At 37.7% G+C, this 108,727-nt stretch carries 79 protein-coding genes and 1 pseudogene; 26 read left to right on the top strand and 54 right to left on the bottom strand.

Features of this window, described 5'->3' with window-relative positions; genetic code table 11:
* Positions 1–273: 273 nt before the first annotated feature.
* Positions 274–1,533 carry an adenosylmethionine--8-amino-7-oxononanoate transaminase gene (bioA, locus tag ACM03V_RS22340; RefSeq protein ID WP_414622995.1) on the bottom strand — a complete coding sequence of 420 codons (1,260 nt, stop codon included), beginning with the start codon at positions 1,531–1,533 and terminating at the stop codon, positions 274–276.
* Positions 1,534–1,544: 11 nt separating this feature from the next.
* Entirely contained in the window at positions 1,545–2,936 is a 1,392-nt protein-coding gene (locus ACM03V_RS22335) for an aminopeptidase P family protein (protein WP_414622994.1), read from the bottom strand.
* Between the two features lie 271 nt (positions 2,937–3,207).
* Here ACM03V_RS22335 and ACM03V_RS22330 point away from each other — a divergent pair, with 271 nt between their 5' ends.
* Positions 3,208–3,648 carry a DUF4332 domain-containing protein gene (locus ACM03V_RS22330; RefSeq protein WP_414622993.1) on the top strand — a complete coding sequence of 147 codons (441 nt, stop codon included), beginning with the start codon at positions 3,208–3,210 and terminating at the stop codon, positions 3,646–3,648.
* A gap of 209 nt (positions 3,649–3,857) precedes the next feature.
* On the opposite strand, the gene ACM03V_RS22325 is transcribed toward ACM03V_RS22330, so the two are convergent.
* Positions 3,858–4,469 carry a TetR/AcrR family transcriptional regulator gene (locus tag ACM03V_RS22325; RefSeq protein ID WP_414622992.1) on the bottom strand — a complete coding sequence of 204 codons (612 nt, stop codon included), beginning with the start codon at positions 4,467–4,469 and terminating at the stop codon, positions 3,858–3,860.
* 575 nt (positions 4,470–5,044) lie between these two features.
* Here ACM03V_RS22325 and ACM03V_RS22320 point away from each other — a divergent pair.
* From ACM03V_RS22320 to ACM03V_RS22305, 4 genes are all read left to right on the top strand, one after another.
* Positions 5,045–6,610, top strand: coding sequence for a M16 family metallopeptidase (locus ACM03V_RS22320; protein ID WP_414622991.1), 1,566 nt, complete (start codon positions 5,045–5,047; stop codon positions 6,608–6,610).
* A gap of 316 nt (positions 6,611–6,926) precedes the next feature.
* On the top strand, positions 6,927–8,447 hold the full coding sequence (locus ACM03V_RS22315) for a M16 family metallopeptidase (RefSeq protein ID WP_414622999.1): 1,521 nt from the start codon (positions 6,927–6,929) through the stop codon (positions 8,445–8,447).
* A 656-nt stretch (positions 8,448–9,103) separates the two neighbouring features.
* A complete protein-coding gene (locus ACM03V_RS22310; protein WP_414622990.1) occupies positions 9,104–9,397 on the top strand; it encodes a hypothetical protein in 294 nt (97 codons plus the stop codon).
* 634 nt (positions 9,398–10,031) lie between these two features.
* Positions 10,032–10,835, top strand: a complete 804-nt coding sequence (locus ACM03V_RS22305) for a hypothetical protein (RefSeq protein ID WP_414622989.1) — start codon at positions 10,032–10,034, stop codon at positions 10,833–10,835.
* A gap of 208 nt (positions 10,836–11,043) precedes the next feature.
* Here the strand turns inward: ACM03V_RS22305 and ACM03V_RS22300 are convergent, their stop codons facing one another.
* The 7 genes from ACM03V_RS22300 to ACM03V_RS22270 all read right to left on the bottom strand — a co-directional run bounded on the left by ACM03V_RS22300 (position 11,044) and on the right by ACM03V_RS22270 (position 18,984).
* The gene (locus ACM03V_RS22300; protein ID WP_414622988.1) at positions 11,044–11,265 is read right to left on the bottom strand and encodes a hypothetical protein; all 222 of its coding nucleotides are present in this window, start codon (positions 11,263–11,265) and stop codon (positions 11,044–11,046) included.
* A gap of 195 nt (positions 11,266–11,460) precedes the next feature.
* Positions 11,461–11,799: a hypothetical protein gene (locus ACM03V_RS22295; protein WP_414622987.1), complete on the bottom strand. Its 339-nt coding sequence runs from the start codon at positions 11,797–11,799 to the stop codon at positions 11,461–11,463.
* Positions 11,800–11,971: 172 nt separating this feature from the next.
* Entirely contained in the window at positions 11,972–12,226 is a 255-nt protein-coding gene (locus ACM03V_RS22290; RefSeq protein WP_414622986.1) for a hypothetical protein, read from the bottom strand.
* Positions 12,227–12,663: 437 nt separating this feature from the next.
* Positions 12,664–13,446 carry a peptidylprolyl isomerase gene (locus tag ACM03V_RS22285; protein ID WP_414622985.1) on the bottom strand — a complete coding sequence of 261 codons (783 nt, stop codon included), beginning with the start codon at positions 13,444–13,446 and terminating at the stop codon, positions 12,664–12,666.
* Between the two features lie 330 nt (positions 13,447–13,776).
* Positions 13,777–15,306 (bottom strand): HlyD family efflux transporter periplasmic adaptor subunit, encoded by a 1,530-nt coding sequence (locus ACM03V_RS22280; RefSeq protein WP_414622984.1) that lies wholly within the window; start codon positions 15,304–15,306, stop codon positions 13,777–13,779.
* Positions 15,307–15,424: 118 nt separating this feature from the next.
* Positions 15,425–18,502 (bottom strand): peptidase domain-containing ABC transporter, encoded by a 3,078-nt coding sequence (locus ACM03V_RS22275; protein WP_414622998.1) that lies wholly within the window; start codon positions 18,500–18,502, stop codon positions 15,425–15,427.
* Entirely contained in the window at positions 18,502–18,984 is a 483-nt protein-coding gene (locus ACM03V_RS22270) for a hypothetical protein (RefSeq protein ID WP_414622983.1), read from the bottom strand. The genes ACM03V_RS22275 and ACM03V_RS22270 overlap by 1 nt, the downstream gene beginning before the upstream one ends.
* A 2,099-nt stretch (positions 18,985–21,083) precedes the next feature.
* Here ACM03V_RS22270 and ACM03V_RS22265 point away from each other — a divergent pair.
* Positions 21,084–21,947: a hypothetical protein gene (locus ACM03V_RS22265; protein WP_414622982.1), complete on the top strand. Its 864-nt coding sequence runs from the start codon at positions 21,084–21,086 to the stop codon at positions 21,945–21,947.
* A 277-nt stretch (positions 21,948–22,224) separates the two neighbouring features.
* On the opposite strand, the gene ACM03V_RS22260 is transcribed toward ACM03V_RS22265, so the two are convergent.
* The 24 genes from ACM03V_RS22260 to ACM03V_RS22145 form a co-directional block, all read right to left on the bottom strand.
* Positions 22,225–23,574 carry a DUF4910 domain-containing protein gene (locus ACM03V_RS22260; protein WP_414622981.1) on the bottom strand — a complete coding sequence of 450 codons (1,350 nt, stop codon included), beginning with the start codon at positions 23,572–23,574 and terminating at the stop codon, positions 22,225–22,227.
* A 124-nt stretch (positions 23,575–23,698) separates the two neighbouring features.
* Positions 23,699–25,036 (bottom strand): glutamate-1-semialdehyde 2,1-aminomutase, encoded by a 1,338-nt coding sequence (locus ACM03V_RS22255; protein WP_414622980.1) that lies wholly within the window; start codon positions 25,034–25,036, stop codon positions 23,699–23,701.
* Positions 25,037–25,150: 114 nt separating this feature from the next.
* Positions 25,151–25,804: a PIG-L deacetylase family protein gene (locus tag ACM03V_RS22250; RefSeq protein ID WP_414622979.1), complete on the bottom strand. Its 654-nt coding sequence runs from the start codon at positions 25,802–25,804 to the stop codon at positions 25,151–25,153.
* 118 nt (positions 25,805–25,922) lie between these two features.
* Positions 25,923–26,714, bottom strand: coding sequence for a sugar phosphate nucleotidyltransferase (locus tag ACM03V_RS22245; protein ID WP_414622978.1), 792 nt, complete (start codon positions 26,712–26,714; stop codon positions 25,923–25,925).
* Between the two features lie 133 nt (positions 26,715–26,847).
* Positions 26,848–28,089, bottom strand: coding sequence for a methyltransferase domain-containing protein (locus ACM03V_RS22240; protein WP_414622977.1), 1,242 nt, complete (start codon positions 28,087–28,089; stop codon positions 26,848–26,850).
* Between the two features lie 216 nt (positions 28,090–28,305).
* On the bottom strand, positions 28,306–30,204 hold the full coding sequence (locus tag ACM03V_RS22235; protein WP_414622976.1) for a tetratricopeptide repeat protein: 1,899 nt from the start codon (positions 30,202–30,204) through the stop codon (positions 28,306–28,308).
* Positions 30,205–30,425: 221 nt separating this feature from the next.
* Complete coding sequence (locus ACM03V_RS22230) at positions 30,426–31,904, bottom strand: glycosyltransferase (RefSeq protein WP_414622975.1); 1,479 nt, start codon at positions 31,902–31,904, stop codon at positions 30,426–30,428.
* Between the two features lie 97 nt (positions 31,905–32,001).
* Complete coding sequence (locus tag ACM03V_RS22225; protein WP_414622974.1) at positions 32,002–33,228, bottom strand: calcium-binding protein; 1,227 nt, start codon at positions 33,226–33,228, stop codon at positions 32,002–32,004.
* Positions 33,229–33,617: 389 nt separating this feature from the next.
* Complete coding sequence (locus ACM03V_RS22220; RefSeq protein WP_414622973.1) at positions 33,618–36,860, bottom strand: beta strand repeat-containing protein; 3,243 nt, start codon at positions 36,858–36,860, stop codon at positions 33,618–33,620.
* Between the two features lie 451 nt (positions 36,861–37,311).
* On the bottom strand, positions 37,312–40,434 hold the full coding sequence (locus ACM03V_RS22215) for a tetratricopeptide repeat protein (protein ID WP_414622972.1): 3,123 nt from the start codon (positions 40,432–40,434) through the stop codon (positions 37,312–37,314).
* A gap of 165 nt (positions 40,435–40,599) precedes the next feature.
* Entirely contained in the window at positions 40,600–40,890 is a 291-nt protein-coding gene (locus tag ACM03V_RS22210; RefSeq protein ID WP_414622970.1) for a hypothetical protein, read from the bottom strand.
* Between the two features lie 170 nt (positions 40,891–41,060).
* Positions 41,061–41,351 (bottom strand): hypothetical protein, encoded by a 291-nt coding sequence (locus tag ACM03V_RS22205; protein WP_414622970.1) that lies wholly within the window; start codon positions 41,349–41,351, stop codon positions 41,061–41,063.
* Positions 41,352–41,521: 170 nt separating this feature from the next.
* Complete coding sequence (locus tag ACM03V_RS22200; RefSeq protein WP_414622971.1) at positions 41,522–41,899, bottom strand: hypothetical protein; 378 nt, start codon at positions 41,897–41,899, stop codon at positions 41,522–41,524.
* Positions 41,900–42,190, bottom strand: a complete 291-nt coding sequence (locus ACM03V_RS22195) for a hypothetical protein (protein WP_414622970.1) — start codon at positions 42,188–42,190, stop codon at positions 41,900–41,902.
* A 343-nt stretch (positions 42,191–42,533) separates the two neighbouring features.
* Positions 42,534–43,313 carry a peptidylprolyl isomerase gene (locus tag ACM03V_RS22190; RefSeq protein ID WP_414622969.1) on the bottom strand — a complete coding sequence of 260 codons (780 nt, stop codon included), beginning with the start codon at positions 43,311–43,313 and terminating at the stop codon, positions 42,534–42,536.
* A gap of 4 nt (positions 43,314–43,317) precedes the next feature.
* The gene (locus ACM03V_RS22185) at positions 43,318–43,557 is read right to left on the bottom strand and encodes a hypothetical protein (RefSeq protein WP_414622968.1); all 240 of its coding nucleotides are present in this window, start codon (positions 43,555–43,557) and stop codon (positions 43,318–43,320) included.
* A 407-nt stretch (positions 43,558–43,964) separates the two neighbouring features.
* Complete coding sequence (locus ACM03V_RS22180) at positions 43,965–44,186, bottom strand: hypothetical protein (RefSeq protein ID WP_414622967.1); 222 nt, start codon at positions 44,184–44,186, stop codon at positions 43,965–43,967.
* Positions 44,187–44,332: 146 nt separating this feature from the next.
* Positions 44,333–45,889, bottom strand: a complete 1,557-nt coding sequence (locus ACM03V_RS22175) for an HlyD family efflux transporter periplasmic adaptor subunit (RefSeq protein ID WP_414622966.1) — start codon at positions 45,887–45,889, stop codon at positions 44,333–44,335.
* Between the two features lie 239 nt (positions 45,890–46,128).
* Positions 46,129–49,212 (bottom strand): peptidase domain-containing ABC transporter, encoded by a 3,084-nt coding sequence (locus ACM03V_RS22170; RefSeq protein ID WP_414622965.1) that lies wholly within the window; start codon positions 49,210–49,212, stop codon positions 46,129–46,131.
* Between the two features lie 1,086 nt (positions 49,213–50,298).
* Complete coding sequence (locus ACM03V_RS22165) at positions 50,299–51,063, bottom strand: peptidylprolyl isomerase (RefSeq protein ID WP_414622964.1); 765 nt, start codon at positions 51,061–51,063, stop codon at positions 50,299–50,301.
* 1,613 nt (positions 51,064–52,676) lie between these two features.
* Entirely contained in the window at positions 52,677–53,147 is a 471-nt protein-coding gene (locus ACM03V_RS22160; protein ID WP_414622963.1) for a HetP family heterocyst commitment protein, read from the bottom strand.
* 184 nt (positions 53,148–53,331) lie between these two features.
* Positions 53,332–53,553, bottom strand: coding sequence for a hypothetical protein (locus ACM03V_RS22155; protein ID WP_414622962.1), 222 nt, complete (start codon positions 53,551–53,553; stop codon positions 53,332–53,334).
* A 1,339-nt stretch (positions 53,554–54,892) separates the two neighbouring features.
* Positions 54,893–58,051: a cysteine peptidase family C39 domain-containing protein gene (locus ACM03V_RS22150; RefSeq protein ID WP_414622961.1), complete on the bottom strand. Its 3,159-nt coding sequence runs from the start codon at positions 58,049–58,051 to the stop codon at positions 54,893–54,895.
* 774 nt (positions 58,052–58,825) lie between these two features.
* Positions 58,826–61,228 (bottom strand): GH116 family glycosyl hydrolase, encoded by a 2,403-nt coding sequence (locus ACM03V_RS22145; protein ID WP_414622960.1) that lies wholly within the window; start codon positions 61,226–61,228, stop codon positions 58,826–58,828.
* Between the two features lie 779 nt (positions 61,229–62,007).
* Between ACM03V_RS22145 and hisD the strand changes: the two genes are divergently transcribed.
* On the top strand, positions 62,008–63,309 hold the full coding sequence (hisD, locus tag ACM03V_RS22140; protein ID WP_414622997.1) for a histidinol dehydrogenase: 1,302 nt from the start codon (positions 62,008–62,010) through the stop codon (positions 63,307–63,309).
* A 95-nt stretch (positions 63,310–63,404) separates the two neighbouring features.
* On the opposite strand, the gene ACM03V_RS22135 is transcribed toward hisD, so the two are convergent.
* The 5 genes from ACM03V_RS22135 to ACM03V_RS22115 form a co-directional block, all read right to left on the bottom strand.
* On the bottom strand, positions 63,405–63,638 hold the full coding sequence (locus ACM03V_RS22135; RefSeq protein WP_414622959.1) for a helix-turn-helix domain-containing protein: 234 nt from the start codon (positions 63,636–63,638) through the stop codon (positions 63,405–63,407).
* 304 nt (positions 63,639–63,942) lie between these two features.
* On the bottom strand, positions 63,943–64,290 hold the full coding sequence (locus ACM03V_RS22130) for a DUF760 domain-containing protein (RefSeq protein ID WP_414622958.1): 348 nt from the start codon (positions 64,288–64,290) through the stop codon (positions 63,943–63,945).
* A 637-nt stretch (positions 64,291–64,927) separates the two neighbouring features.
* On the bottom strand, positions 64,928–65,884 hold the full coding sequence (locus ACM03V_RS22125; RefSeq protein ID WP_414622957.1) for an RNA polymerase sigma factor, RpoD/SigA family: 957 nt from the start codon (positions 65,882–65,884) through the stop codon (positions 64,928–64,930).
* Between the two features lie 586 nt (positions 65,885–66,470).
* A complete protein-coding gene (gene carB / locus ACM03V_RS22120) occupies positions 66,471–69,728 on the bottom strand; it encodes a carbamoyl-phosphate synthase large subunit (protein ID WP_414622956.1) in 3,258 nt (1,085 codons plus the stop codon).
* A gap of 594 nt (positions 69,729–70,322) precedes the next feature.
* Entirely contained in the window at positions 70,323–70,877 is a 555-nt protein-coding gene (locus tag ACM03V_RS22115; RefSeq protein ID WP_414622955.1) for a Dps family protein, read from the bottom strand.
* A 620-nt stretch (positions 70,878–71,497) separates the two neighbouring features.
* Between ACM03V_RS22115 and ACM03V_RS22110 the strand changes: the two genes are divergently transcribed.
* The 3 genes from ACM03V_RS22110 to ACM03V_RS22100 all read left to right on the top strand — a co-directional run bounded on the left by ACM03V_RS22110 (position 71,498) and on the right by ACM03V_RS22100 (position 73,303).
* On the top strand, positions 71,498–71,755 hold the full coding sequence (locus ACM03V_RS22110) for an Asr1405/Asl0597 family protein (protein WP_414622954.1): 258 nt from the start codon (positions 71,498–71,500) through the stop codon (positions 71,753–71,755).
* Positions 71,756–71,862: 107 nt separating this feature from the next.
* Complete coding sequence (locus tag ACM03V_RS22105) at positions 71,863–72,504, top strand: (2Fe-2S) ferredoxin domain-containing protein (protein WP_414622953.1); 642 nt, start codon at positions 71,863–71,865, stop codon at positions 72,502–72,504.
* A 205-nt stretch (positions 72,505–72,709) separates the two neighbouring features.
* Positions 72,710–73,303, top strand: coding sequence for a Uma2 family endonuclease (locus ACM03V_RS22100; protein ID WP_414622952.1), 594 nt, complete (start codon positions 72,710–72,712; stop codon positions 73,301–73,303).
* A 2-nt stretch (positions 73,304–73,305) separates the two neighbouring features.
* On the opposite strand, the gene ACM03V_RS22095 is transcribed toward ACM03V_RS22100, so the two are convergent.
* Both ACM03V_RS22095 and uvrB read right to left on the bottom strand, forming a co-directional pair.
* Positions 73,306–73,875 carry a Uma2 family endonuclease gene (locus ACM03V_RS22095; protein WP_414622951.1) on the bottom strand — a complete coding sequence of 190 codons (570 nt, stop codon included), beginning with the start codon at positions 73,873–73,875 and terminating at the stop codon, positions 73,306–73,308.
* 141 nt (positions 73,876–74,016) lie between these two features.
* A complete protein-coding gene (gene uvrB / locus ACM03V_RS22090) occupies positions 74,017–76,020 on the bottom strand; it encodes an excinuclease ABC subunit UvrB (RefSeq protein ID WP_414622950.1) in 2,004 nt (667 codons plus the stop codon).
* Positions 76,021–76,276: 256 nt separating this feature from the next.
* Here uvrB and ACM03V_RS22085 point away from each other — a divergent pair, with 256 nt between their 5' ends.
* Positions 76,277–76,678: a hypothetical protein gene (locus ACM03V_RS22085; protein ID WP_414622949.1), complete on the top strand. Its 402-nt coding sequence runs from the start codon at positions 76,277–76,279 to the stop codon at positions 76,676–76,678.
* Between the two features lie 163 nt (positions 76,679–76,841).
* Here ACM03V_RS22085 and rpe read toward each other — a convergent pair whose 3' ends face one another.
* The gene (gene rpe / locus ACM03V_RS22080) at positions 76,842–77,552 is read right to left on the bottom strand and encodes a ribulose-phosphate 3-epimerase (RefSeq protein WP_414622948.1); all 711 of its coding nucleotides are present in this window, start codon (positions 77,550–77,552) and stop codon (positions 76,842–76,844) included.
* 173 nt (positions 77,553–77,725) lie between these two features.
* On the opposite strand from rpe, the gene ACM03V_RS22075 reads away from it, so the two are divergent.
* Positions 77,726–79,336 (top strand): S8 family serine peptidase, encoded by a 1,611-nt coding sequence (locus ACM03V_RS22075; protein WP_414622947.1) that lies wholly within the window; start codon positions 77,726–77,728, stop codon positions 79,334–79,336.
* 407 nt (positions 79,337–79,743) lie between these two features.
* Positions 79,744–80,316 carry a glycine-rich domain-containing protein gene (locus ACM03V_RS22070; protein WP_414622946.1) on the top strand — a complete coding sequence of 191 codons (573 nt, stop codon included), beginning with the start codon at positions 79,744–79,746 and terminating at the stop codon, positions 80,314–80,316.
* A gap of 315 nt (positions 80,317–80,631) precedes the next feature.
* On the opposite strand, the gene ACM03V_RS22065 is transcribed toward ACM03V_RS22070, so the two are convergent.
* Positions 80,632–81,135, bottom strand: coding sequence for a DUF4347 domain-containing protein (locus ACM03V_RS22065; RefSeq protein ID WP_414622945.1), 504 nt, complete (start codon positions 81,133–81,135; stop codon positions 80,632–80,634).
* A 592-nt stretch (positions 81,136–81,727) separates the two neighbouring features.
* A complete protein-coding gene (locus tag ACM03V_RS22060) occupies positions 81,728–84,127 on the bottom strand; it encodes an NB-ARC domain-containing protein (protein ID WP_414622944.1) in 2,400 nt (799 codons plus the stop codon).
* A gap of 261 nt (positions 84,128–84,388) precedes the next feature.
* Between ACM03V_RS22060 and ACM03V_RS22055 the strand changes: the two genes are divergently transcribed.
* On the top strand, positions 84,389–85,717 hold the full coding sequence (locus tag ACM03V_RS22055; RefSeq protein WP_414622943.1) for a serpin family protein: 1,329 nt from the start codon (positions 84,389–84,391) through the stop codon (positions 85,715–85,717).
* Between the two features lie 156 nt (positions 85,718–85,873).
* Here the strand turns inward: ACM03V_RS22055 and ACM03V_RS22050 are convergent, their stop codons facing one another.
* Entirely contained in the window at positions 85,874–87,067 is a 1,194-nt protein-coding gene (locus tag ACM03V_RS22050) for an AI-2E family transporter (RefSeq protein WP_414622942.1), read from the bottom strand.
* A 112-nt stretch (positions 87,068–87,179) separates the two neighbouring features.
* Between ACM03V_RS22050 and ACM03V_RS22045 the strand changes: the two genes are divergently transcribed.
* Positions 87,180–87,569, top strand: coding sequence for a hypothetical protein (locus tag ACM03V_RS22045; protein WP_414622941.1), 390 nt, complete (start codon positions 87,180–87,182; stop codon positions 87,567–87,569).
* Positions 87,570–87,875: 306 nt separating this feature from the next.
* Positions 87,876–89,306 (top strand): LCP family protein, encoded by a 1,431-nt coding sequence (locus ACM03V_RS22040; RefSeq protein ID WP_414622940.1) that lies wholly within the window; start codon positions 87,876–87,878, stop codon positions 89,304–89,306.
* 826 nt (positions 89,307–90,132) lie between these two features.
* Here ACM03V_RS22040 and ACM03V_RS22035 read toward each other — a convergent pair.
* On the bottom strand, positions 90,133–91,029 hold the full coding sequence (locus ACM03V_RS22035) for an alpha/beta fold hydrolase (RefSeq protein WP_414622939.1): 897 nt from the start codon (positions 91,027–91,029) through the stop codon (positions 90,133–90,135).
* Positions 91,030–91,792: 763 nt separating this feature from the next.
* On the opposite strand from ACM03V_RS22035, the gene ACM03V_RS22030 reads away from it, so the two are divergent.
* The 4 genes from ACM03V_RS22030 to ACM03V_RS22015 all read left to right on the top strand — a co-directional run bounded on the left by ACM03V_RS22030 (position 91,793) and on the right by ACM03V_RS22015 (position 95,373).
* Positions 91,793–92,347 (top strand): thioredoxin family protein, encoded by a 555-nt coding sequence (locus ACM03V_RS22030; protein ID WP_414622938.1) that lies wholly within the window; start codon positions 91,793–91,795, stop codon positions 92,345–92,347.
* A gap of 70 nt (positions 92,348–92,417) precedes the next feature.
* Positions 92,418–93,146, top strand: a complete 729-nt coding sequence (gene pyrH / locus ACM03V_RS22025; RefSeq protein WP_414622937.1) for a UMP kinase — start codon at positions 92,418–92,420, stop codon at positions 93,144–93,146.
* Positions 93,133–93,681 carry a ribosome recycling factor gene (gene frr / locus ACM03V_RS22020; RefSeq protein ID WP_414622936.1) on the top strand — a complete coding sequence of 183 codons (549 nt, stop codon included), beginning with the start codon at positions 93,133–93,135 and terminating at the stop codon, positions 93,679–93,681. The genes pyrH and frr overlap by 14 nt, the downstream gene beginning before the upstream one ends.
* Positions 93,682–94,260: 579 nt before the next feature.
* The gene (locus ACM03V_RS22015) at positions 94,261–95,373 is read left to right on the top strand and encodes a geranylgeranyl reductase family protein (RefSeq protein ID WP_414622935.1); all 1,113 of its coding nucleotides are present in this window, start codon (positions 94,261–94,263) and stop codon (positions 95,371–95,373) included.
* A 76-nt stretch (positions 95,374–95,449) separates the two neighbouring features.
* On the opposite strand, the gene ACM03V_RS22010 is transcribed toward ACM03V_RS22015, so the two are convergent.
* Positions 95,450–96,295 carry a type II CAAX prenyl endopeptidase Rce1 family protein gene (locus ACM03V_RS22010; protein WP_414622934.1) on the bottom strand — a complete coding sequence of 282 codons (846 nt, stop codon included), beginning with the start codon at positions 96,293–96,295 and terminating at the stop codon, positions 95,450–95,452.
* A 314-nt stretch (positions 96,296–96,609) separates the two neighbouring features.
* On the bottom strand, positions 96,610–97,026 hold the full coding sequence (locus tag ACM03V_RS22005) for an AbrB family transcriptional regulator (RefSeq protein WP_096659486.1): 417 nt from the start codon (positions 97,024–97,026) through the stop codon (positions 96,610–96,612).
* 1,436 nt (positions 97,027–98,462) lie between these two features.
* On the opposite strand from ACM03V_RS22005, the gene ACM03V_RS22000 reads away from it, so the two are divergent.
* On the top strand, positions 98,463–99,479 hold the full coding sequence (locus tag ACM03V_RS22000) for a succinate dehydrogenase/fumarate reductase iron-sulfur subunit (protein ID WP_414622933.1): 1,017 nt from the start codon (positions 98,463–98,465) through the stop codon (positions 99,477–99,479).
* A 552-nt stretch (positions 99,480–100,031) separates the two neighbouring features.
* Here ACM03V_RS22000 and ACM03V_RS21995 read toward each other — a convergent pair.
* A complete protein-coding gene (locus ACM03V_RS21995; RefSeq protein ID WP_414622932.1) occupies positions 100,032–100,193 on the bottom strand; it encodes a hypothetical protein in 162 nt (53 codons plus the stop codon).
* A 7-nt stretch (positions 100,194–100,200) separates the two neighbouring features.
* A complete protein-coding gene (petN, locus tag ACM03V_RS21990) occupies positions 100,201–100,290 on the bottom strand; it encodes a cytochrome b6-f complex subunit PetN (protein WP_010998401.1) in 90 nt (29 codons plus the stop codon).
* A gap of 117 nt (positions 100,291–100,407) precedes the next feature.
* On the opposite strand from petN, the gene ACM03V_RS21985 reads away from it, so the two are divergent.
* From ACM03V_RS21985 to ftsH3, 4 genes and pseudogenes are all read left to right on the top strand, one after another.
* Complete coding sequence (locus ACM03V_RS21985; protein ID WP_414622931.1) at positions 100,408–100,878, top strand: hypothetical protein; 471 nt, start codon at positions 100,408–100,410, stop codon at positions 100,876–100,878.
* 116 nt (positions 100,879–100,994) lie between these two features.
* Positions 100,995–101,117: pseudogene (locus ACM03V_RS21980) on the top strand (exonuclease); the annotation flags it as partial.
* Positions 101,118–101,171: 54 nt separating this feature from the next.
* Positions 101,172–101,963: an aminotransferase class IV gene (locus ACM03V_RS21975; RefSeq protein WP_414622930.1), complete on the top strand. Its 792-nt coding sequence runs from the start codon at positions 101,172–101,174 to the stop codon at positions 101,961–101,963.
* A gap of 103 nt (positions 101,964–102,066) precedes the next feature.
* Complete coding sequence (gene ftsH3 / locus ACM03V_RS21970) at positions 102,067–103,914, top strand: ATP-dependent zinc metalloprotease FtsH3 (protein ID WP_414622929.1); 1,848 nt, start codon at positions 102,067–102,069, stop codon at positions 103,912–103,914.
* Positions 103,915–104,153: 239 nt separating this feature from the next.
* On the opposite strand, the gene ACM03V_RS21965 is transcribed toward ftsH3, so the two are convergent.
* Together ACM03V_RS21965 and ACM03V_RS21960 are read right to left on the bottom strand one after the other, a co-directional pair.
* Positions 104,154–104,966, bottom strand: coding sequence for an SDR family oxidoreductase (locus ACM03V_RS21965; protein WP_414622928.1), 813 nt, complete (start codon positions 104,964–104,966; stop codon positions 104,154–104,156).
* 262 nt (positions 104,967–105,228) lie between these two features.
* Positions 105,229–105,450, bottom strand: a complete 222-nt coding sequence (locus ACM03V_RS21960) for a hypothetical protein (protein ID WP_414622927.1) — start codon at positions 105,448–105,450, stop codon at positions 105,229–105,231.
* A 491-nt stretch (positions 105,451–105,941) separates the two neighbouring features.
* Between ACM03V_RS21960 and uvsE the strand changes: the two genes are divergently transcribed.
* A complete protein-coding gene (uvsE, locus tag ACM03V_RS21955) occupies positions 105,942–106,886 on the top strand; it encodes a UV DNA damage repair endonuclease UvsE (RefSeq protein ID WP_414622926.1) in 945 nt (314 codons plus the stop codon).
* A 484-nt stretch (positions 106,887–107,370) separates the two neighbouring features.
* Here the strand turns inward: uvsE and ACM03V_RS21950 are convergent, their stop codons facing one another.
* Complete coding sequence (locus ACM03V_RS21950; RefSeq protein WP_414622996.1) at positions 107,371–108,249, bottom strand: pentapeptide repeat-containing protein; 879 nt, start codon at positions 108,247–108,249, stop codon at positions 107,371–107,373.
* A gap of 59 nt (positions 108,250–108,308) precedes the next feature.
* A complete protein-coding gene (locus ACM03V_RS21945; protein WP_414622925.1) occupies positions 108,309–108,473 on the bottom strand; it encodes a hypothetical protein in 165 nt (54 codons plus the stop codon).
* Between the last annotated feature and the right edge of the window lie 254 nt (positions 108,474–108,727).

The raw sequence follows: 108,727 nt of genomic DNA, 5'->3' as shown, positions 1-108,727 counted from the left end.
ATCCTATTATTATTTTCCTTTTTAGAATGAAACAGCCCTGCCTTAAAAAGGGGGGCTTTGCCTAAGTCATATATCATTTACAAACAATTGATTGTTGATTATTCAAATCTTGTTCTTTGTTAAAAAATGTAAATGATTTTGATGGTTGATTTCAATACCTTTATTCGATAAGTGAGGTAGTGATTTTACATCTATCTAAGATGGAAATTACTAATTGACATTACACTCAGCCTAGAAGGCTGGTGCTATAGGAACAAAGCCCGTCTGCACGGGCTAATACTTCATCACCCATTCCTTCATTACTGCGGTAATTTGTCGCAAATCTTTTTCACTAATCACGTATGGGGGCATAGTGTACAGCCACTTACCATATGGACGGAGCCACACCCCCCGTTGTAGAGCAAACTCTCTAAATCCGATCAGGTTCGACGGACATTCAAACTCTAAGACTCCTATGGCTCCAAGCACCCGTGCGTCACAAAGCGATGCTCCAGATAATCCCTGTATCTCTTCACGGAGTACTTGCTCAATAGCTTTGATTTTACTTAGGTAGTTTTCGGTTTCGATAAGGTTGATACTTGCCAATGCTACAGCGCAGGCGACCGCATTTCCCATAAAAGTCGGTCCGTGCATGAAAGCGAGATCCGCATCGTCACCGAGAAAGGACTCGTAAACTTGGCTTGTAGTGATAGTTGCCGATAGTCCAAAGTATCCCCCAGTAAGTGCTTTACTAAGCACCATGATATCTGGGTTGACATTAGCAAGATCCGCTGCAAATAGGGTTCCCGTTCGTCCGAAACCTGTCGCTACTTCGTCGAATATGAGTAGCACCCCATGCTCATCGCACAGTTTTCGGGCATGGAATAAATATTCGGGGGGATAGAAACGAAAGCCACCAGCTCCTTGAAATACAGGTTCCAGAATGAACGCCGCAATCTGGCTATTGTTCGTTCTCAAAAGCTCGGCGAGTTGAGAAAGTGATGCTTGGCATTCTTCAGATTCTATATTTACCCCACCAGGTGCATCAACAAAATACTGAGGAAGTATGGCCCCTTTAAACAATCGGTGCATACTCTCGTCATCATCACTCACCGACATTGCCCCTGTGGTGTCGCCGTGATACCCCCCGCGAAGCGCTACAAAACGATTCTTGTCAGCAAACCCTTTATTGCGCCAAAACTGAGTAGCCATTTTTAGCGCAATCTCTACCCCTACTGAACCGCTGTCACCATAGAATACGTGATTGAGTCCAGATGGGGTAATCCTGACTAACGTTTCGGCTAGATGAATAGCTGCATCGTTAACGAGTCCGCCAAGCATAACATGAGCAAATTTTGCAAGTTGCTCGCTCACCGCCTTATTAAGGTAGGGGTGATTGTATCCGTGAATAACGCACCACCAAGACGAGATACCGTCAATGAGAACCGTGCCATCATCTAGGTAGAGTTTGACCCCCTCTGCTCTAATTACTCGATACGGCGCTGGAACAGTCTTCATTTGTGCATACGGAAGCCAAAGCGAATCATACTGCATCGTCATCACCACTAAACATCGGTTTCTGTGCAATGAACTGTTAACTGCTCCACATCATCCGCTCTTGTCGGTAAATCTTTCGTTAAAATTTCACTCCCATTGTCGGTAACTAAAACGTCATCTTCGATGCGGATTCCTCGTACATCTGCAAATTGAGCTAAGCGTTCCCAATTCACAAATTTATTAAAGTTTTCGCGATTCTGTGAATTATTCACAACTGCCGGTACTTGATAAAAACCTGGTTCAATTGTTACCACCATTCCTTTACGTAAGGGTCGATTTAAACGCAAATAACCTAAACCAAAGCGATCGCTTCTTTGTCTTCCTGCTTCGTACCCTGCTAAATCTCCCAAATCTTCCATATCATGCACGTCTAAGCCTAATAAATGACCTATTCCGTGGGGGAAAAACAAGGCATGAGCATCTGTATTCACTAATTCTTCGGGATTCCCTTGCAGAATACCTAAATTTACTAAACCTTCGGCGATAACCCTGCAAGCACAAAGATGAATATCTTCGTATTCAACACCGGGAATAATTTTGTCAATGCAGGCATCATGTGCGGCTAAAACAACATCATAAATATCTCTTTGAGTAGATGAAAATTTACCGTTAACTGGCCAAGTGCGAGTCACATCAGCAGCCCAACCCATCGGAGTTTCTGCACCAACATCAGCAAGTAGCAAGTCATTCGGATTCAGGGAGTTTTGATAACTTTCGTTGTGCAATACTTCCCCGCGCACGGTGACAATACTGTTATAAGAAGTAGTCATATTATTCGCGATAATAACTGCTTCCATCGCCGCTCTAACTTGTGCTTCTGTTTTCGCCGTGGAAGTTGCTGCCATCCCAGCTTTGTGCGATTCTACAGTAACAGCAACAGCTTGACGCATTTCATTTAAAGCTGCTTCATCATGAACAAGACGCAATTCGGCAACAGCTTTAGCTAACTCCAAATCGATATTTTCCGGCGCACGTTGCGGCAAAACCCATCTGTCAAGCAATTGTGACTGTTGCGTCCATGAAGTTGCATCTTGTACCGCAATTGTTGCCACACCTTCTAAATGCGATTCTAATTCTGCCATCGGGTAAGCTTCATCAGCACCAATTTGTTCGGCAATTTGATCGCGAGTTGGCATTTCTCCGTGCCAAAGAGCGCCACTTGGTGCCAGATTATCCAGAAATAATTGTAATTTACCAGCTTCCAAGCGAATTGCTGCATTTTTTAAAGGTAATCCAGCAAAATAGATAAAATGGCTGCTAGGGCGATGAGGAAAAATATTTGCAGAAAAATTTCGCGGGCTAGGGCTTCCAGACCAAAATATTGCCGGAAAATCGATTAATTTAGCTAATTTATCTCGCCTTTGACGTAAAGTATTTGCGAGTGAGTTGGGGGTAGTCATGGTTGGGGAATTGGGCATTAAGGTAGAGTGGGGGGATGGGGGGATGGGGAGATGGGGGAGAGGGGACAAGGATAATTTTAACCTTTAACCTTAATTACTTCTAGCTGTTAAGTAGTACTTCACGACATTAATTTTAAAGGGTTTGTAGTAGCGCTTCAGCGCCTCCGGATTCCGGAATTCGGATGCGCTGAAGCGCTACTACGAACAATGATTTACCCTTCATAACTTATGTGCTGGAATACTAGTCACTGATAATTGATAATTGAAAAAAATGTTTCCTAAACGAAAAGCTAAGGTAAGTGTTATTAAAGAGAAAAACTGGGCGATTGAAGAATTACCGGGATTAAAGCAGGATGAAATTGATAATTTGAAAAATAAGGGTTTTATAAATACTTTAAGTCTGGTGAAACAAGCAAAAACTTTAGAGGAAAAGGTGATACTGGCACAAAAACTACAGGTTCATGTCCAGTATGTCAATAAATGGGTTGCTTTAGCCGACTTGGCTCGAATTCCTGCTGTGGGCACAGAATATTGTGGATTGTTGCTTCATGCTGGTATTGCTTCGGTGATGCAGTTGACAAATACTCCTCCCCATCGTCTGCACAAACAAATTTTACGTTTGCAAGTTGCAACTCTCCAGAGAAGAGATTTATGCCCTGCTATTGAACTTGTACAACAATGGATTATGCAAGGTAAATCAATAAAGATTTGATAGTTGATGGTTGGTAGTTGATAAGTAGGTGTGCAAAATTAATTTAACATTCTAAAAAGTTCAAGTCCTTGCGATTGCTTCGTTCCTCGCAATGACAGTACACAATTAATTTTGCGTAGGTACTTAGTTGATGGTTGATAGTTGATGGTTGGTAGTTGATAGTTGATAGTTGATGGTTATTCCACTAACTACTAACCACTAACTACTAACTACTCTTTTTCCAATACACCGTTAAGAAATATGTCAGCCAATCCTTCTGCCATCTTTTGTTTTTCTTGGGGAGAAGCGTCTGGTTCCATCAGGGTTTCGTGGGAAAAGCCTGCTACGGCAAACATTCCTAAGAACACTTGAGCGACGAGTTTCGCATCTGTCTTGCGATAGATTCCTTTATCCATTGCTGTTTGAAAGAAGCCTTCAGCGACGTGAGTCATTTTATCGATTACTTCTTTTTGAATGCGATCGCGCAAGTCGGGATGAAATTGCGCTTCCATAAAACAAACTTTCATCATGTCGGCGTTTTTTTGTAAATTCCACATCCGACGACGCATAACTTGGGCTACGGCTTTGTAGCTGCCCATTTCGCTCAATTCGGTGAGTAAATCGGTGAGGATATCTACCCATCCTGCGGTTGCAACTTCGACTAAAATTGCTTTTTTATTGGAGAAGTGACGAAATAAGGTTCCTTCTGCAACCCCTGCTTTTTCTGCTAAGTCGCGGGTAGTAGTACCATCAAACCCTTTGGCAGCAAACAACTTTTGTGCTGCTTGCAAAATGCGATCGCGTGTTTGTGTTTCTGGGGGAGGGGATCTAAAAGCTCGCATAATATTAGTTTTATTGGTTTTAGTGATTCTGGAACTGCATATGTAGCATTATTGTCTCAATTAAGTACCATAACCTGCAAATCTTTAATATAAGATTAAGCCTTGAGCATTCATATTTTTTAGTGGTTTTAAATTTATCCAGAAGATAGCACGATAATTAGTAATTTGTAATACTTTCCTAGAGGATGTTTGAAAAGTATTAAGTTTTACTTCCAGCACCTCGGAAACCTAACCCCCCTGCCCCCCTTCCCTATGAGGGAATGGGGGTTTCAAAGCCTCTCTCCTTCTAGGAGAGAGGTTTGGAGAGAGGTTCCCAGATAGTTATGGACGCATTCTTACACCCTCTTGAGCGCCATCCGGTGTTGCGTAATTAAAAATATACGGAACGAAAGTATATGGCGATATGATGAACCCCTAAGACTTAAAGCTCCACCGCTAAAAGCTAAAAGCTAAAAACTAAAAGCTAGATAATCCCACTGTTTTTAAACGCGAGAGATGTAAAAATGTTCAATTCTGTTTATATTGCTTCTGAAGGTTACTCTTATACAGTTTAAAAGGAAAATAAAAGGAAAATTATGGGAAATTTCTCACGTCGGCTATTCGCACTTTTTTTGGCATTAGTTTTTTGTTGGGAGTTTCTGCCAGAAGTCGCATTTGCTCAAACTCCTTCTAAAACCCCAACCGCCGAGTCTAATCAATTTTCAATTCAACCTTATTTAGATCGGGTTGTAGAAAATTTGACGGAGTTTAAATTAGACAATGGCATGAAGTTCATTGTTTTACGACGACCTCAAGCACCCGTAGTTTCTTTTGTTACTTATGCCGATGTTGGCGGCGTTGACGAACCCGAGGGAAAGACTGGTGTTGCCCACTTTCTAGAACATTTGGCTTTTAAAGGTACGGATAAAATTGGTACTAGAAATTACGCCAAAGAAACAAAGTTGCTGGATAGATTAGATAAAGTAGCAGCCCAAATTCAACAAGCGCAAGCAGCAGGGCAAAAAGATAAAGTTGCTCAACTGCAAGCTCAGTTTCAAAAAATAGAAGAGCAGGCTCGCAATACGGTAAACCAAAATGAACTTGGTAGAATTGTCGAACAAGCCGGGGGTGTAGGTTTAAATGCCACAACTTCTACGGAAGCTACCAAATATTTTTACAGCTTTCCTGCCAATAAATTAGAACTTTGGATGTCTCTGGAATCCGAACGTTTTCTTAATCCCGAACTCCGACGCGAGTTTTTTAAGGAAAAAGACGTAATTTTAGAAGAAAGACGGATGCGCGTAGATAATTCCCCCATCGGGCAAATGATTGAAAAGTTCAATGATACTGCTTTTGAAAAACATCCCTACAAACGTCCGGTGATTGGTTATGACAAAGATATTCGCAATTTAACTACGCAAGACGTACAGCAATTTTTCGATACATATTATGTACCGAGTAATCTTACAGTTGCCGTTGTTGGAGATGTAAATCCTGCTGAAGTCAAGAAAATGGCAGAAGCTTATTTTGGGCGTTATGAAGCTAAACCCAAGCCAGAGCAAAAACTTGCAGTAGAGCCAAAACAAACTCAAGAAAAAGAATTTACCTTAAATCTACCTTCTCAACCTTGGTATTTAGAAGGTTATCACCGCCCAAGTCTAAATGACGTAGATAATGCAGTTTACGATATTATCGGTAGTTTGCTCAGCGACGGACGTACTTCGCGGCTGTATAAATCTTTAGTAGAAGAGAAGCAATTAGCACTTGCAGCCCAAGGATTTAGCGGGTTTCCCGGAGATAAATATCCTAACTTAATGCTGTTTTATGCTTTAACCGCACCGGGGCATACAGTAGATGAAGTAGCAGCAGCCTTAACAGAGCAAATTGAAGCTTTAAAAACACAGCCAGTTTCCGCTCAAGAGTTGGAAAGAGTCAAAACTAACGCTCGTGCCGGATTATTGCGCTCCCTCGATTCCAATATGGGTATGGCGCAGCAGTTATTAGAATACGAAGTCAAAACTGGTTCTTGGAAGAATTTATTTGAGCAGTTAGAAAAAATTGAAGCAGTTACCGCAGAAGATGTAATGCGCGTTGCCAAAGAGACTTTCGTTGCAGAAAATCGCACCGTCGGTAAGTTGTTGCCGAAGAAGCCAGGTAGTTAAGGGATGGGGAGATGGGGAGATGGGGAGATGGGGAGATGGGGTGGGGACAAGGAGAAAAATTTAAACTCCTAATTCTTAACTCCTAACTCTGTTAATCCAAAATATAAAATCCCATAACTCCTAACTATAGCGGTTTTCAGTTGGATAGAATACATTTTTACCTCACCCCCTTCCCCTCTCCTTGTTAAGGAGAGGGAAGCAGTACGGCGGGGTGAGGTTCGCCAAGTGTATTGCACTCAAATGAAAAGCGCTATATTCCCAATGTCCAATGCCCAATGCCCAATGCCCAATGCCCAATGCCCAACAAAGAGAGAAAATGAAGATTAAAAGAATAAGGTACAACAAAAAAGTGAAAAGATTGCTTTACTCGTTACTGATGTGTCTTACTTTTGTGCTGGTAAGCTTTGACTTATCTAGTGCAATGGCACAGCAGGTAACGCCGGGTAAATATACACCAAAGCATTATACTGACTTGGAATTCAAGCCAGTAGGTGAAATTAAGCTACCTGAATACGAACGGTACCAGCTTAAGAATGGCATGATAGTTTATTTGATGGAGAATCATGAACTGCCGTTGGTTAATGGTAGCGCTTTAATTCATACTGGCTCTCGCTTTGAACCAAATAATGAAGTTGGTTTGGCTGAGTTAACTGGTGGAGTGATGCGTACTGGAGGAACTGTAAAACATCCTCCTGATGAACTTAATCAAATGTTGGAGCAACGAGCGGCTTCGGTAGAAACCAATATTGGCGATACTTCTGGTACCGCTGCTTTTGGAGCGCTTAGCGAAGATGTAGATACAGTTTTTGGGTTATTTGCTGAAGTATTGCAACAACCCGCGTTTGCTGAAAATCAGTTGGAGTTAGCAAAAACCCAAATGAAAGGTGCTATTGCGCGTCGTAATGATAGCCCGGATGATATTGCAGGAAGGGAATTTAAAAAACTGATTTACGGTGAGAATAGCCCTTACGCTCGCATCCCCGAATATTCATCGCTGAATAATATTACTCGCGATGATTTGGTAACTTTCTATCAGCAGTATTACTATCCCAACAATATGATTTTGGGCATTGAAGGGGATTTTGATTCTGCTAAGATGAAAGCCTTGATTGAGAAAACATTCGGTAATTGGAAAGCTAACCCTAACTTCAAAAAACCAGCATTACCAGAAGTATCTCAAGCGAAAACAGGTGGAGTATTTTTTGTCAATCAACCGCAGTTAACCCAAAGTAACGTACTTATCGGACATATCGGCGGAAAATTCACCAGTGAAGATTACCCCGAATTAGATGTAATGAATGGGGTAATGAATGGTTTTGGTGGCAGATTGTTTAATGAAGTGCGATCGCGCCAAGGTTTAGCATATTCAGTATACGGTTACTGGAGTCCTCGCTTCGATTATCCCGGTATGTTTATTGCCGGGGGACAAACACGTAGTGATGCTACAGTACAGTTTGTCAAAGCTGTAGAGGAAGAAATCAAGCGAATTCAAACTCAACCAGTAACTCCTCAAGAATTAGCCTTTGCTAAAGAATCTACTTTGAATTCTTTCGTATTCAATTTCCAAGATCCCGCTCAAACTTTATCGCGTTTGATGCGCTATGAATATTACGGTTATCCTAAAGATTTCTTGTTTACCTATCAAAAACAGGTTGAAAACACTACGGTAGAAGATGTGCAGCGAGTTGCAAAAGAACATCTCAAGTTAGATAAGTTAGTATTTTTGGTAGTAGGAAATCAAACCGCGATTAACCCACCGTTGACGCAACTAGCATCGCAGGTAATGCCCATCGATATTACTATTCCCGGTACGCCGAAACCCCAAGCGAGTCAATAACTGCTATTTGCCAAAATTACCTCGCTGACTGGTATCTATATAGCGTTTTTCGTTTGAGCGCAATAGATTTTAACAAACCTCACCCTTTTTTCTTCGAGGGGGTGAGGTTTCTGCTGTTATTAGACTCAATCATCTGAAAAGCACTATATTCGCCTTTAAAAGCTTTAAATAAATTATACGTAATCTCTAGATATTTTTTTAGCTAGTAACACGTAAACTTTTTTGTTGCAATTTTTATTCTTAAAATAAATGCCAGTATAAACGCTTAAGTATTTATACTAACTTTAAAACAGCTACACATCAACATAAATTTTAATAAGTTACTTAACTTGCTTTAAGATATTTTTCATCAATTAAATAATAAAAATATTATAAAATATCGTTGTATATAGATTTACAAACACAATCAAAAATTTAATTTGATTGTTACGAATAAAAAATATATTAAAAGTGTGATTCATAATTATGTACATAAAAATAATAATTTCAACGTTTCTTTTATTTAATAATTAACAATTTATAGCATAAAGCATAAGACTTCTTTATCTAAAAATAAAACTAGCAATATAGCAGATATTTCGGTTGCTTTAATTCTATATTTATTGCTAAAATTATTATGGTAATTCAATCAAAAGAAATTTAAGTTGAGAAAGTCCATGAATATTAATGATTTAGAAATCTGCGAAGTAGTAGAGTCTGATAATCAAATTATCGGAGGTAAACCTGATACTTTTGTACAAGGAAGTGTCAAAGCTAAACCAGGGAAGGCAAAAGCTTCTGTACTAGCTGTTGGCGTTGGTGATAAAACTAGTGCTGCGACTATTACTGGCGCTACTGCGGCTCCTAAATACGGTGCTGCCTATTACGCAGGTTATGCCTCAGCTATAGAAGGAACTAAGACTTCTTATAAAACTGCTTCTGGTGCAGATTCCGCAGCTAAACCGTATTAATAGCTAAGAACAAAACAGTAGCATTTGAAGTTACTTTAATCTTGTCTAAATTACAATACAAAAGTATTGTCAATCTTCTCATAAACTACTGATTTTAAACTTAGATTATTTGTACGCATTATATCTTTAGAAAATTAGATAAATATTTTTCAAAGAGATAAATGCAAAATCGGACATAACGGATAAATTAAGCATTTCAGAGCAATACATAAAAAATATATCCGCTTTGTCATAATTAAACCAAGCATGGACATTTCTCAATTAAATAATTCAAAAACCTTGGCTTCATTTGAAGTCAAGGTTTTTTTTTGATTGTTTAATAGTTTCTACTCGTTTACCGGGCTGCGATCTGCATTGGCATATACTGAGAAGAAGAATTTTTAAGTTGTATTCATATTAACTTTATTTTTTGCATCAATTTATACTTTAGTATTGTTACTTAAGTAGTTTTTTTGATATTTGGGTGTTTGGCAGATTTGTAATTATTGTGTCTGTAAAAGAATAGTTTTACGGAAGCGATATACGGTGTTTTGACTAAAAGGCATGATGCGAAATTTCCTTAGCAGAGGAATTTATCAATGCTAATGCTCGTTAGTCAGCAAAATTTATTGTGCAAATTTTTTAAAGAAACAATATGAATACAAAACACAAATTGATTCAAAAGTTGATTCTCGTTGCTGCTCCCGTCTTAGCCAGTTCGGTTTTGGCTATTTCACCAAGTAGAGCTGCTACTTTTGCTTCCTCAACCGCAGAATTTGAATTTTCAAATTCTAGCCCGCCTCCTTTCGGTGTTTTAGCTTCTACAGATACCAATGCTTTGAGTTTTGAGCAAAATGGAATTGCACAGGCAACAGCCGCAGCAAATGCAATTTTTTTACAATCTCCGGCAACTGGAGCTAACTTCAATTCCGCTGAGGCGTTTGGTGAAAATCAAGAGTATTTGGCTCTTGCAAAAAGTGAATCTGAATTGATAGGTAATTTTCAAATAAAGGCAGATACTAGTTTTTCTTTTAAATTTATAGCGGATTTAGAGTTAAAGACATCGATTGATAATCCTCCTTCCGAAAATGCTAGGGCTAGTGGTCATATATCTTTCTTGATATTTGATATTGACAACAACACTCTTTTAGACTATTTCGATTTGATCGGAAATTTAACTACCGAAGGTGACAACGATTTTGTTGCACTGCAAGCAAGCGATAATGTCAAGTTCAAGCAAGAATCTGTTAATCCTAATTTTGGTGGATTGAAAGAATCTTTAGAAGCTTCTGTAAAAGGTTCATACCAGCGTACTTTTGCTAACGACACAAATTTGGTATTGGTTGAATTTAAGCGAAACAGAGTTTTAGTTAAAGCTCCCGAGCCTTCAGCTAATATAGCTTTGCTGCTATCTAGCGGTATTATTGCCGTAATCATGAAACGCTGCCGACGTAAATAAATGCAACTGTAAAAACCTGTTTACCAAAAGAACACAGCATTTTTGCAATCATACCCTGCTTGCAGTCTTGAGCAAATTTCTTGACTGCTTGTGGGTTATTCGCGATCAAAGTGCGAGAAATTTTAACCCAACTTCTTAAGTTCCTGGGAACTGTTTTTTGCTAGATTCTCTTTATCGAACACAATATTAATCCCCGTGCCAATTAACTCTATTTTTCTTCACTATCTCTAGCTACCGAACTACTTGAAGAACTGTAACTACTAGAGCTAGATGACGAGGAACTACTACAACTACCACTATGTTGATCAACTGAAACACTTTGGTGAATTTCCGTGCGATCGCCAACTGCTGAGGCTGTACTTTTGGCTTCAGCAATAACTTTACCATCAGGCGATACAATCCATTTAGTAATAACTCGATGATTAGTCATAACTATCTCAACTTTTATTAAACACAATTACATCATCTTATACTGCCCTTACAGACAAAGTATTAGATAAAATTTTAGAAAATTCAAAAAGCAATAAGCATAAGCTATTAAAAAGCCTTGTCTAAAATCTTTTTAATAGCTTATGAAATTAAAACCAAGCAATGAACATTTCAGAGACTTGAGTTTGGCGAGACTTTAAGCGGCTGCAAATGATTTTGCACTATTTCTTATACCGTTAGAAGTGTAGCCTTTTGATGCTTCAGAGTAAGCTTTACCATTACCAGATGCTTTTGATACCACAATAGCAAAATCGCCTGTTGCATCATCATAGAAATAACTTGTTTTATAGCCATATTTAGCTAATGACTTTTCTGCAAGTTTGAATCCTGATTTTGCATTAGGAAAATAAAAATCTTTATGATAGCTAAGGTAAGGCGCGAGAGACTCCGAAATTGAAGCTCCACCTTTTACTTTTTCGCTATCATTAATTTCTGTTTCACAAAAGCTGAGGTCGGCAATTTTAAATTTGCTCATAAGACCTCCTATTGAGATTTTAGTATCGCTGAAAACTTATAAGCGTTTTCAGCGATATTTTTGACAATTTATCAATTTATAAAGATCATCAACTGTCTATTTAGTCAAATCCTCTTTATAAACAACCTTCTTTAAATAATTATTTACAGAAGGTTATGAAAATTGAAAACGTTTAGTCATGCTTCTTAAAATTGTTCAAAGCAGCAGCAAAAGATTTAGAATCAGAAGCAGCGAATTCGCCAGCAACTGCTGTGGTGGAAGTAGAGGTTAATGCTACTGCCTTGTCACCGAATGCAATAGCATCAGCTTTAGCTTTCGCAATAGCCTTTTCGACCTTCTTTTTATAGTCGTCTTTTTTACCGCCGTGACCACCAACTACTTGATTTCCTTCAACTACTTCAATTTGATTTAAATCTAAAATATTCATGAGATTCTCCTGGGAATTTTCTTAATACGTATCTGGGAATTATCGTGGCGAGACATCTTCTGTTCGCTCACATTTATAATATAGTTGTTTTTAATAAAAAAAGCAAGCGTTTTTACAGTTTCATTTAATAAATATTTTTTATTATTTAGCACCAAAAACCTATTATTGTATACGATTATTTTATAGTTTATTTATTAATTAAAACAGCAGAATCTAAGGTTAACAAAGCTGTTACCTTACAGACATTTAATATTGTTTTTTTGAATTAAACTACTCTTCTAAAGTGAAATATGTTTTTGAAATTAGACAAATATTTTCTGAAATAATCTATTTGTCTGTGCTAAAAATGAATTTGTTGGAATTTTTGTTGCTCTTAATTTGATTTACTCCGTATTACAGTTAATCTTTTTTGAAAAATTATAAATTCCATAAGCTGCTCAAGCCTGCATTAACGAATCTGGAGATGCTTGGTTGTCATTATTTAACTCAAGTGAAGTTGAAATTTCCATCTGTTGGATTTGTTGTTTCAACCAAGCATCAAATAAATCAGCAATAATTTCTTCACGTAACTGCTCGTTCAATTGTGGTTTAATAATTTCTTCAACCCAAATCAGATAAACACCTTTAGAACTCACAATTGGTTTAATAATTTCCGGGGGAGTAGCAGCAAATACACTACTCGCAACTTCTGGGCGAAAATCTTTACGGTGTCGAATTCCTTGATACCCACCAGCACGACGTAATTCTGGATTTGGAATATATTCGCGAGCAATTTCCGGGAAAGTTAATTCATGCTCTTGAATTGCATAAAATAGTTCCAAAGCCAAGTCATAGTCATCTAAAAAAACTTCATAGGTAGCTGCTTTTATGAAATCAAGTTGATTTTGATAAAAGAAAGATTCGACTTCATCATTAAATAGATGATGCGCCACCTTCTGAGAAAGTAGATTTTTATAGGCTAATTCTTCAAAATCATTTATAGAAAGATGATGAGCTTTCAACCAAGCCCAAGTATCTGTAGCTTTAACAAGTTTTTTTGCAAACCTCAGCCTATCTCCTTCCTGCTGTAATTCATCCTCCTCAACCGTAATACCTGCTTTTGAAGCAGTATCGGCAATAATTTTTCGAGTCGCTATCCCCTCGATGACACCGGGAATTTGACAAGACATTTTCAAATGATGGATTACATCTTCAGATGATATGGATAAAGTATTTTTCATGATTAGTAATTGGTAATTGGACATTGGGAATAGTTAGGAGTTAGGAGTTAAGAGTTAAGGATTTAAATTTCTCCTTATCTCCCTCTCTACCCCCTCTACCTAGGCTGTTGACTTTGATAGAATTTCCGCGTGCTTCGTTCATACAAGTTTTATGCCGGTAACAACCATAACCTTTCTCCCTCACCCCTTCCCCTCTCCCAAGCTTGGGAGAGGGGTGCCCTTCAGGGCGGGGTGAGGGCATTATCTTGAACACCCTACCCTCTACCCCTCTCTCCCATCTCCCCATCTCCCCATCTCCCCATCTCCCCATCTCCCCATCTCCCCATCTCCTCATAATTCCAATCCTCCTTTTTGCAACTTCTTAAATGGATCTAAAAGAAGATCGATCGCACGGCGCTGACGAACAATTACTTCAGCGTTTGCTGTCTGCCCTGGGTTTAAGGGGATACGGCGAGAACCATTTTTTATATAAGGCTTGTCAAGTGCAATTCTTAATTCATAAGTTTCTGGACTATTTGGAGATGTTGATTCTACTTTCGAGTCTGGAGAAATCCAAATGACTTTTCCAGGTACAACTCCATATTCTTGGAAAGGATAGGCATCAAACTTAACTTTTACCGGCATTCCGGTTTTTAATAAACCAGTTTCTTTAACTGGCATATTCGCTTTGAGAACAAAACCGCTATTTTCAGGAGCAATTTTGGCTATTCTTTGTCCGGGTTGTAACACTTCTCCGGGCTTGGTTACAGGCAACTCAAAAACTATGCCATCAATTGGCGATCGCACTATTCGCTGTTGCATCTGAATATTTAAGGAAGTTATCTCACTTGTAGTTTGAGCGATTTCGGATTTCGTCGAGTTTATTTGTCTTTGTAAATCTTTGATTTGCTCTTGAGTCTTTAACAGAGCGAGTTTTCCGGCATTAACTGCACTTTGATAACTACTCTTCTGTTCGCTTAAACGCAGTTTGGCTTGTTCAATATCAGACTGCAACTGATTCATTGTTGTCTGATAGCGATTTGTTTCTTCAGCTAAACGCAATTGAGCTTGTTTTATATCCGATTCAGATTTCTCGTAAAATCGTTTGCTTTCTTGCTGTTCTTTTCTAAGATTGTCAATTTGGGCAGCGGAAACTGCACCATCTTTTAAAAGTTTGCTATAGCGCTCGACTTGGTTTTTATCTATATCTAAACGAGCCTGCGCCGATTTACGCTCGTTAAGAAAAGTTTGAATCTGCTGTTTGGCTTGATTGACTAATGATTGTTTCTCTAAATTTTGCAGGTTATAAGTACTTTGTTTGGCATTCAGATCCTGAATAGCTTGATTAACCTGGGCTTTCTTTTCTGAAGCTTGAGACTGGTTTTGCTGCTCTTGAGTGCTAACCGTCAACTCGACTTGTTTCTTGAGCAGTTGTAATTGCGATACCTGATTTTCTAAGCCCGCCAACTTTTCTTTTGTTCGTTCTATCTCTGGCTTAACTGTATCGTTATCTAATTGTAAAATAATCTGTCCGGCTCTGACTTTATCTCCTTCTTTTACCTTCACAGCACTAACACTACCGCCAATTATGCTGTCTAATTTACGAGTTGCTCCTAAAGGTTCTATCTTTCCTCTAGCGCTACCAGTTTCATCAACTGTAGCAACCATCGAAAAAGGTAATCCAACAGCGAGAAAGCTCACAAAAACATAGAGTAAAGAACGACTCCAGACTTTTGGTAAAGCATCAAGTAGTTCCTCCGTGCCGTAGTGCAACTTTTCGGAATCATCTACAACCTCAGATGATAATTGCTCCTTTGTATCTTCCTCATAGGGAGGCGGAGTATAAACTTGATATTCATCCTTTCTCTGTGTGTTCGGCATAATCAATTACCAATTACCAATTATCAATTATCAATTCCTAACTCATAACTCCTAACTCCCCATCTCCTTGTCCCCTTGTCCCCTTGTCTCCCCATCACCCCATCTCCCAATCTCCCCATCACCCTGCTGCTGCTAATTGCTGCTGGTTGAGATAGTAATAATGACCTTTTTTGTTAATTAATTCGTCGTGGGTACCGCTTTCGATCAATACGCCTTTGTCTAAAACTAGGATTAAATCGGCATTGCGTACTGTAGAGAGACGGTGAGCAATGATTAAACTAGTACGTCCTTTAAGAATTGTTTTTAAATTGTTTTGAATTATCCGTTCTGTTTCAGCATCCAAACTACTGGTTGCTTCATCGAAAATTAATAATTGAGGATTGCCTAATAAAGCACGGGCAATTACTATACGTTGCCGCTGTCCTCCAGATAACATTCCTCCTCCTTCACCGATTTCATTTTCATAACCCATCGGAAATTGCTGGATAAATTCATCCGCTCCAGCCATACGTGCTGCTTCGACAATTTCTTCTAAAGAAGTTTCAGGGTGAGCAACACTGATATTTTCCCGAATAGTTCCACCAAATAAGAAGGTATTTTGGTCTACTACACCTACTTGGCGACGCAGGGATTTTAAGGAAATTTTAGATACATCATGACCGTCAATTAGAACTTTGCCCTCTGTCGGAGGATATAAACCTAATATCAGTTTTGACAAGGTAGTTTTTCCGGAGCCGCTACGTCCAACTACGGCGATCGTTTGCTCTGGGAGAATTTCAAAATTGAGATTTTCTAATACATTAATTTCGCTTTCTGAGTGATACCTAAATGTGACATTATCAAAGCGAATATGTCCGGCTAATTTAGAAATATGTCTGCGGGGGGATGCAAGTAAATCTTCTTCTGGTTTTGCTTCCAACACATCGTTGATGCGTTCGGTAGAAATCATAACTTCTTGAAACTCGTTCCATACTCCTGAAAGTCGTTTAAAAGGACTGATAACATTACCCATCAACATATTGAAAGCAATTAATTGTCCGATGGTAAGTTGATTCTGAATAACTAAGTACGCTCCATACCATAGCAATCCCGCACTCATGACGGTATCGATACTCCCACTAATAACTTGCAAGCGAGTACCAATAATCTGCGCTCGGAAACTTTTCTTAATTAAATCGTTTAACAGTTCTTCCCAACGCCAGCGCACTGTATGTTCGATCGCCATACTTCGCACCGAACGAATACCTGTGAGCGATTGAATCAAATAGCTATCTTGCTCGGCTCCTGCATTAAAAATCTCTCTAGACATGCGCCGTAGAATACTTGTACTTGCAAAAGCCAAGATAAAAAATGGCGGCACAATTAACAGCGTTAACAATGTCAACTGCCAGTTGTACCAAAACATTACAGCTAGATAGACAACAATGGTAATTAAATCCAAAAGTATTGAAAGTGTTTCGCCAGTTAGAAAACTCTGAATTTTTTCATTTTCTTCAATTCGGGAAGTTATATCGCCGACGTAACGCGACTCGAAGTAAGACAAAGGCAGGCTAAAAGTATGTTTGAGAAAGCCTACGAGCATGGCGACGCTAATGCGGTTGGCAGTATGGAATAATAAATATTGCCGCACCGCATTAACTACAATGCTGAAGAAACCAAAAATTAATAACCCCAAACCAATGGCGTTTAAAGTAGATATACTACCTTGGACTATTACTTTGTCTAATAATACTTGCGTAAATAGCGGCGTTATTAAGCCAAATACTTGCAGCAATATCGAAGCCATGAATACTTCAAACAATACCTTGGAGTGGGGTTTAATTAATTCATAAAATCTCCAAACGCTTCCTGTCTCTTCTTTTGCTTCTTTTAGCCCAAGTGTCGGTTGCAACAACAATGCATAACCAGTCCACTTTTCTTTAAACTCGGCATGAGGAATTTTACGTTGTCCGATCGCAGGATCGCAAACTATAACGTGCTTTTGATTGATTTCATAGACAACGATGTAATGCTTGCCTTCCCAATGCGCGATCGCCGGTAAAGACTGTTGTGTGAATTTATCAAAGCTGGCTTTTACAGGTTTGCTGGCAAAGCCAATACTTTCGGCTGCTGCTGCCAAACTTCGTAAAGATGCACCACTGCGGTTAACATTGGCAATCTCCCGCACGCGATTAACAGCCAACCGTTTACCCCAATGTCTGGCAATCATTACCAAACAAGCACACCCACAATCAGAAGCACTTTGTTGAGCAAAGAAAGGATATTGCTTGCTTAAGCGTTCCCAAATATGCTTAGCCTTGGTTTTGGGGCTGGGGAAGTAGGGTTTAGCTTTCTGTTTTTGAATTGAGCGAGAAGGGAATGGAATAATTTTGCCATCGCGAGCTTCTCCCTGAGTTTTGGGCAATATTTTACTAGTCTGCTTTCTAGAACGAAATTCACGAGGTGAGATTTGCTCCGATGGATTAATCCAGGTTATCAACTCATTCCACTCTTCAAGAGCTAACTGTAAGTTTGAACCTTTGAGACTATAGGCAATAGTTGGTTTGGTTAGTTCCCATTTTCCATCGGTATCTGTATCTTTATAAATATTCCCTGGAGTTAAAGTTAAATTTGCGCCATTTTTGAGTTCCCCCTCTCGTAGCAGCAACAATTGATTATCCTCAAATAGCTGTATGGTGCTTTCCCCAGGCTGAATACGGTACCGTTCAAATAAACACAGAGCTTTGAACATTTCCTCCGTGGAGCAACTGCGCGATAGTTGAGAATTCTGACGGCACAGCAGCAATATATCCCAAAATTCCGCACGTCTGTAAAGACGCTCTTTAACTTGAGGATATTTTGCCATTAAGCCTTGCAGTACTTCACCGCTTACAAAGCAAAGTTTTAAAGAAGTTGAAGCCCTTGCACTTAAGCTAAGAAAATTCTGCTCGCCAAATAAAGTTTGTTCGCCGAAGGATGCACCAGAAGCAACGGTTGCGATTAAATTATCCGAATCATCAAGGAGTCGAACTTTACCCGCAAGCACGATATAAATACCGGGTTTTGCTTCGGGCGATCGCCAAAATAACTTTGCTACTTTTGGTTCGATTATTTCTATTTCCTTCAAGCAGCCTTGTATATCTTGCTCTATAAGGCTTTCACCTAGAGTCGCGATAATTTTCTTACATAGCTGCTCTTGCGATAATACATCCTGCATCATTTCCCTACCTCTACCAATTCAACTGCTTGCAATTCGTAGATGCATTGCCGTTTGTTTAAAAATCCCAATTGCAACAAATATTTACATAGCGATACAACTATGTGAGTGTCAAATATATAACTATCATCCTCGTAGCTCGAAAGCTGAGGTAGAAGCTTTTTTAACCATTGAATATATTGATTATTAAAATGCTTAAGTCTACCAATTGGAAGATGACACAATTTACAAATTATGATTAAAAACCTTGAAATATTCCAGCAGAAGGACATTTGCTGAAAAAATATTAATCTTTTACAGATATCAATTTGAAATTTACTAATATCCGTCTGCAACAAAATTTCAACTCGCCGACACCATTCTACCCGTAAATCGGCGCGTAAAATTTTTAACTCTTTTCCTAACCTACACGTACTTAATATTTTGCATTGCAAGGATTTATATCCTGCAAAAACTTGTAGGAAACTGAATTGATGTGACATAATTTATATATGTTGCCGTCAGTAGTAAGGCATCGTTGTAGGTTATATCCCCGCCAAGGTTCTACAGTGATGCTTAGTTTGCTTTTCGATGTGCGACTAACCTTGGGAGTTTCCCTCTAACATTGCAAGTGTTTAGGGGGATTGCCCTTTGGTTTGTATCAACAATTACATTCTACTACGATTCAATATTTTTACAGTTTTTTCATAAAAACAAATTCCTTATTTATTTGAATAATAAATTTTTAGATTGGTTGAGTTCTAAAAACTTTGATTATCTAATGAACATTGTACGACCGCTTATCATTGCTTGTTATGCTTTGCTCTTAAAGTTTTGTATCTTGCAAGCTGAACTAAAAACAGAATCTATTTATTATTAAAACCTGTGAAGTTAGCTTCGATCCAGAGGGGTCTGAACTTTTTCTTTAGAACCTTTAGGCAGTAGCATCTAGCAATACACCGACACTTCAGACTCTATAAACATATGGGTATTGTCTTTTTGGTTTATGCAATGTGCTTTTAGTTTATAATGCCTTGCACTACTTACATAAAACCTTAAACCACTTTATATATAAAGGTTCCAGAGACTAAAAAGATATTTGATATCTTAACTAAAATTTAAACTCTTGGTTGAGTAAGAGTGCCCAAAAAAGCAACAAAAGAGAGTGATTACGGGCAATAAACAGGTTTATCGAGCTTAAAAACAATCATTTTTATTATATGCATAGGCAATAAACTATAGTTTGTAGCCAAGCCATGTCAGTCACGAATAGCTGTTATCTATGACTTATGGAAAAGCTCGTAAATTTATAAAAACTTACGAAATTACACTTACGTCTTTCTCTGCTAGCTGAAAATAGGGATAGCTAAACCGAAATACTAAGGGTGTAAATTTTTACTTTTATAATTATCACTTATCCAATGATTTTAAAGCCGCAGTTCAAATTTGAACGCTAGAAAATTTACAAAATTTAACGGCTGGAAAATCATAAATATGCCCAATCCATAGATTAAGCGGAATGATTTTCCACTGAACTTGCCGAGGCGGTAGGGATTTTAGATTCAATAACCTTCTATAGTCTTGAAACTGTATGAAAGGCAATTTTTCCTAAATAACAGCAGTTCTTGACAGATTTTTTGAACCCACCGTACTTAATAATAGATTATCGAACGTTGTGTCAAGACTCTACCATAAAAAGCAACAAGCATCATGAAAAAACCATAGTATCTTCATGAAAACTTTAAATAAACTAAATCTTAATTTATTATTAAAATTGATTGCTATTCTATAGATGGCAAATAAATAGTGGATTTAGTTAATAAGTGATTTAAACAAAGTCATCAAAATAAATAGTCGGAAATGATTAAGGTACAGATAAATATTTACTCAGCTTAATAGTTTGAAACGATAAATATTCTTTTCCTGCAAAGCAATACAAATAATATTTTTACAAATAAGTCATCTATCAAAAGACAGATATGCACTGATTAACACCGCTCATACAACATGGAAGATCGCATCTACCGTAAGTAGTAAATCCATTAAAAGTTTAATGCGTATTTTTAGTATGTAAAGTATGCAAGTAATATAAAAAGATTTCGTGTTATTTGCAAAATGGCTGTAAGTGGAGCAATTATAATTTTTATCCATGAATGATATTACTAAAGTTGATATTTACAAAACAATCACAACCAAATATAAAGCTTAATATAAAAGCGATATAAACCAATTGAGATGTAATGTCATATTAGGTTAGAACAAACACTTATAAATGTGTGAAAACAATCCGATCTCTTGTTTTAAAATCTCAGTATAAATTTCAAACTTGTTTTACCTTAACTTTACCAAATATGTTTATAAGCACCTTAGTATTGTGGTGGCGGTATCTATTTTTTAATAATCGATTGAGATTGCTATTACTTTTGAAAGAGAAGTCAAATAAAAAGATTTAAAATTTTCAGATTTTAATTTCTCTGATTGTATGATATCGGCAATAGATTAAGATAAAAAGCTGAATAATTTTCTCATTGATAACTGCTAACTGAATTGATCGAAATTCAGAACACTTGTTAATGTTGAATTTTTTTAATAAGAGGATGATATGAAAAAATATTTTGGATTGAGTCAAAGTTTTTTGATGTTAACAGCATCATGCATCGCTGGTTGTGTATTGTCAGCTTCTCCAAGTAGGGCTGCAACATTTTCTTCTTCTGAAACATCTTTGGTATTTACAGGTTTTAGTCAAAGCCCTTCAGATGCTTTTACTAATACCACTGCTAACTCTATAACAACATCTGAGGAAGGTAAAGTAGAAGCAATAAGTGATGCGACAGCATTTATCGAAACCGAATCTCCCATTGCAATAAATTCTTCTTTCAGTCTTGCGAATGGGGAAAGCAAAAACTATATGGGTTTGGCAAGCAGTAAGTCTGAGCTTAGGGGCATTTTTAACATTGAGGAAAAGACTCTTTTTAGTTTTAATTTCATTGCCAATTTAACTTTAAGTGCAGCAATCGATAGCTATCCCGGCGAAAATGCTCAAGCTAGTGGAGAGATATCGTTTGGATTATTTGATGTAAACAGAAATAAAAAATTAGATTTTTTCAATGCAAGCAGTGGTTTAACAACAACCAACGATAACGATTTTGTAAATTACAATAAACAGGGTGATATAACTCTTGACTATCCATTTACTATTTCTAACTTTGGTGGTTGGGAAGAATCTGCTCAAATTTCTGTTGCAGGTTTTTACGAAGGATATTTTGATACTAAAACAACTTTAGCTTTAGTTGCATTTACCAATAATCAAGTTAAAGTTTCAGCACCGGAGCCTAGAAACGGAATAGCTCTACTATTCTTGAGTAATACAATTCTTTTCGGTATCAAATCAAAACGACGGAGTAGGGTAATTGCTGTTGCGAACATATTTAAACAAAGGGAACAGGAAATAGGGAACAGTGAATAGTGAAAAAAATACGTTATTCAAAAATATTCGTCTTTGAGTAAGTAGGTGGGTGTAAATAAACGTGATTATATTTTGTCATTGCGACGAGGCATTCGGTTGCATTCAGCGGAGCTGCGGTTCATCGCAAGGGTTTCAATCTTTTTTACATTTCGTTACATAGTTATATTTATTGGTGCCAACCTACTTAGAACAATCTTTTTACAGCTGGCAGTTGAGCATTTTTTGATAAAAACTAAAATTACGAAACAGCTTAACATAGCGCTTTAATCATACATAATTAGAAATTTTCAAGTTCGTTTTCAGTGGAAGAAGTTAGCAAATCGTATCTTAATAATACATCGGCAGCCTGTTTAATTTCATCAAATGCTATCCCAGATTTTTTAGCAATATCTAATAAAGTATAATCACCATCAGATAAATTCAAAACCCATAAAATTGCCATTCGATTTAGCCTCCTATTTTGAGAATCAGTATCTGCTTCATATAAACCTCTTTTTCCCAACTGTGGCTCGCATTTGGGATTTTTATTGTAATATGCTTGGTTATTTTCTAGAATACTAACTATGGAAATACATTTAGTAAATGATTCTCCCAGATATTGAGGTTGAACAAAATTTAAATCATCTGCTGATGTATGATATTCCGGGAAAGAATTGTGGGGCGATCGCATTAAACAACCGACAGGTAAATTAAACCCTGGAGAGCAATATTGACGTTCATCATATCCATAAGGAAAGAAGTCAATAACTTTGTCTTGTTGATTGCTATTACTAAGAACATAGCTAACAATATTATCAATTTCGGCATCACCGCGACGGCTTTTTTTATAAGTAAAATTACCGCTATCTCCCAAACAAGTTAAGACTAAACCGTGTTTGATTGCAGAAACATTTTTTTCGTTGATTGCCAGCCAGGTAATTGAACCAATAGTTCCAGGGATAAAGATAAATCGATAGGAATAGTGAGGTGTAAATTGACTAAGATGTTTTGCTAAAAATACAGCAATTGAAATTCCAGAAAGATTGTCATTACAAAGTGAAGGATGGCAAGCATGACAAGAAATTAACACCTCATCTGTAGTTTTACCTGGTATGAAATATTCGCCATAGCTAAGATAACCGGGTTCTAAAGAGGAATCAATATAAACTTCATATTCCTCATCTTGCAACTGCAAATACTGATTGTGACTTAAGCAAAACCCCCACATCTCTTGATAATAAGAAGTTCGGTAGGGAATCCAGCCAGGATATTCTGGAATTGTAAATAAGTGTTCTTTTAGTTCGGCAAGAGAGACTTTTTTATCGACGGGAATGCTGTAATTAATTGCGTGTAGATTTGAATTAGCAAAATCTACAATTTTTTCACCTTGAGAGTTTTTAATGTAAGCATCATTTATATTCCATTCTTTAGGAACAGTCCAATCGAATACTTGAGTACCTGTAGGAATTTCATGGGTTTCCAATGGAATATGTTTTTGAATAATGTTCAATGTTTTTCTAAAGCCATTACCCGTGATACTGCGACAGATAGGATAAAGTTCGGAGATTAACTGGTAGAGTTTTTCACCTGTTTGTGATATTTCTGAATTGTTAGAGTTTTGTAAGTAAGGTAGAGTTTTTAGCTGCATATTTATGTATAAATTTATTATGACTTACGTAGCGAAAAAGTAAAATGTAGTGTTCCAGACATTGAGATCCCCCCAACCCCCCTTAAGAAGAGGGACTTTGCGTAAGTCCTGTGTATGAATGTATTTAACAATATTTTCTAAATACAGGTTTCACCGGACGACCAATCAAATAGTTTTCTATTCCATTTTCTAAAGCTTTTCGATAAACCTGCAAAGATTCATCAACTGCTGCGATAGTATTGTCAATATCTCGATCGCTATGAGAAAAACTGACTACAAGAGAAGGCATAATTAACCCTCGTTTGATGGTTTCTTGCAGGAATAAAGTTCTAAATGCTTGAGATGCTTGTTTATTTCGATCGCGGGTTGCGTAAACTAAATTACAAGGTTTACCAATAACCTGGAAGTAATCTTGAAGTTTATTATTGGCGATCGCTCCATTAATCCCTTTACGTAATCTTTCCCCTTTCTGGTAAAGTTGCTCTATTACGTCTTCTTGTCGAAAAATATTCATGGTAGCAATTGCAGCAGCTAAAGCATGGTTTTCGGCTCCGTGGGTACTAGAGAGCAAAAATACCCGCTCTTTATCGTGGTAAATTCCACCTAACTCCATAATTTCTCGTTTACCAACTAGCGCAGAAACAGCGAAACCATTTCCCATACCTTTTCCAAATGTTGATAAATCGGGAACAACACCATAATAATTTTGGGCATTGCCAGCTAACCAACGAAATCCAGTAATCATCTCATCCAAAATGAAAACGGCTCCATTTTCTTGACAGAGTTTTTGTACCTCATGCAGAAAATTGTCTGATGGATCTTCGTATTTAGCTGGTTCTAAAATTACACAAGCAATCTTCCCTGGATGATTAAGAAAAACGGTTTTAACACTTTCAATATCATTAAAATTGAATTTAACAGTCAAATCTCGAATCACTTGGGGAATGCCAGCAGATATAGGCGTACTCCCAATGTACCAGTCATTATAAGAAAAGAAAGGATGATTGCCACAAATGGCAACCATATCCCGTTTCGTGTAAGCCCTTGCCAGTGTAATTGCTGCGGTAGTAGTAGTTGAACCATCCTTAGCGAATTTGACCATTTCTGCGCCGGGAACCCAACTAAGCAGAGCCTCGGCACATTCCATTTCAATCGTTGCTGGGCGGGTAAAATTATTGCCAAGCAGCATTTGTTGATAAGCCGCTTCTACCACAGGTGCATAACCATGTCCCAAAGTGACAGCACGTAGCCCCATTCCGTATTCAATAAATTCATTACCATCAACATCCCATGCATGACAACCTTTTCCTCTCACAATAAAGCCAGGTGAGGAAACTGGAAATTGATCGTCACCTTTGGCATAAGTATGGCAACCACCAGGAATCAAAGAATGGCTTTTTTGTTGTAAATTCTTCGATTGTTTAAAAGACTGTTTATTTGAAGTCTCATTAGCTAAAGTCATATTTATTGTGCCTGTAATAAAGTTTATAAATCTGTTAATTATTTGTTATTAAAGATGGAGTGTTGCGCTCCATGAAAACTACGCTCTCTAACTAATTCCTACTCTTTATATTTCTTACAAAACAACTTTCCGACAGTGAAATGCTTCTGAATAGTTGCTTGGTGAATTAGATTCTATTCCCCGAATTCTCAAAATTGAACGAAAAGTTTCTTCCGTAAACCATTGTTTGTTATTCTGGGTTGGAAAAGCATTTAGAATATACTGAATTTTTCGACTACAGAATGCTTCATCTAAATGCACAAAGAAATTAGGAATTCCTAAGTCTCCATCATATTTAGGAATTTCATATTCCAATATTAAATGATTCCTAAAAGTGTTCCAGGTGAAGTCAGAAATTAAACGATGATCTTGGTGTCTGTCTTGTCGATAATGAGTAAAAATTAAATCGGGTGAGAAATCTTGCTTTAATTCTTCAAAGCATTCTTTTACTTCTTTACCTTGGAAAGATAAAAAGGCATCTTGAAAATTATGAATTACTACTTTCTTCTGCGATGCTTCCTTTAAAAAGGTATTACTACTTACTATTGCTTCTTGCGCTCTTTGCTCGTTGGAACTAAAAACTACCCAATGAACAGTGATGTTACTATAGTTTTCAATTAGTTTTAAAACCGTACCACCACAGCCAATTTCAATGTCATCGCAGTGGGCACCCAAACAAAGAATTTTTAATTCAGATTCTTCTGCTTTATTAAAATTAATCTTTATCATAAAATCATAAACGAGATATTTATAATAGCTGTTAAAAATTGATTTTCCTATTCCCCTTCTCTAGTAGGCAAGCGGTTAGGGGTTAGGTCTGCAAAACTTTGGATTAAACATATTATTTTCAAACAAACTTTAACTGTTGATTTTTCCAAACTTCCCAAGGTCTGTCTCCTTGAGCATACATATCATCTAGCTGTTGCTTTTCTTTAAAAGTATCCATAACCCCAAAAAAGCCAGTATATTTATAAGAAAATAGCTGTTGTTTGGCAATCAACCTTTGGAAAGGTTCAAGAACAAGTTCTTCTCCGTGATTAATATATTTAAAAACCTCTTTTTTAAAAATGAAATAACCACCATTAATCCAGATATTGCGGTTTTTAACATCTTGAATATCTTTAACTAAACCATCTTCATTCATATCAACTAAATGAAAGCTTTGGCTTGGTCGCACTGATAGGAAACTAGCAATTTTATTCAATTTATAAAAACTTTCGATGTATGTTGGTAGATGTAAGTCTGTCAAACCATCACTGTAGTTAGCTAAGAATACTTCTTCACCTTCAAGATACTTTTCAATTGCTTTAAATCTTTCGCCTATATTAGTAGTTAAACCCGTATCGACAAAGGTAATATTCCAATCTTCAATATCGCTATTAAATAGCTTAATATTTCCTCCGTTTGACAAAGTAAAATTGTTAGAGAGCCACTCATTGTAATTCAAAAAATAGCTTTTGATTAAATCGGCTTTATAACCCAAACACAAAATAAAATCTTTATGACCATAATGTGCATAGTATTTCATTACTTGCCATAGTATCGGTCGATAGCCAATATTTACCATTGGCTTAGGGATGCTTTCGGAATAGTCTCTCATTCTAGTACCAAAACCACCGCAAAATAAAACTACTTTCATATTTATTACCTTTTTATTTTTGATTTAAAAACTTATATTTTGCTTTTTTATTCAGCCTTATTCAGTTATCTTAATAGGAATTTTGCTATTATACTTTATTTTTATTGTTCTCCCCACATCCTTTTATTTAACTTTACAAATAAACTTTTATCTCTGGAATTGGCACAATAAATTTACCTCCCCAATCCCGGATATAAGCCATTTGTGACATAATTTCATCTTTCAGATTCCAAGGTAAAATTAAGAGATAATCTGGCTTTGTTTCTTGAATTTTATCTGGATGAAAAATGGGAATATGAGTACCTGGTAAATAAAGACCTTGTTTGTAAGGACTACGATCTACTGTATAATCAAGAAAATCTGTACGAATACCGCAGTAGTTTAATAGAGTATTTCCTTTACCCGGAGCGCCATAACCAACAATTGATTTTCCTTCACTTTTAGTTTTAATGAGGAAATTTAGCAATTTATGTTTAGTTTCTTTGACTTGTTCTCCAAAGCAAAAATATGTTTGTAAATCTGTAAAACCAGCAGTTTTTTCTCTAGTTTTTAGCTCTAATACTTTTTCGGTAACGGGTTGAGAATTATTTTCGTTATGACGAGCATAGATTCTTAAAGAACCACCGTGAGTTGGCAATTCTTCAACATCGAAAATAGTCAAACCATGATTTGCAAATATTTTTTCAACAGTTAGGTAAGAAAAGTAAGAAAAGTGTTCGTGATAAATTGTATCAAACTGGTTTTCCTCCATTAACTTCATCAAATGGGGAAATTCCATCGTAATTACTCCCTGGGGTTTAAGAATAATTTTCATCCCTTTAACAAAATCATTGAGATAGGGAGTGTGAGCTAAAACATTATTACCCAGCAATAAATCGGCACCTACTCCTTTCTCAACTTGTTGCTTAGCTGTTTCTTCTCCGAAAAATTTAACAACGGTGGGAATACCTTTTTTGATTGCTACCTTAGCAATATTTCCTGCTGGTTCAATTCCTAATGTCGGTATATTTTTAGCAACAAAGTATTGCAACAGATAACCATCGTTGCTGGCAATTTCTACTACCTGACTTTGGTTATTTAATTTGAAGCGCTCAACTGCCATATCAACGTAATTTTTGGCGTGTTGCAACCAGCTATTAGAGTAAGAGGAAAAATAGGCATAATCGCTAAATATATTTTCAGGAGTAATATATTCTTGTAGCTGCACTAAAAAACATTTTTCGCAAACATAAGCGTGTAATGGGTAAAATGCCTCCATTTGATTTTTCTGCTCTGGTTTGCGATAGCTTTCACAAGGTGGAGACATCCCTAAATCTACAAATGTATGCTGTAATTCTGTACCGCAAGATAAGCAATTTCCTTGATGTTTTTCCATTGTTAAATGAATTAGTTATGTTTTTGATTTGAGGGAATAGGGAATTAGGAACAGGGAATTAAATATTAGTTGTGGAACATTCGAGAGATTAGAATTAAATAAGTGAGTCGGCAGAAATAAACATAGCTATATGACAGAACGTAAATTAGTATCAAAGTCTCACCCCTACTCTCTACTCCCTCGTCTTAGTTACAATTTTCAACTAATACCTACTTATCAAATATTAAGAGCGATTAAATTAGAGGCTATGACTACTTTAACAGCAAGTGCATCATCTTGAGCGAGCCTGTTAAATAATTTGGCTACCGATTGAGAAGTTCTATCAATTTTCAAAGCTGATTCAATAATGGTTAGCGTACCTTGCAAATTATTGTTCTTTAACGGAATAAAAGCATGAGCTAAACAATAATTGAAGTTGTTGATGCGAGCTTGGGCTGTAATTTCTGCACGGTTGTTTGCAGGTAAATAGCTATCTGAAATTTCGATGGCTTTTTGAACTTCTATTGCCATATCTCCAGAATTCCAGCTATAAGAAGTTTCGCTATTAGAATGAACGCGAAAACGAGCTAAAATACCTGGCTCGTACCACCAATCACAAAAAGCAGCAATGCGTTTGTGAAGCTCCCAATCATTAATATGAGGTATTTCGCAACTATATCCTCCCAACTGCTCGTGAGTTGTTCGACGAATTACCAACGCAGGTGTCATGACTAAACCGGAAACTCCAATACGCGATAACCAATCTTTTAGAATCCCCTTTTGTTGCTTGTACATCAAGTTAATTTCTCCGAGGATTCGGGCTTTACTGTTTTCGTTCATATATTCATAGCCACTACAAGCTGCTCCCACACTATCGGGACAATCTTTAAGACTCTGCTGAAGTCGGGAATAAAAGCCGGCACAAACTGCGTCGTCATCATGTAAAACGTGAACCCACTCACCTCGACTCAACGAAATTCCCATATTCATGTTGTTGGTAGCTCCAATATTTTCTGAATTACGATAGTAGCGAACTATTCCTCCTGCTAAAGCATCGATCAATTCATGTATGGATGATGTACTGGCATTATCTATTACTATAATTTCCATATCTGCTTCCCCAGTCCACTGCAACAGCACGCTTGCAAGACATTCAAGTATGTAATCGGTGCGATTGTATACCGGAATCGCAACAGTCCAAAAAGGTCGTGGTTTCTCCGCTTCCCTCACACGTGGAATTGCCGGAAACTGGTAAGCTCCAACTTGTACTTTATCTTGAGGGATCGAAGGAGTTGTCTGTATGGGGGAACTTTGATGAGTTTTAATAGCTTTTGCATAGTGGGGATTGAGTAAAGTCAAACCCTGACGATATATTGAAAGTGCTTCGGTTAGATTGTTTTGGACTTGATAAATTTGACCTAAGCGATTGTAAATATCCCAGTTTTGGGAATTAAGTTTTAAAGCTTGATTGTAAAATGCGCGAGCTTCTGCAAATTCTTCTTGTTCCTGCAATACTATACCTAAACTGTAATAAAGCTCCCAATTACCTGGATTTAAGACTATAGCTTGCTGATAATAGGCAATTGCGTTGTTCAAATCTCCTGCTTGCTTGCGACCAAGACCCAACTGATGATTCAATTGAGAATAGTGAAGTCGTTTATCTTCTGAAAGTTGACCTTGAGCGTATAAAGCATTCCCCAAGTTCACGTAGGCTTCCGTGCAGTCTGGTTGAATTTCCAGAGCTTTTTGATAAGATGCGATCGCCTTCTCCCACTCACCCAATTTTTGTAAAGCATAACCAAGGTTGTTGTGCAGTGGTGCGATATTACAACCCGCAGCTAAAGCCTTTTCGTAAGCATCTACAGCGGCCAAAAATTCTGAAGCAGATTGATAGCAGTTTCCTAGAGCAAGCCAGTTTCTAAAGATGTTTGGCTGTACTCGTACTGCTGCTTCTAGAAATTCCTTGGCATTTTGAGACTCACCTTTTTGCAGTGTCAGCAAACCCAATCCATGTAAAGCATCAGGTTGAAGGGGCACAATTTCTAATATTCGTCGATATATCTGTTCTGCTTGGTTTAACCGATTTGCAGAATAATGTTGAGATGCTGTTTTTAAGGCTTCAGAAATGGTTGCCATTGTTGAAATTTTATATAAAAGTTAATTACTCATATCCCCTTGGAAGATTAGCAAGCTTAGGGAGCAGAAAGTAGGGAGTAGGGAGTAGGGAGTAGGGAGTAGGGAGTAGGAAGTAGAGAGAAGAAATTACATTAGCTTTTTGGGTTTTATATGTTTACTACTTACCTATATAACTGTTCCCTGTTCCCTATTCCCTATCCAAACGAAATGTTAAACGAACTTCACACAGGTGTATCTACCTTCAAACCTTCTAAAAGCAGCCTAGAAACTATTTCATCCCGTAAAGCAGATAATTCATCTTGTTTTAACCAAGAGAATAACTTTGTTACGGATTGTGGGGAATTTTCAATTTTCAGAGCTTCTTGTATTAAAAGAAGTGCGCCGGATGTTTTGCCAGCTTTTAAAGGGATTATGGCATTATTTAGACAGCACGCAAAGTGATAATGCCTAGACTTTACACTTATTTCATCAGATAAATATTTTTCTGAAACTTCTATGGCTTTGCGAATATCAGTTCCCTTTGAACCTGAAAGCATAGAATCTGTTGTGATATTTTGAGAATGTTCGCGATAACAAGCTAAGATTTGCGGTTCATACCACCAATCATAAAAGGCAGTTACCCGCTTATAGAACTCCCAGTCGCCAGTATAATTTAGTTCTGGTAAATATCCTCCTAAATGTTCGTAAGTCGAACGACGTACCACCACTGCGGGCATATTCAATGGATTTGTTATCCCAATTCGTTCCGCAAAATCTTTGATAATTCTTGGCTCATGTTCGTAAAGTTGCTGAGTAAAAATCACCTTTCCCTGTTCGTTGACATTTTGATAGTTGGTGAAAGCTGCTCCCACAGAATCTGGAGATTCTTCTAAAGATTGTCGAAGACGATTGTAGAAACCAGGAAGCACGTAGTCATCATCGTGAAGTAAGTGAATCCATTTTCCTTTACTCATCGCAACTGCTGTATTAAAATTCCGATAAGCTCCCCTATTTTCGTTGTTGCGATAGTAACTAATAATACCTATACCCAGTTCGTCAACTAAATCTTTCAGAGGAATAGGACTATTATCATCAACAACCACAATCTCCATTTCTTCTTTGCCATTCCACTGCGTGAGTATACTTACAAAACACTCAAGTATGTAATTAACTCGTTCGTTGTTGCTGTAGATGGGAAGCACAACACTCCAGAAGGGGCGCTTACCTAATTCTTTTGATACTCTTGGAATTTCAGGAAATTGATAATCGCTGACAGATACTTCTCCTTGATGTTCGGGTGGAGTCACCGAAACTGTTTTTGAAACTTCTAAACTTGTTCTATTTTTTAAAACTTCAGCATAGCAAGGATTTATTAAACTAATGCCTTGACGATATGCTGAAATCGCATTTTGTAAACTACCTTGTTGTTGATAAATTTTTCCTAATTGCAGATGAACTTCACCATCATTAGGATTTATCTTGATTACTTTTTGATAAAAGGCGATCGCACTTTCTAAATCTCCTTGAGTTTGATGCAAACTAGCTAAATTATATAAAGCTTGTAGGTGTAATGGTTGTTTTTCGAGAACTTGATGATATAGCTGTTCGGCATCTGCCAAACGATTACCTAGTTGATGTTTAACAGCAAGTTCAAGAATTGCATCTGTTTCCAGTTGTTGCGAATAATTAAAATTATATTCAGAAAGTTTTTTAGTATTCATATTTAATTTTAAAATTAAGTAATTTAATTTAATTTATTTTATTTAGTAATATTGCTTCTTTTCACTGTTCCCCGTTCCCCATTCCCTGTTACCTACATTATTTAAACACTATTGATTCAGAGGTAATTTGACTGGAACTCACACCCGAAATAAGTAATGTTTGTTCATTGAATAAAGAATCAAGTTTGAAGAGAACACCGTCATCTGTATCAGTAATATTACCTTGCTGCAACCATTGTTCGGTATCTATATTGCCCCATCTTTGAAAGACAATTGTATCGACACCAATCTCAAAATCTTGAATTATATCAAAGTCATTTCCGAAGAAAGTATCTTTACGGTGGAAAATAAATTTGTCATTACCTTTACCACCAACTAATATATCATCTCCTCTACCACCAGTTATCTCATCATTACCCCAACCCCCGTTCAGCTTATCTTCACCCTTGCCTCCAAATAGCTTATCTTCGCCTTGTCCCCCTTCTAAAATATCGTCACCTTTTAATCCATATAGTTTGTCGTTCCCTAAGCTGGCATAAATTTTGTCTGCACTCCTAGTTCCGATTAACTTATCTTTTTTAATGGTGCCATATATAACATCCGTACCCAAGTTACCAATTAAACTATCTCCAGCAACTTTAACGGCACTAGTATTAATTTCTACTATTGTTAAATTGGTATTACTAGAAAAAGTCTGTTGATAGCTGCCAATGGTATTACTATAAACTTCATCCGAACCATTGTTGCCATCAATATCGCTAATTTGCTCTCCACTGAGAATGGCAACATTGCGACTACCACCAACTTTAAGATTAGCTACTTGTTCGGATGAAATTAATTGACCTTTAGTGCCAAAATAATCCAATACTTTGGGAGAATCTGGATTTGTGGTGTCTAAAACTAAAAAAGTACTTTTAGAATTAGCTTGGTTATATTCAGTATTGGGATTTTCGATTTCCTTAGCTGTTAACGCCAAATTTACCGAAAAATCAAAAGAAAAGGTTTGATTAGCTGCAATTGCAAAATTAGCAACTACTTTAGTTTCACTTTTAGAAGTTCCTGTAAAAGTACCATCACCACTAACATTACTATCAGCGAACAAAAAAGAGAAATTAGCATCTTCAAGAAAAATTGCTTGAGCTTCAGCAATCGCAAAACCTACACCACCCGCGATTAATGTTTCCGTTTGGGAATCAGTCAAAGTTTCTGAAGGGCTATGGCTATAGTTAAAAACATTAGTATCACCTGTAGCCGTAGCAAAATTTGGGTTAGGATTAGTAATTGGATCTACGATCGGTTGTAAAAATAGAGTTTCAGGGTGCATAAAATTCTCTGTTAAAGTTAATGATTTTAGGATTTACGCATTAATTACGGAAATTTTCCCCAATCTCTCTTAAAAAAAGGGTTTTGCATAAATCCTATATTTGCTCGTCATTCGTTGTTTGATAAAAGTCGGTAGAATTTTTGAAACGCTCTGCACCCTGCGAAAATGCTGACGTTAAGTTAATTATTTTGTGTAATTATTTTTGTTTGATTAGACTAATAGGACTTAGATAAATTAGGCATTCCAAACGTTTAGATCCCCCAAAGCATCGGGGGGTTGGGGGGCTTTGCGTAAGTTTTAACTAATTAAGTCCCGATGTTTAAAAGGGTTTGGTGGGCATTAAGAACCCACCACTTTCCACGCTTTGTGATGCTATTTACAAGCTAAATTTACGCAAACCATTGAACTACCGTGCCAATTCCTGCTTGAAATGCAAGACTGGAGCCATTTTGGTCTTGTAAACTAGTCGCTACTTCAGTAACCGTTGCGCCCACTACAACCCCCATTGTGTCAAGGAAACTTGGTGACGTACTAACGGCATTCGTTCCGAAAATATACGCATCTGCTCCAACTTGCTGAACTCGATAGACAAAGCCTTTTTGCACCTGGATAATATCCCCTGCATTAAAGTCTTTTGTAAAGCTATTAGAGCCTGTAGCAGTTTCCCGCCCAATTAAAGCAACGTCGCCAAGGCTGGTACCGCTACCTAGATAGTAAAGTTCGTTATTATCTCCCAGGATAAAGCGGTCGTTATCCGCTCCACCCGTTAGTACATCACGCTCTTGGATGCCTCGGACTCCAAAACCAGCGAAAGAACCAGTTCTGCTACCAGCACCGACACCAACAAGCACATCATTACCGGAACTGCCAATCAAAAAGTCATTACCACTGTTACCAGTCAAGACATTATCAGCAGTATTGCCAACTATGCGATCGTCGAAGAAAGAACCATCTACATTTTCAATATTGCTCAGTGTATCCGTACCACCAAGCCCATCCGCCGCAGTTCCAGTTTGTAAATCAATTACAACACCGGCTGTACTTAAAGAATAATTAGCTTCATCAATTCCACTTCCCCCATCAATTGTGTCATCCCCAGCACCACCGTCAAAAATATCATCCCCGGCAGCACCGTCCAAATTATCATTGCCAGCACTACCGATTAAAAGGTTATTTAAGTTATCACCAATCAACGTATCATCAAAAATTGAACCCAAAACTTGTTCAATGCTAATTAAAGTGTCGCTACCGCCGATTCCATCGTTTGCCGTACCCGTACCAGTAACTAAATTAACGGTAACTGCTGACAAACTAGAGGAATAATCTGCTCTATCAACACCATTACCACCGTCAAGGATATCGTCGCTGGCACCACCTGCGAGCGTATCATTACCATCATTGCCTTCTAAACTATCGTCCCCGGAACCACCACTAAGATAGTTATTTGCTGAATTACCAATCAGCGTATCGTTGTAATCGGAACCTTCTACTTCTTCAATGCTAACTAAAGTATCAGTACTGCCGAATCCATCATTTGCCGTACCAGCTAACAGGTTAACAACAACACCAGCATTACTCGCACCAACCGGGCTACTCGAATAGTCTACTCGATCGCTACCCGTTCCCCCATCAAGACTGTCATTTCCAGCACCACCCGATAAAGTATCATTACCAGCACCAGCGCCGATCGCGTTGGCACCTGCATTACCTGTCAAATTATCGTTGAAATTAGAACCAACAATGTTTTCAATACTAATAATAGTATCTGTATCCTCAAATCCATCTTCGCTAGCAGTACCAGCAGCTAGGTTAACGGTAACATCTGCAATACTGCTGGAATAATCAATAGTGTCATTTCCAGCACCACCATTGATAGTATCGTCACCTGCTCCACCAATAAAGATGTTATCGGCTGTATTTCCAGTAATATTATCGTTAAAACGAGAACCTATTACCTCTTCAATATTACTTAAAGTATCGATGTTACCAAAGCCGTCGCTAGCGGTTCCCGTCGTCAAATTAACGTTGATTCCGGCTGCACTTGACGAATAATCTACTCGGTCGCTACCGTCACCGCCGTCAATGGTATCATCACCAGTTCCACCGACAAACAAGTTATCGGCAGCATTACCAACTATAGTATCGTTACCTCTAGAACCAAAAACTTCTTCAATACCAATTAGCCGATCGGTACCAATTTGCTGACCAGTGGCAGTTTCAGTTGCCAAGTTAACATTGACTGCTGATGTGTTAGCAGAATAATTAACGCGATCGCGGCCATCATTACCAACTATGGTATCGTCGCCAGCACCGCCAACAAAAGAGTTATTTTCTGCATTACCTATCAGAGTGTCGTTGAAACTCGAACCAGTTATATCTTCTATATTAATCAGACTATCAATATTTCCGAAGCCATCAAGTGCGCCATTCTGGGACAGATTTACTAAAACTGCTGTCGTACTTGTGGAATAGTCTACCCGGTCGGTACCAGCACCCCCATCAATGCTATCGTTTCCAGCCCCACCTATAAATGAGTTAGCCCCTGCATCACCCGTCATAATATCGTTGAAGTCTGAACCTATAACTTCTTCAATACTACTTAGACTATCGCTTCCACCCAGCCCATCGTTAGCAATACCATTGGCTAGATTTACATTTACCGCAGCGGTGCCCGAAGAATAATCTACTCGGTCAAATCCACTACCTCCATTGAGAGTATCATTACCTTCAGCACCAACTAAAGTATCGTTACCCGCTCCGCCATCAACACTATCGTTTCCTGCATTACCGTTAAGCAGGTTATTCCCCGAATTTCCGGTTATCGTATCGTTAAAAATAGAACCTCTAACATTTTCCACCTCGATAATGGTATCTGTAGTTCCAAATCCATCACTAGCCGTACCTGCTGCCATATCGACATTAACCCCGGCCGTACTCGAAGCATAATCGATCAGGTCAATTCCCGTATTGCCTCTGAGGGTATCATCACCAGCCCCCCCAACAACAATATCATCACCAAGATTACCATCTAAGGAATCGTTTCCAGCACCACCAAATAAGGTATCATCATCTCCACCACCATCGAGCCTATCGTTACCGTCGTCGCCAAACAGTAGGTCATTGCGCCCATTCCCTAGAATCGTATCGTCTCCATCACCACCACGCAGGGTATCTACGCCACCACCAGTAAAGCTGCTGCCACTAGCACCTTGGATAAAATCATTGCCGTCGCCACCATCTACAGAGTTATTACCGCTAGTAACAAAGATAACGTCATCTCCTGCTCCACCAGAGATAGTATCATCACCTTGTCCTCCAAAAATAGTGTCGTTACCATCCCCACCATCCAGACTATCGTCACCCCCACCACCATCTAAATAATCGTTTCCCAGCCCTCCTACTAAAGTATCATTACCATTATCTATACCTCCATATAAACGGTCATTACCATCTCCACCATCTACAAAATCGTCACCTTGATCGCCTCGAATAAAGTCATCTCCACCTAACCCATACAAACTATCATTGCCGCTATTTCCAAAAATTTGGTCGGCAGATTGCGTACTCCTGCGTCCTATTGGGGAAGAAGCATCAACTAAATCATTCCCTCTAGTTCCTTGAATGAAAGCCATAAATATTTATCTCCTCGATGTTAAACTTTTTTTTACTAATTAATTTGACGAAAAATGTACCAACTAAAAAATTTACCCCTATTGCCAGTTAACGAAAGTTTCTCCAAGTTTTGAACTTATACGCAATTTATGACGTAGATTGATTGCGTTTAACTACCGATCAAAAGAACTTCCTAATTTGGTCTTGGTCAAATTGTATTACGTATTAACCCTGGATTTGATAAACTTGTTGTAAGAAATTTGTTATAAATTGATGTTGATATGATGTTAAAACCTCAGATGCTTCTTTGGAAGGGCTGAGGTTGCGAAAATACTGTAAGTTGTAGAAGCGAGATTTACCCAGGATTACTCCCGGCGATCGGTAGTTATCGAGCTTTTAGCTTGAGCGCGAAGAGCGGGTTAAATCCCCATCCAATTGCCAGCTAATAGCTAATAGCTTTTATTCGGTTATTTATACAGCTTCTTTTTTGGCACGCTTCAGTTTTAAAGCTTTATCATAGGCTGCCATAGCTTCACCCATTTGCTTTTGTGCTTGTAGTGCCATTCCCAAGTTATAGTAAGCCTCTTCAAAATCTGGGTTTAAATTAACTGCCTTTTGATAGTAAACAGTAGCAGTTTTACAATCGCCAACTTGTTTTCTGGCATTACCTAGTTGATAATTCAATTGAGCGTAGTAAGCTTGTTTTTCAGGAGAAAGTTTACCTTGACTATAAAGGATATTACCTAAACTTACATCCGCTTCTCGGCAGTTGGGTTGAAACTGCAAAGCTTTTTGATATAATGCGATCGCCTGTTCCCATTTACCTTGTTCTTCTAAGGTGTAGCCCAAATTATTGTAAATTGTTCCTGCATCCGGTCGTAGAGTAATGGCTTTTTGATAAGCTGACTCTGCTTGTGCCATTTGTCCTTGGGAGCAATAAAAATTACCTAAAGCAAACCAAGTTTTTACAGATTTAGGTTGAGACTTTGAAGCTTGAATCAAAAAGTTTTCTGCTTGCTCAAATTTTGCTTGAGAAAGTGCAATTATTCCCAATTCATACAGTGCTTCTGAATGCTGTGGCTGTTTTTCTATAACTTGGTAGTATAGCTGTTCGGCTTCCTCTAAACGGCGATTTTGATGATATTGAGCCGCAAGCTGAAATATTTCAGCAGTTTCTTGGGTGTCAAATCGTCTGGGTTTATTAACTACTTTTAATAGAAAAGCTTCGAGTGCCCTAACTGGTTTTAAATCGCCATATAATTTATGCTTGTTCTGGGCAACTTGCTCGGACATATGTTGCCGATACTGAGAATGTTTCCCCAAACGGATCGCAATTTGCACGTATTCTTCTTTATTAGAGGCTATCGTCTCTTCAATACCCATCATTTTTAAGATTGCCATGCTGTGCCGTCCCCGCATCAAATCCCCCGGTAAAGTCACAATGGGTAGGTTATGGGCAACAGATTCCAAGCTTGAATTACATCCCGACCAACCAATACTATCAAGAAAAACATCGGCGATCGCGCTTACACCAGCAAATTTCTGAGGTTGCATACGCGGTAAAAACAGGCAATAATCTTGATAATTAAGCCCAAATTGCTCAAAAGCACGATTTAAACGTTGTTGAAAAACTTCGATTACATCTTTACTTTCATGTTGAATAAATACAAATTTAGCATTGCTTAGCTCTGTGGCAATTCGCGGAAAAACATCATCATGATTGGGTAAGTATTTATATAATGACTGACAGCACCAAAAAAGAATTTGATCTTCTTTTAAACCAATATCTGTTTTGTTTACTGCTTGCGGTTCGATTGCTAAAGGTGTGTAATGAATCGAGAGATTTGGCAACCGCACTAATTTTTCTGTATAGTTTTCTTGAGCATTTTCTGATTCCATTAAATCGCTGCTCAAGTAGTAATCAATTGTCGGAAGTCCGCTAGTTTCGGGATGTCCCCAAGATGTCATTTGAATTGGCGCTAATCTCAAGCAGCCCAAATTAATTGTAGTTGGGTCCATGCCAAATTCTGGGAAAATTAAAATATGTAATTTATCTTCAGCTATTGTTTGACACCAGCGTTCAATTGAGCGATTACCTTGAACAAATTTATCGAAGACATTTGCAGCGCTAACTGTATGTTCGTCTTTTTTGGAACCAGTGTAATAGCCAAATAATTCAAACTCACTTTTGTCGAGATTCTCTACCCAACCTTTAATAGGTATTTTCCAATTAGAATGACTGTAAAAAAATCTAGAAACAATACCAATACGAATTTTTTGATTTTGCTCTAATTTTGGGAGAGAAAGAGGTTTGCTATATTGCGGATAGCGACTCGACATAATTTTACAAATCATTTTCCCATAGGTTTGCTGCAAATCTCGGTCATTTAAACCTTGATATGTCAGATAAAAAGGCTGCAATGCTCCCACTGCTTCAACTGACTTTGCTCGTTCTTGCTTACTAGCTAATTGAACGGTTTGAGCTAATTTTTGTAAATGACTTTTATATTTATTGCGTCGAGACTCAATTTCATCAACGGTAGAATATATAATTGGCAGTTGGCTAATACATATTCCTAACTTTGCCGGAGCAAATTTCGGTGAAACTTCCAGCGCTTTTTTAAATGCCCCGATAGCTAATTCTAGTTTATTTTGTTCTTTATAAATAAGTCCTAAATTATAATGAATGCAATCAAGATTCGGTTCAAATTTTATTGCTTCTTTAAATGATTCTATCGCAGCATCAAATTGATTTAGTTTTTTTAAAAGGTTTCCTAAATTATTATGGCTAGCGACGAAATCGGGTTGAATCTTCAAAGCTTTTTTATAAGCTCCTACTGCTTCTCTATATTTACCTTTTTGCTGTAAAATATTACCTAATTCGTCATAACCATTTGTATGATTGGGGTCAATTTTTATCGCTTGCTGGTAAGACTTGAAAGCAATATCCAACTTTCCCTGTTTTTGCAGCACATCTCCTAATTTATGATGAGCTTTTACTAAATCGGGTTGTAATGCAATAGCCTGCTGATAATATAACTCTGCTGTTTTAAAATCTTCTGCTTTTTGTCTGCCTAAACCAAACTGTAGATTAAAATTTGCATAATATATTGCTTCTTCGGGTGAAAGTTTTTCTTGCAAATTAAGGATATTTCCCAGATTCGCTTTCAATTCCACGCTGTTAGGCTGAATTTCTAATGCTTTTTGATAGCAAATTTCAGCTTCTTCTAACTTACCCTGCTGTTGCAAAGTCCTACCTAAACAGTTGTATACTGCCACCGCTTGTGGTTGCAAAGCTAAAGCCTGTTGATAATACTTTACTGCTTCGTTTAATTTTCCTTGAGCTTGACGCAAATTAGCCAAGCTAAACAGCGCTTGTGCAAACTCGGGCTGATATTGTAAAGCTGTTTTTAGAAAATTTTCTGCATCGCTATCCTTACCTTTCTCCAAAGCAAGTACACCTAAACCATATAGTGCTTCTGCTTGCTGAGGATTGCTCTCTAGAATTTGACGGTAAACCGCTTCGGCTTCTGTAAAACGCTTACTTTGATAATGTTTATTGCCTGTTTGAAGATTTTTGGCTAAGTTTTTCATTATGTATATAGCTTTATACGCAAAATTATCAATCAAACTAAGATATAATAGAAAAATCCGAAAGCCCAATGACTAGTTGAGCCTTCGGCTATAAAAAATGTACTTGGTTTAAAAGCCAACCCGACTCGCAGCCCTCCACGGTAACTGCGAGACTGACTCTGGCAATTAGTAGGTTGCGCTTATTGCTAAGGAGTTGGAGTGTGATTGGTTCCAATCGGTGTAGGTTAACGAGAAGGTTTCGGTTAAAGTATTGTTACCGAATGCGTTAGCGCTTGATTCAGCAGTAGCCAAGTTGCCTTCTAGATAAACAACAGAGTTAACATCTTTGTCGATATCAACGTTTTCATAGATATCAACATTTACTTCAATATCTTTGCTGATATCGAAATCAAAGTCACCACCAACAACAGCATTTCCTTCAACAGCTTCTAAGTAGTTTAAGTCAGAAATAATCATTTTCGTTCTCCAATGAATTAAATGTACTTGGTTTAACTCCTAGCTCTATCTCTGTTACTAAAAGCATTAACTATAGTAAGTTTCTGATAGAGCAAGGTGTTAAAAATTTGGTCTTACAAACCAACCCGACTCGCATCCCTCCACGGTAACTGCGAGACTGACTCTGGCAATTAGTAGGTTGCGCTTATTGCTAAGGAGTTGGAGTGTGATTGGTTCCAATCGGTGTAGGTTAACGAGAAGGTTTCGGTTAAAGTATTGTTACCGAATGCGTTAGCGCTTGATTCAGCAGTAGCCAAGTTGCCTTCTAGATAAACAACAGAGTTAACATCTTTGTCGATATCAACGTTTTCATAGATATCAACATTTACTTCAATATCTTTGCTGATATCGAAATCAAAGTCACCACCAACAACAGCATTTCCTTCAACAGCTTCTAAGTAGTTTAAGTCAGAAATAATCATTTTCGTTCTCCAATGAATTAAATGTACTTGGTTTAACTCCTAGCTCTATCTCTGTTACTAAAAGCATTAACTATAGTAAGTTTCTGATAGAGCAAGGTGTTAAAAATTTGGTCTTACAAACCAACCCGACTCGCATCCCTCCACGGTAACTGCGAGACTGACTCTGGCAATTAGTAGGTTGCGCTTATTGCTAAGGAGTTGGAGTGTGATTGGTTCCAATCGGTGTAGGTTAACGAGAAGGTTTCGGTTAAAGTATTGTTACCGAATGCGTTAGCGCTTGATTCAGCAGTAGCCAAGTTGCCTTCTAGATAAACAACAGAGTTAACATCTTTGTCGATATCAACGTTTTCATAGATATCAACATTTACTTCAATATCTTTGCTGATATCGAAATCAAAGTCACCACCAACAACAGCATTTCCTTCAACAGCTTCTAAGTAGTTCAAATCGGAAATAATCATTTTCGTTCTCCAATGAATTAAATGTACTCGTTCAATACCAACCCGACTCGCATCCCTCCACGGTAACTGCGAGACTGACTCTGGCAATTAGTAGGTTGCGCTTATTGCTAAGGAGTTGGAGTGTGATTGGTTCCAATCGGTGTAGGTTAACGAGAAGGTTTCGGTTAAAGTATTGTTACCGAATGCGTTAGCGCTTGATTCAGCAGTAGCCAAGTTGCCTTCTAGATAAACAACAGAGTTAACATCTTTGTCGATATCAACGTTTTCATAGATATCAACATTTACTTCAATATCTTTGCTGATATCGAAATCAAAGTCACCACCAACAACAGCATTTCCTTCAACAGCTTCTAAGTAGTTCAAATCGGAAATAATCATTTTTTGCTCCTGATAATCAATTAATACAAAGAACGTTTTCGTAAGCGGTTTTTTCTGATTGCTTACATTTCAAATATATACTTACGTATTTGAAAAGTCAATTGTTTTTCTTGTACTTCATTAAAACTAAATAATATTTACTTACTAATCAAAATTAAATACAGTTTCAACACAAACACACTTAAGAACAGCATTATATGGACAAAAATAGATTTTTTGACCATATAAAGGAAGTATTATCTTCTATTTTTAAACCGTGAAATAGGTTAACAAAGATATGTGATGCAGTTCAAATAACTTCTTGATCACCGACAAATATACTTTTGTTTAACTTATTTAATACTTAAGCATAACTCTTGACTTCTTCTGTTGAATTAATATTATCCAGCTTGAATTGAGCTTTTTGTATTAAAGGAACAGCCTTCGCCTTTAACCAATCAGTAAATAATTCATCAATAATTTGTTGACGTAAATCTTCTTCTAATTCAGGTTGAATAATTTCTTCAACCCAAATTAAATAGATACCTTTTGGTGATGTAATTGGCTTGAGAATCTGAAGCGCATTTGCAGCAAATACAGCCGCCGCAATTTCTGGACGAAAGTCTTTACGGTGCCGGATTCCTTGATAGCCACCTGCACGGCGAAGCTCGGAATCTTGAATATATAAACGAGCGATTTCTGAAAATGTAATTTCGCCCTCTTCAAAAGCATAAAATAACTCTAATGCTAAGTCTCTATCTTCTAAAATGACTTCATAGGTGACAGCAGCTTCATAATTTATTCGGTTTTCGTAAAAGAATTTTTCAACTTGAGGTGCAAATAGATGATTGGCTAATTTTTTATAAATCAGGTTGTTACGAACTAATTCTTCAAAGTCTTGTACCGACAAATGATTTTTATTTAGCCAGCCCCAAGTCTCTTTGGCTGTAGCGAGCTTCTTCTCTAAACGGAGTTTGTCTCCTTCCTCCTGTAGCTCTGTTTCTGTTACCTCAATCTGCGCTTCCTTAGCAGCTTGATTAATTACTGTTTGAGTTGCGATCGCCTCTACAATCTCAGGAATTTGACAGGATAGTTTTAGCTGATGAATAATCTCTGATGTCGAAATGTTTAATTGTTCGGCCATAATGCTATTCTTCTGTAAAATATTTTAGAAATTTAATTTTAAATTTCACATCTTGCACCAGTATTAGAAACCCGGTTTCTTTGGGCTTGCTCTCCAATGGTGCTAAACGTAGTTTTATAGAACTTATACCAATAAAAACTACCAACTCCAAAAACGTTGGCGGCAATCCTCCCCCTGCTACGCACAGCCTATCTAAGGTATTGGGGAGAATTAAAGAAAGGTTTTGTCCGTGTATCGCATTCATTTTTATGCACGTTATTACGCCATCTAAACAAGAAATTAAGTATTTATAAGTATTTAGACTTGAGAATTTCCCCAAGCTCTTTTCTGCTCGTCTAAGTTTTGTCTAATCTTTTGAAACAAACTCTGAGAGGGTGTTTTAAAATTATCCGGCACCAGGTGCTGCTACAAAGGCAAAGTCCACCTCCGTGGACTAGTTATTTCTAAACCAGCGCAGGCGGGTTTGGCTTGTGTAGCCAAGCCACTGCGTTGGGCGGGTTCCCCGACTTGTAGCAAGTGGCACGCGAATTATATTCGCCAGGTAAAGTAAAGTATTAAATCCGACTTTTGAAACATCTTCTCAAATGGAGGTTTAATGCTTAGATGTTTATTAAAGCTTAATTTCAAAGAATAGTCTAGGTAGCAATGGTTCTAAAAACTGTTGAATAGAGATGAACATTCAGATGCTGAGATAAGTGATAATTCTTTATCAATCTTTTGTGCTAATTTATAAGCCATCGATGGGGGGTTTCGGTAATTACTAGCAGTTTTTCTAAATCCCCATCGTCTGGCTTCAACTTCGGAAACTCCGAATTCTTCAGCTAATTTGCGGTAAGACCAGCCATATTTTCTCATTAGTTCGATTGGATGCATAACTTTCTTCCTGATGTACTATTTTCTTACTTCGTGAGTTGATAAGTAGTAAATATGGTTGTTTATTGGGGTTGCAATTATAATCTTGAAATTAATCTTGAAATTATACGCAAGCCCTAAAACTCGCTATAACTGCCAAATTATACTTATAAGCTGTCTTTCTGCATTTTTTTAAACGGATCTAAAACAAAATCAATTATCCGACGTTGACGAATAATTACTTCTGCATCCGCTGTCTGGCCGGGATTTAAAGTAACGCGCTTTTCGCCATTCTCTACATATTGTTGATCGAGGGTGATTTCTAACTCAAAACTTTCACTGTTTCCTTGGGCTGTTGGTTGCACTTTTGAGTCGGGAGATACCCAAGCGACTTTCCCTTCCACAATGCCATACTCCTGATAAGGATAGGCATCAAATTTAACTTTGACTGGCATTCCCACTTTTAAAAAGCCACTATCTTGTATGGGCATACTCGCTTTGAGAACAACGCCGGTATTTTTAGGAGCAATTTGTGCTATTCTTTGACCGGGTTGTAATACTTCCCCAGGCTTGCTAACTGGGAACTCAAAAATTATTCCATCAATAGGCGATCGCACTATTCGTTGATTTAACTGTAGCTTTAAAGATGCGATTTGACTGCCTGTCTGAGCAATCTGGGATTCAGTAGCTAAAATTTGGGTGCTGGTATCCTTGAGTTGTTCTTGAGTTCGTAAAATAGACAGTTTCCCTGTTTGTAACAAGGTTTGATAGCTATTTTGTTGTTCTTTTAATCTTAGTTTGGCTTGCTCTATATCGGCGGAAAGCTGATTCATTGTTGACTGATAGCGGCTTGTTTCTTCAGTTAGACGTAATTGGGCTTGTGTACCATCAGTAATAGTTCTCTCATATAGTCGTTTACTTTCTTGCTGTTCTTTTTTAAGTTGATCGACTTGATTTTCAGAAACCGCTCCATCTTTGACTAATCGACTGAAGCGGCTAACTCTTTTGGTATCTATAGCTAAACGCTGTTGAGCGAACTGTTGCTCGTTACTATTGGTTTTTATCTGCTGCTGTACCTGATTGAGTAAAGCTTGTTTTTCTAATTTCTGTAGTCGGAAAACACTCTCTTTAGCATCTAAATTTTGTCTAGCTTGCTGTACTTGAGCCATTTTTTCCAAGCCTTGGGATTGATTTTGTTGTTCCTGAATGCTTATTGTTGATAATAGTTGTTTTTTCAATATATCTAATTGTGCTTTCTGATTTTGCAATCCAGAAAGCTTTGCTTGAGTCTGCTGTAAATCTGTTTCTAAAATATCGGAATCGAGTTCTAAAAGAATTTGCCCGGATTTTACTGTATCGCCTTCCCTCACTTTAACAGCTTTAACACTTCCACCAGTTCTGGTATCCAGTTTTTGAGTTGCACCTTTTGGCTCGATGCGTCCTTTAGCACTTCCCGTTTCATCTATTTTCGACAAAACAGCCCAAGGTAAACCTATAAACAGGAAGCCCAACAATACGTATAATACACCCCTCGTCCATAGCTTTGGTAAACCATCTAAAAGTTCTTCTGTAGCATAATGCAAATCGCCGCCTGTATCTGTTGCACTTGATTGCGATTTATCGGTATATTCATCATCTGTTTTTTGATTTTGGTTATTGTTTTGACTCTTGTTATATTCTTCCTCAACAAATGCTGCTGAGTTATCTGGTGATACATATGTCATAGTTGTAACTCCTGATTTATAAATATGGAACGGGGGAGATGGGGGGACAAGGGGACAGGGGGACAGGGGGACAAGGAGACAAGGGGACAAGGAGATAAACGTTGGGACTTTCTCCACTATTACCCCATTAGTCCATTACCACATCGGCACTCCTCCTAACTATTCCCAATTCCCAATTCCCAATTCCCAATTCCCAATTCCCAATTCCCAATTACCAATGCCCAATGCCCAACTTTCTATTAAGCAGTTTGGGCTAACTGCTGTTGATTGAGGTAATAATAATGACCTTTTTTGTCTATTAATTCTTGATGACTTCCGCTTTCCACTAATACACCTTTATCCATCACCAAAATCAAGTCTGCGTTGCGTACTGTAGATAAACGGTGAGCAATAATTACGCTTGTTCTACCTTTGAGAATGGTTTTCAAATTGTTTTGAATGATCCGCTCTGATTCTGTGTCAAGATGACTGGTAGCTTCATCAAACAGTAACAAGCGGGGATTGCCGAGTAAAGCGCGGGCGATCGCCAGACGTTGCCGCTGTCCTCCAGAGAGCAATCCACCACCTTCACCAATTTGGGTTTCATAGCTTAGCGGTAATTCCTGGATAAAATCATCTGCTCCGGCTAATTGTGCGGCTTCGATAACTCGATCAATAGTTGCTTCTGGGTGAGCAATGGCAATGTTTTCGCGGATAGTACCGCCGAATAAAAAGGTGTCTTGATCTACAACACCGACTTGAGAACGCAGCGAGCGTAGAGCAATACCATTTACATCCTGTCCATCGATTAGTACTTTCCCGTCGGTGGGTGGATATAAACCTAAAATCAATTTAGAAAGAGTTGTTTTTCCCGAACCACTGCGACCCACCAAGGCTACCATTTGTTCGGGTTTGATTTCTATATTAATATTTTCCAGTACGTTATTTTTACTTTCGGGGTGATACCGGAAGGTAACATTATCAAAACGAATGTGACCGTTTAGTCTATCCAGCATTTTACGGGGTTTATTGTGCAAGTCTTCTTCGGGTTCTGCTTCTAGGACATCATTAAGACGTTCTGTAGAAATAACAATCTCCTGAAATTGATTCCACAGTTGAGAAAATCTCTGGAAAGGACCTAAGACGTTACCCACCAACATATTGAAAGCAACTAATTGACCGACGCTGAGTTCCCCTTGAATTACCTGCCACGCTCCAAACCACATTAAACCCGTACTCGTAAAGGTTTGAATTCCACCAGTAAGCATGGTAAGGCGAATTCCAATCACCTTAGCATTAAATGATTTTTTCACCCGATTGTTTAACAGTTCCTCCCATTTCCAGCGTACAGACTGTTCAATTGCCAGTGATCGCACTGTACGAATTCCCGTTAAAGATTCGATAATATAGCTGTTTTCCTCGGCTCCAGCATTAAAAATTTCTCTGGAGATACGGCGTAAAATCCCCGTACTAGCCAGCGCCAGAATGAAAAATGGCGGTACCGTTAGCAGCACAAACAATGTCATTTTCCAGCTATACCAAAACATTAGGGTGAGATAAACAACTAATGTCAGCATATCTAAGACAATTGACAGGGTTTGTCCAGTAAGAAAACTTTGAATTTTCTGGTTTTCTTTGATGCGCGAAATAATATCCCCGACAAAACGGGATTCAAAATAGGCTAAGGGCAACCCAAAGGTATGCTTAATAAAGCCTACTAGTAAGGAAACACTAATACGGTTAGCGGTATGGGCGAGCAGGTATGACCGCACTCCATTCATGGCAATATTGAACAACCCAAAAACAATCATCCCCAAACCAACCGCGTTTAAAGTGGCAATGCTGCGCTGTACTAATACTCTATCTAGTAACAATTGGGTGAAAATAGGTGTTACCAGTCCGAATAGCTGCATAATTACCGAAGCGATAAAGACTTCTATCAAAACTTTATAGTGAGGTTTGACAAGCTCAACAAACTTCCATAAGCCAACATCTTGATTTTCGGTATTTTTGAGCAGGGCTGTGGGTTGTAGCAATAAAGCATAGCCAGTCCAGTCTGCTGTAAATTCCTCATGAGTAAGAGTACGCGAACCGCGAGCTGGATCGCCGACAATTACCTTCTTCTGATTAATTTCATAAACAACAATAAAGTGATTCCCCTTCCAGTGGGCGATCGCCGGTAAAGATTGTTCTGCTAATTTATCCAAAGTGGCTTTTACCGGACGAGTTGCAAAACCAATATTTTCTGCCGCAGATGCTAAAGCACGTAAAGAAGCACCACTGCGCCCCGCATTAGTCATATCTCGCAAGCGACTAACGCTAAAATATTTACCCCAATAACGACCAACCATTACCAAGGAAGCCGCACCGCAATCCGAGGAGCTTTGTTGGGCATAATAAGGGTACCGCTTTGTTAACTGTCCCCACCAATGCCCCATTTTTACCTTTGGGCTGGGGAAATAAGCGCGAGATGCTTTTTTATTGGGTTTTGTTTGGTTATCTCCCCCTGGAAACGGAATTATCTTATCGCTATGCAAACGTTCTAATGATTGCCTTTTCTGAAGTGGCTGACGTTTTCGGGAAATTCGATCTTTTGGGGAAATTTGGGGGCGATCGCCACTAGCCGTAAATTCTGCTAATTCCGGACAATATTGCAATGCTGTTTGCAAGTTTTCTTGTTTAAGAAAATAACCAATAGTAGGTTTTTCTACGTGCAATTTATCTCGTTTTTCAAAAGGATATATTTTACCCAGCTTCAAAATCTCGCCGTCGGAATTCAATATTTCACCTTGGTGCAGCAGCCACAATTGAAAATCTTGTTCCCAGGGGATTTTTGCTGAGACTTCCAATTTGTGCTTTTCAAATAGCGACAAAGCCTGAAGCAATCCGTTTACTTGGGATGAATGCTGAGGAAATTGGGAGTTTTCCCGACACAACAGTAGTAAATCCCAAACCTCTGCTTTCTTTAAAAACTTTTGATGAATTTTCGGATATTTATCCATCAAAGACTGTAAAATCTCTTGTTTGAGAAAGCAAAGTTTTAAATTATGCGATGCTCTACCAGCATAAGGAATAAATTTTTGTTGCTCAAATAGAGTAGCTTCACCAAATGATTCTCCTGCACAGAGGGTTGTAACTAAATTTTCAAAGTAATCTAAAAGTCTAACTTTCCCTTCAAGGATAATATAAAGCCCTTTTTCAGCTTCTGTTACTTGCCAAAACAGCTTCGCAACAGGTACATCTATAGTGGCCGCCGTTTCTATACAATTTCGTAATTCTCCCTCAGAGATATTTTCACCTAAAGCCGAGGTAATTTGTTGTTCTATATTGTCTTGTACAAACACTGTTTCACCTAAAAATATTCGTGGCTACAATTATTATTTACGAGTCTTTTTTATTAGAAACTACAGCAAATACTTTGATAATCAAATCCAAGTAATTTAGTAGAAATAGATTATTAACGATTTATTTTTGCTACAAAAAATTGAATACTATTTTAGACTATACGTTCGGGTTGGTAGCTGAAGGTTAATTGAATATTTAACTGATGCGTAATAAGACCTAGACTTTAATTTCTAGATTCTTGAGCAGGCATAACAAATTATTCAATCTGCTTCTTTGATAAATCGTGCAGCTATACCTTCATCATTTTTTGATCTATGGTCATAGTACGAACAGTTTATACAACTTCAAAAGAAGCTTTTTATAAACGTAAACTTTAGGAATATTACGAAATATTATCTAACCGTTTATTTCCTTAACTTCCAAAACCAATGAAAATTAAGTTTAATTAAAAAAACGGAAAAAAGCCTTTAGTCTTATGGTAACTATAGAGAACTAATACAAAAGCATTTACGTGACATACTTATTATTGCATTAAAATACAGATTAATCCTTTTAGTATAGGTAAATATTTATGTATATAAAATTAACTTGAAGTCGATTTAGATACTAAGCAATTATAACTCATTCTATACGCGTCTAATTTTTTTACTTATTTACTTATTAGTAAATTTGCCTACTTTGTGTCAATACTTTTTTGCGATGAAGTAAAAATCTTTATAGTAGGTTTACAATGCTCAGATAGTGACTTTATGAAGTCCCATTTATGGCAGGCTTCAAGATGTATAAAAATTTTGGTTCTGAAGCGCTTAATATACTGAAATATTGGCGAAAAAAGATGGAATATTTACTATACAAGGAATATCGGCTTAATAACTAACATTATTTACTAATACCGTCTTCTCTCTCTGTTGCCCCCAACCCCCCAACCCCCCAACCCTCTTCTACGAACTTGCCAAAATTTTTAAAGAAGTAGACAATAGTAAGTAGGAGGAAAAGAAATTACATAGGTAATCGAACATATAAATTTTATACTTACTTTCTACTCCTTACTCTTACCCAGTAATTTTAGGTAATTCTAGTACTAATCAACTAAAAAAGCCTGAAGAACTACTAAGTTCAAAGTTGGAATATATGTAGTCAAACTCAGCATTCAACCATTGTTGAAACATATTATCAAGAATTTCTTGATATCGGTTGGATGTTAATTCTGCGGGTATATAGTCTTCAACCATAAATAAATGATACCCAATTTCAGTTTTTATCGGGCCAACCAATTGCCTCACAGATGCGCTAAATACTAGAGGTGCTATTTGTGGCATGACAGCCCATCGATAAACTTTTCCCTCATACCCGCATTTATATCTACGATTTTGATCGATATCATGAAGACGAGCTGCTTGATAAAAGCTGATTTCAGCTTCTTCAATTTGATAATACAATTCTTGAGCCAGTTTTTCGTCTTTTACAATAAATTGGTATAAAACAACTTGCTCAAATTTGGAGCGGTTTTGAATAAAAAACTGTTCTACTTCCTTGCCAAATAGTGTTAAAGCTAGCTTTTGCTTGAGCAAAAGGTTGCGAATCCCGACTTCCCAGTCTAACGGAGTCAGCATTTGCTTTTCTAACCATCTAACTGTATCGCTAGCTTTTTCTAAACGCTTTTCTCTACGCTGACGGTTTGCCTCAATCTCAATTTCTTCTGTAGTAACATTTATACCTTTTTGAAGTGCAGCTTTTTCAATAATTCTTTGATATAAAACCCTGGTACATATTTCTTTTAATTTTATTTCCGTCTTAAGAAAATTAATGATTTCATCAGGCTCCATAACTATTTGTAATTGGTTATTCATAGGTAAATTTTAGAAAAATAAATTATTCATTTTATACTGTTGTGCGTACTCACATATTTTTGTATCAGTATTTAAGTAAAATCACTCTGGCACTTGAATGTTTTTATGAATATAAATATTGATTTAAGTTAAAGTAAAATCAATATTTAAAAATCATTAGACTATCTGATAATGAATCTACATCCTGTATTAGATGCTTCATTTTATCAAATGTCTTTTACAATAATTTGTTAACTACTCTTATAAATACCTTCTCTCAAGAAGGTACCTTAAAATCAAAAAATATCAATTGTAGAAAATACTGATTTTTTTGTATGCATATTACATTAAATAATTAAAAATGGGTAATATATCTAGGTAGGAAACAAAAAACTGGAAGCTAGTTATTTTTCTTAGCTTCCAGTAAGTCAGAGTATAAATTATTAATACATTTCAGGACAAATAATCCGCTTAAATAATTGGGATTAGTATATTCACCTTTCTTCAGGTGCGGTTAATAATTCATATTAGCAATATTTTTTAATCGTTACTTATTCGATTTTCATCAAGCTAATAGATTTGTATTTTATTAGCTTTTGTTGAAAGAAGTTTTAGATTAGCTTTTATAGTTAGGGGGAGGTAAAAGCTTAAATAAATTAGATTGGGGAAAATCACCGCTCTAATTTATTCGTCTGAGCTTCCTTGAAAAAAGAACCACCATTAGCAACGATAAAATATAGATATTAACCAATAAGTTATATGCCCCATTTTTCGATTGCCTGCTCAATCAATTCAATTTCTGCTCTTTTAATAATTAATCATAGTTTTTTACCTCATAAATAAACTTATTACTCAATCACCTTTATTGTTGCTATTTATAATTTAATGTATAAAAGATAATTCTATTTGCCATTTTGGCATATTTATTTCAAAGTAATTATGAATAATATGTAATTATTTAATTTGAACAATATATATGTAATAGATGCTTTTATAAATATCTACCCTAAGATACTAGAACAATTATCTTTAAAATGTTCCCAATAATCTTATCAAACCTTAACAAATGAGTTTAAATCAAACTGGAGTTCTTATTTCTTGCAAATCATAAATAAGCTATAGCAAAATATAATTATAAATAAGTTGCTGCTGAAAACCCTAATTATTAGCACTTAGGTAAGCCTCTTCCTAAATTAATGGCAGATTGGGGGGATATTGCATCAGTGCCAATTATAAAATGGAAGTAGTTGCAGCGATATTAACATCTAAGGTATACATTTGTTTAAGTTTAAAGGAGCGGTTTAGGGGGATATTAACCTTGAGAATGCCTCAGAGAGATGTTTGTTGCGGGAGACGCTACTCGCTTTGTTGCAGTTGCGTAAGTTCCGTAAAATAAAAATCTTATTTTATTGATAAATTCAAATTTTTGGTTTAAATTTTTAAATAAAAATGCTATAATATAGAACCTACAAAAAATATATTCAAGCTACAAGAATTTTATGGAGTAAAGTATATCGCTTTTGTAAAGATTTCATAAATAATAGTCAAACCTGTCATGGTAGATACAAAAAATTATGACAGGCATAAATAAAACTTGGGAACAACGGTCGTATTTTCCCAAAATTGACCGAACACTAATTAAAGTCGCAGAAATTAAGCGCAAAATCTTGATTTTCTTCTAGCTGAAAATCGGGCTTCATTGATTGATACTCCCGGATTTGTGTTTCTAACCATTTGTCAAGATTTGCGCCGCCACGAATTTCTGTTTTATGTTTGCCCACAACTTCAAGATAAGCCAAGTCTTTGATTTTATTTAAACAACTTGGTGACACATTGCTATCTTTTCTTCGGTTACAACTCTGCTTAGCTATTTTTATATTTTCATTGTGCTGCGGTTTTGATTTCTTTGGAGAGTGTTCTTTTATCAATCTGTTGTAAGTTCGATAGGGAATGTAATGTAGAGGATTGTAGCCAGCAAAACGCAGCATTAAAACACAAGCCCAAGAATACTTGCCTGCTAAAATTGCTTCGACTACTTGATCGAATTGTTCCGAATGTATTGTCTTATCTAAACTGTTACTAATGCCTATTGGATCTTGATTCATGGTGTTGGTTATCTAGAATAATTTAGATTAGCCGTTGTTACGTTTATTTGTCTGAGATAATCGGAAACTGTTTTGAGTTATTAAAGGAGCATCCTAACTGCATGGTGGTGACTTATAATGAATGCATCAACTGTGCTATTTACTTTGAATAAGACAGTTTGCTTGTTATTAGCCATGTAATTAATTACTTTTTGCCCTCCCATAGCAATTCCATTTGATAACTCTGTGCTAATTCTTGTACAGTTTTCGTATCTTTGTAGGTATAAACGACTTTCTCACACATGAACTGTGTTGCAACTCGATGAAGCACTTCAAACTTCATACGATTGCGGACTTTTACTAAGTACAATTGTGCTTCTCTAAAAAAGTCGGTAGCATATTCTCTAACTCTTATTTTTCTTCCCATCGCAAAAATCACTACAACAGTGATGCTAACCCATAAGACTAAAAAAGAAAGTACCTCCCGAAGCTGATTTAATAATTTACTTGACAATAAACTATTGAATCGTATATTCCGGAGAGCCGTCTTTAGCCTAAATAAGATATTACGATTATTTATATTTAACGTGTTGGGAAAAACTAAGATGGGTGATGCTAAACTCACCCCGCAGATTATTAACTTCTGGGGAGATAAACTTTCATTGGGATGCAAACTATGCTGATTCATCCCTAAAATGCCTTCTGGGCATATATTTTCGACTGCATTTAACCTGACGATCCTTTTCATTAATTGAACCATTTAAACAAAAATCCGGCTTTCCTTTTCGAGGAAGGGATGCTTGCAACTGCCAAAATAAAATTCCAGTAATAGTAAGTTGGCAAGAGTACTACCATGCTTCAAAAATTTACCTAGATAAATGTAAGATGACTGGTAATAAAAAATCTACGCTTCGCATTTGGTAGAAGCAAGAAGAGCCTTTTTCTCATCTCCTAAACTCCTAATTGAATTACTTGACCCTGATAACATTTTGTATAAATAAAAACTTTTTGACTTTAGGAGTATTTATGTGAAATCTCTTATTTTTAGTATAGCAAACAAAATATCTTCATCTTTAATCGTTGATAACAACATTAGTACTTATACTATTTTTTGTCTTGAATGTCATCTGTCTTCTATCACGCTTTATTACATTAAATCTACTTAATATAATTATACGAATACTTAAGTATTGTGCAACTTTAATTTTTGTCCTTGATTAATTGTTTAATGAGGGGTTAGACCCCCTATTTACAAATATTTGTATGGATATAATTGTAATCGACTATCAAAATCTTTTGCTTAAATATTTATATATCATATATCTAAAATAAGAGAATATACATAGCATTGTAAACGCTACAAACTGATTAATTAAGTAAATATTTTTAAAGCTAAGTACAAGTTATTATATTACTAATAATTAGGCTAAATCCTTTGTATATAAAGATTTTATATACATGAATACTACTCAAAGTTTTTTAAACTTATGATTAAGTTGCTTTCGCTTGATAGTAAAATAATCGGCGAATCAGTTGCAATAGTTACACTTTTTTGGTATCTTTAATAAAATAAAATAATAAAATTTCATATAGTATGATAAAGAACACTTAATGAAAATGTAAATATCATGTATTTAGATTTTTAAAATTAAGTTAAATTCACATATTTTTAGATAAACGATATTTTCACTGACTCATTCATCAGCGTTTTGTTTTGCAAATCTTTTGCATTTAATATTTAAAGCTAATAATTTAGATTAGTAAGATTACATATCCAGTTGCTGCTGTATTAAGCTTGGATAAATCTTACTTTTTTTCATTAATTCTTCATGAGTTCCTTGCTCTGCTAAAACACCTCGGTCAAAAACTAAAGTAGTATCGGCATCTTTGATGCTACTAAGACTGGGAGCAACAATAAAAGTTGTGCGAATTTGTGCAGTCTCAATATAAGTACGATCAAAGCGAGCTAATTTTTGTTGAAACTTATACTCAGAAAGCGAATCAACAGAATTATTAGCTTCATCGATAATTAAAATACGAGGATTTTTAACTAAAGCCCTAGCAATAGCTAATTTGTGCTGCTGTTTGGCATCTAGCTTGATTCCTCCTCCAACGATAGTGCTGTAGCCTAAAGGCAGTGCCTCGATAAAAGCGTGCGCTCCCGCGAGTTTGGCAGCAGCTTGAACTTGTTCAAGGCTAAATTCTCGATTGTACAAAGTGATATTTTCTAGGATTGTTCCTGAAAACAGGAAAAATTCTTGCGATATTACACCGAATTGTCTTCTCAAAGATAATGACGTCACTTGGGTAATATCATGTCCATCAATTAGAATGCGTCCGCTATCGGCATGGTACAAGCCAGAAAGCAACTTAACTAAGGCTCTTTTACCGCAATTATTGCCTCCCACAATAGCGATGGTTTGTCCTGGCTTGACGCGAAAAGAAATATTTTGCAAAATATCCCCCTGTTGCGAACTCTCTTCAGTAAGTTCTGCTCCTGTGCCTAATTCGCTAAAGCTGACATTTTCAAAATGCACCTCACCGCGAATAGCAGGTAATACGGATAAAGTTTTTTGTGTTTTTTCTTCGCTCTCGGTAGCTAAAACATCATCTAATTTTTCAATGGAAGTTAGTATGTCCGGAAATTCATCCCACAGCTTTACCAATGCCAACATCGGGTTGATCGTATTGCCCACAAGCATATTGAAAGCAATAAATTCGCCTATAGAGATTTGAGAATTGATCGCCATCTGGGTGCCATACCACAACACTGTCGTACTGCCGATGTGATTAATTAAACTACTTGCTAACTGCAACCTATTAGATAATTTTTGCCCTGACGATCGCGTCTTTATCATCTTGGTAAAATGTTCTTCCCAGCGCTGTAGCAAAGAATTTTCGGCTTTTTCAGTTTTGATTGCGTTAATGCCGCTAACAATTTCTACGATTACTCCATTCTGTGCTTTAGAATCAAAAGCATATTGTCTGCCAATTTTTTTTACAAATAGATTAACTACCGCACTCAAGCACATCATCGGTAGAATAAAGCTCACTACCACTAAAGTAAGTTGCCAACTGTAATAAGCCATCAACCCGAAATAGACAAGCGTCATTAACCCATCCAAAATGGTAGTTATGGCTTGACGAGTTAAAAAGCGGTGAATTTTAGAGTTTTCTTGAATTTGCCCCAGAATATCTCCGACTCTGCGGGATGCAAAAAAAGATAATGGTAACTCCAGGGTACGACTCACAAAATCGCCTATTAGGGTTATATCTAAGCGGTTCGACAAATAGTCTAGAAGATGCTGACGTACTGCGGTTAAAGCTATACGCCCAAACCCGAATACAAGAAACCCGAAGCCAAAAATATTGATCGAATCCAAATTTTTAGCCGTGGTAACTGCATCTATTACGGTTTGGGCTAGTATTGCTGGAACTACACCTAAAATAGGTAGCAGTATCGAAACAATAATTATTTTGGCTAATAAAGGTCGATTATTTGCAAAAAACTGATGGAATCTTTCAAAAGAAATAAATTCATTCTTCTGACTATAGAAATTTTCAGTGGGAGATAAAAGTAAGGCATATCCTGTAAAATTTACTTCAAATTCATCACGAGAAACCCATCTTTTTCCTATAGCTGGATCTGAAATAAATACAGAGCTATCTTCGATCCGCCATACAACTATATAGTGATTTCCCTGGTAATGAGCTATCCAAGGTAATGGTTGCGACTCCAATTCATTAAAAGAAGCTCTTACTCCTAAAGCCTGATATCCCAAGGTTTCAGCCGCATTTATTAAATCGCTAAACTCCGCACCCATAGAGTTTATGTGTGCAATAGAACGCAGAGTATTTAACTTAAAACGTTTACCCCAGTATTGACAAATCGCTGCCAGACTCGCCGCACCGCAATCTGAGGAACTTTGTTGTTGAACAAAAGGGTAAGTCCCAAACCAGCGTCGACGGGGATGTTGACGATCAAATTGCAGGTGCCGAGAAATTAATTCCCTATCGGGGGCAACAGGCTGCAATTTCGACTCAACCTTGGAATCTTCTTCGACTTCATCATTCTTAACCTTGAAACGAGAACCAACTTCAACAGTTTTCAACTCTGGTACAATTTCCGCAACTGCATCAAAGTGTTGTTTCGGTAGATAAAACAGCGATAAATCGGTTTGAGAGATAAAATCCACTGGGATTGGATTCGGATATCCCCAACTTTCCCCTACTGTAGGGGGTCGATTTTTCCCAGAAATGCTGCATATTTCGCCACTGACAAGCCAAAAACGCCCTTCTCTTGGAGATGCTGTTAAAGAAGAACCTGCATTAATCTTTATGTTGAGAAAATAAGCAAGTAGCTTTTGTAAAGTAGGAGTATTTTGCGATAGATAGAGCTTAGCCGAACGCAATTCTGTCAGCGTCTTGAAAAAGATTAACTTTTGACGCTCTTGAGTAATTTGTGAAAAATAATCGAACAAAGCAGGGTAACGCTGCAACCAAATATCAAGTTTTTGTGAAGAAATTTGCAAAAGCATTCCACTACTAGATGCCACAGCTCGATATTCTTGAAATCCATCGCAAAATGGATCATCCCCTCCAAAAAATTGATTTGGATCGAGCAGTTGAATTGAAACTTCCTTGCCCAAAAATTGATCAAAACCTAGCAATCGGACTTTACCTTGACAAATCAAGTAAACAACACCACCGCGAACAGATGAGTGCCCGACGCAATTGTACTGAGTTAGTTCATCACCTAATTCAAACTTTCTCGCTATCCAAGCTTCTTTAAACTCAGATGGGAGGTTAGTATCTCCAATAACCTGCTTCCAAAGCTGGTAAATAGCTTCGGAAGCAGTTAATAACGGAGTATTTGTTGTATCATTATCTGCTTTCTGAACTCCCAAACCTGGGTACGAGTCCATTGTTTAATCTCTATTTAAAGTAACTTTATTGACTTTAGTTAAAACTTGCAGCGGTAGTTTAAAAGAAGCTCTAAATACTTTCAATATAGGATTTTATCCTAATTGTCGATCGCTTATTCTCTCTTTGCACCCGTATTAATAATTACTAGTTATTCTTTCATTTTTGTTTTATAAATAGTTAGTGGGTTTTCGTACAGTGAAAGTTTAAAATAAAACATTTAGCTAGCCAAACCCATTTTTTGATTTTACTAAAGCATTAATTACCATTAAATGCATTGTTATTAAATTTCAGCCCCTACCGTCAATAAACATCTTATACTTTATCGAAGTTTTAATTTTACTTCAATTGGTGTTCATTGTTTTAAGTAAAATAAATATGTATGTTTGGGTACAAACTCTAACGAGTAAATAATTTACAATTAGATACTTTTAGGATAAAAATGCGACCTATAAAGACCATAATTCCTAGTATTTAGCAAACAAATCTTCATAAAAATCGGATTTATTAGCATAAAACTTGTTCGTTGCGAACATATATTGCGACTTATTAGCTGTAGTTATAATTAGAGCTAATATCATTTGCATTTTAAAAATAACAATTTAATCTTTAAAATAGGGAGTAGGGAATAATTAGGAGTTAGGAGTTGTTTGATTTTGGATTTTGGATTTTAGATTTTGGATTGAGAGTTAGGAGTCACGAATTAGGAGTTAGGAGTTAGGAGTAGATAATTATCTACCCCCTCTCTCCCCATCTCCCCATCTCCCAAGCAGAGCTTAATCGATTGTTAAATAAATCGCCCAAATAGCCATCGCTCTCAGGTACACGCAGGCACGGAAGGTGCCAACTGCGGTAATGGCTTCGGGGGTGCGAAACTGTAAGCCGTTGTCATAAATTTGATTTACTACAGCTTCTGTTAACTTAAATGCTTCCGAAATATTTCCCATTTGTACTAGAAAAGCGGCGATTCCAAAGTTGATTCCCGTCCATACTTCTAAAGGATGAGTTGCATCGGGATTTTCGGGTGAACCATCGGCACGCAAACCGTTAGCAGCACCAAGTTTACCGTCGTTGAATTTAAGGAAGCAAGCATCATAAACGGTATCTAAAGCTGAAATAGCGCATTCCGGAGGTACAATATCCGGTAGCCGCAATAAACGAGCGTAGAATTGCCCGCATAATTGATCCGCCATTACCACATCAGAACCGCTTTCACTATCAAGACGATAAAATTTACCGTTCCATAGCTTTTCTTGATAAACGGGACGAGATTTTTCTAACCATGCTTCGTAAATGGATTTTTGTGCTGCTAAATTCTCGATTTGTACTTCCTCGGTTAACAAAACTTCGCTGATGGCGATCGCCGCTTCTAAGGCAGCTAACCATAACCCGCCACAATAAGCACTTACGCCGAGCAACCGCCAATCATCAAAGGTTTGATCCGGGGCACCAGAATTTTCTGGAATACCGTCGTCATCTCGATCAAAAGCTTTGAGATAGTTTAAAGTTTCAACAATCGCATTCCAACAATCTACGAGAAAATCAATATCATTACTACCTGTAAAAAGGAAATCTCGATACACCTGTAAGACAAAATCACAACCCAAATCTTTCCACTGGTTGCAATCTTGATAGCTGGTGTAATTTGTCTTTTCCCAAACGTGTTCGTTGGGTGCGCCTAAATCGTGCGGTGTCGAGCCCTTAACTTTACGAACAGCTTCATGACTTTCCGCGCCTATAGTATAGTAGTAACCGATGACACGGGTTTTTTCATCGCTATCGGGGATTGCTCTGGCAAAAGCACGAATTACAGCTTTCTCTAATTCTGGAAACAAGATTAACAAGCCGAAAGAACCGTAAAGCCGCACATCTAAACTTTCATACCAGCGATAATCCAAGCATTCAAGTACGGCAAATTGACCTACTGGATCGCGTTTTGATGCCGCACTCCATAAAGTACCGCCAGCAGTCAGATCGTAAAGTTCGTTAAACAAAGCCATTTTGAACCAGTCGGGCAAATCCGAGCGTTCAATAATTGGTTCTTGCCAAGCTTGAATTTGATCGAGCCAATCTTGATATTCTTTCAGAGCATTAGTAGCAATATTGCCAGCATTTTTACCATTATCGCCAAAAAAGTCAGTATATCTGCGCTTGTATGTAGTTTCGGATGCAAATTCTGTTACAGGAAAATCCCAAGCCACAGCAAAAGGTATTTCTAAACTTTCTCCTGGTTGAAGAGTAAAACGCACGGCGATCGCTGCCCCTATTTGTTCGTTTTGAACTGCGGGAGTTTCATCAACAATATTAGCTAAAGAACCATTTTCAGCGAAGCTTTGCCAAATATCTTCACCAGTACAAGTCGGATTCCATCGATTGTGGTAAAAAATTTCTAATTTTGGATTTTTAGCAGTAGCAATACACCAAGTACCTTCTCCTTCTACTGGCTCTGCGGTACCTACTTTATCTAATACACAACCAACGGATTCAGGATTTTCAATTAACCGATTAAAATTATTTTGACTTTCACCTAAATTTGGTTGGTAATCATAAACTGGACTACCATCATCTCGCATTTCCACTTCCGGAGATTTCACGGTATTAGTAAACCACCCCACCATATTCTGCCAAGTCAGCATAATACTTATAGTGATCGGCTCCGAAGTCGGATTATTAGCATTCCAAACAAACATTGCCACCGGGTAGCTGGATTCTTGGTAATTATCAGCCCAAATCGGGGAGAATTGCTGGCAACTTAACTGTGCTTGAAAGACTTCATATACAAACCAACTGCGGGGATATAACGCATGGTAAGTTCCCGTATAATCGGTTTTGGATTTGGATTGAGGATAAAAATTCCAAGCCGACAAAGTACCATCATTACTTGGTACTGTAGACAATGCATAAGCAACACTTTGATTTTTGCTACTTTCAAACACGCTAAACTGACAAGCTGCGATATTCCCGAAAGTATGTTCCCCACCATCGATATGCCACAGGTTAAAGTCTCCCCGTGAAGAACGCCCGATACAGCCAGCACCAAAACCACCCAGAGGCATTCCGTGCCAAGGGCCATCATCAATATTACTAGCTTTACGCACGGTGTAGGGTTTATCCCAATCCAAACCAATAGAACGGCTCCAAGCGCAAGTAGGAATTGCCTTGTAGGACGGATTTTTCATGTGTAATTTTTGCAGCATTCAGTTACGAGAATGAAGTATGACTTGATGTGTCATTTTTCTCAAGCAGTTTCAAGCCCCAATTCATACCATCGGAGATGGGCGGATGGGGAGACAAGGAGACAAGGAGAATTTTAACCTTTAACCTTTGACCTTAATTTCTCCTAACGTATAACTCCTAATCTAAAATCCAAAATCTTAAAAAGTACGTTCCAATCTAGAAATGCGTTAAAATTAAGTACCATATATACAAAGTAATCTAATCTATGCCGCCTATATGTTTAGTGATTAGCAAAAGCTATTAGTTAAATATAGTTATCGTAATGTAAATGTAGAGGCTTAAGGCTATATTGTGTCTATACCAGTAATAGTCAGTAAAGCAAAAAAGAAGCAAAAATTATACTTAGTCCATACAAAGTTTAAGAAAAGGAGGGTAATATTCGTGTATATGCACGGGCAGCCCCTATTGCTGGCAACAAGTTAACATGAGAGTTGAATCAAGAGAAGCACTTTAATTACTTATAATAAAATGCGTCTCGTAAGATTTAACAAAACTTTCTATTAACAAGCGTCAGTTCCAATCTAGGTAGGAGCGTGACTAAAAGTTGTTAAGTAATTAAATTATTTTTCATCCCACAATCAACCGTGGGAGTATTTAAAAAACACAGGTTAAGCTAGAGGAGAGAGTTAACCTACTTTGCCTGCACCTAGCTATGGCAAGGAGCAATACTCCCATTCCTCAAATGCCCGAATTGTCTCTAGGAAAGCATTGTCCTTACTCCATGCTGCGAATTATTAATCAGCAGGCAGACGTTATAGCAGAATTGCAACGTATCTGCGATCGCACTAATGACGAACAGGTGCTTCACAAAGAAGCGACGGTGCGGGAAGTACTGCAAGCGGTGAAGCGCCAAGGCGATAAAGCAGTATTACATTACACTGCCGAATTTGATCATCAAATCCTTAATGCTGAAGAATTACGAGTAACCGATTCGGAATTCGACGAAGCGTACAAAAATATCTCTAAGGATTTGTTAGAAGCTATTAAACTGGCCCGCTCAAAAATAGAAGCATTTCATCGACAGCGAGTTCCTAAAAGCTGGGTCAACTTTGGTGATGATGAAGTTGTTTTAGGTAAAAGGTATACTCCCGTAGATATTGCGGGCTTATACGTACCGGGAGGTCGAGCTTCATACCCAAGTACTGTATTAATGAACGCCATTCCAGCGAAAGTGGCGGGAGTCCCGCGTCGGGTGATGGTCACACCACCAGGAAGCGAAAAGGGAATTAGTCCAGCTGTATTAGTGGCAGCAAGAGAAGCCGGAATCGACGAAATTTATCGTATTGGAGGAGCGCAAGCAATTGCCGCTTTAGCCTACGGCACTAAAACTATTCCTAAAGTAAACGTCATTACTGGGCCGGGAAACATTTACGTTACCTTGGCGAAAAAGTTAGTTTACGGAACGGTTGGTATTGATTCACTGGCAGGACCAAGCGAAGTATTAATTATTGCCGATGAAACAGCAAATCCCATACACGTTGCGGCGGACTTATTAGCTCAAGCCGAACACGATCCAATGGCAGCAGCGATATTGTTAACTACCGATGCTGCTTTAGCCAAGGATGTACAGGTGGCTTTGGAAAGACAATTAGTTGACCATCCAAGGCGGTTAAATACAGAAAAAGCTATTGCTCATTACGGTTTGGTAGTGATAGTAGAGTCTTTAGAAGTTGCCGCACAATTCTCTAACGAATTTGCTCCAGAACACTTAGAGTTAGAAGTATCCGATCCTTGGGCGTTATTACCTCATATTCGTCATGCTGGGGCAATATTTTTAGGTCATTCTACTCCAGAAGCCGTGGGAGACTATTTAGCAGGCCCAAATCATACTTTACCAACTTCCGGTGCAGCTAGATATGCTTCCGCATTAGGGGTCGAAACTTTCTTAAAACACTCTAGTATTATTCAGTATTCGCAAACAGCATTAGATAAAGTCGCTGGTGCAATAGATGTACTAGCTACTGCTGAAGGGTTAACATCCCATGCGGAATCGATCAGAAGACGAGTACAAAAAGAAGAGTGAGTTAGGAGTTAAGAGTTAGGAGTTAGGAATTAGGAGTTAGGAATTAGGCAAAAATTATCTATTCTACTTTTTCACTCCTCTCTTTCTAATTCTTATTACTTTGCTATCTTGTCTAGTTGACCAAATGTTGGATATGGTGCATCGGCTGGGATGATGTAGCAACTACGAAGGCTGCAAGCTTTAATCTGGCATGACCCGGATTTATACCAGTCTTTACGATCGGCTAAAGCATAGTTGTAAACTCTACGATGAGTTTCTAACCATTTCTCAAAAGTTTTTATTTGATTTTCTGTTGGCTTTAGTTTGAACTCGTAAGTCAGATTAAACATCTTGAATCACCTCCCTCCTTCTATTTTCTCACATTACTTACAAATGGATAAGCGCTTTTTAGAGTATCATGGGGAATGAATTCCGGTGGCGCACTACACCCCCATAATTAAAAATTAGGGGCACTGTGCGCGGTTCCGGTAGCTTTCGGGGAGCATAAAAGTAATTTTTCTGCTAATTTTAATCAAAGTCAGCAAATGATATTCCTTCTCGCGAACAAACAGGAACAAAAAAATTGGTTATTAATTGGTTACTAAATTAACGGAAAATGTTTCTTTTATGGGTTGCCAAGCTGTTTGTTGCGAATTAGAGGTCATTCTTCTGTTGATTTAATTCAATATCTTGCAAAGCTGTTTCAAAGTTCATCCTTTGTTCTGCATTGCGTAAAAAATAACCGCTAATCATTGCCGATGCTAATAATTTACCTAAGCTTTCACGATTAGTGTTGATATTGATATTAAAATGTTCTGGAGGCAAACTCCCTAGCAGTCCTATAATATTGCGCTCTATTACCCCTAATACTTCTGGAGAAGCTGGTTTAGATAATTGGCTAAGTGTCTCAGGACTTAAAGAGCTAACGTATTGCCATAATAAATTAGCACTTTGGGATTCCCCATTAAAAAAATCCGAAACTCGATTGGATGGATTACTCACGTTTTTCCTCCTTATATTTTCAGGATAACAGTATAATAAGTAACTCGTATCTTATCTGCTGTATGCTGTACTGAAGTTTTAATGTTTATTATTTTTCTGCGTACATTTAATGTAACAAATATATTCTCGATTCAAAGTAGGTTTAACCGTACCATAAGCATAGTATTTTTTATAAAAAGCTTAGGTCAAGCGAAAGGGAAATAGGCAATAAGGATTACCATTAGCTCAACCTCAATTCCCTTTTCTCCTCTTAATTTCCTGTATTTTTAAGCTATTATAGCGTTTACTAAGCAACTGAAGTACAGCGATTACCTCACCCCGATAAAGCTATGCTTTATCTCACCTCTCCATAAATCAGGAGAGGGGTTGGGGGTGAGGTTTTGAGATATACCCCAATAGACTGAGAAACGTTATAGTAAAAATTTTCAACAAAAAATGAGGTAGATATTTGTTTCTTCCCCTTACGAAATCCCTTTTAAAAATTACATATATATTATATAGAAAGTTTCTGCGTCTTTACCTTGTTGCTAGCTAAGGCAAGTTTGAGGGATGTATAGAAAAAGCCTAAAGTTCTTTTCTCCCCCAGCTTGCCTCCACCCAACAGTATTAACTTGCCTAATTGCTAAAGGTGAACTTTTTAGCTAGCCAAATATTCATTTATATCACCTTTGGACTTGCGAAGTTTATTTAAAGCTTCTCGCTCAATTTGACGTACTCGTTCGCGGCTAATATTAAGCTGCTCGCCTATTTTCACAAGCGTCATTGCTTTTCCATCATTTAAACCAAAGCGCAAAATAATAACCTGTCGCTGCTGGGGAGTCAAATCGGCTATCAAAGACTCTAATTCATATGACAATGAAGATTGCATGACAAAATCTTCTGGAGAAGCACCCGGATCTTCCAACATTTCTCCAAGCTCTGTATCATAATTGTCCCCTAAACGCAAATCCAATGATAATGGAACGCGAGCTTTTTCTAAATACTCTCGTACCTGCTTCGGAGTCAATTCCAATTCTTGTGCCAATTCGGTTACTGTCGCAGCACGTCCAAACTTTTGTGATAATTGACGCTGCGCTTTCTTTATTTTGTTAAGTTTTTCGGTAATGTGAATCGGTAGACGAATTGTACGACCTTTTTCTGCGATCGCGCGAGTAATAGCTTGACGAATCCACCAGTAAGCATAGGTAGAAAACCTATAACCTTTACTGGGGTCAAACTTTTCTACACCGCGCTGCATTCCGATACTACCTTCTTGAATTAGATCGAGTAGATCGACATTACGTTTAATATATTTTTTCGCAACTGAAACTACAAGTCGCAAATTGGCTTCTACCATTTTGCGTTTAGCAACTTCGCCTTTTTCTATCGTTTCTTCTAACTCTTGAGGTGCTAACTTCGCACGCTCTGCCCATTCATCCAACGTTGGTTGACGCTTTAATTCGGTCGTCAGGGATTCTTTCACCGATTGCAAGACTGTTGCACGATGCACCTGCTTGCCGAGCAAAATCTCCTCCTCGTGAGTTAAAAGTGGTACGCGACCAATCTCGCGCAGATAAGTCCGCACGAGGTCTTTAGGTGTCTGAACGGTCTTCATAGCGCTAGGCATAAAGGGTAATGAAAATAAATATTGACGGTAAGTTTACAAGTAGATAGATGCATAAACCGGGCATACCTCAAAAAAGTAGATAACCCAGATTCTGTAAAATGCGATTAAGGCACTCTAAAAACTCGGCATAAGAGTAATTTTATATTTGATTATTAATTGCTAATATTTGCAGTTTTTAACCCTGCTTCACAAGTACCTACAGTTAGATATAAGGTAGCTAATTAAACATTTCTCCAATTTTATATATAGTAAACAATTGTAACATTTATGAAAACTTTCCGACCACGATTAAAATCTTTTCTCTATTGTCGCCTGTATTATTGGTAAATAAACTTAAATTTTTCCTAAAGAATATCCTGAAATATTTAAATTTAGAGCCTTTTTTAGAAATTTTAGTTACAAAATCAAGTATAAAAATGGTAACTATTGGTTTTTTTTATTAATGCATTTTGATCGAGCATGGGTGAGAGTTAGGAGTTAGGAGTTAGGAGTAATTAAGGTCTGCATGTCAAAGGTTAAAATTCTCCTTGTCCCCCCATCCCCCCATCCCCCCATCCCCCCATCCCCCATCACCTTACCGGACTAAGCAGTAATCCTGAATCAGCTTCACATCCAAGTTGGTATTTTGTAAAGAACGAATGGCGGCAAGGGTTGCTTTTGCACCTGCAATTGTGGTCAGCATGGGTATTTTGTAAGATAATGCCGTGCGTCGAATCAATCTACCATCGCTTTGGGCTTCTTGCCCGGAAGGAGTGTTAATAATTAGCTGTATTTGACGATTTTTGATCGCGTCAAGAACGTGGGGACGACCTTCATGTAGTTTGAGTACTTGCTGTACATTTAAACCATTTTCTTTAAGTACTCGCTGAGTACCGCTTGTTGCCATTACAGAAAATCCCAGTTGAATAAATTCTTTGACTACCGGAATCGCAGCAGCTTTATCGCGGTCGTTCATAGATACAAACACCGTACCGCTTAAAGGTAAATGCTCTCCCGCGCCCATTTCGGCTTTTGCATAGGCCCTGCCAAAGTCACTATCTATACCCATTACTTCGCCAGTCGAACGCATTTCTGGCCCTAAAATAGTGTCGGTGCCTGGGAATTTATTGAATGGTAATACTGCTTCTTTAACAGCAATGTGCGATGGTATAACTTCTTGGGTAAATCCAAGTTCTTCTAAAGTTTTGCCAGACATAATCAAAGATGCTAGTTTCGCTAGAGGTACGCCTGTTGCTTTAGAAACGAATGGTACGGTACGGGAAGCGCGGGGATTGGCTTCTAAAATATAAACTTGAGGAGAATAGGTTTGAATGCCTACAATAGCAAATTGGACGTTCATTAATCCGATCACTTTTAAAGCTTGTGCCAGCTTGATAGTAGAAGTACGAATTTGTTCGAGAATTGCTTGCGGTAGGGAAATTGTAGGCAGCGCACAGGCTGAATCTCCGGAGTGAATTCCGGCTTGTTCGATGTGTTCCATTATGCCGCCAATCACGACTTTACCCGTGCTGTCGGCAATCGCATCCACATCTACTTCTGTAGCGTTTTCCAAAAACTTATCTATTAATATGGGATGTTCTGGTTCTACCTGTACCGCAAAAGTCATGTAGCGTTCCAGTTCGGCATCCGAGTAAACGATTTCCATCGCTCTCCCACCCAATACGTAGCTGGGACGTACTACTACCGGATAACCGATACGTTTGGCGACAATCAAAGCATCTTCGTAGGTTCTAGCAATACCATTGGGTGGTTGAAGTATATCTAATCCCTGAAGAATTTTCTCAAATTTTTCTCTATCTTCAGCAGCGTCGATAGAATCGGGAGAAGTTCCCCAAATTTGTGTTTTTGGCGAGCCGGTTGTCCGTAAATATTCCTGTAAAGGTAATGCTAATTTTAAAGGTGTTTGTCCTCCAAATTGAACGATTATCCCCACCGGATTCTCAGCTTCAATGATATTCAGGACATCTTCTAAGGTTAGCGGTTCAAAATAAAGGCGATCGCTGGTGTCGTAATCGGTGGAAACCGTTTCTGGATTTGAGTTAACCATTATCGTTTCATAGCCCGCATCTTTGAGAGCATAAGCGGCGTGACAGCAGCAATAGTCAAATTCGATCCCCTGCCCGATACGGTTGGGACCTCCACCCAAAATCATTACCTTGGGCTTGTCGCTCGGTATTATTTCGTTTTCTTCTTCGTAAGTGGAGTAATGGTAGGGAGTAAATGCTTCAAACTCCGCAGCACAGGTATCTACTGTTTTATAAACTGGGATAACTTCTAATTGCTTACGTTTTGCTCGAACTGTATCTTCGGTAGTTTTGGTTGCAAAAGCAATTTGTTTGTCGCTAAAACCATATTGCTTGATTTCATGCAATTGCTCTTTTGTCAACTGTTCGAGAGGAGTTCGCTTGATAAATTTTTCTACCTCCAGCAATTGCTGCATCTTATCTAAAAACCAATGGTCAATTCCAGTTAGTTCGTAGATTTCCTCAATGCTAATTTTTAGCTGCATCGCGTGACGCACCGCGTAAATCCGATCTGGATTTGGCGTTCGTAATTGAGCGCGGATTTGTTCGCCAGAAGGTAATTTTTCATGGCGATCGCAACCCCAGCCAGCGCGTCCAGTTTCCAGCGAGCGCAAGGCTTTTTGGAAGGATTCGTTAAAAGTACGACCGATTGCCATTGCTTCCCCTACGGACTTCATTTGAGTTGTCAGCACCGAGGAAGAACCGGGAAATTTTTCAAAAGCAAAACGGGGAACTTTGGTTACAACATAATCAATCGTTGGTTCAAAGGATGCAGGAGTTTCCTTTGTAATATCGTTTTTAATTTCATCTAAGCTGTAGCCGACAGCTAATTTAGCTGCCATTTTAGCTATAGGAAAACCCGTGGCTTTACTAGCTAAAGCCGAACTGCGAGAAACGCGGGGGTTCATTTCAATTACAACTACTTCCCCAGTTTTTGGATTAACGGCAAATTGAATATTAGAACCGCCAGTTTCCACACCAATCTCGCGGATAATTTTAATTGCCATATCTCGCAAGCGTTGATATTCTTTATCGGTGAGCGTTTGCGCGGGAGCAACGGTAATCGAATCTCCCGTATGAATACCCATCGGGTCAATATTTTCAATCGAACAGATAATCACCACATTATCCGCCAAATCGCGCATTACTTCTAATTCGTATTCTTTCCAACCCAACAAAGATTGATCGATCAGAATTTGCGATACGGGTGAAGCATCAATACCCGCTTGGGCCATTTCTTCAAATTCTTCTTGATTGTAGGCAATACCGCCACCCGTGCCGCCCATAGTAAAACCAGGACGAATAATCAACGGATAGCTGCCAATATCTTTAGCTATAACTCTAGCTTCTTCCAAAGTTGAAGCAGTACCGCTAGGACAAATTGCCACATCAATTCGCGCCATTGCATCGCTAAACAGTTTTCTGTCTTCAGCTTTTTCAATAGCTGGTAACTTTGCTCCAATTAATTCAACACCATATTTATCTAAAACACCATTTTTTGCCAAAGCTACAGCTATGTTAAGCGCTGTTTGTCCCCCCATCGTTGGTAGTAAAGCATCGGGACGTTCTTTTTCGATGACTTTTTCGACCATTTCTGGCGTTAACGGCTCAATATAAGTCCTGTCAGCCGTTTCGGGATCGGTCATAATAGTAGCTGGGTTAGAATTCACCAGCACAACTTCGTAACCTTCTTCCTGCAAAGATTTACAGGCTTGGGTTCCAGAATAATCAAACTCACAGGCTTGTCCAATAATGATTGGGCCAGAACCTAATAATAAGATTTTTTGAAGGTCTTGACGACGGGGCATAGCTGTTACCTTTAAATACGAAAATATGAATCCCGATCATTTTAAAGGTCTTTACTCACACTTACGCAATTTATTATCAAAACGCTGCAATTCTATTAAACCTACCCAAAGCTACCATTATCTAGACTTAGTGGGACAAAGGTAGTAGTAGGTTGGATTAAAGGCACACGAACAATATATGTTTCCCCAGATTGCATACGCACCTTTAACTCATGATCTACCTTTTCGTTTTAATTAGATTAAGCAGATATAAATTATGAGTTGCAAACAATTGAAAAATAATCTTAATTACTCGGAATTACTGGATCAAAAATCTTTATATGGCAAACGTCAAATTAATAGTAATTAAAATCAATTGAGTTTAAGCAAACGATAATTCTTCTCAAAATAAATTTAAAAAGCTTTTTATAAAAGTATTTGTAAGAAAATATTAAGCTAAGTATAATAAATTAATTAATTAATTTGATACCTAATTAAAAATGGCAGAGAGATAAAGATGTATCCTCTGCCATAAACTATATTTTTTTGAGTTATATACGAAATTTTATTCAGCAAAAACGTAGATAAGATTGTTCTAATTCTGGCAAAATATTGTTAGTTCTGAGCAGACTGAACAAATCCCAAAGTTAAACTGTCTTTAGCTAGGAAGTGAGATAAATGGTAAGCGCGTTCCTCGGTTTTGAGAAGAATTTTCTCGTACAAAAGTCTTGTGGCTCTATCGCCTAAACTCTCAGCCTGAGTAGCTTGACGACGAATTACCCCAATCATAGCTTGCTCTGCTTTCAAGTCGTTTTCTATCATTTGACGACAAGAATAGATACCATCGGATTCTTGCTCAAAGCAGCATAATTCCGCTAATTTACTGAAAGAAGCAACAGGTACGCCGCCAAGTCCATTCAAACGTTCTCCAATTTCATGGATATGTCCTTGTACTTCTCCATAGCAATCGTTAAAAAAGTCGTGTAGCGAATAGAATTCCGAACCTTCTACAACGAAATGATGTTTTTGATACTGAATATATAAGGCTTGAAAACTAGCTAATACAACGTTAAAACCTTCACATACTGGCTCAGTGACGCTCTTATCAAGTAAGACTGGATTATCATAAACTTGACCAAAATTTTGCAATACAGTTTGGGTGTCAGCCATTGTTTTCCTCTCTTATTATCGTAGATTAGCAGCCTGATTTATTAACTGCTTATGTTTTCTATCTTAACACCATAAAATATAAATTATGTCTGTCAAATATTATATATTTTAAAATTTTGATTGAATATATTTTGATTTTTTACTAGTTAATAATATGTTTTCCTTCTCCTTATTGACATCTTTTTTCTAAATTGCACCGCTATTTTATCCAAGCCGCTTTTTATCCATCCACGGCTCAAATTCTGTATCTACCAATACAAAGTTAGTTTTACACGAAAAATCACCACTTACACCGAATCTATAAACCACGTAAATATATTTAGTAAAAATTCTTATAAATAGAACTTGCGAAAAACTTATTCCAAGATAGCTAATATTTTTCTTTTTTTAAGCCAAATTGGCAGATTTTATGGGGAGGAGGGGGAGATGGGGACAATTAAATATCCTTAACTCATAACTCATAACTCCTAACTGATTATGAGGATTTTTTATTTTTTTTGTAAAAGTTACTGAGAAATGTTTGCATCTAACATATAATTGTTAAAGAATCTGGATTGCAAAGTTAAACCAGTCTTGCTGTCTAGTTACTGCGAGTTTATTGCACTTTGAGGGTATTTATCTTGAAATCGTTTGATTCGCGATCGCAGACAAAACAGGTTGTTGAGGTAAGTTGGGCAGACCGTTGGCAAGTGTATCAACGGTTACAGGAATTAAGTATTCCTTCTTGGTGTAGCGCTAATCAACCTTTGAGAGTTGAAATTGCGAATGCCTCTGCTGCCGTACAGTTATGGAGCGTTACCCGGCTATTAAATGCCTCCCGTAAAGACCTAATAATTACTCTTAATAAGTGCCTTAATTACCGTCATCATCAGCCGTAGTTAATTAGATGTAGCGGCTCTAATTAAAAGGTCATTTGGATGTAAATCCCTCCGCTAACCCAAAAGCATAAGTTGTTGTGTTGTTGTATAGAAATGGTTTAAGAATAATGGGAAAATCTCACCGTAAAGAAACGTCAGAATTTTGTCTTGAAGGACGGTTTTTAGAATTTATAATTAAAGATGGTTATAAACTCAAAGGCTTACTTTTAGGAACTTCTGAGGGCGATCGCTATATTAAGTTGGCGAAGCATTTGAGACATGGTTTTGATTTACGTTTACCACCCGGCACCTGGTTGCAGATTGTGGGTGAAAAAAAGTATGACAGCAAAACTGGTGAAGTTCAATTAAAAGCCGAACGAGTCATGGCGTGTCTCAAAGAAGTAGAGAAAAGAGAAGAGCTACTTCCTACATCTGCTGAGAAACCCGAAGAAAAGAAGAAAGAGAAATCGGCTAAAAATAATAATATATTAGTGTGTCAAAAATCTAGCTGCATGAAGCGCGGTGGTAAAAAGCTATGTCAAGCTTTAGCTGCTTCTCTGAGCGAACGGGGATTAGAAGATAAAGTTGCCATTAAAGGTACTGGCTGCATGAAGAAATGTAAAGCAGGTCCTAACTTGATAATGCCAGATAAAACTCGCTACACGAAAATTCAGGCAGAACAAGTATCTACCGTGATGGACAAGCATTTTGGTCCTAAACAACAAGTAGAAATTCCCATCTCAGAAGTAGTGAATGCAAATAGAAAGTAAATTGGATAACATTTAATGCAAGAATTTACTAAGAAGCTTGCAAATTATGTTTTTAATATGTCCGTAATTTTTGATAAGTATTTTCAACTATAAAAGCTCGGTTTGCTTCATAAGCCGAGTTTTTATGTTGTTTCAATAGCGATAAGCTTCGTATTCGCCAAAAAATCAATCTATTATAGAAACAACCATCTTCGTGGTTTGACTAATGACTTCCCAAGTACTCGATCAAACATTTCCCCTCAAAACTTCTTACGTTCTGCTGTACGATGTCAGTTGGGAACAATTGGAACAACTTGATCTAAATCTTGCTGGAACGGGAGCAAGGTTAACTTTTTTAGATGGTATTCTCGAAATTATGTCCCCCCTTTCCGACGAACACGAAGATTCAAAAAAAACCCTGGCCATGTTGGTTGAGGTTTATATGCGAACCAAGAATATTAGATTTTATAGTCGGGGAAGCGCAACTTTAGGAAAACGAGAAAATAAAACTCGCCGCGAACCTGATGAGTCTTATAATTTAGGGATAAAGAAACCAATTCCCGATCTGATTCTAGAAATAACCGTCACCAGTGGTGGAATTAATAAGCTAGAAATTTACAAACGTTTAGGAATACCGGAAGTTTGGTTTTGGGAAGATGGTTTACTATCTGTTTATTGTTTGCAAGCAGATGAATATCAAAAAGTTGAAAAAAGCGTTTTGCTACCAGAATTAGATTTAGAATTATTAGCAATATATTCGCGCATGGCAGATCAATTTGATGCTGTGAACGAATATAGTCAGGTCATTAGAAAAAATTAAAATTACCAAATTTTATTCAAATTCAACTCAAATCCCGGTAAAACATCTTCACCAGATACAGTTTCAGGAGATTCTAAAATTTCAACTTCTTTCCCTTGCCGATAAATTTCTATTGTTTTATTTTTCGGATCGATTAGCCAACCCAAACGAACCCCATTCTCAATATATTCTGCCATCTTCTTTTGCAGCTTTTTAAGAGAGTCGCTACTTGAACGTAACTCTACAACAAAATCAGGTGCGAGTGGGGAAAACTCTTCTTCTCGTTGCTGCTGGGTTAATCCATCCCATTTTTCATTACTTACCCAAGAAGCATCAGGAGAATACACAGCACCATTGGGTAAAGTAAAACCTGTAGAAGAATCAAAACTAATACCTAAATTAGTGTTATCATTCCATAACCAAAGCAGAGCAGTAATACTAGAGTTTTTCTTTCCTGTCCAAGGATAAGTCGGTGACATTATAATAACTTCCCCAGTAGATGCGCGTTCAAGCTGCAAATCTTCATTTGCTAAACACAGTTGTTTAAACCCTTCAGCATCTAGTTTAGGAATATTTAGCGCGATTGAATTCATCACTTTTACGAACTAATATCTATATCTACAAAATAATTCAAACTTTATAGGAAGGGAATAGGGAATAGGGAACAGTGGAAAGAAATCATACAAGATATTAAATCACACAATTTCTCACTTCTAACTCCCAACTCCTAACTCCTAATTCCTCCCCACCAACTTATCTCTTAAGTGCTTAATCCGATCTCTAAATTTAGCCGCTTCTTCAAATTGCAGATTTTTCGCTGCATCTTTCATTTGTGCTTCTAATTTATTAACTAATTGCGGAATATTTTCTAATGGTATTTCATCAACGTGTTCGTCTACCACTTTTAAATCTTGCGAATTTAACCGCCGCGATACTTCTAAGAAGGATAATATCGCATTGCTAGATTTCTTTTTCACAATTGGCTGCGGTGTAATATTATGCATTTTATTATGTGCCGTTTGAATACCGCGACGACGTTCGGTTTCATCAATAGCTTTGATCATGCTATCGGTCATTTTATCGGCATATAAAATAGCTTGTCCTCTAATATGACGCGCTGCTCTACCAATAGTTTGAATTAAAGAACGCTCTGCACGTAAGAATCCTTCTTTATCAGCATCTAAAATTGCCACTAAAGAAACTTCGGGTAAATCCAAACCTTCCCGCAGCAAGTTAACACCAACTAATACATCAAAGACACCATCGCGTAAGTCTTGAATAATTTCAATTCGTTGAATCGAATTAATTTCAGAATGTAAATATCTGACGCGAATGCCGTTATCTTCTAAATACTCCGTTAAATCCTCAGCCATACGCTTGGTTAGCGTAGTAATTAAAACTCGTTCGTTGAGGTCTACTCGGTCTTTAATTTCTCCTAATAAATCATCTATTTGACCATCAGTAGGACGTACAATAACTTCTGGATCAATTACTCCAGTTGGTCGAATAATTTGCTCGGCAATATTATCACCAGAAATTTCTAATTCCCAATTTCCAGGAGTTGCAGAAGCAAAAATACACTGATTAACTTTTTCCCAAAATTCTTCTGCTTTCAAAGGACGATTATCGGCAGCGCTGGGAAGACGAAAACCATGCTCAATTAAAACTTTTTTCCTGGCTTGGTCGCCATTATACATCCCGCGAATTTGAGGAACGGTAACGTGAGATTCATCAATTACCAACATCCAATCTTTGGGGAAATAATCAATCAAACATTCGGGAGGTTCTCCAGCTTTTCTTCCTGCTAAATGACGCGAATAGTTTTCTACGCCATTACAGTAACCAACTTCCCGCAACATTTCTAAATCGTAGCGACAGCGTTGATCTATACGCTGCGCTTCTAATAATTTAGCGGCTTCTTCTAATTCTGCTTTACGGGCTTTTAATTCTGCATCAATATCCGCAATAGCTACTTCTAACCTGTCTTTCGGTGTGACAAAGTGACGCGCTGGGTAAAGATTAACCGCTGGCAAACTTTGGAGAATTTCACCCGTAACTGGATCAATATAGCGAATAGCGTCGATTTCATCGCCAAAAAACTCTATACGAATAATTCTATCTTCGTATGCTGGCCCAATTTCTAAAACATCGCCGCGAACCCTGAACTTTCCGCGACCCATTTCGATATCGTTACGGCTATACTGTATTGCTACTAAACTCCTAAGTATTTCCCGCTGGTCTACTGACCTGCCAACTTGAAACGGAATTGCTGCATTCAAATACTCTGTGGGCATCCCCAAACCGTAAATACAGCTAATTGAAGCTACAACAATCACATCTTTACGTTCAAATAAAGACCTGGTTGCAGAATGTCGCAACATATCTATTTCGTCATTGATTTGAGCCGTTTTTTCTATATAAGTATCGGTAACGGGAATATAAGCTTCTGGCTGATAATAATCGTAATAACTAATAAAGTATTCCACCGCATTATTGGGGAAAAACTCGCGCAACTCATTACAAAGCTGTGCTGCAAGAGTTTTATTATGCGCCAAAACAAGAGTGGGTTTACCTATTTTTTCTATCACCCTGGCAATAGTGTGAGTTTTTCCAGTACCAGTTGCACCTAAAAGCGTTTGATAGCGATTTCCTGCTTCAATAGTTTCCACAAGCTGCTCGATAGCCTTGGGCTGGTCGCCTGTGGGTTCAAAAGGGGCTTTTACGAGAAATTTTTTCATGACAGCTTGCAAAAACTTTAACCTATTTAATGGTAGCGAATAGTGCCGTCTTCCGAACTTTGAATCTGAATCTGAAAAATACAATTTACATACATTTATCTTTACAATACTTAATAGTTAAGTTTGACTTATGTCTCATTTTTAAAGATACTTATACCTATAGAAGGTTTTTTAAAGTTACAATTAATGAATAAAAGTAAATTTTAACTTTACGAAAGCATAGTTAAATTGATTTATCTATTAGAGGTATAAGATTATGACCGTTAGCAGTAATGGTAGAAGAGCCAGTACGCGTCAAAGGCGAACCAAAACTGGAACGGAAGCCAGTACAAAACTAGAAAATATAAAAGGTGAAAGCGTGAGTACAGATAATGTAAAAAAAGATTCTGAGAAAGAAGTAAGCGGACCCCTTGCTCTTCCTGGGCAACGTCCGATTACCAGCAGCGACTTACAAATAGTTGAAACGATGAATATTATGGGAATTCGCCCCATCGCAGCCAATAAGATGCAGTTTACTGAAACAATTAATCTATCTGGAATTCGTCCTATTGCTAAGAGCGATCTAGTGGTTTCGGAAACTTATTCTGTTATGGGTAATCGTCCGGTTGCTTCAAATGAAGTTGATGATAGTTTTTCTCTAATGGGTTTCTTAGATTAGATTTGAAACGTAATTAATTAGTTTTAATACAGATTTTGATGGAGACGTAGCACTGCGCCACGTCTCTACACTTTTATAATGAGATTTATCATGAGATAAAAAATTCCCTCCGCTAATTTAAGAGGAGGGGGTATCAGGTGATGGGAATATTTAATGATTTATGCTAGGAAGCCTTGGCTAAATCTTGTGCGGGACGCTTGCTGTTGCGAATACCCTCAATGGCTTCTTTATAATTATTGGCTTTGAAGACTGCCGAACCTGCAACAATTGCATTCGCACCAGCTTCTAAAACTTGCCAGGTATTATTGACTTTGAGTCCACCATCAACTTCAATCCAAGGATCTAGTCCGCGCTCGTCGCACATTTGACGCAGCTTGCGAATTTTAGGTAAGACTCCAGGGATAAAGCTTTGACCACCGAAACCGGGGTTAACACTCATTATCAGGACTAAATCACATAAATCCAGACAATACTCAATCATGTCTAAAGAAGTACCCGGATTTAGTACAACTCCCGCCTTTTTATCAAGCTCCTTAATTTGTCCCAAAGTGCGATGTAAGTGAGGAGAAGCATTATGCTCGCAATGAACATAAATATGGTCTGCACCAGCTTTAGCAAAATCCTCTACATACTTTTCAGGTTCCACAATCATCAAGTGGACATCCAAAGGCTTTTGAGTTACCGGACGAAGCGCTTCCACAATCAGAGGACCTATCGTTATATTAGGTACAAAACGACCATCCATTACATCAACGTGAATCCAATCAGCTCCTGCTTCATCTATAGCGCGAACTTCTTCTCCCAAACGGCTAAAATCCGCTGATAGAATGGATGGAGCGATAACAACGGGTTTCTTAGAATTTTTATTGATCATGGCTAGTGGGTCTTAAAGCGTCCTCTTCTGTATGCATTGTAACAAAATATTGATATTTTTATCATAAAGAAAACAAAATTAAATATATCGAATGGGAATTGGGCATTGGGAATTGGTAATTGTTAACTCCGTGAGCAACTAACCACTAACAACTAACAACTAACAACTACTTGATGAAAAAATTAACCTGGGTGATTTGGGGATTAAGTGCTTCTTGCTTGACCGTTCCGGTACTAGCTTTGACTACTTCTGTTGGTAGTGAAGGTATTGATGCTTTGAGGCTGCACAAACCGCCATATAATTTATTTGGTCGAAAAATTGCTTTGGGTCAAGTGGAAATTGGTCGTCCGGGTCAATTTGGTTTAGATAAATCTGTTTCTAAAAATCGTTCTATAGCTTTAGCAGGTGTTTTTCAAGGCAATCAGCCTGCTAAATCAAATAAAGGAGTCGATCCTCATGCCTATAATGTTGCTGGCGTGATGGTTAGTAATGATAAAGGGTTTCAAGGTGTTGCTCCAGGAGCGCGTTTGTATTCTTCTGCTGTCGGCTCTATCAAGGGTATGGGCCAACCGGAAGAATGTCTTTCGGCTCAACACATTGCTTTACAAAATGGTAATGATGTTCGCGCTATTAATTTTAGCTTTGGCGAACCTTTAAGCCGAGATCCCAGACCGGAACCTGTTTTGGATGGTAAAGCTTTACTTACATTATGCGTTGATTGGTCTAGTCGCGTTCATAATGTTTTATATGCCATTGCTGGTAATCAAGGTAAGGGCGGAATTCCCATTCCTACAGATAATTTTAATGGAATGAATGTGGCTTTTTCCTCTCGCCGAGGAGAGATTTTTAGAAAACTTGATGTTTCTAATTTGGTGGCTATTAATCAGTCAATGACTGCACGTTTATCCGGGAAGGAACTTAATTTAGGTCCTCGTCGTACTATCAGCATAGTTGCTCCTGGAAATAGGATTAGTTTACTAAATCCTAATGGAGAAATCAAAAAAGTTACGGGAACTAGTTTTGCAACTCCTCATGTTACTGGTACCGTCGCCTTACTACAAGAATTTGGCGATCGCACGTTAGCTAAGCAGAAAAAATTACCATCATCACAAAAAGTTAAAGTTGCCTGGAGCCTTGATTCTCGTCGTCATGAAGTGATGAAAGCTGTTTTGCTCAATTCCAGCGAGAAAATTAAAGATGATGGAAATGGCTTGAAGTTGGGGATGACTCGCACTTTAATTGACAAACAAAATAAAGATTGGTTGGATTCTGATGCTTACAAAGACGCAGCAATTCCCTTGCATACCCAAATGGGAACCGGACATTTAAACGCTTTTCGTGCTTATCAACAGTTTAGTGCCGGACAATGGAGTCCAGAAAAAGCAGTACCCGCTATTGGCTGGGATTACCGGGCAATTTTCGCCGGAACATCTGCCGACTATACTTTAGCAAAACCTTTACAAAAAGGAAGTTTTGTGTCTGTAACTTTAGCTTGGGATAGGTTAGTAGAACTCGGCGATACTAACAAAAATGGTAAATATGATAAAGGAGAAATTTTTCGCGATCGCGGTTTGAATAATCTCGATTTGCATTTAGTCAAAGCAGACGGTAAAGATAAAAATAATCGCAGTACTTGTGCTTCTGTGAGTCGAGTTGATAGCGTGGAACATATTTTCTGTCCCGTACCTGAAGATGGTAACTATAAAATCAGTGTCAAGTTTAAAAATAGCATTAACGAACCAACTCAACCTTATGCTTTAGCTTGGTGGACTGCATCTAAATAATTAATATATTATAATAATATTATTTATTTGTAACAATTAAGGAACTCGATTTTCTCAAAAACCGGGTTTCTTAATAGCGAAAATTGTATCTCGCCACTGTAAGAATTTGAGGGGTTAAAACAGTTTTATTAAATGCAACAATCATATATTTTGCTTAATCCAAAATGCTTGCATAAAAATATTAAGGCCAAATTGGTAAATGAATAATATTTCTTGAGATTAAGCAGAGTTAATTAAATACTCATATAACTTGATATAGATTCTATTATTTGTTCACATAGCTGAATTTCTTACAATTACTTTCAGTTGCTTCACAAAAGCTTTACATCCAAATGAAGAAAGTGTTAAAAAATACTTTGTATCTAAAAAAAACCGGATAGAGAATTAATCTCAATGGAACTTGGTATGTGGAATTAAATTTGCTTATTCACTCAATTCTTTTACCAAAAGCCAAAGAAATGCTATTCGTTAAATCTACTTTACCTACCGATGTACGGAAGTTCATCGGTAAACTTGCACATCTTGATTTACAGCCAATTGCCTATAGACTCATACATTCTAACGAAGGGAAATGGAATCTTCAACAAACGAAGCAAGCCATTTCACGTTATCGAATGTTTTTGCTATTGATTTACCTTTACCCTAACAGTCAACTTATTCCAAATCAAGAAATTGACAAAGTATGGCATTTTCACATTCTCGATACTATGAAATATGCTGAAGACTGCGAAATGCTATTTGCTAAATTTATTCATCATTTTCCTTACTTAGGCGAGCGGGGGAAAATAGATAGAGATAACTTACAAAAAGGTTTTGAGCAAACCCAAGTGCTTTTTCAGGAACACTTTGGAATAAATATGGATATTTGTAAAAAACCAAGCTATGCGGCTGATTGTCAACCTATTGGTAAGATAACACAAGTTTCTCGACCGCGTGTAGATTTCGGTGAAGTTTTTTGCATGGAATATTTACTAGGTTAGTTTAAAGAATACTTGACTACAATAGTGTGGTTAAAACCTTGGCTTATTTGTATCCAATTACTTAATAAAGTTAAGCTATTGCTATCCAAATATGTTCGCTGTTCCTTGTTCCCTATTATTTATAATAAGTTCAGAATTACCATTCTTGAAATGCTTTTTGATTGCTATGTCAGTTTGAAGGTAATAATTGGGTTAAGAGCGATACTTCTCAAACATCTTCTGATAATTTTTTGCGTTGATAATCTAATATTTTTGAGTGAAAAGTTAAGGAAAAGGTATTTATTTCTGTATATGAGTTAAAAAGATACCTTTTCTTTAATCATTAACCGATGCTGTTAATGCTGATAACTCTGGTTTAATCAACGTATATTCACTGGTAATCCAATTACCAACTCCTACTTTTGTATGCATTCCCCAAGCGCTAACTAAAGTAGAAATTCTTGCGCCGGTTGTTTTGTACAAACGTAGAATAAATTTTTTGCCAATTGCCTGAGAGCCTACGTTGCAGCCATATAAAAAAATGTTGTTAACCGACCATTTTCTCAATTGAGGAGCATAGTAGTTAAAGTTATGAATAGATAAACTACTATTTCCTAAATACAAACAACCTGGAGAACCTTGTGAAATAATATGAATATCTGACAGTTCTTGATATTTTTGTACAATACGAGTAATTTGCTGTACCTCTTTCTTATTTGGTTCTAATACTAATACTTCTGCTTGAGGTATGATGCCTTCTGAAATACGTCTTTCTAATAAATTAAAATCTTTAATAGCGGAGTCTATAACAACTAAATTACTTACTCTTTTATTGCTCATTTGTTAATAGTTACACTTTAATAAACTATGTGGACACTAACAATATTATGATACACAATCTAACTAAATTTTATTAGAAAATACATGCATGAACTTGATGCCTCAAGTTTTAACAAGTTTGATAAAAATGCACTTACTACTGTTAATATCTCAAGCTTAATAAGTATGTTAAAAATCGAAAAGCTATGAATATAAAAAAAGATGCATAGACCCAATCGGTTTAAATCGCTGTAAGTGTGTTATTAAATGTATCAACCTGATGTCTCAAGTTGTAATAAGTGTGAGAAAAGATGCAACCCTAACTTTAAAACCTCTATCAGTGTGTTCTTAACTGTGTATACCTTGAATAAGGCAAACTGCTTTATAGGTTAAAAACAGATGACACTTTCATATCTTTAAACAAAATGTCGTATTTGTCAGCAGGAAAAAGTTAAGTAAAAGGTAGTTAGTTTGCTATAAATATTAATTCACTTAATAAATTATTTTACGAAATATAACGCGATTTTTTTCTTTAATGAGAAGAAATATAATCTAATATATTATAAGTTATTTAGTACTAATAGAGTAATACACTCCGATCAATAAACCATAATTAAGATTCAATAGCTTGAAGTAATGCTTGAGCCTCCCTTGCTTCTGGCTTCATACCTAAAGTTTCAAAATCATTCATAGCTTCATATACCCAAAGTTTAGCTAGATTAAAATTTCCTAGCTTTCTTTCTAAACGAGCTAAAGAACGCTTTGTATACGCTCGGCTACATTTATCTTGATTATTTTCTGCTACTTGCAAAACTTCTACTAAATAATTTTGTGCTTGTTTTAAGTTTCCCTCCTGAATCGCAATATCGGCCAAAAAGTCTTTAGCAAGAAGACTAGCGCGTCTCCAACCAATTGATTGAGCTTTTGTAAATATTTGTTTAAATAAAATTTTACTTTCTTGATAATTTTCTGTTTTATAATAAATCTCGCCTTGATAATAAAGAATGTGTAGGGATAAGCGAGTTTTAATATACGAATCAATTTGAATATTATCTAAGTTATCTGAATTATCTAATAACTTTTGAGCTTGATTGAGCCAATGAGTCGCTTGTGAAAATTGCTGGTTTTGGATATGCCATACACCGATGTGAATCGCTAAATCTACCTGCATTTCTAATGTTAGATATTGATGTAATTGCCAAGCTTTGACGAACAAATCATCAGCTAAAGCTAAATGCTGAGTTTGCCCCATCAAGGTTAACTTCCACGCGCGATCGCCAATCATTTCTGCTGCTGTTGCAAAGTCTTTGCGAGAAACTGCTGCTTCACTGAGCCATTCTAACCATAACAACGGTGCATCCCAATAACTTAAGCGATTTTGACGATAGGCAAGGGAATATGTATAACATTTCATATCTTGCCAAAGTTTGCAGGCATTATCATAACGATTATTTGCAATACACCATTCAATCACGTCTGTCAAATTATCCCATTCACCTTCTAGCTGTTGATAATCTTGCCATTCTCGCCAATCTTTACGCCCATGCTGTTGGACAAAATTGAGATACCAGTTTACCCAACCGTTACGCGCACTTGTTTCAAATTCAGGATTACTAGACATTTCCGAAAGTGCGTATTCACGAGTCAAATGTAGCATCTCGTAGCTTCCTTGACGATAATTTATCAAGGAAAGTTGTTGTAACTTAGCCAAACCATCTGCTGCATCCAAAGAATTATTGACATTAGCAACAGCCTTTAGTGCTTCGGCTGATGCAGGTTTAGTAAATAGTGACAAAGCCATTAAAAATTTATGTGCTGGTTTTCCTTTCAGTGGCTGTACGGAGCTTTCAAAATAGAAGCGGCAAAAGTCTCCTTGAGTGGGCATCAACTGAGAAGTTACAGTATCGAATGTATAACCAGACGCTAGCTGACTCATAGCATAAATAATTGCGGCGGGGATTCCTCCTGTAGTTTGATATAGTTGCACGCATTGCAATAAATTCAAATCTATTTGTTTTTCATCTGCCTGCTGTTGAATTAATATTAAAGCTTCAGTTTTAGTTAAAGATGATAAAGCAACAGTATTAAAAGGAGTTTTTTCTCGACTGGTAATTAAAGCTTTTACTGTTGGTGGAAGTTCGTATAAAAAGCTTAGTACCTGCTGTTGTTCTTCTAAAGTATCTAAATTATCAATAATCAGCAAAGTCCGCATATTTGCCAACCATTTGTAAATTTGCTCGTAGGTTTCTTCAAAACTTTTTGTTTGAGAATTATAAAAGCTGATTGTACGTACAATGCTTGTAAAAATATCTACTAATGTTTTTTCTCTTCTTAAGCGAGGTAGAACGCCTCTAGCTGTAAAAAAGTGAGATTTTGCGGATGTAAATACTATTAATTCAAAAAAAGGTAGATTATTTTCTGACTTTATTTCCAGGTAAATATCGTTACTTGCTTTCAAACAACGATAAGCAATATCTAAAGCTAAAGTCGTTTTTCCAGCACCTCCGATTCCTTCAATACTGACACAAGGAATAGCCCATTCAAAAGAAAGTAATTCTAAAATTCTTTTTGCTTGGGCTTCATAACCTACTAATTTTGTATAGTCCCGTGATGGAAGATTGTGATATGTGGGTTTGGCTGTTTCTATAAAATTATTTTTATCAATACAATTGTCTTTACTCAATAACTTATTCGCTATTGATTTTCCTTTTTCTGCTTGATAAATATGCTGTTCAAGAATTGCTTTAAAATTATTTTTATTAACTTTTCTGTTTAAAGCCAATGATAAACGTTTCCATAATTTAGGACCGATATCATTTTTTATATATTCGTTAGTATAACCACCTTCAGCGGCAATTTGGTTGTATTTGTGACCTTTCCAAGAACCGCGTAAAACTAAAAGCTCAATATTTGAAAGATGCTTGCCCGTTTTAGCGATAATTAAACTTTCAACTAGTCCTAAAACTTCTTGAAAGAGAATATTGTTATTTGGATTATAGTTTTTGTCACTCATTGCACTAAAAGGTCAGTTATAAGAGTAGGTGTAGCTAAAATATTTAAGTAGTTATTTATTATTTATTGCCTCTATCTTTGGAATAGTATAAGATATTCTTGTTATATTTGTAATCTATGTAGCTAAATTCTTAATATTTTACTTTCAATTAAATAAATGCCGATCAAATTCTGTTGCTAAAACTGTAACCATAGAGCTATTCATTAATTCTAGATGTCATAGTTGGGGTAAAGCCCGAATGGGTATAGTGGTGGTGATGATATGAAACGAAATTTTAGCAATGCTCGGCAAAACTTTTTGCAAAGACGTTATGCAGTTAGTTTAGGAAGACGTTACGTTCTAGCTGCTGCAAGTGTCATGCTTATGGGTGCGATCGGATGCTTTCAATTAAATAATAGTAATAATAGCGCTCTTGCTGAATCTCAAGCACCAAGAACAGAGTTACCAGTTTCAGATAAACCTGCATCAATCGATACAAAATTAGTTTCTGCTAACACAAAGTTTGGCTTCAACTTATTTTCTCAATTGTTGGTTAAAGATAACAATAAAAATATATTTGTTTCACCTTCAAGTATAGCTTTTGCTTTAGCTATGACTTATAACGGTGCTGATGGTAGTACTCAAGAAGCGATGGCTAAAGCTTTAGAATTACAGGGTATGAATTTGCAAGAAATAAATTCTAATTATGCTAAATTAAAAGCGAGTTTAGAAAATCCCGATTCTCAAGTAAGTTTAAATATAGCTAACTCGTTATGGGCAGATAAAAATGCTAGCTTCAAACCATATTTTATCCAAAAAAATCAAGATTTTTATCAAGCTAAAGTGAGTAATTTAGATTTTGCAGATACAGAAGCACCTAGTATAATTAACAATTGGGTTCAAGAAAATACCCAAGGAAAAATAAACAAAATTGTAGATAAAATCGATCCAAACCAAGTACTGTATCTACTAAACGCAATTTATTTTAAAGGCAGTTGGACAAAAGAATTTGAGCAAGATAAAACGGCTAAATTACCTTTTTATCTATCTTCGGGTGAAGAAAAACAACATCCGATGATGTCGCAATCGGGTGACTATAAATATTACGAAACCGAAAAATTCCAAGCTGTGAGTTTACCTTATGGTGAAGATGGCAGAGTCAGCTTTTATGTCTTTTTACCCAAACAAAACTCCAACCTTGAATCTTTTTATGAAAGTTTGAATGCAGCTAATTGGGAAAAATGGATGTCTCAGTTTGCTCTACGGAATGGTTCATTACGTTTACCTCGCTTCAAAATGGATTACGAAGCTACACTAAATGATGCGCTGTCAGCTTTAGGGATGGAAGAAGCATTTACTAACAGTGCCAATTTCTCACAAATGGGAAATAATCTCAAAATAAGTCAAGTAAAGCATAAAACTTTCGTAGAAGTTAATGAAGAAGGAACGGAGGCTGCTGCCACAACTTCAGTGGGAATAGAACTAACTTCAGCAAAACCACCTCAAAAACCATTTGAAATGATTGTCAATCGCCCCTTTTTCTGTACGATTCGAGATAATCAAACCGGAACCGTTTTATTTATGGGTTCAATTGCTGAACCAGTTTCTTGAAAGGGGAAAGGGGAATAGGCAACGAGGAACAGTAACAAGATAAAATACTAATGAATTCTGTTAGTTACAAAAGCTTCGTAATCCTTGTAAATCTACCTTTATAGAGCTTATTTTATACTTTAAATAAGCATCATTACTTGATAAACAATAATTTTATCAAACAGTCGGAGGAGATGTTTTGGGTGCAGCTACATCGACAGAAGAAACGCTAAGTTCGGAATTAGCGTCCTCGGTTTGTTTGTAGTAGGAATCTTCACTTTGTTCTCCGCGAATATCATTTTTATCATTACTAGAAATTGAAGGGCGTACTGCTTCTATTGCTGTTTTGATCACAACAGCGCTAGGTACCGCTACAATTACACCTAAAAGTCCACCAATTCTAGCTCCCGTTAACACAGAAATCAAAACCCATACGGGATTCAAACCTGTAAAGCTACCTAAAATTCGCGGAGCAATGATATTTTCCAAAATTTGCTGTACGATGACGGCAGCCATTAATGCCCTCATACCAATCCAGACATCTTGTAATGCAACTAAGGATGTGGTAAGGGCAATACCTACAGAACCGCCAAAGGGTACCAGGGCCATAATACCGATAGTCAACCCAAAAAGTAACCCAAAAGGTACTTTCAGCCATAAAAATGCCGGAATTAAGGCTGAAGCCATGCAAATAGATAAAATGAGTTGAGTGATAAAGAAATTTTGAAAGCTAAGACGAACTGTTTCCGAAAAAGGCTTGCTAAATCTTGTAGGAAGCCAACCTACCAAGCTTTGCCACAGTTCCCCCCCATGCTGTAACAGATAAAAGGTTAAAACCATAGTTAAGACAATATCGAGCAAACTTGTTACCGTGACTACCGCTAAATTCAAAACTTGTCCGGCAATAGCTTGCAATTGTCCTTTTACCCGGTCATTAATCTGTACTAGCAAAGCATCCAGATTGATTGGTAAACCCAAACCATCAGCTTTTTGGTTCAGTATCATTAATTGGCTGCGTCCCGAATCTATTAGTTCTGGTAGACGAGCCACTAATTGTTGAGCTTGAGTAAGTGCTAAGGGAACGAGTGTAACACCTAACGCTAATAATATAGATAAAGTCAGTAAAAATACTAGAATTGCGATCGGTTCGCGCTGTAGACCTTGACGCTCCATCCAGCTTACGGGATAGTTGAGCAGAAACGCTAGTACCGAAGCTCCGGCTACAATGACTATCAGCGAGTGGAAGTAATCAAAAATTACTGAAAACGCCCAACCGTTGATCACTAACAGCGGAGCAAAAACGGCGATCGCGCCGATTCGCGCTATTGGTGTTAAGCTTTGCCACCAATTAAAAATCTTAAGTGTGTGCATAAAAAGAGCCGATTGCCGTTGGACAAATCATAAAATAGACGGATTATAAGCTTATTATCCCCGACTAAAGACCAATCGCTCATCCCCCTAGTTCAGGATTTTACTCAGACTAATGAAGCATTTTGAATCTACCTTATCCAGCAAAATCAAAAAACAAGACATTTCGCTTCTAGGAATGCTTATATATCTAATTCCGGTAATTGGTTTTTTCCCATCCCTATGGACGCTTTATCGTCGTGAAGGAAGCCGGGAACAATTAAGAACCTCTCGTTTGTCAATTACATTAGCATTAACTTGGATCGTAGGATACATACTGCTAGGAACTGGAGCTTCAACTTCGGATTTTTTCGCACTACGCTTGCAAATTCTCAATAGCTTTGTAACTAGCGGCTATTTTGTAGTTAGTGCCTGGTTGATTATTCGCACGGTTAAAGGAAAGTCTCAAAGAATACCAGTATTCAGCAATTTTGCCGAAAAAGTACTGAGTAAATATTTATCTTGATTCAGCTATAAATATTGGGTAGAAATAGTGGTAGGAAAGCGGACTGAACACTTTATAGAAAAGTTTGTTCTTATACTTAGATATTAATATCTTTACAGCTAGATTTAGTATAAAGTTGCCATACTTCCATAAAACATCTCCGGATTAACTAAAAAAGTAGGAGAAATACTGCTATAAGTGTTGTGGTTGACACGTGCATTCGTGTAGTTAGCACTGATAATTAAGAGTTAGCTATTATGGGTTGATTCTTCTGCAAGTAATGCAAAGCAGAAAATTGAATTTTTATCAATAAGTGTGAGGAAGTCAGTGACCATTCAAAGAACTTCGGCGCAAGATAGCCATTCTGCGTCCCCTCCCAAATCGAATGACAATAAAGGGAAAAACCCCAAATCCGGAAGGTGGTTGTGGTTCTGGGTAGGTATGAGTGGTATTGCGATGGTATCAGCTACCGCAGGAGCGCTTCTAGCGGTTTCGTTAAGCAGTACCCCTTTAATGCAAGCCAATCTTAGTGCGGATGAAGCGGCTGTATTCGAGAGTGATAGCATTGCCGGGGGGGGGCTACGTTTTTCCGAATTAACCCGCCCTGTGAACGTTTTAGTTATGGGAATGAGCGTACTTCCCCCAGATACACAAAATCCTCCATCTAATGTCAGAGATTTAGGATACTTACCTCAAGTCAATTCTTTTGATGGTCTTGCTGATGTCATGCTACTGATAAAGTTCGATCCTCAGAATAAAAAGTTGACCATGCTATCTATCCCTAGAGATACTCGTACAAGAATAGATGGGTATGGTATTAAAAAAATCAATGCCTCTAATACCCTTGGAGGCCCGGCTTTAAGCGCTAAAACTGCAAGTAACCTTTTAGAAGGAGTGGCGATCGATCGCTATATGCGGATTAACGTTTTAGGGGTAGGTAAGCTAATTGATGCTTTGGGAGGAGTAACTGTAGACGTTCCTGAAGATTTGAAGTATCAAGATGATTCCCAACATTTATACATAAATTTAAAAGCAGGGAAACAGCATCTTGATGGTGATAAAGCCTTACAACTTCTACGCTTCCGTAATGATGGAAGAGGAGATATTGGTCGCATTCAACGCCAGCAAGTGGTTATGCGAGCCTTAATGGATCAGGCGCTTAATCCGGCGACAGTAGCACAATTACCCAAAATTCTTAACGTAGTTAAAGAACATATAGATACTAACTTGACAGTAGAGGAATTATTAGCGCTGGTAGGTTTTGGAGTACGAACCAATCGCTCCAATATGCAAATGTTAATGTTACCCGGACGCTTTAGCACTCCTCAAGAATACAACGCTAGCTACTGGATACCTTTTCCCGAAAGTATAAGCGCGATGATGGCTCAACACTTTGGTATAGAAGCTGAAGATGAATTACAACCTGTAGATCGATCATCTTTACGAATTGCTATTCAAAATCATACTGGCAGCGATGATGTTAGTTTCCGACGCTTAATGAGAAACTTACGAAAAGCCGGTTATGAAAGAATTTACGTTGCTAAAAGCTGGAGTCAGCCTTTAACAGTGACTCGTGTTGTTGCTCAACAAGGAGACGAAAATAGCGCCGAATCAGTCCGCAGCCTTTTAGGTTTTGGGGAAGTGCGTGTAGAAAGTACTGGTAGTCTTAATTCCGACATTAGCATTCAAGTAGGTAAAGACTGGTTAGAAAAACTTTCCGCTCCTGAATCTTCGGATGATGATATCCCATTGTTTTGACACTCCTCTGGCTGAAGCCAAGAGAATTCTTGAACCCCTGATGCCTGTTTTACTTTTGGATTGCTCCTATCCTCAAGATCTTACTCTGGGTGCTAGTCCGAGCCTGCTAGGAGATTACGTATTTACCTAGATGCCCTTCATAGTGGACTACTTTCCAAGCGTACTAGTATATTACAACTAGAGTTTAGGTATGCCCTACCTTACGGGGATTACTCCCAATTATTTTTACAACAATATGTTGACTAATTCATTCACCGATTTATATCGATTACTGCGCTGTTTTAAGAGTTTTCGCTACCTCTTGTCTTTTTATTTTTCCCTCAAAAGTGTCGGCTTATTTCATCCGAGATTTTCACGATGTGCGACGGTATTTCAACCTGAAAACAAAAATATTGTACAACACTTTAGACCGGCAGCTATATAAAGATTATCTGTCGAAAATGTATCTAGAAGTCGCCTTAGAAGGGCAAGGCTTTAAACCCAAAACTATCGGTAATTGTATTATCGCAGACATCAAGATAGTTATTAGAGTTAATTGATTATTTTCAATTCTTAGAAAAATAGAGCTTCTGAAGCAGCTCGACGATTATTTTTCACTTACCAAAACGTTAGATAATTGCCTCTTTAGTATTTTGGATTTTGGATACTTCGGCAAGCTCAGTACAAGTTTGGGATTTTGGATTTTAGATTGAGAGTTAGGAGTTAGGAGTAGCAAGTAGCAAGTAGTAAGAAGCAAGTAAACTATCATAGCTACTCGTTACTCGCTACTTTTAGAATCTCCCCTTGTCCCCCCCATCCCCCAATGCCCAATTACCCATTCCCAATTCTAAGAAAGCTCCGCAATCCAATCCTGTAAAATAGGATTGACCAATTCTGGGGCTTCATCTTGAGGGCAATGTCCTATTCCTTCTAAAGGTATAAATTTCATCACCTGGGGAAATTCTGCTAGCTCTCTACCTAATTCGACTGGTTCCCAAGGATCGGCTGTTCCCCATAAAATAATAGCCGGACATGGTAGTTTGGGTAACAAATCTTCCGCTAAAGGACCTTGAGAATACGCTGTAAATGCTAAAAATACAGCTGCGGCACCTGGATCGCTTGCTGGTGTCATTAAAATATCGATTAATTCATCTGTTACAGCTTCACCCGTAGGATAAGCTTGCAGCAGAATCGAACGCACGGTTTTAGGTTTCGCTATTTGATTAAAAAAGAATTCGCCTACTGACTTAATAGATAGTATGCGCTGTAGTAAAGGCGCTCCCATGCGGCGATAATACGGTAACTTTGCTTGTTTTCGTTCGTGTAAAAGCCGTAGAGAACAGTTAAGCAGTGCTACACCTAACGCGATATCTGGATTGTCTACAGCTGCTTGCATCGCTGCTATACAGCCAATAGAATTTCCGACTAAAAAAACAGGTTCACCCACTACTTCGCGGCAAAAATCAGCAATCTGCTGTCCCCAAGTTTCAAAAGTATAAGCAATTTCTTCACCCGGTTTGGGTTTAGCTGAGGCCCCAAATCCAATCAGATCGATGGCATAAACGCGGCAATTTTCTGCCAACACCGGGATATTCTTTCTAAAATGTCCCGAAGAAGCACCAAAACCATGTATCAAAACAACCGCCGATCCAGTAGTTCCTTGAGTTTGATAGCAAATGGGAAAACTTTGCCACATCCAGGTTTTTGTTGAGCTAAATACTGGGGTGGAAGTAGAAGTAGTCATAGAAAATCAATTTTATATATAAATTAAATAAACGCAAAAATCGAAACGACACCGGATTGATATTTTTATTGTCTGGGCAATTCCAAACTTTGTTTCTTGAAGAAAAGCAGGGAAACTTATTTTTGCTCGTATCTCGTATATATAATAAGTTTACTCATTATTCTGATTATGGGAAAGCTCGTATTTTTACCTTTAGCGGAATTAATACGGTTGATTTTCCACGAGCAAGATTATTTTTGAGAAAGAGGCGTGAAACAATAACGAGGAATGCGGAAATATTTCGTTAATACATAAAAATTAACAATAACTTTACAACAACAGATGTTTAAAGTATTTTTTGAATAAATAATTATCAGTATTTTCTCTAATGTAAATTCAACAGTTGAACTTCAATTCAAATTATTTTTTCGACTATTTTCGACTATGAATAAGTAGAAATTGGACATATATAATCGATATGGCATCTCTCTAAAACTGCCATTATATATGATTTGTGTTGATTCCTACTCGAATAAATACTGGGGAAAAACTTTGCCATATTTTGGCGAATAGAAAAAAATATTTTGACTATCAAATGCTCCCACATATTTGGAGATTTTTGCTGTGATTCAGTAGTTTTACAATTTACGACTATTGAGTGCAAACTATAAAATTATTGGATATAAGTTAAGCATCTACACAGAGGGTGGCTTGAAAATGGATGCACGCCCACTACATCAAAAATGTGTTTTGCTGTTTCCATTTCCTTCCAGCAACCGAGAATATGAGTGTACTAAAAACGATGGATACCCGCATAGAGAAATACGCACCTGATTTTGAACTGCCAGGAATTGATAGTCAAGTACACCACCTAAGACGTTATTTAGAAAAATTCCGTGCAGTTGGCGTGATTTCTATGTGCAACCGCTGCCCCTATGTAGGGTTGTATATAGATAAACTAAAAAAATTACAAACAGAACTTGGGAAGCAAGGCTTTACTTTAATTGGAGTCAACGGGAATATCGCCCAAAACGATCCGTCGGAAAGCTTTGACAATATGAAAGCCTTTGCCAGAGAGTACCGTCTTAATTTTCCCTATCTATGGGACTCCACACAAGATGTGACTCGTAGCTTCGGTGCCACAAAAACACCAACAGCATTTCTGATCGATAAAGATGGTGTTATACGCTACAGGGGTCAAGTTGATAGCAACGATCAAGAACAAGATACACCTGAAAAATCTTATTTAAAGAATGCCGTTACCTGTTTATTTAACGGAGAAGAAATCGGCGTAACCGAAACAGAAGCTCTAGGTAGTAGTTTGGTATGGCGAAATTAGAGACAGATAGTGTAGGAGACTGATATCTTAAACTGGAGGCAAATACAAATATTGGATAAAGCTTAACTTCATGGGTACAGGTTACCGACGGGTTTTACTTAAACTGAGCGGTGAAGCCTTAATGGGCAGTATGGGCTACGGAATTGATCCCGAGGTGGTTAATTCCATAGCTTTAGAAGTAAAAGAGGTTGTAGCCACGGGCGTTCAACTTGCCATAGTAGTAGGAGGCGGAAATATATTTCGAGGCATGAAAGCTGCTTCCGCTGGCATGGATCGGGCGACTGCCGACTACATCGGGATGATTGCCACAGTCATGAACGCGATGACGCTGCAAGAATCCCTCGAAAGAATAGGCGTACAGACGCGCCTACAAACCGCGATCGCAATGCAAGAAGTTGCCGAACCATATATACGTCGTAAGGCCATCCGTCATCTAGAATTAGGACTGGTGGTTATTTTTGGTGCGGGTTCGGGTAATCCCTTTTTTACTACCGATACTGCTGCTGCATTAAGAGCCGCTGAAATCGATGCGGAAGTAATTTTTAAAGCTACGAAAGTAGACGGAGTGTACGATTCCGATCCAAAAGATAATCCCGAAGCTAAGCGTTACCAGTCGTTAACATACGCGCACGTTTTAAATAAGGATTTGCGAGTAATGGATAGTACTGCGATAGCCTTATGTAAAGAAAACGATATCCCAATTCTTGTCTTTGACTTGAATGTGCGAGGTAATATTCACCGCGCAGTTATGGGAGAATCCATTGGCACCATTGTGGGAGGTTCTTGTGAAATTAGCTGAAGCTGAAAGTACAATGCAAAAGACCGTTGAAGCTACTCAACGTTCTTTCAATACGATTCGCACTGGCCGTGCTAATTCGAGTTTGCTAGATAAGATTATGGTTAAATACTACGATGTAGATACACCTTTAAAGTCTTTGGCGAATATCGGTACGCCGGATGCTACTACCATAACAATCCAACCATACGACCAAAGCAGCTTGGGTAACATCGAAAAAGCAATTTCGATGTCCGATGTGGGTTTAACTCCCAACAACGACGGTTCTATAATTAGGCTAAATATTCCGCCTTTAACTGAAGAACGTCGTAAAGAATTTGTCAAACTCGCTTCTAAGTATGCTGAAGAAGGGCGCGTTGGTATTCGTAATATTCGTCGAGATGCCTTAGATACGGTTAAGAAAGAGGAGAAAGCCGCTGAAATTTCTGAAGATGAATCGCGAGATTTGCAAGACGAAGTGCAAAAATTGACAAATAAGTATACGAGTAAAATAGACGATTTATTCGGAGAAAAAGAAAAAGAAATCACAACAATTTAAGATGTGAATTAAATGAGCGTAGAGTTGGAAGTTATTAGCTAATGGTTTAAATGGCTAACTTCTAGCTCTGGGCTTTTTTTGTTTACTAATTAGAAAAGCGTAAACATGAATCTTTTTATTTTCTAGTGAATAATACTGAGTCCCAAACCATAATAAATAGCACTAATTCGCGATGAACCTGCTTCAGAATCAAGATTAGATTTACTCAAACTTAATAAAGTATCTTCAATACTTAACCAAAAATTTTTAATTCGTCAAGCTGTTAATTGTAATTTATTAGCGGTAATACAATTAATAGGAATTAAACTGTAAAGTAAAATACATATAAGTAAATTTAACTTATGCAGAGCATAACAGTACAGAAAAAAATACTAAAAGCGTAAATACAAAAAATCGGTTAAAAAGTAATTTTAATTAGTTATATTTACGGATGAATGTATCTAGTTAAGAATAGAGGTTTAGATAAATACAAATAATTCCGAGTAGAATGGCGAATGATTTGAGTCATTTTATCGGTAACAGTTGAATTTGATAAGAACGACCTACACATCGTTTATTAAGGAGTAAAAGTTTAACCATATGTACGATTGCATCATCGTCGGCGCGGGTCCTGCTGGTGGAACTGCTGCGTATCATTTAGCGAAACAAGGACGCTCGGTACTTGTTTTAGAAAGAGAATCTTTACCAAGATATAAACCCTGTGGTGGTGGAGTATCCCCCGCAATCGCCAAATGGTTTGACTTCGATTTCAGTCCTGCAATTTCCATGAAGGTAGACACCATCAAGTTTACTTGGAAAAAAGGAGATCCAGTAGAAACCAAAATACAAACCATCGAACCAGTATGGATGGTACAGCGAGATGTTTTTGACCATTTTTTAGTCAAGCAAGCTGTGGCGAAAGGCGCAGAACTCAAGGATAGTACTGAAGTAAAATCTATTGAGTTTAAAAGTGACCATTGGGAAGTAAGTACGGCAAATGGTACATTTTCAGCACGTTACCTAATTGCTGCGGATGGTGCGGCTGGGCCGATGGCAAAATGGCTCGGTTTTAAAGAACCCAAACGCCGTTTAGCGGCTGCCTTGGAAGCACCTGCTGCACCCGGACAAGATAAATCTAAAATTCTGTTTGAATTCGGCACAATTAAAAACGGCTATATCTGGAGCTTCCCCAAAGCTGATGGTGTATCTATCGGTGCTACAACCTTCCTTGGTGGAGAACCTGGTAATTTTACTAAAATTTTCAAGGATTGCAGCTCGATGCTTGGTGTAGATGTCAGTGCTGCTAAAGAGTACAGCCACCCCGTATGCGTATGGAATGGCAATAAAACACTACATACTCAAAACGCAGTCTTAGCTGGAGAAGCAGCTTGTGTAGTCGATCCCATGACAGCAGAAGGAATTCGTCCCTCTATTTTTAGCGGTATGAAAGCTGCTGAAGCCATTCATAAAGCACTTGGTGGTGATGCCAACGCACTAGAACAATACACTGAAGTAATTGCTGAAGAATGGGGCAGTGATATGGCTTGGGCGCAGAAGCTAGCTGGCGCATTCTATCGCTTCCCTGGTGTTGGTTACAAAGCAGGTGTAAAACGTCCTACTGGTAGCCAAATTATGGGTCAAATTCTATGCGGACAGTTGCGTTACGGTGACGTTGTAGGTCGTGCCCTCAAGCGTTTGGTTCCTTTTGGTTAATTAACTTTTATTAGCTCGTAGTAAGGACTTTAGTCCTCCAATGATTGGGCTTGAGCCACTTACTACGAACAAATAATTAAAGCATTAAATATAAAATTGTGCCGGTTATTCCTATGCAAAATATTCCGGCAACACCTGCTAAGGGTTTTTTATTCTTACCTGTTATCCACTCATATTTTTGGTCATCAGTGTAATCAACTAAATTAAGCGTATCAATACTTGCGATCGACCATACCCAACCAGCGTGAAGTCCCCAAGCTAAACCTAAGCTACCATTATCGGCAAATCTTGCTAATACTAAAACCATTCCCATTAACCATAATCCAGGAAGTTGGGGAGTTGTTTCCCGTTGTTCCCAAACTAAATGCAGTAATGCGAAAATCAAACTGGAAATTATTGCTGCAATCCAAACTGAATAAATTTGTTCGAGTTGAGTGAAAAGAAAACCTCGAAATACTAATTCTTCAACACCACCGACTAATAAGGCTACGAGCATTATTGAGAATAATGTAGATGGAACTGATTCTAAATTCGATAGTTTAAACTTACAAAAACCAAAATATAGCTGACAACCGAATACGAAAACTAAACTTACGACTCCCCAGCCAAACCCCATAAAAAGCGAATATAGAATTGAAAAATCACCTATCCAACCGTAAGCTGCTTCATCTTGATTTGTCAGCCAGTTAGTTAGCAGTAGGATTAAAGGAGCTAATAAATAAAGAGAAATTACTAAAGCAATTTTCTGCTCTGGTTGCAAAGGTTGCTTCGGTTTCCAATGCAGCACTTTTGTCAAAATTAATGCTATTGGTAGCCAACATACTATCCAAGCAATAAAAAAAGCCATTACTACAACGTATGCGGGTGCATTTTCCCACTGGGACACGAAGTTGCTGTTAAACGGCTCAAATAAATCTGTCAAAATTAACCATCATAAACACATATTTTTAAGAAAGATAAACAAAAATTTAGCTTTTAATATGGAGCTATAGAAAAGAGAAGCATTAATTACATCAATACTTCTCTATTCCCTATAAGTACGACTCGCAATTGAATCGCTCCTGTACCATTTTTTTCAATCAAAAGCACAAAATTTTCCAGAGCAATAAGGTCGTTTTGGCATAGTTAAATTTTCAACAATTAACTGAAAATCCACCAAAACAACTATCTACTTATAAGTGCAGGGAAAAGTCATAAAATATTGTCTTCCTTTCTAATCCCTGCTATAAGAAAAACTTACTCTTCTTCTTCTGAATCTTCATCAGAATCTTCGTCTGTTTGACTTGCACCGTCAACTTGAATTAAGTGAATGTGTTTGTATCCCAACTTAATTTCAAACTCATCTCCCGATTTTAAACCCATTGCTTTGGTATATGTAGCACCAATAACAATTTGACCGTTTTGATGAACGCTAACTCTGTATGTCGGTTCGCGTCCTCGACCATCTTTTGGTGTTTCCGGACTCAAGGGAATTCCCCTAGCCGATAACAAAGCATCGTAAAAATCTGTTAAGTTTACTCGTACCTGACCATTCTTAGTAGTAGTGTAATACCCGCATTGCTTTGCTCTTTCTCGTCTCGGCAAATTAGATAATTCTTTAACTTTGGAAAGCAGTGTTTTCCCTGTTAATGGCGCTGTTGCTGTTTCACTCATTACACTCAAATTTTCCTTAATCTGTGCTTTCGCGATAAATAATGCGGTTTTATGCCTTGCCTAAAGGCGATTTTTTGACATTCTTACATCAAGCTTTTTCAGACTTTAAGTAAGCCTCAATTCCTGAAAGTCTAATTCTACAAGAATTATGTTGATGGCATTCCACAACATTTTACTCATAAACTACCGTCTTTTAAAGGAATTAGTTTCAGCGTTCTGACACAGCCTTAGCTTATGAAAACCATCAGAGATGAAAAATTTTTCTCACTCGGCTTTTAAATAAAGCTAATTAACTGTAATTTACTTTTACAAACTATGCGAGCCTGCTTTTTAAATAAGCGGGCAGACTCAAGAAGTCAACAGGCATTTTATTTGCAGCCAAAGTCTTTTCGACCCAAGAGTTGCAGGATTTTCCCTAACATTGCTCTATGGCTTAAGACAGCATAGTTATTACTAAGGATTTACAAGGATAAAGCCTTTTATGCTGCCAATAGAGACAAAAAAAATTATGCCCCTAGATTACGAAGAAACAAAGCTATAGCTACCGCGCTTGTACGGCAATTTATTATGGTTTTGTTTCCTCGTAATTTTATATTAAATACTAACATGGACTAATAATAGCAAAATAATTGTTTAAGTTTTAATTATTTTTGCTCTAACTGCTTTTATTTAATGTTCTGCTTGGAATGGAGTAGGTGTTGTTCGGAGAATTTTATAAAAATTCATCGGCGTTATAATCGCTATTTTTGAAAAGATTGTTACATATTCCACTTGAAGCCGAATATTCATTTCTGTAACACGACTAGAGATGTACAAGTCTTCTGACAAGCAAATGCGAGAACCCAGATGTTAATCAATTGGTTCAAGTCTTCTATAATAATCTTAAAATTGACTCAAATAGCAGGTTAATAAAGATTTTTTATCCGTGACACCTGAAGAATGGTGTGGTTGTTGAATAATAAAGGAGTTATAACCGATTGGTATGTTTGAAAAAATATTGTCAGGTACTATTTTATTGATTTGTTGGTAAGACTGTTGTTTTGAGTAGTTTGGGGCAAAAAATTCTTATAAAACTTCGCTCTCCTAGTAAACTTATATTAATGATGCTAATAGCTAAGCGCGGAGCAATGCTTTTTGAGCTTTGGAATGCTTCTAAATTGAGAGTAGGCAACGGAAAATGAGGAATATAAAAATTCTACTTTCATGCTCTGTTGGAGTAGAACTTGTGAAGGTGAGGGGCTACCCGATTATATTTTTACACTTATCTCACACAGACCATATAACAGATTCTATGAAGATGATTAGTCAGTCTTAAGCAGCGATTTGAATTTGAGCAATAAGAGGATAAGCAGCTACAAGGAAGGCAAACTACTACATAAAAATTCATTTATTTTGACAAGCAAGGGTAAAAAATTCAAGTTGGGACACAGGGTAAAATGAAAGTTAATTTTAAAGTTATTCGACAAAATCAGAAAACATCTCCCACAGTTCAAACTTACCTCTTGGATGTAGAAGATGGTAATACAATCCTTGATTGTCTTAATCGGATAAAATGGGAGCAAGATGGGACTTTAGCATTCCGTAAAAATTGCCGCAATACAATTTGTGGGAGTTGCGCTATACGGATTAATGGGCGCTCCGCTTTAGCTTGTAAAGAAAATGTTGGCAGCGAAATTGCGAGATTTGCACCACAAATATCTCAGGAAAATTCAGCTAATTCTATTCCTGAAATTACTATTGCCCCATTGGGTAATATGCCTGTACTAAAAGATTTAATTGTTGATATGAAGGGTTTTTGGAACAGCTTAGAAACTGTTTCTCCTTATGTCAGCACTGCTGCAAGAAAAGTGCCCGAACGAGAGTTTTTACAAACACCAGAAGAAAGAAAGCAGCTTGAGGAAACTGGTAACTGTATTATGTGCGGTGCTTGTTACTCTGAGTGCAATGCATTGGAAGTAAATCCAGATTTTGTCGGTCCTCATGCGCTTGCAAAGGCTTATCGGATGGTGGAAGATAAGCGCGATGATGAAACACAAAAGCGTTTGGAGCAGTATAACGAAGGTACTAAAGGAGTTTGGGGTTGCACTCGTTGCTATTACTGCAATAGTGTTTGTCCGATGGAAGTTGCACCTTTGGATCAAATTAGCAAAATTAAGCAGTCTCTTCTGGAAAAGAAAGAAGCAAGCGATAGTCGTTCGATTCGTCACCGTAAGGTATTGATAGATTTAGTCAAAGAAGGCGGTTGGATTGATGAAAGATTATTTGGTTTACGGGTTGTTGGTAATAATCTTAAAGACATCAAAGGTTTATTAAGTATTGCTCCTCTTGGTTTACGAATGATGACTAAAAGTAAATTTCCTTTGACTTTTGAACCTTCACAAGGATCTAAGCAGGTGCGTTCTTTGATGGAAGCTGTTGAGCGGGAAAAAGTCAGCGAAGGGAATAGGGAATAGGGAATGGGGAATAGAAAAGACTTAGTATGGTGTTCCCGATATTAAGATCCCCCCAACCCCCCTTAAAGAAGGGGGGCTTTTGATAAGTTTTAACAACGCACCATCTTCGTTTCGGTGTGTCAAGATTGAAAGGAAGAATTTTTAAGATATTGTATAAATACGTTGGTGCTGAGGAAATTTGACATAATACAGCACATTTACCACCGGGAAATAAAATTTTATCGATTAATGATATTGATAATTGGATTGGAGAAACTAAACAAAAGCCAGATAACTGGGGATTGATTGCAGCAACTTTTGTTATTGATTACGAAGGTTATTTAAGAATTGCCGACAGACATTCCGAACATATTGCTTGTGCTGGGGAGAAAAATTAATTTGTCACTATTGCTAACTGCTTTAATCAAAGATTTTGAATTAAAAATCTAAAATCCAAAATCCAAAATCCAAAATCTAAAATCTAAAATCTAAAATCTAAAAGACGTAGCAGTGCTACGTCTCTACATTCAGATATGAGGGATTTTCGCAGGATAGCGTATATTGCCTGTTATATTATCGCTGTTTTGTTGTTTTGCGGCGCATTTCGCGTTTTTCTTGTTCTCGAAGACGGCGATCGCGCCATTCCATCAGAGTCAAATAAATCACGCCACCTGTAACGGCTACGAGTAATACTAAGGCTGATATTGCCAAAATGTTGAGAAATGGACCTTCCACGATAATTCTATAGCCCGTTACGACCCCAAACTACCATTGCAATCGACCAAGTAAAAACTACTAATAGAGAAACCCAGCCTAAAGTCAAAATCGCCATAATACTACTTTTAAACTTCCTGTCTTAACAACTCCATAAATATCATACAATCATCAGTTACTAGTTGAAATAGGAAATAAAGCATAGGGCATTGGGACTTGGGCATGGGGCATTGTGATGAAAGAAACCTATAAACCGAATTTAATGGCGGAACGTTTGGAATCTCTTAAGGCTGGGATTGTATCTGCTGTATCGTTTTGTTTGGTATTTATTTTGGCTTCTATTTTTAATCAGTTTTTATTGAAAGAGTATTTTCTCGAACTATATAGTGACAGTATAATTACGCTTAATTTACAGTGGTTGATAAGTGCTGGAATTGCCGGTTTTTCTGGTTTTCTATTTGGTGCTACCTATCGCTACATCATCCGCGAAGATGACAACCCGCATCTGAAAGAAGGAGGCGTGCTTGCTTTCGGATTAGTACGCGGTTTAGCTCAGGTAGATATTGGCTTAGATTTTTCTTCCTCAATTTTTCCTTTAATAGTGCTTGCCTCAGAAACTATCGTAGGTTTTGCTGTAGCAGCTTTTAGTTTAGATAGCGCGATTAAGTTTGGCTGGGTTAAAGCTTTTAAAGAAAGTAGGGAGTAGGGAGATTGGGAGATGGGGAGATGGGGAGGTGGGGAGATAGGGAGAATAACTAACTTCCTACTTCTAACTCCTAATTGATAACTGGTAACTAGCAACTGGTAACTGATAACTGATAACTGACAAAGGCTTTGGAATATTTAGGAATAGAATTACAAGGAACTCACCATCGCGGTATCGATGATGCTCGGAATATTGCTGCAATTTATAAATACATGAACCAAAATAAGGTTAAAGGTTAAAGGTTATTAAGTCTTAAGTTTTCACAACTATCAACTAACCATTAACAACTAAATATGTATTGGTACGATGGCGAATTAGTCGAATCTGAAATTATTCAATTACCAATTAACGAACCTGGCTTATTATTTGGTGCAACAATCTTTACAACTCTGCGGGTTTACGATAATTCCCTTGATAGCCGTTTAACTCACTGGGAAGCGCATCAAAAGCGGCTGCTTTCTTCCGTACTCAGCTTAAATTTTCAACAACCATCATGGCAAAATATCCGCCGTGGTGCAGAAATTCTCATAAATAATTATCCGATTCTCAGAATTACCCTGTTCCCCGATGGCAAAGAATGGATAACTGGTAGATTAATACCCAATGATTTGACAGAAAAGCAAAAGTATGGAGTAAAAGTAACTCTTGCTCAAATTGAACAATACCGCAGTTTACCCGTTCATAAAACAGGAAATTACCTAGCTCCTTGGTTGGCGAAAAAAAATGCTTTAAAACAAGATGCTCAAGAAGCGATATTAACTAATATTGCGGGAAATTGGTTAGAAACTACTACTGGTAATCTTTGGGGATGGCGCGATCGCTGTTGGTTTACTCCCCCGTTAAGTGCGGGAATCTTACCGGGAATTATGAGAGAAAAAATTATAACTACGTTGCGAAGTAATCAATATCAAGTTAAAGAAGAACACTTTACCCCAGAATTAGTTCAAGGATTTGCAGCGCTAGCCTACACTAACTGTGTAGTGGAAATACTACCAATACACCAAGTCATACACCCCACGAAGCAGCTACAATACGATCCTAGCCACTATATTTTTCAGGAATTACGAAGATATTTACTAGCATGATGTGTACGCATTCTGGTATACGTTAAGATAAGTTAACATAATTCTTAAAATTCCAATCTCTTTTAGAGACGCGACAAGAAAACCAACAGGAGGATTGACCTCGGTGAATAATAAAAGATGGAGAAATGCGGGGCTGTATGCGCTGCTTTTTATTGTTGTTATCGCTTTAGGAACGGCATTTTTTGATAACAATCAAGCCCAAAATCGGGAAACATGGCGCTACAGTGAGTTTATCCAAAAAGTTGAAAATCGCGAAGTACAAAAAGTTAGTTTGAGTTCGGATCGCTCTACAGCTTTGGTGACAACCACGAACGAAGAGAACAAAAAGATTGTCACTTTGGTAAACGATCCGGATTTAATTAATACTCTTACCAAAAACAACGTTGATATTTCTGTAGCTCCTCAAACCGATGAAGGTTTTTGGTTCAAGGCACTCAGCAGCTTATTTTTCCCCATATTACTTTTAGTGGGATTGTTCTTTTTGCTACGCCGCGCTCAAAGCGGTCCTGGTAGCCAAGCGATGAACTTTGGTAAGTCAAAAGCCAGAGTGCAAATGGAACCGCAAACTCAGATAACATTCGGTGATGTTGCTGGTATCGATCAAGCCAAGCTTGAGTTAAACGAAGTAGTAGATTTTCTTAAAAACGCCGATCGCTTTACTGCTGTTGGTGCGAAAATTCCCAAGGGTGTATTGTTAGTAGGGCCTCCCGGAACAGGTAAAACTTTGTTAGCTCGTGCGGTAGCTGGTGAAGCTGGGGTTCCTTTCTTCTCCATCTCCGGTTCTGAATTCGTAGAAATGTTTGTGGGTGTGGGTGCTTCCCGCGTTCGCGATTTGTTCGAGCAAGCTAAAGCAAATGCTCCCTGTATCGTATTCATCGATGAAATTGACGCAGTAGGTCGTCAACGGGGTGCAGGTTTAGGTGGTGGTAACGATGAAAGGGAACAAACCCTGAACCAGTTGCTTACCGAAATGGATGGTTTTGAAGGTAACACCGGAATCATTATTATCGCTGCTACCAACCGTCCTGACGTACTAGACGCAGCATTATTACGTCCCGGACGTTTCGACCGTCAAGTAGTTGTTGACCGTCCAGATTACGCTGGAAGAGTGGAAATTCTTAAGGTTCACGCTCGCGGTAAGACTTTAGGAAAAGACGTAGATTTAGATAGAATTGCTCGTCGTACTCCCGGTTTCACAGGTGCGGATTTATCCAACCTGCTGAACGAAGCCGCAATTTTAGCAGCACGTCGCAACTTGACAGAGATTTCGATGGACGAAATCAACGATGCGATCGACCGCGTATTAGCTGGCCCGGAAAAGAAAGACCGGGTAATGAGCGAAAAACGCAAAGAATTAGTAGCATACCACGAAGCCGGTCACGCTTTAGTTGGTGCTTTGATGCCAGATTACGATCCAGTACAAAAAATCAGCATTATTCCTCGCGGACGTGCTGGTGGTTTAACTTGGTTTACCCCCAGCGAAGACCGCATGGACAGTGGTTTGTACAGTCGCTCTTATCTGGAAAATCAGATGGCTGTAGCTTTAGGTGGACGTATTTCTGAAGAATTAATCTACGGTGAAGAAGAAGTTACCACAGGTGCTTCCAATGACTTACAGCAAGTAGCCAATGTAGCTCGTCAAATGGTGACTCGTTTCGGTATGAGCGACAACCTTGGGCCAGTTGCACTTGGTCGTCAGCAAGGTAATATGTTCCTCGGTCGTGACATCATGTCAGAACGCGACTTCTCCGAAGAAACCGCAGCTACCATCGATATGGAAGTGCGCGACTTAGTAGACGTTGCTTACAACCGTGCCAAGAAAGTATTACAAGAAAACCGTCTAATTCTTGATAAATTAGCAGAAATGTTAATTGACAAAGAAACTGTAGACGCTGAAGAATTGCAAGAATTGTTAGCAAATAATGATGTGAAAACAGCAGCGTTTGCTTAATTCGGTTAACAGTGAAGAGTTAATTAAGAGCTTCTAACTGATATCAAACGGGGTAGTTCTAGTGTTTCTAGGATTGCCCCGTTTTTTTGTAAAAAATAAGTTCGTAGACGGTAGGTTGAGTTAGACACGAAAAAAAAATTAGGTTTGTAACGAAAATCTCTCAATCGTGTCGTAACGCAACATCATCATTGCCAACAACAACCCATCGATGATTCAAATTCTTATTCTAATAGCAAAATTCAAATCTTTTCAAATAAACTATTCCAATCAACTTCAGATGGTCTTTGCCCTTTATTAACTATTTCAAAAGCTTTGTTGTAACAATTTGAATTATTCAAACATTCAACACAAGCGTTTGCAACATCGATTCTGCTGGTATCTCCTGTAAGTTTATCGCCAGTTCCTATGACTACATCTAGTTTACCGTCGGTTTTTGCCCTCAATAAAGTATTCAAATCGTAAGATGTATATGGCCCATCAATTAAACGTCCGGGACGAATTATTGTATAAGGTAAATTGGAATTTTTAATTGTACTTTCTGCTTGTTGTTTTGCGTCAAGGATACCATAACTATTTAAAATATTGTAAGGAAAATCATTTTTACGTTCGACTCCACAGGAAGAAATAAATACAAATTGCTTTAAATTTTTTGGCGCAACTTCTATTAAATTACTCACACCTTGAGCATCAACTTTCATCGGACTATTTTTAGCTTTGGCTTTCGCTTCATCGGGGTTTAAAAATAGTCCAAAATAATCAAGAAAATTAGGGTTGTTTTCAAATTGCCACCTTTCGGAAGGGAAAGCCGTTGTACCGCTACAGCAAATAATATGAGTTACATTCGTCATTGCTGCTGGCAAGGTTTCAAGATTGCGGATATCCCCAACAGCAATTTCTACTTTCCCAGCAAACATATTTTCGGCTTTAGAAGCATTGCGCGTCAAAACTCGAACTTTCAAATTTTTATCGAGCAACTTTGCTACCGTTAATTGCCCAACTCCACCCGTAGCACCAGCAACTAATACTAAATCTTCTGAAATACCTGAAGTCATGATTTTTAAGATAACTGCACTACAAGAATACCTAATTAATTAGCTACCAAGACAAGGTGTCTTTTCAAGTTATTGAAGCCCTCGTCGGCAATTTCAGAAACCACCCGACAACTTATATAAAAGCAAAATCGAGGTAATTCTGCGCTAACTAGAGAATTATCTCGATTTTTAATATTGATATTTGGATTTGAATGCGTTCCCAATTTACTGCGTTTTAATTCCATTAATAACTAATAAATCCGCTACCCCAATGCATTAATCTTTAAGCTTTAGTTGATGATGGCTTGAGAAATAGCCATGCTACAAAAAATGTCGCTGCTGTAAATAGTTGAGTTAAATCTAACGCTGACAAATAACCATCTGACAATGTAGCAATGCTTCTATCGGTGATACCAAATAGCCAAGATGATACCCCAAATAACCAAATCCCATTTTTGAAATTTGCAATAAATCCTTTGGCTTCTGACGATTTTTGCTTATTCATAATGTCCTATTTTGTTGAAACAAATAGCAAGCAGTGAGTATGAATGCTCCCATACCTCTTTACGATTCTTAACTTCGTGACTATATGTATGTTAATAAATATTTCCGTTAGTTGACAGATGGTCTTTGATACATTTTAAAAAATGCAGTTGCTTAATTGTAAGCGAGTACTTTGAGTCTTTTTGTGCTAATTTTGACAAAATAGTTTACAAAAGTTTATTTTTTTCTATATACCTTTTGCTTTGGTAAAGTAGAACGTATTGCTGGAGAACAGCCTCGCGATGATAGTATTTTCTTTGCTGAATTCACGGATGGGTAGGTGTTGAAAATATGTGGGAGAGGGAGTAGAAAGAAGAAAATTCCTAATTTCTTTCTGGTAACTGGTAACTGATTACTGTCTTAAGAGTTAGGGCGTTTATGCCTTGCGGTACTTCTGATTTGTGAGTTGAATTTGTTCAATAGAACTAGTGAAGATATTTAATTAAGTTAGAAATGACTGCAATCCAGCTTGAATCAGCATCAGCGCAATCGAAGCATGAAGCGACTTTGCCGGAATTAGGGCTGGTTTGCATTACTGTTTCTCAAGAGGTGCGTTTTCGGACGATAACGCGCACTCGTTATCTACAGTTTGATCAAAAGGAACGTAAAAAGGCTCTCAAATCAATTTACGAAGATAATTTACAAAGGCTCAATTCTGCATTAACTTTTTGTGAAAAGCATTCGATTAAGCTTTATCGGATGACTTCTAATTTGTTTCCTCTATGCGATATCGAAGATAGAATTGGGGAAAATTTATTAGAGTCAATGAGCGCAGATTTAGCCAAAATTGGGGAAAGAGCGGCGAAATTAGGAATTAGAATGGTACTGCATCCAGATCAATTTGTAGTGTTAAGTTCCGAAAAGCCGCAAGTTGTAGAAAATAGCATCAATATTTTACAAACCCATGCTCGCATTATGGATATGTTGGGTTTACCTCGTTCATCTTGGGCTTTGATGAATATTCACGGTGGTAAATCTGGGCGCGGTAAGGAATTGATAGAGGTAATTTCGCAGCTACCGGAAAATATTAAAAGCCGTTTGACTTTGGAAAACGATGAAAATGCCTACAGCACCAGCGAACTTTTAGAAGTTTGTCAAAATGCTGGAATTCCTTTGGTATTTGACGCTCATCATCATATTTGTCACGAAAAACTTGATAGCTATGATGATGAAAGCGTTACAGAAATGTTTTATGCTGCCAGGGAAACTTGGGATAATCCAGATTATCAGTTAGTTCATATTTCTAATGGAAAAGATGCTTTTAAGGATAGAAAGCACAGTGACTTGATTACCGATATGCCTTCATGTTACCGCGAAGCACCTTGGATCGAAGTCGAAGCTAAAACAAAGGAAGAGGCGATCGCTCATTTGCGTGATTGGTGGGAAGGAGAAACTTAGAAGCAATTCCACCACAGGGAAATCATCCAAGTGTTTTTAATCGTTTGCGGAAACATCACAAACGCAATCGTCATCTAAAAATGAGAATGGTAGGTTGGGTTAAATGCACGAAAAAATTTGATGATTGACCAATTAATTGAAATTGCGTCGTAATCCAACATTAATATTTTGGTTTAATAATGAATTATCCAACATAGATTTTTAAGTGAAGCGCGTTGTTTAATCGTAGGTTGGGTTAGACGCACTAAAAAACTGAATTATTAACCAATTAATTAGTATTGCGTCGTAACCCAACAGAGCGTGTTTTGATTTTAGATAAATTGTCCAACATATATTTTTGAATGAAGCGGGTTGTTTTGTTGGGTGTTTAATCTTGTTTTTAGTTGAATTATTTTGTTTAATCTTCTAGATGATGTTGGGTTTCGTTCCTCAACCCAACCTACGAACTGCTTCTTTAATGGCAGAGTTTGAACTTGTAGATGAGTTAAACATTCATGGAAATACATTCCCCATCAGGCATGATAGTTTCGATGCAAGAAACTTCCATTCCCAAAAAATTAGCTCTAGTATTTTGGAAGTTAACTCTAATACACATAGCATGGTAGAGACTGGTACTACTCAAATCAGCCCCTCTCAAATCAATATTAATCAATTTAACTCCTTCCAAGTTAGCTCCGAAGTTAGCTCCCCCGAAATCGCAACAGATGAAGCTACTTCTGTTAAAATCAGCTCTGAACAAATCAGCATCCCTGAAACTGACATTGCTAAAATAAGCTCCGGACATATTGACACCACGCAAATCAATTCCAGAAAAATCGGCATTATGAATGACGATATCTTGGAAGTTCCCTCCTTTGTTGATATGTTCGCGCAATTGTTGAACATCAGTAATTTGTCTAATGGGGTCATTCCTGATAATGCCATCAGGCATGATAGTGGAAGCAAAAACAACACTTTCGTCGATTTTGATATCAGTCAAATTAGCATTCCTCAAATTGCAACCAATCAACTTAGTAGTTTTACGACTAGTCAAGTTAGCACCAGTCAGATCAGCACTAGTCATATCAACGTTGACAAAAGTAGCACCCCTCCACCTGGATTCTTGCAGATTGGTATTGCTCAAATTGGAGTTGACCAAGAAGTAGGGCAAATTACTAAGCCTCAAATTGGCACCACTAAAGTTAGCATTGATAAAGTCAGTACGAGTAATACTGGAATACTCCAAATTAGCAGTGCTGAAATCGGTGCCCAGAAAGCAGGGATAGCCAATACTGATATATCTCAAGTCAGTACCAGCAAAGTTTCGCTCCCCAGCTTCGTAACGCTTAACAATTTCTTCACTCAAGGTGTTCAACCTGAGCATTTCCTCAAATTCATCCATACCAAATCTTCCACCTCAACCAATACATACAACTCTAACCCCTATTCCCCTTGGGAAACCTTCGCAAACAACCTAACCCTAGAAATAACCGACCTCCCCACCGGACAACTAGCCGAAGCCCAAATTACCTCATACAACTCCCAAGGAATCCCCAACGGCGGAACCATCCTCATCGATCGCAACGCTAACGAAGTAGGCTGGTTCATCGACCCCACCCCCCTCGACCACAGCGAATTTTCGCACACCCTAGCCGACACAGCCCTCCTAGCCGCCGCCGACTCAGAAGCCTACGGAAAATACGACCTGATCACCGCAATCCTCCATGAAATGGGACACCTAGCAGGCTTCATCTCCGGCTACACCGAATTCGACCGTCACATCCAACAAACCAAAGGTAATAAAACCGTATCCCCTCAAAATTTCGGGGTAGGGATTATTGAGGCATCCATGAGCAACCAAA

The sequence above is a fragment of the Calothrix sp. CCY 0018 genome (assembly GCF_963920925.1).
Taxonomy (GTDB): domain Bacteria; phylum Cyanobacteriota; class Cyanobacteriia; order Cyanobacteriales; family Nostocaceae; genus Rivularia.
The sequence above is the reverse complement of the archived record's forward strand: the minus strand, read 5'-3'. Positions and strand labels throughout refer to the sequence as shown.

What these genes read in the sequence shown, in the direction of transcription:
- ACM03V_RS22135 (WP_414622959.1), bottom strand. Translation starts at nt 63,638, where the DNA reads ATGTTTAATCTGACTTACGAGTTCAAACTAAAGCCAACAGAAAATCAA.
- ACM03V_RS22205 (WP_414622970.1), bottom strand. Translation starts at nt 41,351, where the DNA reads ATGATTATTTCTGACTTAAACTACTTAGAAGCTGTTGAAGGAAATGCT.
- ACM03V_RS22005 (WP_096659486.1), bottom strand. Translation starts at nt 97,026, where the DNA reads ATGAGTGAAACAGCAACAGCGCCATTAACAGGGAAAACACTGCTTTCC.
- ACM03V_RS22115 (WP_414622955.1), bottom strand. Translation starts at nt 70,877, where the DNA reads ATGGCTGACACCCAAACTGTATTGCAAAATTTTGGTCAAGTTTATGAT.
- ACM03V_RS22275 (WP_414622998.1), bottom strand. Translation starts at nt 18,502, where the DNA reads ATGCAGGATGTATTATCGCAAGAGCAGCTATGTAAGAAAATTATCGCG.
- ACM03V_RS22215 (WP_414622972.1), bottom strand. Translation starts at nt 40,434, where the DNA reads ATGAAAAACTTAGCCAAAAATCTTCAAACAGGCAATAAACATTATCAA.
- ACM03V_RS22190 (WP_414622969.1), bottom strand. Translation starts at nt 43,313, where the DNA reads ATGGCCGAACAATTAAACATTTCGACATCAGAGATTATTCATCAGCTA.
- ACM03V_RS21965 (WP_414622928.1), bottom strand. Translation starts at nt 104,966, where the DNA reads ATGACTTCAGGTATTTCAGAAGATTTAGTATTAGTTGCTGGTGCTACG.
- ACM03V_RS21950 (WP_414622996.1), bottom strand. Translation starts at nt 108,249, where the DNA reads ATGCTCAGGTTGAACACCTTGAGTGAAGAAATTGTTAAGCGTTACGAA.
- hisD (WP_414622997.1), top strand. Translation starts at nt 62,008, where the DNA reads ATGCTGCGAATTATTAATCAGCAGGCAGACGTTATAGCAGAATTGCAA.
- ACM03V_RS22065 (WP_414622945.1), bottom strand. Translation starts at nt 81,135, where the DNA reads ATGAGCAATAAAAGAGTAAGTAATTTAGTTGTTATAGACTCCGCTATT.
- ACM03V_RS22285 (WP_414622985.1), bottom strand. Translation starts at nt 13,446, where the DNA reads ATGAAAAATACTTTATCCATATCATCTGAAGATGTAATCCATCATTTG.
- ACM03V_RS22220 (WP_414622973.1), bottom strand. Translation starts at nt 36,860, where the DNA reads ATGGCTTTCATTCAAGGAACTAGAGGGAATGATTTAGTTGATGCTTCT.
- ACM03V_RS22325 (WP_414622992.1), bottom strand. Translation starts at nt 4,469, where the DNA reads ATGCGAGCTTTTAGATCCCCTCCCCCAGAAACACAAACACGCGATCGC.
- ACM03V_RS22240 (WP_414622977.1), bottom strand. Translation starts at nt 28,089, where the DNA reads ATGGAAAAACATCAAGGAAATTGCTTATCTTGCGGTACAGAATTACAG.
- ACM03V_RS22075 (WP_414622947.1), top strand. Translation starts at nt 77,726, where the DNA reads ATGAAAAAATTAACCTGGGTGATTTGGGGATTAAGTGCTTCTTGCTTG.
- ACM03V_RS22100 (WP_414622952.1), top strand. Translation starts at nt 72,710, where the DNA reads ATGACTTCCCAAGTACTCGATCAAACATTTCCCCTCAAAACTTCTTAC.
- ACM03V_RS22050 (WP_414622942.1), bottom strand. Translation starts at nt 87,067, where the DNA reads ATGCACACACTTAAGATTTTTAATTGGTGGCAAAGCTTAACACCAATA.
- ACM03V_RS22185 (WP_414622968.1), bottom strand. Translation starts at nt 43,557, where the DNA reads ATGAATGCGATACACGGACAAAACCTTTCTTTAATTCTCCCCAATACC.
- ACM03V_RS22105 (WP_414622953.1), top strand. Translation starts at nt 71,863, where the DNA reads ATGGGAAAATCTCACCGTAAAGAAACGTCAGAATTTTGTCTTGAAGGA.
- ACM03V_RS22330 (WP_414622993.1), top strand. Translation starts at nt 3,208, where the DNA reads ATGTTTCCTAAACGAAAAGCTAAGGTAAGTGTTATTAAAGAGAAAAAC.
- ACM03V_RS22150 (WP_414622961.1), bottom strand. Translation starts at nt 58,051, where the DNA reads ATGGACTCGTACCCAGGTTTGGGAGTTCAGAAAGCAGATAATGATACA.
- ACM03V_RS22000 (WP_414622933.1), top strand. Translation starts at nt 98,463, where the DNA reads ATGAAAGTTAATTTTAAAGTTATTCGACAAAATCAGAAAACATCTCCC.
- ACM03V_RS22210 (WP_414622970.1), bottom strand. Translation starts at nt 40,890, where the DNA reads ATGATTATTTCTGACTTAAACTACTTAGAAGCTGTTGAAGGAAATGCT.
- ACM03V_RS21985 (WP_414622931.1), top strand. Translation starts at nt 100,408, where the DNA reads ATGAAAGAAACCTATAAACCGAATTTAATGGCGGAACGTTTGGAATCT.
- ACM03V_RS22030 (WP_414622938.1), top strand. Translation starts at nt 91,793, where the DNA reads ATGAGTGTACTAAAAACGATGGATACCCGCATAGAGAAATACGCACCT.
- ACM03V_RS22225 (WP_414622974.1), bottom strand. Translation starts at nt 33,228, where the DNA reads ATGCACCCTGAAACTCTATTTTTACAACCGATCGTAGATCCAATTACT.
- ACM03V_RS22295 (WP_414622987.1), bottom strand. Translation starts at nt 11,799, where the DNA reads ATGAGCAAATTTAAAATTGCCGACCTCAGCTTTTGTGAAACAGAAATT.
- ACM03V_RS22250 (WP_414622979.1), bottom strand. Translation starts at nt 25,804, where the DNA reads ATGATAAAGATTAATTTTAATAAAGCAGAAGAATCTGAATTAAAAATT.
- ACM03V_RS22280 (WP_414622984.1), bottom strand. Translation starts at nt 15,306, where the DNA reads ATGCCGAACACACAGAGAAAGGATGAATATCAAGTTTATACTCCGCCT.
- bioA (WP_414622995.1), bottom strand. Translation starts at nt 1,533, where the DNA reads ATGCAGTATGATTCGCTTTGGCTTCCGTATGCACAAATGAAGACTGTT.
- ACM03V_RS22270 (WP_414622983.1), bottom strand. Translation starts at nt 18,984, where the DNA reads ATGTCACATCAATTCAGTTTCCTACAAGTTTTTGCAGGATATAAATCC.
- ACM03V_RS22245 (WP_414622978.1), bottom strand. Translation starts at nt 26,714, where the DNA reads ATGAAAGTAGTTTTATTTTGCGGTGGTTTTGGTACTAGAATGAGAGAC.
- ACM03V_RS22290 (WP_414622986.1), bottom strand. Translation starts at nt 12,226, where the DNA reads ATGAATATTTTAGATTTAAATCAAATTGAAGTAGTTGAAGGAAATCAA.
- ACM03V_RS21945 (WP_414622925.1), bottom strand. Translation starts at nt 108,473, where the DNA reads ATGAACCAGCCTACTTCGTTAGCGTTGCGATCGATGAGGATGGTTCCG.
- ACM03V_RS22300 (WP_414622988.1), bottom strand. Translation starts at nt 11,265, where the DNA reads ATGACTAATCATCGAGTTATTACTAAATGGATTGTATCGCCTGATGGT.
- ACM03V_RS22175 (WP_414622966.1), bottom strand. Translation starts at nt 45,889, where the DNA reads ATGACATATGTATCACCAGATAACTCAGCAGCATTTGTTGAGGAAGAA.
- uvsE (WP_414622926.1), top strand. Translation starts at nt 105,942, where the DNA reads ATGACTGCAATCCAGCTTGAATCAGCATCAGCGCAATCGAAGCATGAA.
- ACM03V_RS22235 (WP_414622976.1), bottom strand. Translation starts at nt 30,204, where the DNA reads ATGGCAACCATTTCTGAAGCCTTAAAAACAGCATCTCAACATTATTCT.
- carB (WP_414622956.1), bottom strand. Translation starts at nt 69,728, where the DNA reads ATGCCCCGTCGTCAAGACCTTCAAAAAATCTTATTATTAGGTTCTGGC.
- petN (WP_010998401.1), bottom strand. Translation starts at nt 100,290, where the DNA reads ATGGCGATTTTGACTTTAGGCTGGGTTTCTCTATTAGTAGTTTTTACT.
- ACM03V_RS22255 (WP_414622980.1), bottom strand. Translation starts at nt 25,036, where the DNA reads ATGACTTTAGCTAATGAGACTTCAAATAAACAGTCTTTTAAACAATCG.
- ACM03V_RS22125 (WP_414622957.1), bottom strand. Translation starts at nt 65,884, where the DNA reads ATGAAGACCGTTCAGACACCTAAAGACCTCGTGCGGACTTATCTGCGC.
- pyrH (WP_414622937.1), top strand. Translation starts at nt 92,418, where the DNA reads ATGGGTACAGGTTACCGACGGGTTTTACTTAAACTGAGCGGTGAAGCC.
- ACM03V_RS21960 (WP_414622927.1), bottom strand. Translation starts at nt 105,450, where the DNA reads ATGAATAAGCAAAAATCGTCAGAAGCCAAAGGATTTATTGCAAATTTC.
- ACM03V_RS22335 (WP_414622994.1), bottom strand. Translation starts at nt 2,936, where the DNA reads ATGACTACCCCCAACTCACTCGCAAATACTTTACGTCAAAGGCGAGAT.
- ACM03V_RS22055 (WP_414622943.1), top strand. Translation starts at nt 84,389, where the DNA reads ATGAAACGAAATTTTAGCAATGCTCGGCAAAACTTTTTGCAAAGACGT.
- rpe (WP_414622948.1), bottom strand. Translation starts at nt 77,552, where the DNA reads ATGATCAATAAAAATTCTAAGAAACCCGTTGTTATCGCTCCATCCATT.
- ACM03V_RS22260 (WP_414622981.1), bottom strand. Translation starts at nt 23,574, where the DNA reads ATGCAGCTAAAAACTCTACCTTACTTACAAAACTCTAACAATTCAGAA.
- ACM03V_RS22195 (WP_414622970.1), bottom strand. Translation starts at nt 42,190, where the DNA reads ATGATTATTTCCGATTTGAACTACTTAGAAGCTGTTGAAGGAAATGCT.
- ACM03V_RS22160 (WP_414622963.1), bottom strand. Translation starts at nt 53,147, where the DNA reads ATGAATCAAGATCCAATAGGCATTAGTAACAGTTTAGATAAGACAATA.
- ACM03V_RS22045 (WP_414622941.1), top strand. Translation starts at nt 87,180, where the DNA reads ATGAAGCATTTTGAATCTACCTTATCCAGCAAAATCAAAAAACAAGAC.
- ACM03V_RS22095 (WP_414622951.1), bottom strand. Translation starts at nt 73,875, where the DNA reads ATGAATTCAATCGCGCTAAATATTCCTAAACTAGATGCTGAAGGGTTT.
- ACM03V_RS21975 (WP_414622930.1), top strand. Translation starts at nt 101,172, where the DNA reads ATGTATTGGTACGATGGCGAATTAGTCGAATCTGAAATTATTCAATTA.
- ACM03V_RS22015 (WP_414622935.1), top strand. Translation starts at nt 94,261, where the DNA reads ATGTACGATTGCATCATCGTCGGCGCGGGTCCTGCTGGTGGAACTGCT.
- ACM03V_RS22145 (WP_414622960.1), bottom strand. Translation starts at nt 61,228, where the DNA reads ATGAAAAATCCGTCCTACAAGGCAATTCCTACTTGCGCTTGGAGCCGT.
- ACM03V_RS22315 (WP_414622999.1), top strand. Translation starts at nt 6,927, where the DNA reads ATGAAGATTAAAAGAATAAGGTACAACAAAAAAGTGAAAAGATTGCTT.
- ACM03V_RS22305 (WP_414622989.1), top strand. Translation starts at nt 10,032, where the DNA reads ATGAATACAAAACACAAATTGATTCAAAAGTTGATTCTCGTTGCTGCT.
- ACM03V_RS22085 (WP_414622949.1), top strand. Translation starts at nt 76,277, where the DNA reads ATGACCGTTAGCAGTAATGGTAGAAGAGCCAGTACGCGTCAAAGGCGA.
- ACM03V_RS22180 (WP_414622967.1), bottom strand. Translation starts at nt 44,186, where the DNA reads ATGCATCCAATCGAACTAATGAGAAAATATGGCTGGTCTTACCGCAAA.
- ACM03V_RS22320 (WP_414622991.1), top strand. Translation starts at nt 5,045, where the DNA reads ATGGGAAATTTCTCACGTCGGCTATTCGCACTTTTTTTGGCATTAGTT.
- ACM03V_RS22230 (WP_414622975.1), bottom strand. Translation starts at nt 31,904, where the DNA reads ATGAATACTAAAAAACTTTCTGAATATAATTTTAATTATTCGCAACAA.
- ACM03V_RS22310 (WP_414622990.1), top strand. Translation starts at nt 9,104, where the DNA reads ATGAATATTAATGATTTAGAAATCTGCGAAGTAGTAGAGTCTGATAAT.
- ACM03V_RS22035 (WP_414622939.1), bottom strand. Translation starts at nt 91,029, where the DNA reads ATGACTACTTCTACTTCCACCCCAGTATTTAGCTCAACAAAAACCTGG.
- ACM03V_RS22155 (WP_414622962.1), bottom strand. Translation starts at nt 53,553, where the DNA reads ATGGGAAGAAAAATAAGAGTTAGAGAATATGCTACCGACTTTTTTAGA.
- uvrB (WP_414622950.1), bottom strand. Translation starts at nt 76,020, where the DNA reads ATGAAAAAATTTCTCGTAAAAGCCCCTTTTGAACCCACAGGCGACCAG.
- ACM03V_RS22265 (WP_414622982.1), top strand. Translation starts at nt 21,084, where the DNA reads ATGAAAAAATATTTTGGATTGAGTCAAAGTTTTTTGATGTTAACAGCA.
- ACM03V_RS22165 (WP_414622964.1), bottom strand. Translation starts at nt 51,063, where the DNA reads ATGAATAACCAATTACAAATAGTTATGGAGCCTGATGAAATCATTAAT.
- ACM03V_RS22060 (WP_414622944.1), bottom strand. Translation starts at nt 84,127, where the DNA reads ATGAGTGACAAAAACTATAATCCAAATAACAATATTCTCTTTCAAGAA.